Genomic DNA, 115,343 nt, shown 5'->3' with positions numbered 1-115,343 from the left:
TCTCCAAATGGTGTATAGGCAATTGGAAGGGGGCCGCCTGTATAAAGGTAGGCAACGGCCATACAAACAAGACCGATTGCAGCAAGCCACCAGCTAGAATTCATACAAATATAAACGCCCAATAGCATTGCGATACCGAAAAATCCAAATGCTAAGTTCAATACTGTTTTTGGCGGAATCCCGTCGCGAACAATTGCACCGCCGATACCAACTGAACCTTCATGATCTAATCCTCTTTTATAATCAAAGTATTCATTGAACATGTTTGTTGCTGCTTGAATGAGAAGACAGGCAAGAAGCATGATAAAGAAAAGAGGGAGATGTATTTGATTAATACCCCCTACTTGCATTGCATAAGCTGTTCCGATAAAAACAGGAACAAAAGCTGCTGTTAATGTATGAGGACGTAATAAACTCCACCAAATGCGCCAACCCGTTTGTTTACTTGGTTTTGGCGACATAGAAGGGGAATTCGTTTCGACTTTCATTTCCATGTTGAATCCTCCTTGTCACATAATATACACAATTAAGTGTAGGAAAAGCAGCATTTAGTGTCAACGTTTATTTTCTAGGAAGAGAAGGGGAATTTCTCAGAAATGCTAAACGTTGACAGGGCTTTCGTTTGAGGTGTATCTTAAAATCAAGCGTATTTATGACTATTTTTCGCCCATAGGGGGGAGATTCTGTGATTCAGACGAAACAAAAAGATTTACAAGAAGTACTAATTACAGCTATTACACGTGCGACGAATGAAAAAACATTGGTCAGTTTTGTAAAGCAAATAGATTGGATGGATCCACTTCTTTTTTATGCAGCAGGAAAAAGGATTGCATCCGAAAATAGATGTTATTTTGCAGATCCGGCTCAGCATGTGATATTTGCTGGAATTGGCTCTGTTTTCACTATAGCAAATTCTTCTGACAAACGCTTTCAAGATGCTCGCGAAGAGTGGAGTAAAGTGCAGAAGAATGCAATTGTTCAAAGAGAAGAGTATGAATTTGGGACAGGACCACTTTTATTTGGTGGCTTTTCATTTGATCCAGAAAAAGAACAAACGGATCTTTGGAAAGAATTTAAAGATACAACATTGTCGTTACCAGCTTTTCTTTTAACAGTCAAAAATGAAAAAGCATGGTTAACGATAAATACATTTATTTCAGCTGAAGATTCGGCACAGATAATTTATGAAGAAATTGTTTCTTTGGAAGAAAGAATTTTACAAGAATGCAAAGGCCAGCTTACAGAGGAGAAGTTAACAGTAACTTCTAAAGTAGAAGTTGACCCAAAGGGCTGGATGAATGCAATTGTAAAAGTACAGGATGAAATGAAAAAAGGAAGCGTACAAAAGGTTGTATTAGCACGGGAATTAAAACTAACGATGAACCAAAATATTGATTCTGCTCGTGTTTTAGAAGCACTCCGCATTGGTCAGCCAGATTGTTACGTATTTTCCTTTGATTATAAAGGGGCATGCTTCTTAGGAGCAACGCCTGAGAGATTAATTCGAAAAGAAGGAAAGAAATTTACATCCATGTGTCTTGCTGGTTCGATTGGTCATGGTAATTCTATAGAAGAAAGTAAACAAAATGGTGCGATGCTTCTTCATGATGAAAAGAATTTGGCAGAGCATGGTTATGTAGTAAATATGATTCGAGGCGTATTAAATGAGCATTGCGAGTCTGTTAATATTCCGCAGCAACCAGGATTATTAACAACAAAAAATTTACTACATTTATATACACCAGTTGAAGCGAAAGGTGATGCATCACTTCTTTCGATGGTGGAAGAATTACATCCAACGCCAGCACTTGGCGGCACGCCTCGCCACGTAGCGATGAAACTGATTCGTGATGTAGAATTATTAGACCGCGGATTGTACGGAGCACCAATCGGCTGGATAGATGACAAAGGGAACGGTGAATTTGCGGTAGCCTTACGCTGCGGATTATTAAATGGTGATAAGGCATCCTTATTTGCTGGTTGCGGTATTGTGATTGATTCTGTGCCGCAACTTGAATATGAAGAAACAAGTTTGAAGTTTAGACCGATGCTTGGTGCTTTGGAGGAATTAATGAAATGAATAATCATATAGAAGCATTATCATATTATTTAGGCGCGTTTGTGGACGAAATGGCGCGTCTAAATGTATATGATGTTGTCATTAGTCCAGGTTCACGATCAACGCCGTTAGCCTTACTAATGGAGCAACATGAACAGATAAAAACGTATTTGCATGTAGATGAACGATCAGCTGCCTTTTTTGCGCTCGGTATTGCGAAAATGAAGAAGCGTCCTGTAGCGATTTTGTGCACATCAGGAACAGCGGCAGCAAACTATTATCCGGCAATTTGTGAAGCCTTTCATTCACGTGTACCATTGCTTGTTTTAACAGCAGACAGACCACATGAACTACGAGATGTTGGGGCACCGCAGGCAATGAATCAATTAAATTTATATGGTTCTTTTGTGAAACAATTTATGGAGATGGCACTGCCAGAAGCTAGAGAGCCTATGTATCATTATGCTCGTATGACAGTTGGACGTGCTATTGCAAGTGCGTCCCTTGAGCCAAAGGGACCTGTCCATATTAACTTCCCACTTCGGGAACCACTCATTCCTAATTTCTCTTTAGCAGATTTATGGGAAAAAGGTCGTGGTGAATATACAGGGGCAGTTCACCAAGGAAACATGACGATGGCCAGTGAATATGTAAGTTCTCTTACAGAGCGCCTTTCAAGTATGGAAAAGGGGCTTATTGTTTGTGGAGACGATAGTCATCCAGGGATTGCTGAACCTATCATACAGTTTGCTGCTAAAACCGGATATCCAATTTTAGCAGATCCCCTTTCAGGTCTCAGAAGCGGTGAACATGATAAATCAATGGTAATGGATTGTTATGATACATTTTTACGAAATGAATTGTTAAAGGATACTTGGAAGCCGGAAGTTATCATTCGTTTCGGTGGTATGCCTGTATCGAAAGCTTTAACGCAATATATAAAGAAACAAAAGACAGCTGTTCATATCGTTGTAGATGAGTCAGGAAAATGGAGAGACCCGGCTCTTGCAGCGACGGAAGTTGTATGTGCAAGTGATATCTCATTTTGTAAAGAACTTACAGATAATATGCAAAAGAGAGAACAGAATGATTGGTACGGGATGTGGAAACATATAAACGATGCGACGAAGGAAAAGCTTCGTGAAATCGAAACATATGAAACAGCATTTGAAGGAAAAGTGATTACTGATATTGTTCATGTGTTACCAGAGGAAGCAACTTTATTTGCCAGCAACAGTATGCCAATTCGTGATACAGATACGTTCTTCTTTACAACAGATAAAAGAATCAATGTAGTGGCAAACCGTGGTGTGAATGGGATTGATGGAATTATTTCAACAGCTCTAGGTGCGAGTACTGTTTGTGAGCCCCTTGTATTAGTAATCGGTGATTTATCATTTTATCATGATTTAAACGGACTATTAGCAGCAAAATTATATGATTTAAACATAACAATTGTTATTGTAAATAATGATGGTGGTGGCATCTTCTCATTCTTACCGCAATATGAATCAAAAGAGCATTTTGAATCATTATTCGGAACGCCGCTTGGACTTGATTATGAACATATTGTAAAGATGTATGGTGGTTCATTTGCGCGTGTAAATGGTTGGGAAGCATTTCGTGAAGAAGTACAAAAAGGAACAACTGAACGAGGATTACACGTTGTAGAAATTTGTACGAATCGTGATGAGAACTTAAAGATGCACCGTGATCTATGGGCAAGTACATCGAAAATAGTTACCGAAATTTTGCAAGGTGAAGTGAAATGAAAGTCATGCTAGAAGGTGTAACGTATGAATATGAAGTGGTCGGAAGTGGAGAACCGCTCCTACTTCTTCATGGTTTTACGGGTAGCATGGAGACATGGCGTTCTTTTATTTCTTCATGGAGTAAGCAATTTCAAGTTATCTTAGTGGATCTTGTTGGACATGGAAAAACAGAGAGTCCCGAGGAAATTACGCATTATGATATTCAAAATGTATCACGACAAATGACGGCACTACTCGATCATTTGCATATTGAAAAAGCACATATACTTGGTTATTCAATGGGTGGAAGACTGGCGATTACGATAGCATGCTTATATCCAAACCGTGTGAAGTCTCTTTTATTAGAAAATTGCACAGCTGGACTTGAAATGGAATCGGACCGACAAGAACGCCGCGCGAAAGATGAACAGCTTGCAGATCGAATTGAATTGGAAGGAATAGACGCCTTCGTAAGCAGGTGGGAAAATATACCGCTGTTTGCAACGCAAAAAAGGTTGTCACGAGATGTACAAGAGGCGGTAAGAACCGAGAGACTTGCTAATCACCCAAGAGGACTTGCAAATAGTCTTAGGGGTATGGGAACAGGTGCTCAGCCTTCATGGTGGAATCAGCTTGAAGAGCTCGCAATGCCTGTCTTGTTAATGAACGGAGAGAGCGATCCAAAATTCTTTCAGATCTTAAAAAACATAAAAAAATGCATTCCGCACGCGGAATTTGTCAAAATTGATGGAGCTGGCCATGCAATTCATGTGGAACAACCGCAAAAGTTTGATACAATAGTAAAGGGATTTCTAAAAACTATGCAGTGACACTTTTTTCTTTTGAAGAGAGTAGAACTTATAGATTAGCTAATGGACAAGTTAAATTGACTATTAGCACGATAAAAAAGGAGGTAATAGTAATGGCTATTGAATGGGTAAAAGAAGGCAATTACGAAGATATTATTTATTCCACATACAATGGTATCGCAAAAATTTCGATTAACCGCCCTGAAGTACATAACGCATTCCGCCCTAAAACGGTAATGGAGTTAATCGATGCTTTTGCATATGCACGTGATGATGCGAATGTTGGCGTTATCATTTTAACTGGTGAAGGTGGACGTGCATTCTGTTCTGGCGGCGACCAAAAAGTTCGCGGTCATGGCGGATATGTAGGTGAGGACCAAATCCCACGCTTAAACGTATTAGACTTACAACGTTTAATTCGCGCAATCCCGAAACCAGTTATCGCAATGGTAGCAGGTTATGCAATCGGTGGTGGACACGTACTTCATATCGTATGTGACTTAACAATTGCAGCAGACAACGCTGTATTTGGACAAACTGGTCCTAAAGTAGGTAGCTTTGATGGCGGTTACGGTGCTGGTTATTTAGCTCGTATGGTAGGTCATAAGAAAGCTCGTGAAATTTGGTACCTGTGCCGTCAATATAGTGCACAAGAAGCACTTGATATGGGCTTAGTAAATACAGTTGTACCATTAGAAGAGTTAGAAGCAGAAACAGTACAATGGGCACAAGAAATCTTAGCAAACAGCCCAATGGCACTTCGCTTCTTAAAAGCTGCATTCAATGCAGATACAGACGGATTAGCTGGTATCCAGCAACTAGCGGGAGACGCAACGTTATTGTACTACACAACTGACGAAGCAAAAGAGGGCCGTGACGCGTTCAAAGAAAAACGTCGTCCAGACTTCGGACAATTCCCTCGTTTTCCTTGATCAAAAGCGGAGCCGACTGTTCAGCCCTGACGGCTAAGGTTCTTTCGCACAGAAAGTGATTTTACTTTCTCGTGCGGAAGGTTCTTAGACGCGAAGGGCTAGGAGGCGTAGCTGGATAGAATCAAAAGCGGAAGCGGCTCGTTTAGAGTGTGAGGGAGATGGAGCTTCTGACGTAGAGGCGCAGTTTGCCTCATGGGCAGAAGCGAAGCCACCGAATATTCTAGCCGCTGTAGCCGGATAGATTAAAAGCGGAAGCAAAAAAGAGACTTGATTCTACATCAAGTCTCTTTCTTTCATGGAAGGAGAATGTGTAATGAAGACGATGCCCAATTGGTTAATGCAGCGTGCTTTTTTAACGCCAAATCGTACTGCGATTGAGACAAAGGAAGAGAAAATAAGCTTTGCAGAATTACATGAAAAAGTATTATCTGTTTGTAAACAACTTTCCTACTTACAGATAGAAAAAGGTCAAAAAGTGGCTGTTCTGATGAAAAATGGTACGGAGATGATTACGGTAATTCATGCCTTGTCTTATATAGGGGCAGTAGCCGTACTTCTAAATACACGTCTTTCAAGAGAAGAGCTACTTTGGCAAATGGAAGATGCTGAAGTTGTTTGCTTACTAACAGACCAAGAATTTGAAACGGAGCAGGTACCTGGTTACAAATTTGAAGAAGTGGTGAATGGACCGAAGCAACCCGCAATGATTCAAGAAGAGTTTTCTTTAGAAGAAGCGATGACAATTATTTATACGTCAGGAACAACTGGAAAGCCGAAAGGAGTTATCTTAACATATGGTAATCACTGGGCGAGTGCCGTGGGATCATCGCTGAACTTAGGACTCCGTGATGATGATTGTTGGTTAGCGTGTATGCCGATGTTCCACGTAGGCGGTTTATCCCTTCTAATGAAAAATATTATGTACGGTATGCGGGTTTTGCTCGTTCCCAAATATGATCCTGATTTTATTCATGAAGCGATTAAAACAAGAGGAGTAACAATCATATCGGTCGTCTCTAAAATGCTGACGGACTTATTAGAAAGACTTGAAGGAGAAACATACCCAAACGCTTTACGCTGTATGCTATTAGGCGGAGGGCCTGCGCCAAAGCCTCTATTAGAAACATGTGTAACAAAAGGGATTCCTGTGTATCAAACATATGGAATGACGGAAACTTCTTCACAAATTTGTACACTATCAGCGGATTATATGTTAACGAAAGTCGGTTCAGCAGGAAAACCTCTTTTCCCATGTCAGCTTCGAATTGAGAAGGATGGTAGGGTTATGCCACCAAATGTTGAAGGTGAGATTGTTGTAAAAGGGCCGAATGTGACACATGGCTATTTTAAACGGGAAGATGCAACACGTGAAGCAATAAAGGATGGTTGGCTTCGTACTGGTGACCTTGGGTATTTGGACGAAGAAGGATTTTTATATGTACTAGATCGCCGTAGTGATTTAATTATTTCAGGAGGGGAAAATATTTATCCAGCGCAAATTGAAGAGGTGTTGCTTGCGCATCCGAAAGTTGTAGAAGCTGGCGTTGTTGGAAAAATGGATGCTAAGTGGGGACAAGTACCAGCTGCATTTATCGTAAAAACAGATCATGTAACTGAAGAAGAAATCATTCGTTTTTGTGAAGAAAAATTAGCGAAGTATAAAGTACCAAAAGAAGTGTATTTCTTATCAGAATTACCACGTAATGCTTCGGAAAAATTGTTAAGACGTGAATTAAGGCATTTGTTGGAGGAAATATAGATGAAGTTTAAAAAGGTGACGCTTTATATAACAGAAATGCCTCTTGTCGTGCCTTTTGCTGCAAGTTACGGAACGTATAAAAAGCGCGAAAGTATCGTCATTGAACTTGAGGATGCTGACGGATATATCGGTTTTGGAGAAGTCGTCGCTTTTTCTGAGCCATGGTACACAGAAGAAACTGTAATAACGGCGCTTCATATGCTTCAAGATTTTTTATTACCAGATTTACTGAAAGTGGAAATTACGCATCCGAATGAAAGTCCGGGCCTCTTTCAGCATATAAAACGAAATCACATGGCAAAAGCAGGGATAGAAGGCGCTGTATGGGATTTATATGCGAGACGTCAAAACAAGCCATTAGCGACTTTACTTGGAGGAACGCAGCCAAAAATTGGAGTCGGTGTTGTAGTTGGGATAGATACGATTCCCAATATGTTAAAGAGAATTGAGATGTATGCAGAAGAAGGTTATGAGCGCTTTAAAGTGAAAATTAAACCAAAACTTGATTATGAGCTGCTGAAAGAAATACGAAGAGCCTTCCCCAAGATTCCATTAATGGCCGATGCAAACTCAGCGTATACGTTAGCTGATGCTGAGCAGTTAAAAAGATTAGATGAATTCCAGTTAATGATGATTGAGCAGCCTTTAGCAGATAATGATTTTCTTGATCACGCTAAGCTCCAACAACAGATTGAGACACCTATTTGTTTGGACGAGAGTATTCATAGCTTAGAAGATACAAGAGTAGCGATTACACTTGGAAGCTGCCGCATCGTAAATATTAAACCGGGACGAGTTGGTGGATTAACTGAGTCGATTCAAATTCATGATTATTGTCAGGAGCGCGGCATTCCTGTTTGGTGCGGTGGTATGGTTGAAATGGGGATTTCGCGTGCGCAAAATATTGCGTTAGCATCACTTCCGAACTTTACAATTCCAGGTGATATTTCAGCTTCGAGTAGACATTGGAAGCGAGATATTATTTTACCAGAAGTAACATTGGAAGACGGAAAAGTATTTGTTCCGAATGAACCTGGGTTTGGATATGAAGTAAACCGGGAAAGATTAGAAGAGATTACGAAAAAACGGATTGTATGTGAGAGGTGAATGCATGAGGCAGCAAGAAGATATATTGCAAGCCATACAGGTATATTTATTAAAGGTGCCAATTGTAAAAGTTGCATATATTTTTGGGTCTCAAGTAAGGAAAGAAGTGTTCGATCAGTATAGTTATCATATTGCAATTGAAACGAAGAATGCCTCGTATAAACAATTTCAGTGGCTATGCTTTGAGTTGACAGAAGAGCTAGAGGGAAGCGAGAAATTTGATGTGGTACATTTAAATATGCTCCCCAATCCACAATTAAAAAAGCGTATCCTTCAAGAAGGAAAGCTATTTGTACAGCGTATATAAGGGCCTACGATGATTCGATTATCGTAGGCCTTTTTGTGATGAATGAGCAGTTCGTACAGTTCGTACGCATTCACGGTTATCTATAAATTCATGGTTCAATTGCATCTTTTCGTAAAACAAGCCTGTTTTTGGGAAAAACAAGCTCCTGATTTCCCATGTAAACATAATATAAATGGAATCCGCTCATTTAGAACATGATAGGATCCCCTTGTTGTTACGAATGATACTAAAGGAGGAATAGAGTAATGAGTGAAAAGTGCGATCACAATCATGACCATCATCATCATCAGCATATAAGACACGGCTGCGGAGGCGGCTTTGCGCTTCTAATTGTACTGTTTATTTTATTGATCATCATCGGTGCTAGCTGCTTCGGTGGTGGATGCGGTTACGGTGGCTATGGCGGTTATGGTGGCTTTGGTGGTTACGGCGGCGGTTACTGCTAACAAAAACTATTGAAAATAGCCTTGTGCATACGCACAAGGCTATTTTATTCAAATTTTAAGACGTTGTGATAATTTATTAATGTAAAAGGAACGGATTAGGAAAAAGAAAATAATCTCGATGGTCCCAAATAGAGTTAATACGAATAGTAATTCTTTTAATAATGAAAATGAGTGTATAAATTGTAAAAATTGAATAGCGAATATCGTATGCACAGTAGCAACGATATAAGGTACAAAAAATAGGATTGCCAATTGAATGGTTGCAGAATGGAACATTTCCGTTTCTGTTAACCCAATTTTTGTAATGGTAATATATTTCTGTTCTTCCCTTGTTAAATCGTTATACATTCGGAAGTATAAAACGCTAGCCGCACCCATAAAGAAGATGACGCCGAGAAATGCACCGATAAAGAAACCGGAAACATTATTTTGTTTACTATAAGACAGTTCGTCACTAGCCGTAAAAATAGAGAATGGGATGGGCGTTTGTGTGTTATTATTTTGTTCTTTAGATTTAGAAATATTGTCTCTATCCTCGTTCGTTACTTTTAAAATATTTGTTGTTGGTAAAAGGGCCTGTTCCCAGTTTTCCACTATATAATTATAAATTGTCATCGTTTCGATATGAGGAATCATCATTTCCACTACATAATCTTGCATAACCAAAATATAAGGAAGAGCAAACTTTGGCCCAATTGCTTGTTCAGAAAAGCCATTTATATGAAATGTTTTTTTGTTAGATGCGATCGTAATATTTTCTCGCTTTTCAAAAGGATGCATGGTTAAGCTTCTGACAGCTTTTGAGTAATCCGAAACAATATAGGTTTCGGATTTATCCAGCTGAATCGTCGGTCTGTTTAATAGTGTTGAAAGCTGATTATAATCACTTTCTTTCATAATGGCAATATCGATATTAAAAGCTTGATCTTTTAACACGGTGAATTTGTTTTTTTTATACTGAAATTCGTAATTTGTTAACTCTCTTTCGATTATATCCGTATGCTTTTTTTCAAAAGGATTTTTCTCATCAGATATATAGGTGAAAGGAAACGGATAATCTGCTAAAATTGCCGCTTTTGTGTAATTATTCATTGCAAAAAGTGACGTGATAATCGTGAATGTAAGCGCAGATAGCATAGTAACGATAAACAGCATAGTAATATTACCACGTGTACGTGTTGCTAAATCCGAGATCCAAAGCATGTTAATTTTTTTCATATAAAAACGACGTCTCTTTTTTAATAACCAAATGAAAAGAAACAGTGTTTGTGAAAACAGTAAATAGGTTCCAATTGTTACAAGTGGAATGATTGATAATGGTGGAACAATAGCAAAGCCGCTTCGAATCGTTTTCTCTGATACATAACTTTCCGGAACACCAGCAATATAATAGCATCCTACTAAACAAGCCACTCCAAAAAGTGAAATGAGAATAGATGGGCGTCTCTCTTTTTTTTGTTGTCCGTCATCTTTTATTAAACGCATTGTTTTGCGCGTGCGAATTAATATAGGTGTGAAAGTAGAAACAATCAAAAATAAAATGATAAATGTTATGGTCGTTATGATAATCGCTTTTGTTGGCCAATATAAATAAAGTCCTTTTACACCCGTTAATTTAGAAGTCACTAGTAGAAAAAAGTTAGAAAACACAAGGCCAATTTGAATGCCAACAAAAATTGCTAATATTCCAATCATCATATTTTCCATAAACACGAGTCGTTTTAATTGTTTCTTTGAAATGCCAAGAATGGTCAAAATACCGAATTGTTTTTTACGTACTTTTAAAAATGATCCGACAGAATAAAGGAGAAAAAAGAACGAAAACATAACGATGACAAATTGGGCCATCCCAATTAAATTCATCAGTGGTCCTCGCTCTTGTAAGCCTTGTAAATGCGGGTGATACGAATACACAGTAAATGAAAAGAAAACCATAATTGAAAATACACTGCTTACAAAATAGGCAAAGTATGCTTTTGAATTACGAGAGACATTTTTAAATGCAAACTGCCAAAATGTCATCCGCGTCTTCCTCCGAGTAATGCCAGTACATCTAAGATTTCTTGATAAAACTTTTCACGATATAGACCGCGGTGTAACTCATTGTAAAGTTCCCCATCTTTAATAAAAATCACGCGGTTGCAGTAACTAGCTGCAAATGGATCATGTGTCACCATTAAAATGGTAGCTTGCTCTTCTTTATTCAATTTTGTAAATAACTCCATTACATCAATTGCTGCTTTAGAGTCTAGATTTCCTGTTGGCTCATCAGCAAGCAAGAGCGATGGATGATGAATAACAGCACGAGCTACTGCGGTGCGCTGCGCTTGTCCACCAGAAACTTCAAAAATCCGCTTATTTAAAATATGATCAATTCCAAGTTTTTTTGAGATGTTATCAAGTTTTTCATCCATTTCTTTAAGAGGAACGTTATCTAAGGTTAATGGTAATACAATATTCTCACCGATTGTTAACGTATCTAATAAGTTAAAGTTTTGAAAAACAAAGCCTAATTCCTGACGGCGGAAAACGGCTAGTTTTTCTCTGCGGAATGTGTGAGGCTGTTTTCCATTAATAAAAACCTCTCCAGCAGTAGGAGAATCAATTGTTGAAATTACATTTAAGAAAGTAGATTTACCGCTCCCTGAAGGTCCCATAATTGCGACAAACTCACCTTTATCCACATGCAAATTAATATTTTTTAAAGCAGTATGAGGAACTTTCCCCTCATACACTTTTGAGACATTTTTAATGTGTAATACTTCTTCCATAAAACTCACCTTTCTATTTTTTAAAGCTTAATATGATGCGATAATTTTTGCATATATAAGGAACGGATTAACAAGAAAAAGATAATTTCAATCGTTCCAAAGATTGTAAGAACCACTGTAATCTCAGCAAATAACGACAGATTTATGATTTCTTGCAACATTTTTGTAGCAAACATTGTATGAATGGAAGCTATAATATATGGAACAAAGAATAAAATCGCAAGCTGAATGGTTGCTGAGCTCTTCATCTCAGACTCTGTTAAACCAATTTTTGTAACGGTAATATATTTTTCTTGTTCGTTTGTTAAATCCGTATACATTCGGAAGTAAAGTACACTTCCAGCTCCAATGAAGAAAATAACACCAAGGAACGTGCCAATTAAAAAGAATGAAGCGGTACTTAATTTAATGTTGTATAGTGTATTACTTGCTTCCTCCATCATATATAAAGGCTCTGTAGATGAGATGTTGTGTCGCTCTTTTGTTAATTTATCAAAATACTCTGCAGCGATTTCATGTGTCTTTTCCCAGTCTTTTACTTGGAAATTATAAAGCGTCATATGTTTCATGTTATTCGATAAAGCATGTACTGTATCATCAGATAAAATCAATATTTGTGATGTCCATCCAGTTGGTATCACGCTAATAAATTCGTAACCTTTTACATGTAATGTATGTCCACTTTGAGAAAGTTTGACGCTTTTTTGCATGTACTCCTCTTGCATGGGTGCCAATATGTTTTGATACCCGTACCCAGGTAATATATATGTTTCATCCGTCTTTACAGAAAGTTGCTTACGATGTAAAGCAGTCGCAAGCTTATTATAGTCACTTTCCTTTAATACATATGCCTCTTGTTCAAAAGGAGTCGTTTCATCCTTTTGTAATGAAACTGCATATAAGTCCGTTTCGAACTTTTTATATGAAAATTGCTCTTCGCTAAGTCGCTTTTCTAACCAGTCCATATGCTGCGTGACAAGTGGATTGTTGTCGTATGAAAGATAGGTAAATGGAAATGGACTATTGTTGGTAACATCGAGTTTTATAAACTTCCCAAATCCATATATGAATGTAATCATTGTAAATGCAAGGGTAGATAGCATTGCTACAATAAACAGCATATTAATATTTGTCCGAATGCGATTTGCTAAATCTGAAATCCAAAGCATATTAATTCGTTTCATATAAAACTTCCGTCTTGCTTTTAAAATACGAATGAGCAGGAAGCTAATTTGTGAAAAGAAAAAATAGGTTCCCATTGCAACTAGTGATGGAATAACGAAAATACTAGAAACAATGTATATAGACCCTATTTCAGTACTGAGGGATACAAAGTATTTTGGATTTCCAGCTAGCACATAACCGGAGAATAAACATATAGCACCGAATAGAGAAATAAGTATAGATGGCTTTCGTTCTTTTTGTTTCACTTTCCCTTCCTTTAGAAGTCGCACCGCTTTTCTTGTTCGAATGAGTATAGGAGTGAATGCTGATACGACGATAAAGAGTCCAAGAAAGATTACAGCTGTTAAAATGATGGCTTCTGTTGGCCAATATAAATATAGTCCTGGGGCATATGTAATTTTCGCTGTTACTAATAAGAAAAACTGAGAAAATACAAGTCCGAATTGAATGCCAAAAAAGATAGATAATACTCCAATTAACATATTTTCTAAGAAAATAAGTCGTTTTAATTGCTTTCTGGATATTCCTAAAACAGTTAAAATACCAAATTGTTTTTTTCGAACCTTTAAGAATGTACCGATGGAGTAAAGTAAGAAAAAGAACGAGAAGAACACGATAACTACTTCCGAAAATATCATTAATCCTGAAATTCCATCAACCAAGTTAGACCCTTGTAATCGAGGATGAAATAAATACACCGCAAATGAAAAGAAAACGGCAATGGAAAATGCACTACTTATGAAATAGGCGAAATAAGCCCTTGAATTTCGGGTTACGTTTTTAAATGCAAACTGCCAAAAAGTCATGCTGTATACCTCCGAATAGAAGATATAGTTTGAGTCGTGTTGCAAAAAATGTATGAGAGTGAATTCTCATACATTTTGCTGAAATGTGTTATGTTCATTGCTCTGTCACCTTCCTAGATTCATCGGCTTGTGTATTCGCAGCGTTATGGAAGATGATTTTGATGCTTGTTCCTTTACCAACCACAGAATCTAATTTCACAGAATGTCCTAAATAAGAGCAAATTTTACTTACAATATAAAGTCCCATACCAGTTGACTCTCCAAATGCACGACCATTTTTTCCAGTATAGAATGGTTCGAATACTCTTCGAATATCTTCTTGTGGGATACCAACACCTTCATCACGAATTTCTAGAATAATGTCTTTTCCGTTTCGATAAGCGGACAAGAAGACTTTCTTGCCACGCTCGCCAGAATAGCGAACTGCATTGGTCATTAACTGATAGATAATGAATTTAAGCCACTTTGCATCAGAAGCAACCGTAAGGTCAGAGTGGACTTCTAAAACGGGGAAAACCCCATTGCGAATAAAGAGTTCTTTTAAGCCATTAATATTTTTTGTTACGGCATCCTTCAGTGAAATCGTTTCTACATGGAAGTCTTCGTGGAAGTTATTAAGTCTTGCCATATATAAAGCCATATCAAGTCCTTGATTTAATCTTTCTAATTCTTTTTTAAATTTAGGAATGAGGTGTTCATCTTCCATTTCGAGTACCATAAGTTGCATAACAGAAACGGGTGTTTTCATTTGATGCACCCAGTGGTTAATAAACAATTGATGTTCTTGTTGTTTTACTTCATATGTTTGTAGCTCTTTTTGGAAGAGGCGATACTGCGTACGAACAAGTTCATTTACGCCGTGCGGCATCGGTGCAGTCGCTCTTTCAATAAACGCATCTTCCATTTTTTCTGGTGGCTCACTTAACCTATGATACATTCTGCGGTTGCGAACATAGCGATAAGCAAGGAAGCAAATAAATAAATATAAACTTAATACAATAAAGTAGAACTTGTTGCTTTGGAATCCATCTATTGCATCATAGAGAATGAAAATGATACCGAAGTTTAATGCATAAAGAAGAAAAAATGCAAAATGATCACGCAAAAATAACTTCATTCTTATTCACTCCAAGTTGCGTTAAAACGATACCCTAATCCGCGTACTGTTTCAATTGCATTCTCAATACCAAGTTCATTGAATTTCTTACGAAGGCGTGTAATGTTTACGTTTAATGTATTCTCTTCAACGAAGCTTTCATCATCCCAAAGTGCAGCTAATAAATCTTCGCGGCTTGCTGTACGTGGGTGTTTTGATAGTAGCATTTCCGCTAATATTGCTTCTTTTTTTGTTAGTAAAACTTGTTCCGTTTTAAAGTGAATCTCTGGACGTTCTGGATATAGTTTTAAACCTTCCACTTCCACAATACGTTCTGAAATGTTTGGTGCATAGTCACCGTAAATGCGGCGTAATTGTCCTTTAATTTTTGCCATGACAACATCGTAGTGGAATGGTTTTGTAATATAATCATCCGCACCATTTTCAATTGCCATAATTTGTTCCATCTCACCAGCACGTGCAGAAATGAAAATAATTGGGCAAGTTGATTCATGACGAATTTGACGGCACCAGTAGAAGCCATCGAACTTCGGTAAGTTTACATCTAGAAGCACTAGGTGTGGTTTCACTCTATTAAAAGAATCCATAATATCATCAAAGTTATCGGCAACAACCGCTTCATAACCATATTTTTGAATGTGAGACTGAAGTAAAGATGAGATATTTGGATCGTCTTCAACGATTAAAACTTTATACATATATATTCCTCCTCAAAAAACAATTGTAGCTATAGTGTAACATGTGTTTCTAGTCTTTTCATTATCTTGCAACAAGCGTTAGTAAACAGTATAGGGCAAAAGTGGAAAAGTAAAAAGGGCTGTGGATATAATTGACAATTTATAGTTTTTATTTTAACATTTAGATAAATATCTAAATGTCTAATTAGTGAAAGGAAGAAAGACATTGAACCAAGCATTTAAAGCATTAGCAGACCCAACAAGGCGAAAGATTTTAGATTTATTAAAAGAAGGTGATTTAACGGCTGGTGAAATTGCCGAACACTTCAATATGACAAAGCCAAGCATTTCGCATCATTTAAGTGCACTTAAAAACGCTGAACTCATTCAAGATGAAAAAAGAGGGCAATTTGTTGTGTATTCTTTAAATACAACGGTATTTCAAGATTTATTAACATGGGTATTTACGTTTACGAATAAAGGGGGAGAAGGGAAATGAGAAAACATCTTTTTGCAATCATATTAATTCTTATAACTTGTGTAGCATGGACGATTGCTTGGCCATATCTGCCGGATACAATTGCAACGCATTGGAATGGTGGTAAGGTAGATGGTTATTCTTCTAAATTATACGGAATGATTTCTATGGTCGGGATTATGATTGGCTTATATATATTTCTAAATGTTTTACCCAAAATTGATCCAAAGAGAACAAATTACGAGAAATTCTCTAAAGGCTTTATGGTGATGAATAATGGGATACTTGTTTTGCTTTTTGTAGGGAATATAGATATTATCACCAGTGGATTAGGATATAACTTATTTATAAATCGAATCCCAGAATTATTAGTTGGTATTTTATTTTTAGTGATAGGGAATTATTTACCACAGTGTAAACCTAACTTCTTTGTGGGTATGCGTAATCCATGGACACTCAGTAATGAGGAAGTATGGCGTAAAACACATCGTTTTAGTGGAAAGGTATTTGTAGCTTTGGGACTCCTTATGATTGTAAGTATTGTTGTACCAGCTGAGTGGAGATCATATATCATGCTTGCAATGATATTAATTGCTGTGGTGCTAACGAATGGATATTCTTATATTTTATATAAAAAGGAACAACTATAAATAGTAGATACGACTTAATGATATGTGGTAAGGATGAAGGCTTATTGCGTGTCATTTTAGTTACTGAAGTCTGAATATTCAGTCTTGTTGTGCGCCAGTTTAAATCGATTGGAGGAGAGCCTATGTTAGAAATCATAAATTTTAGCAAAACCTACAAAGGTGGTAAAAGAGCAGTAGATGATTTGAGTTTAACTGTTCAAGCGGGAGATATCTTTGGATTTATCGGTCACAACGGTGCAGGGAAAAGTACAACGATTAAGTCGCTTGTAGGTGTTATAGACTTCGAAGAGGGAGAGATTTTTGTTGATGGAAAATCAGTAAAAAAAGATCCTATTGCGTGTAAAAAAGTAATGGCATATATTCCTGATAATCCAGATTTATATGAGCAATTAACAGGAATTCAATATTTGAACTTTGTCGCTGATGTTTTTGGGGTATCGGCAAAAGACAGAGAGGAACGGATACAAGAATATGGGGATGCTTTTGAGATTACGCCATATTTGGGAGATTTAATATCCTCTTATTCACACGGCATGAAACAAAAAGTAGCGATTATATCAGCAGTTGTGCATCATCCGAAATTATTGGTTTTAGATGAACCTTTTGTCGGTCTTGATCCAAAGGCGGCTCTTGTACTTAAGGGGGTTATGAAGGAACTTTGTGAATCAGGCAGTGCCATTTTCTTTTCTACTCATGTATTAGATGTAGCAGAAAAATTATGTAACAAGATAGCGATGATTAATAAAGGAAAACTAGCAATCTCGGGGGAAGTAAAGTCTTTGACAAGGGAACATTCATTAGAAGAGCTCTTTATGAAGGTGCTTGCCGATGAAGAATAATTCGCTAGCTCTTTTAAAAATCCGTCTGATAACGCAGCTTGGACTAAATACTTTTAAGTATGAAAAAGATAAGAAAAAGAAGCAAAATAAAATTTTAATTTCGGTATCAATTGCTTTCGTGGCTGTTATGTTGATGTTATATTGTGGAAGCGCGGCATATGGATTGGTAAAACTGGGGATAGGTGAAGTAATTCCAGTTTACGCATTTGTTATTAGTAGTGTATTAGTTTTGTTTTTCACGATGTTTAAAGCGAATGGTGAGATTTTTGCTTTTAAGGATTATGATTTTGTCATGTCTTTACCGATTCGTGTAGATACGATTATCGCTAGTAGATTTTTGTATTTGTATGTATTAAATACGTTGTTTTCAATGATAATCATGCTGCCGATGGGCATTGTTTATTGTATATACGAGAGGCCATTAGCTTCTTTTTACTTGATGTGGTTCATAACCCTGTTTATAGTATCTTTAATTCCGACAACAATTGCGGCAGTTTTTGGGGCAGGTATTACGGCAATTGCCTCCAAATTTAGATATGCAAATAGAGTCACTACCATTTTAAGCTTGGCAGCAATCATTATTTTTGGTTACTTTATGTTCAAACAAGGAAATACGAAATATAGTTTTGCAGATTTAGAGGGGATTGGAGCAACTGTTTCAGAGGGGTTAGTGAAGGTATATCCATTAGCTAACATTTTTCAAAAAGCAATTGTCGATGCTAATATTGTAGCTTTTATCCTTTTTGTTGGTATATCAGTTATTTGGTATTATCTTTTTGTAAAAATACTGGCTCTTAAATATAAACAAATCAACACAGGTATCTCTACGTACCATATGCTTTCAAATTACAAGATTGATCGTATGAAGAAAGAAACAGTATTGATCGCATTATACAAAAAAGAACGGAAGCGTTTCTTTTCTTCTACCGTATATGTGATTAATATTGGTATGGGAGTTGTCATGGCAGCTATTTTCTCACTTGCGATGGTTATAGTAGGGCCAAATCAATTCACCGGATATCCAGGCATCGAAACGATTTTACAAAAAGTAGCGCCATTTGCTGTCTCAGCAATGATTGCTATGACATGTACAACATGCGTATCATTGTCGTTAGAGGGAAAAAACGTATGGATTATCAAATCATTGCCCCTAACACCTAAAATGATTTATGACAGTAAGATTCTCATGAATCTTTCACTCAGCATCCCTACCTCGATTATTAGTGGCATCCTTATGATGATAGGTTTAAAGGCGGATATTTGGACTTCTATGTTAATCATAATAACTCCTATTGCATATTCATTTTTTTCAGCAGTATGGGGTGTTTTTATTAATAATCGATTTGTCAATTATGACTGGGTGTCAGAAACACAAGTGGTGAAACAGAGTATGGGATCTGTTCTTGGTATGTTTGGAGGTATGATTATGGCTGTCGTACCTGCTTTGCTAGTAGGTACAGCTGTGATATCAAACTATAGGTTGTTTACTTTTGTAGTTGTTGTAATGATCTCGATTATCACTGCAACATTGTATAACAATGAATCTAAAAGAAGTATAAAGTGAAACGTTAGTCTAAAAAGCGCCATCGATAAGATGAGCGCTTTTTTCCACCTTACAGAATTGTAATGTTTCTGTAAGGAGAATGAATAGATAGCTCTTTGTCCCAGTGTTATAGTAGCAAAGTAGTTATTTCACAAGGTTAAATTTTGTTTTCTTCTGCTAAGTGCCCTTACATAACTGTCATGTTTGTGTAAGAAACATCGATAGTGGCAAGAGTGGAAGTTAAGATATAGTGAAAATAGAGAATAGAAGAAGTGAGGGATATAGAGATGAAGACGGTATTAGAAGCGAAAAATATTAAAAAAGTATACGATACAGGCGGAAATACATTCGAAGCGCTAAAAGGTATTAACTTACAAGTACAAGAAGGGGAATTCGTTGGAATTATGGGACCTTCTGGATCTGGTAAAACGACTCTTTTGAATGTTCTTTCTACAATCGATAATGCAACGAGCGGTGAAATCTTAATTGATGGGAAAGACATTGTGAAAATGAATGATGATAAATTAGCATTGTTCCGCCGCGATCATTTAGGTTTCATTTTCCAAGATTATAACTTGTTAGATACGTTAACGGTGAAAGAAAACATTGCATTGCCACTTGCGTTATCAAAAGTGAAAGCAAGCGAAATTGATCGTCGCGTTCTGGAGATTGCGAAGAAATTTGGTATTGATCATATTTTAAGTCAATTCCCGTACCAAGTATCTGGTGGACAAAAGCAGCGCTGCGCGGCATCACGAGCAATCGTTACAAATCCAAGTATGATTTTTGGGGACGAGCCAACAGGGGCACTTGATTCCAAATCAGCAACAGATTTATTAGAAAGTATGAAGGCATTAAATGAATATGATAATTCAACAATTTTAATGGTAACGCATGATGCATTTGCCGCGAGTTATTGTAAACGTGTTATCTTCATTAAAGATGGTGAGCTATATAAAGAATTGCATCGCGGGGACTTAACACGTAAACAATTTTTCCAACAAGTAGTCGACGTAATGTCCGCAATTTCTGGGGGGATGACAGATGACATTATCTAGTATTGCCCTCCGCAACATACAGCGGAATTTTAAGGATTACTTTTTATATTTTGCATCTATGATCTTTAGCATCGTCATTTATTTTACATTTAAGGCGCTTGAGTATAACTCACAAATGGAAAAAGCAGCGGAAGGTTCTAAGAAAATTAGTGGAGCATTCCAAGTATCAAGTGTGATGCTGATTATTTTCGTAGCGGTATTTATTATATACTCTAATGGATTCTTTACACGTAAGCGTAAAAAAGAAGTTGGTTTATATTCTCTACTAGGAATTCGAAAAAGACAAATTGGTAAAATGTTATTTTATGAAAATATGCTGATGGGCTTGATGTCATTAGTAGTCGGAATCGCGATTGGTAGTGTACTTTCAAAGTTATTCCTTGAATTATTAGTAAGCATGATGGGATTAAATTTAAATGTACATTTTGAATTACCAATGGCTGCAATTATTGATACGGCAATTATCTTTTTTGTGATCATTCTTTATACATCACTGCAAGGGTATCGTTTAATCTATCGCTTTAAATTAATTGAACTTTTCCGTGCAGAGCGTGAAGGGGAAGAGATGCCAAAAGGATCCGTGATTATGGCATTACTTTCAGTTTGTTTAATCGGTTCAGGTTATTTCTTATCACTGATGTATATTAAAGCAATTAAATATGCAGACTTTATGACAGTCGCGCTTTATATTTTACTTGCAACAGTACTTGGTACGTACTTACTATTTATGTTCTTTACAGTATTTGTATTAAAACGAGCAAGAAACAAGAAATCATCTTTCTATAACGGTATGAACATGGTAACGACGTCCCAACTACTGTACCGTATTAAAGGAAATGCAAAATCCCTCGCAACAATTGCGATATTAAGTGCGGTAACATTAACAGCGGTCGGTACGTCGGTTACGATGTATTACAACACATTTAAGCAAGCGAAGGAATTTGCACCGTATAGTTATTCGTATGAGAAAAAAGATGCAGCATTAGATAATAAAATAGAATCTATTTTTAATGAGGAAAAGAAAAACCATCCAGTTACAAATCAATTTGAAGTTGAGATGGTTCCTGTGAAAGGAAAGTTTGAAGGAAAACAAGCAGATATGCTTGGAAATACTCATTATCGAATTACTGAGCAATACCAACTTATCTCGAAATCATCTTTTAATACCCTTGCGAAAAAGATGAATATAGATACAGTGGATATAGGGGCTGATGAGGCCTTTGTATATGATGGTTCATATATTGAGGAATATGAGTTTAACGCTGACTATAAAGGACATAAAGCCGTATTTCCAATTGGAAAAGAAACAAAGAATCTAGCAATTAAAGGTACAGGAAGTAATAATGTCACAAACTTAGGTGAATTATTTGTAATTGTTCCAGATCAAGTATATGAACAAGCTAAAAAAGTAGTTGGAACACGCGTTGTGAAAAATATTGATGTTAAAGATGAAAGAAACAGTAAATTTCTAACAGAAAAATTAGCGAAAGTCATGCCGGCTGGAAAATCTGAAATTGAAACACCATTCAGAGACTTCTATACTGGTTTCCAAGCAGGACTTGAAGCGACAGGGTTAATGATGTTTATTGGACTATTCTTAGGTTTAGTGTTCTTGCTTGCAACAGGTTCTATTATTTATTTCAAGCAGTTAACAGAAGCAAGTGCAGATCGCGATCGTTATGTTGTACTTCGTAAAGTTGGAGTTACAAAGCGAGAAATGAAAAAGGCGATTGCAAAACAAGTAGGTTTTATATTTGCAATTCCATTAGTAATTGGGATTTTACACAGCTTATTTGCGCTAAAAGGCTTATCAAACTTGTTACCATTTGAAATATTGATCCCATTATTAATGAGTATCGGTGTATATAGTGTTATTTATATTGGATATTACTTCTTAACAGTTCGTTCTTATTACAAGATTGTGAGTGCGAAGTAATGAAGAAAGCAGCTATCGCTATAGGCGGTAGCTGCTTTTATATTTTCTATCCTGTTCATTTCTTCATAAAATCTTAAGAAATTTCCATGCTATTTTTTAAAAAATGATAGTTATACTTGGAGCTATATTAGATAATACCGAATGAAAGGGAGAGGTTAGAAATGCAATTTATTACATTCTTAACCGAATTTGTGAAGCATCCAAAGAATACTGGGGCAATTGCACCTAGTTCGAATAGATTAACCAAAAAGATGGTAGGCGCAATTAATTTTGAAGAAGCAAAGTATATTCTAGAATTGGGGCCTGGAACAGGAGCATTTACACGAGAGATTATAAAAAGAAAAAAAGAACACACGATATTTATCTTAATTGAAATTAATGAAGTTTTTTTCAAAAAGTTACAGGAGCAGTTTAAGGATGATCCAAACGTTTTAGTCATACATGGATCAGCGGAGAATCTAAAGAAGTATATAAAGGAGTTTCAAATAGAGAAGGTTGATTACGTATTATCAGGATTACCCTTTACATCTTTACCAACGGAAGTATCTTCTCGTATTTTATCCAGCGTAATAGAATCATTAAGTGAGGACGGCAAGTTCATTACATTTCAATATTCGCTTGCAAAGAAAGCATTTATCCAAAACTTTTTTCAGGAAATTTCACTAAAAAAAGTTTGGTTGAACCTTCCTCCAGCTCATGTTTTTAGTTGTAGAAAGGCATGCACGTAATGGAATTACATGAATTGTTATCTTATATTGAGACGTATGGTTACGGGGCTTTATTTTTTTGTTTATGGCTTGGGATTGTAGGTATGCCAGTTCCAGATGAAATGATTGTGATGAGTGGTGGCTTTGTATCGTCGCTGGACATACTAAATATAATTCCGGCCTTTTTGTTAACCTATTTGGGCGTTGTGTCAGGCCTCTCTTTAGGTTATATACTTGGAAGGATATTTGGTGCTAAAGTACTTGATAAATTGTTGGAAAAGAAAAAAGCGAAGTACTTGCTGAAATCACAAGAAATGATTGGTAAATACGGACAGTATGCATTAGTAACAAGCTATTTTATACCTGTCGTTAGACATATCGTACCCTATTTAGTTGGGATGAGTAACATGAGATTTCAAACGTATGCTTTGTATTCCTATACGACAGGATTTGTTTGGACATTGCTTTATTTCGTACTTGGATCTTTGTTTGGAAAACATATCGAAATGATTGTAGAACTGGCAACGAAGTATGGTATCTATTTAGGGGGAGTAGTTGTCGTCATAGGTAGTATTTTTTATTTGTACCTACAAAAGAAGAAGCGAATAGTAAATACATAAATAAATAATCTAAAATGAAGCTGTCTTCGTACATGGCAATGGCTTTAAAGTTTCCCCTAGATGCATGGGGCTTTTTACGTACAGTGTAAATATTTCTTAGAAATGTTTTATAAAAAATAAAAGGTTGTTAATGTTTTAGGTAACAACCTTTAGTAACCGATATAAATAAACTTCCATCAGAAATCGATGGAAGTTATATTTGGTTTTATTTTTCTGTAACAACCGATGCGATATATGGTAAGTTACGATATTTTTCAGCACAGTCAATACCATAGCCGACGATAAACTCGTCTGGGATTTGGAAGCCAACGTATTCTGCTTTTAAGTCAACTTTACGACGTTCTGGTTTATCAAGTAATGTACAGAATTTCAATGCTTTTGGCTTATGCATAAGGAAGTGATCTTTTAAGAAGTGAAGTGTTAAGCCTGAATCAATGATGTCTTCTACAACAATTACATTTTTGCCTGTAATGTTGACATCGATATCTTTTAATAACTTAACTTTTCCTGTTGTTTCCGTTTGGTTTCCGTAACTAGATGCAGAAATAAAATCGATAGTTACTTCATTTTTAATGTGACGAATTAAATCAGCAGCAAATACGAAAGAACCTTTTAATACAGCGATTACAACGATTTCTTCGCCTTCAAAGTCGCGTTCAATTTGTAGTGCTAGTTCTTTTACTTTTGCTTGTAACGATTCTGTAGAAATTAAAGTGTCTTTTATTTCAATGTTCATAATAATCCTCCTAGATTGTAAAACTGGTGAACATTTCGACTGTAAAGGATTGAGAGGAAAAAGTCAAAAATGAGAAGTACATATTTGATAAAGGTTTATTTCTTACAAAAATGTAAGGTGATTTGTAAGGAAAATCGATAGTTACATAGTTGTCTTTTGGATAAACTTATGAATGTAAGGTAAAAGGCAAGCACATTTTAGGTAAAGTAAGCTATAGGCACTCTATGTGAAGAAGGAGTAGAAGGGAATGAAGAAACGTTGGACAACCTTTGCTTTGTTATCAGCTAGTAACACAGTTGTATTAGCTGGAGATATGAGTTTTTCGTATTTGTTTGATCGAGAAAAAGATCATTCTTCTTCCATATTTACAATGAAATGGTGTAAACGGAGCGAAAGTTGTAAGTTTGAAGAAGAGACCCCTAATGAAGAGCGAAGAGTCATTTTCACAAACCCTATAAAGGCATGGGGTGTTCAACGTCGTAAGTGTAACGTCACTAATCACTTAAAGAAAACTGAGCCGAGACAATTAGTTATCACTTCAGACCCTTTTACTTTACATTCACGTGAAAGTAACAATTAGGCACTGAAATAATGAGACACATAAAAAAGCATTGTAGAGGGAATCTACAATGCTTTTTTTGTTCTTTTTGGATGCACTTTAAACGTTCAGATATGCGGGGGATTGTATTTATGATATTGATTCAATCTTTAACAGAAATCCATTTTATCTGCATCTCATATTTACATAACGGATATATCCTATAAATACATCTGATGCGATGTGAAAAAGCATACAAGGAGAGAAATAAAATGAAAAAGAAACTTTTACCAATCTGTGCGATGGCACTTTTATCAGTAGGGTATTCGTCAGTGGCTAGTGCGTCTACTGGCACAATGACAAAAGAAGAAGTAACGCAAGTACAGCAAGATATGGCGAAAAAAGAAGCAGCGATTCAGGAACAACATAAAAATGAGGTAGCAAAGAAAGAGGCAGTAGCGCAAGTACAGCAAAAAAATGAGATAGCCAAGAAGGAAGAAGCAGTACAGACACAAGAAAAGCAAGATATGGCAAGAAAAGAAGCAGCAATTCAAGCACAGCAAAAGGATGGAGTTGAGAAAAAAGAAATAGAAAAGCAGGCAGTAAAAGGTGAAAAATTACCAAATACAGCATCAAATAGTGTAGCAATGATAGCATTAAGTGCATGCCTTATGGCGTTAGGGACATTGTTTGGATTGAATCGTCGTAAGGTTAAATCGTAAAACGAAATGTTCATTGGTCTATAAAACATGGGGTAATTTCATATATTAAAAATGGTAGGATATCCCTACCATTTTTTGCATGGAGGGATTAAAAGTGGCACTTCTTAATCGTACTGGATTCGCCCTTATAATAATTGGTATTCTTATTGGAGGTTATTATTCTTTTGAATGGTATAAGGGGAAAAGTTCTGCGCAAGATTTAACGACAGAAGAGATAAAGGATTTTGAAAAAATACAATCAAAAGAGCATTCTACTAAAGTACCTATAAATTCTCAAGTGTCTTCTTCTCAGATGTCATATAAAGAAGGTGAGAAAGTAGCTCTATTAAATATCCCGAAAATAAAGAAGAAGTTTTCTGTATATTGGGGATCTAATGATACCACTTTGAAAAAAGGAGTAGGTATGTTTGTTAGTGATATTACAACAGTCCCTTCTGAACGAGGCCATACAGTGTTGAGCGGACATCGTGATACTGTTTTTACAGAGTTAGCAGAGCTGAAAGAGAAAGATAAACTTATTATAGGATATGATAATAAAATTTATAGTTATGAGATTCAAAAAACATGGATTACACATGCGGATGATCGCACAGTCATTGTGAAGAAAGAAGAGCCAACATTAACGCTAACGACCTGCTATCCATTCAATTATATAGGAGATGCACCGGATCGATATATTATTGAGGCAAAGTTGATTGCTACTGATTCAAGATGAGATTACAGTATTCTTATCTTTTGGTATTTAGTAACGAGAGAGGGAGAAGAATATGTCAAAAACAATTTTGATTGTTGAGGATGAAGATATTTTACGTGAAATTTTGAAAGATTATTTTTTAAATGAGCAATATCAAGTACTTGAGGCAAGAGATGGAAAAGAAGCTTTATTCTTGTTTGAAGAAGAGGAAGTTCATTTAGTTATTCTTGATATTATGTTACCAGAATTAGATGGTTGGTCTGTTTGTCGAAGGATCCGTAAGACGTCTCAAGTGCCAATTATTATGCTGACAGCACGTGTAGATGAGGATGATACATTACTTGGATTTGAGCTAGGGGCAGATGATTATGTAACAAAGCCATATAGTCCGCCTATTTTATTGGCAAGGGCGAAACGATTGCTGGAAAGTAGGGCAACTATAAGTAAGTCTTCGGACAATGAAAATGATACATTATCTATTCATGGAATTTATGTTCATTTTCCTTCTCGCGTTGTTATGATAGATGGAATGGATATTAATTTAACACATACAGAGTTTGAAATATTAACGTATTTTATGCAAAATCAGGGGATTGTTCTTACGAGAGAGCAGTTGATTTCAAGAATTTGGGGATATGAATTTGCTGGTGATGATCGGACTGTGAATAGCCATATTCGTAATTTACGAAATAAATTAGGTGATAAAGCAAAGCATATTACAACTGTTGTTCGGATGGGGTATAAATTTGAGGGGAATGTATGAGAAAAGGGATTGTACTCAAATTATTTATTCTTACAGCGGCTTTATGTATGCTAATTCTAGCAACAATATTTATTGGACAAACAATATTTTTCAAACAATATTATGCAAACCGAAAGGTGAACGATATTAAAACGAATATAAGCTCTTTTGAGAGAGATTATTTGAATAATAGTAACACTGAAGCTATTCAGAAACTGGAACAAGATTTTTATCGAGAAAATAATACATGGATTACGACGTTAGATAGTGATGGGAATTTAAAACATGCAGATGATTTTTATTTAGAGGTAAAGTTGGATCGGCTATCGCAGAAGGAACTTGGAAAAGCAAACATTACAATCCCTCTCTATTATCTGATGGCGATAGAAGAGGTTGAAAATGAAAAACTCCCGTATTTTTCAGGGTTGCAAATTTCAATTTATGGGATAGATAAAGATTCTACATTTGTCCCTGCTGTATTAAATGTAAGCAAGGGAAGTATAAATTGGTCCAACAAGCCTTTAGATAAGAAAGTAAATGAAATGGCTCTTAAGCTGAAAGAGGAAAGAAAAAGTGCTGCACAATTTCCTAGTACTGTTTTTGGGGGAACCATTACAAAAGTGCAACTGCCTGATAGTAAAGGGGTAGTGAATCCAATTTATAAAAATACTTTGTTTTTGGAAAGTATAAAAGAATTTCAAGCAGAATTACTGTTAAATGAAAATGAAGATAATAATGATACCTTAAGAGTAAATGACTATGAAAAAAATGATATAAAATATAAATTATTAATTAAACCAATAAAAGAAAAAGATGGTTCGTTAACATATATATTCGCAATGGCTTCCTTGCAGCCAGTAGATGAAGCGGTGCAAATGGTGAAGGATTATTATATATATATCATTGCATTTGTATTAGTACTTATTTTTCTAGCTTCTTTCTATTATTCAAAACAAATTGCCAAACCATTATTACGAATAAACGACACAACGAAAAAAATCGCAAATTTAGATTTCACTGAAAGAATCCCCATTACTTCAAAAGATGAGATTGGTGATTTATCACAAAATATTAATATGTTGTCTAATACGCTCCATTCACATATTGAACAATTGGAACAAGACATCGAAAAAGAAAGAAAGTTAGAAAACACACGAAAAGAATTTATTTCGGGTGTCTCGCATGAATTGAAAACTCCGCTAAGCATTATGAAAAGTTGCATTTCTATTTTAAAAGATGGGGTGGCAGAGCATAAGAAAGAGTATTATTTTCAGGCAATGGAAAAAGAAGTCGATAAGATGGATATGTTAATTTTGGATATGCTGGAGTTAGCTAAATTTGAGTCTGGTACGTATAAAATGAAAATGGATATTTTTTATATTGATGGAGTTATTGAGCATATATGTGAACAACTATCATTAGAAATAGCGAAAAAAGAATTGAATGTTCATAAATGCCTTTTGCCAATCGAAGTTGTTGCAAATCAACATCGTATCGAACAAGTAATTATAAATTTTGTAACGAATGCAATCCGTTATACACCTGAAAAAAAGGATATTATTATTTCTATAAGAGATGAACTGAATCGCATAAAGATTTGTATAGAAAATAAAGGCGCTCATATTGAAGCGGAACAATTAGATAAGATTTGGGATCGATTTTATCGGATCGATACAGCTCGTCAGCGCTCAAAAGGTGGAACAGGACTGGGGCTCGCCATTTCTAAAAATATTTTAGAACTTCATGGTGTGGAATATGGTGTAGATAATACAGTAGATGGTGTACTGTTTTACTTTTATTTACATAAAAAAGTGTAGAAACGAAATTCTACACTTTTTTATTATTTCTTAATTTTATTTTGATAGCATCTTTACTTTATCTTTATATTCTACACGTATAATTTATATAAAAAATAAGGTTTACAAGGAGTAGATTAGCCATGAATAGTAATTTACTAAGTGTAATGGTATTTATATTCTTATGTGTATTTATTGTTTTTATTATTGACATAACTCATTAAATAAAAAATAAGATTGCCATTTAGGCAACCGTATTTTTTGAATTCAAATTATGTGCACCAATACTTTTAAATAAGCGTGGAGCTGTTGTAAATAGAAGCATTAGTAAAGCTGTACATAAAGCGAAAGAACCAAGCATTGTACTACCGTTCACAATCAATGAATAAAGAACAGCTGATTGTCCAGGCGGTGCGTATTTCCCAAAAAAGATAACCCCGGCAATAAAATGACAGAAATAACGTGCTAAGCTACCAATGAGTGTAGCAATAACAATATAGACCATTGCTTTCTTACCTTGATTATTCGCCATTGATTGCTGAATAGGTTGATAAAATAATCCAGCAAAACCGATAAAAGCAAATGCAACGAAGTACTCAATAAACGCTTGAACTGGCGTTAAAATATAAGCATCTCCGAATACAATTTGCAGTAGCCCCCAAATTAAGCCACCGAAGAAAGCCGTTTTAAATCCCCAGCGGTATGCGATAATAAAAATAGGAATCATAGCAAATGAAATGGAACCGCCTGTTGGAAGTTTAATTGAGATTGGTAAAATGTCGATGATTAAGGCGAAGGCTGCAAGGATTGCAGATTCAATCATCGCTTGTAAATTGGTGTTACGCATGTTCTTATTCCCCCTAAATCTTAGTTGCACAAAAAAAGAATAATTTACCATAGGGAGATATGAAATACGTAAGTAGAAAATGATGAGGTATATGTATTTCGACGCTTGCACAATTCCTACGTTAGCATTAACTAACAGGTTCTAAGGGTCGGAACGAATTGTTCCCTCTCAGCAACGAGGCTCCCCCTGTGATAACGAGATTCTTTATTTGTTAGGTTCAGTGTAATTGAAATGGATGAGAATGGCAAATGAATCTGTTATGACAATTATTTAAATATAATTGTGCAAAAATGTTAATAACTATGAAGGGAAAGCTATAGTACTTGATTCATAGAATATGATATAATTTTCATGAAAATAATTATCATTCTCTTCGAGGGGGAAGATTATGAGTTTAGTTGATATTAAAATAGGTGAAACAGTACTTGTAAAAAATATACAATCGTTAGATAAGTTATTAAAGCGTAGATTAGCTGCGTTTGGTCTTTCAGAAGGAAGTGAACTTCGTATGAAACAAAAAGCAATGTTTAAGGGACCATGTACGCTAGAGTGCCGTGGACAATTAATTAGTATTCGTCATTGTGACGCGAAAATGATAAAGGTGGAATTAGCGTGAATAAAGTTGCATTGCTAGGGAATCCGAATACGGGGAAAACATCATTATTTAATGCGCTAACAGGTTCTTATGAATATGTAGGAAACTGGAGCGGGGTAACAGTAGAAAAGAAGGTCGGTAGGTTAAAAGATAAGCAAGGGACATTAATTGATTTACCAGGTATATATGATTTAAATCCGGTTTCTCGTGATGAAGGTGTTGTTACAAATTTTCTACTAACAGAAGAATTTCATCATATGTTAAATATTGTTGACTCTTCTCAATTTGAGCGCAATATGCATTTAACATTGCAACTATTAGAATTTGGTAAACCAGTTTCTATCGGTTTAAATATGATTGATGTAGCAAAGCAGCGTGGAATTATTATCGATGTGAACAGGTTATCAGAAATATTAGGAGTAACAGTTGTTCCTGTTGTTGCGAGAAGTGGAAAAGGCTGCAAAGAGTTACTTGCAACCCTACATGAGAGTGAGCAAAAAGAGCAAAAGCCCTTCAGTATTTCATATGGTAAACAAATAGATGCAGGAATTGCAGATATCATGGAGTTTTTAACTAAGGAAAATTATGAGAATCCAAGGTGGCTTGCACTTCAATTTTTAAGCAATAATGAAGTAGTAGAACAAGAAGTAAAGAAATTGCCGGTGTATGAAAAACTTATAGCGATTCGATCAGGATTAGAGGAAGAAATTGATGTAACGCTGGAACAACATATTTATCGTTCACGTGCAGCGTATATTGAAAAGTTAAAAACAAATGTGATTCAGCATGAGAAGGAAGGGAAAATTCCTTTTTCAGAAAAAATTGATCAGTTAATCACACATAAAGTTTTAGGACTTCCAATCTTTTTAGCTGTTATGTTTTTTATTTTTCAGGTTACGTTTACGTGGATTGGAACACCTTTATCGGATATGCTGGATGAATTTTTCAGCGGTCAACTCACCGATTGGGTAACGGCGGGTTTAACAACTATTGGAGCCTCTGATTTTATTCAAGCGCTCGTTACAGAAGGAATTATTGCCGGTGTTGGTGCTGTATTAGTATTCGTTCCACAAATCTTTGCATTATTTTTCTTTATTTCGTTATTAGAAGACTCAGGATATATGGCTCGTATTGCAGTTGTGATGGATCGTATTATGGAATTCTTTGGTTTAAACGGGAAAGCATTTATTCCAATGATTATCGGTTTTGGTTGTAACGTTCCAGGGATTATGGCGGCAAGAACGATTGAACAAGAGAAAGAGAGGCTACTTACAATTTTAGTAACGCCGTTTATGTCTTGTTCAGCACGTTTACCGGTATATGCATTATTTGCGGGAGTCTTTTTCCCTCATAACCAAGCGACTGTTGTATTTTCTTTATATATTGCTGGTATTGTTCTTGCTTTGCTTGTTACAAAGATAATGTCTCTTACTGTTTTAAAAGAAGAAAAATCAATTTTTGTTATTGAACTTCCACCTTATCGTGTGCCCCAAGCAAAAACATTATGGCTTAGTACGTGGGAAAAAGGAAAAGGTTTCGTTCGTAAAGCGGGTACATTTATCTTTGGTGGTTCCGTTGTGATTTGGTTATTAAATTATGCAGGTCCATCAGGATTTGGCGTAGATATGGGAGATAGTTTCTTAGCGATGATTGGTGGTTTTGTGGCACCGATTTTAGCACCGCTCGGTTTTGGAACATGGCAAGCTGCGGCATCTTTATTAACAGGATTTTTAGCAAAAGAAGTTGTTGTTTCTACAATGGCCATTATTTATGCGGTGAAAGAAGATGTATTAGGAAATGTAATGGGAGCGCACTATACTGCGTTATCAGCATATGCATTCATGTTCTTCATTTTGTTATACGTTCCGTGCTTGGCAACAGTAGCTGTTATTCGCCGTGAAACAGGATCTATAAAGTGGACAATTTTCTCTGTTGTTTATCCACTTATTGTTGCTTATCTATTAACGCTCGTTATATACCAAGTTGGATCTTTACTCGGATTCTAGAAGGAGATGTATCATAATGATAATCAATATTGTCATTGGAGCTGTCATTTTTGGTTATGCAGGATATACATTATTCAATTTTGTGAAGAGAAGTAAAAAAGGGAAGTGCGCAGCATGTTCCTTAAATAAGTCATGTCAGTCGAATAGTTGTAGTCCTGATATGGAGCAAGTAGTTAATAAATAGAAAAAAGCTTTGCGAAATTCGCAAAGCTTTTTTTATGAATTACTTTTTGATTTTAACAAGTTGTACAGCTTCTGTTTCTTTCGTAGTATCTTGGATTTTATCTTTAGGGTCTTTAGCAAATTTCAGTACACCTACAGATTTTTCTTCACCATTTACTTTTCCGTATGCAGCGTCATCTACAATAGCAAACATATCCGCGTAAGAACGGGCGTCACCGATGATTGTATTACCTTCGTATTTTAATTTCGCTCCATCAATTGTTGCGTTTGCTACTTCTTCTTTCGCGAATAATACACCTTGGTCCGTTGTTACTGCTGGTAATTTATCAATTGCTTTTGTATTTTCTTTTTCAACTTTCTTAATCAATTCTTTTTTCACTAGTTCTTCACCAGTCTTTTTATCCATTACAAGTACTTTTTTACCTTCTAATGTCGCAAGTTTCATTTTGTACGTATTCTTTTCTTTGATATCAGATTTGTTTTTATCGATTACTTGATTAATTTGTTGTTCACTTCCGTAAGTAACCATACCATTTGCTTTTTCTCCTAATAAAGAACAGCCTGATAATGCTCCTAATGAAATTGCTGCTGCTAACCCAATACCTACTAGTTTTTTCATTTTCTTGTCTCCTTTTTTATACGTTATAGTAAATACAAATGTTAATGTTTTTTAAATTTAGAGAAGCAAAATTGTTTTTTGTTTAACCTCGGCTTCTGATTTCATTTTATAAGAATAACGTTTTTGTAACTATCGAGTTAGCTTACAGTAACATTACAATAATGTAATGCATTGAAAAGAGTTAAAAATGTGATAGGAAAAAGAAAATATAAAGATGAAATTTATAGTATGGGTACATATTGCAATAACAATGTCAGATTATAGATTGTATATTTGGTAAATAACATGTAAGGACATCTTAGTTTTGATATAATAAACACATAGGATTTGAAAATGAATATTCTTACTGTAAAGGAAAGTTTTTACGTGGAGTAAGTTTGAAATATGAGGTAATCCATAGGAGGAATTTACATGTCTGTTTTTAAACGATTAAGAGATTTAACGATGTCAAATGTGTATGCGTTAATTGAGAAAGCAGAAGATCCAGTTAAGATGACGGATCAATATTTACGTGATATGCAGCAAGATGTACAAGAAGCTGAGAAGAGTGTAGCGGCTCAAATCGCGCTTGAGAAAAAGTTTAAATTATTGTTTGAAGAGCAAGAAGCACTTGTGAAGAAACGTGAAGAACAAGCACATATGGCAGTTCAAGCAAATAATATTGATCTTGCGCGCCGTGCGTTAGAAGAAAAGCAAAATGCAGAACAGAAGATGAATGAATACAAAGCAAGCTACGAGCAAAATAAAGCAGCAGCAGATAACCTTCGTGCAAAATTAGAAGAAATGCGCAAGCAATTAACAGAGCTAAAAAATAAACGTGAAACACTTGTAGCGCGTGTAAACGCAGCGAAGGCACAAAAGAGCATTAATCAAGCGATGTCCGGATTTGATGCCAATACTGCAAAAGCTGGTCTGAGCCGTATGGAAGAAAAGGCTCTTCAATTAGAAGCTGAAGCAGAGGCAAGCGGTGAAATTTATAAACAAGAAAAGTCGTTAGATGATGAATTTGCGGCTTTAAATAAAAACTCAGCTGTGGATGATGAACTAGCACGTATTATGAAGCAGTATGAGAAATAATATAGAATAGACACAGGAACCGACATGTCTGAAATAAACCATGTCGGTTTTCTATTATCTTTTAGAGGAGGTTTTGTAATGACATGGATGAATGTGTTAGCCATGCTCGTATGGACAGGAGCAAGTGCTGTTCTGTTATTTGCACTTATGTGGGTTGATTCTATTTTTACAAAGTACAATGATGTAGCAGAAATAAAACAAGGAAATATGGCAGTTACAACACGTTTTATTATGAAGTTGTTTGCACAAGGATATATTTTGTCACAATCGATTATGAAAGCAAACGACCTATGGCAAGCGCTTCTTGCATCCGCTGTTTCTTTCGTTATTTTATTAGTTGTTGAAATGTTTATTGAGTTTATTTTGAAAAAGCTGGTAGATTTAGATTTAGAAGAGGGGACGAAGCAAGGTCATGTGACTCATGCTTTATTAGCCGGTTCATTACATATTGTTGGGGCCCTCATTTTAGCAGCTTGTCTATAAAGAGAAAAGGAGGGATAGATCATGAGTTTATTCAAACGAATTAAAAATATAATGAAAAGTCCGGAGCCTGTGAAACCAGAGAAATCCTTACTCACGTTAGCACCTGGCGATATGGTTGAAGTTTCATTAGTAATGTATGAAGTGACCGGAAAAACAAGCCTGCATTCTCGTAATGAAATTGTTTTAACATTACAGGACGGGAAAACAATTCGCTATTTAAAAATCGAAAACCGTGAAAGTACTTATTATAAGCTGTATACACCAATTGATGGCCGTTTAGATTCCGTAGAGGAGATCCCAACGACGATTGAAATGGATGATATCGAGTACCATATGGAAGAACGATATAACGGACGTGTTGTTGCGATGGGAAAAACACCGTTTGCTGTCTCTGATGAACAATATGTGTGGGAGTTTCAATCTGATAATAGAAAGTTACTTCGTATTGAATGGCAAGATGGACGTACAATGATGTATGAGGGAGAAGCGATTCTTTCTGCTGATGTACAAATTATAAGGGCAACGTAAGGGGGCTTAATCATGTCAAACCGATTGTTTACCATGATTAAATCGTTCTTCATCCCTATCCTTGCCATTGTTACGTTACTTGTAATTGCTGGGTTTGTATTATCAGGGTGTCAAAATGAGAAATCGATTCAGGACCGTTACCCGTTAGAATCCGTTGCAAAAGATGGTAAGCAAGAGTCATATGTATATAGGGCTGCCAATAAATCAGTTCCAGAGATTGCAAAAGAACTGATTGATGAAAATAAGCCCAAGCAAGCATCTAAAGAAGATGAAAACCAGATGTTTCTCGTTTATCCTGACAAAATGTATAATTTGCAAAAGGATAAAGAAAAACCATCAGATACCATTATTGAAATAAGTAATACAGAATATGTGCGCCAAAATTACCAGCCATCTTTCTTACAAGGTTATATTTTGGCAAGTATATTAGACGATATATTTGATTCACGTAAATCGTATCATGGTGATTACCGCGGATATACAGATCGGAAAAATCATAAACCGGTTATTCCAGAAAGACCGCCTACGAAAGAAGAGAAGAAGACACCGCCGCCTATTACAAAGCAAGGTAAAGGTTCTATTATTAAGAGAAGTGATAAAGTAGATCCAAAGACCTCTGTAGGAGATAAAGGAAGCATTATAGAAAAAGAAACTAAAACGGTTCCACCGTCTACAGAGAATAAGGGAAAGATTATCAAATCACCAGGCGGTTCTACTGAATCTGATGTAAAACCGAAATCATCGATTAAAAGCCCGCCGAAGAATACGTCTCCCCCTAAAACAAGGGTTGGCGGTTCAGGGAAAATTACGAAGAGAAGATAAAGGAAATCCCGAGGAGCAGAGTAGATGCTTCTTGGGATTTTTTATGATTATTTACGCCTATTTTACAATTTCCTTACCTATAAACAGAATCTGTCCTCCGATAGCCAAAAGTAATATTCCACCTAATATATAAGGTAAATTGATAGGGTCTACGCCCTTCTCTAAAAATACTCCACTTGCCATTGTGCCTATTGAGCCAGCAAAATAATTGATCGAGCTCAGTAAGGCAATTGAAATGGTTGCATGCTCTGGGCTAATTTCTAAAAGTATTTTTTGTTGAGTAGCGAGTGTTGCCCATCCGGTACCACCCCAAAGGATTAAACAAAGGGCCAATAATACGGCACTTCCATGGAAAAGACTCATAAATATAAATGAGAAAAACATGATACACATTAAGTACATTAATACGATCTTTGGTTTCTTATACAAATCTATTATCAATCCAATTACAAAACTTCCTGCAATCCCGCCGATACCCCACATCCAAATAAAGAGGATCGACTTCTGAAATCCATATGAAACAACGATGGTATCTAAGTATGTATACAAGCCTAAACTGCAAAAACTTAATATCATGGTGATAAGCATGACAAGTGAAGTTTTTTTGTTTTTGAACATACTTAGCCGCTCTTCTAATGTCGGCAAAGGGCTAGATTCTATCATAGGGAATTTAGCAAAGAGAGCAAATATCCCGATTACCCCAACGGTAACGATAAACCACATTGCCATGCGCCAGTCATAAGCTGATGCAATATATATACCGAATGGAACACCAATTACAGTTCCGGCGCTCATTCCAAGTAAAATGGTACTTAAAGCTCTTCCTTTTTGTTTTTCAGAAACGAATGTAACAGCAGCAGCTGATGCTAATGGCGCGTATATACCTGCGCCTATGCCGGCTATTCCTCTAGAAATTAATAGAACAATAAATTGATGGGTAACAGCGGTGATAAAGTTCGAGAGTGTAAAAAGGAATAATGCTGCTAATAACGTATGTTTTGTATTCGCTTTTCTCATAAATGTAGCAAACAAAGGAGCTGCAATCGCATAACAAATTGTGAATATGCCTACGGTTTGCCCAGCTGTTCCAATTGAAACATGAAAATCATCAGCAATTTGGGGCAAAATGCCTGCCATTATATAAGCATCTACTCCTAATGCAAACATTCCAAAAGTTAATAATAATATTTTGCTCAAAGTGAATCCTCCCTTAGATGAATTGGTCTATTTTTATCGTAACGAGTATAATAAAATTAGTGAAATTCATATTTTGAATGGAGGGTATGAGTAAAACTCATGACTATAGCTAGATATGAAGTGTTTCAAAAAGTAGTAGAGTTAGGGAATTTTACTAGAGCGGCAGAGCAATTAAACATGACACAATCAGCTGTGAGTCATGCGATTGCTAGTTTAGAAAGAGAGTTTGGTCATCCTTTATTACACAGAAATAAGCAGGCTGAAATTAGAAGAACCGAGTTTGCAAATCGTATTTTTCCACATATTCAAAATGTATTGAAGAGCGAAGCGGCGATTAAACAAGAAGTATCTATACAAAATAAGAGATTGGAGGGTACGCTCAAAGTCGGGGCGTTTACAAGTGCAGCATCACAAATATTACCGCCTATGTTATTACATCTTAAACAGAGTTACTCGGGTATTAAAGTTTTATTATTTGAGGGTACATATGGAGAAGTAATCGAGTGGATTGATAATGGCACAGTGGACATAGGGTTTATTTTAGAATCAGATGTAAAAAAACAAATACAATCAATCCCAGTTAGCAAAGATGAAATCGTATTAGGATTACCGAAAAATCATCCGTTAACGAATCAAAAAGTAATTGATATTAGGCAAGTTGATGGAATGGACTTTATTATGCCAAAAGGGCCGTATCAGCCATTAGTAATAAAAAATTTATCTGATCACCAAGTATGTCCCAATATCATATTAGAGGTACTAAATTGTGAAACGATTGTTAATATGGTATCACAAAATATCGGGATTACAATGGGGCCAGAATTATTTTTTAAGTCACATAAAGATATTGAAATGAAAAAGTTAAAGCAAAAACAATATCGTTATATTCATTTAGCATTTAAAGAAAGATCGCCTATCATTGATGCTTTTTTTACATGTAATCAATTATCGATCCGTTCCTAAGGCTGTATGAAAACTAAAAAAGCCCCCCTTTTTCGAAAGGATGGCTTTTCCGGTATAAATTAACTAAATAAAAAGCTCATGGCTGATAAAAAGACAGCGAACCCTAAAATAACTCCTACGACCCTCATATGACGCTTCCGACTCATTACAACGATTGCAATATATTCTCGAATCATCGCATTTGGCCAGTAATAGAAAGCAGTTTTGGAACCGATTCCTTGGCTATTTAATCCAGCTTGCTTTGCATATAAGCCAGCGCGGAATAGATGAAAGTTGTTCGTTGTAAAGATGCTCTTATACTTGTCTTTTAATGAATCCATAATTTGTTTTGAGAAGAGCATGTTTTGATACGTATTGACGGAACGATTTTCTTGTATGGTATGTTCAATCGGAATACCCTTTTCAACAGCATACTTTTGCATCGCTTCAGCTTCAGGAAGATTTTCATCTGGTCCTTGTCCACCAGAAAAAATGATTGTGGGCGGAGTAGTGACAGCAGCCTGTTTCCAGTAAAAATCAATTGCTTTATTAATTCGACTTGCTAAAAGTGGTGGTACTTTATCGTTAATTAATCCACTGCCAAGAACGATAATGAAATCTTGATTACGCCGTGGTCTGTTAAATTGATACAGAAAATAAGCTGTTAAGAAAGTTGATATATGGAAAAAGAAATAGACACTAATGAAAAATACTCCTGTAAAGATCGGCTGGAAATGAGGAGATAAAAATCGTGTTGGATCCAATAGTGAGAATAGCATAGTGCATAAAATACCTAACCCAGCAATCAAAGTTAAACAGTTAGAAAAACGTCGGCCTTCTTTTCTCATCAAGATTCTTGCATTAAGAAATAGTCCAATCATTAAAGCGAATATACCAAAGGATAACATAAAAAGAATAATTAAAAATGGTATGATTGCAACGAATCTAAGTATCCCATTATTCGAGCTGAGACCTAAATAAAGGAAAAGGATAAGGGATGAACAAAAGAATAAATTGAATAGAAATCCGATTAATAAGCTTCTGGGATCTTTTACATAAAAGAATAGAAAAATAAGGAATAAAATAAGCGTAATACTTCCAAAAAACATCAATTTTGTAAACACCTCAATTTTTTTATGAATAATGGCCTCATTTATTATATATTACATTTTATAAATAACGTAGTTAAATGTTGTAGAATATCTTTTTTACTGTAAACATGCTATTTTTTTAGGCTCTTTTCATAAACTGAAAATAACATAATGAAAGTGAGTGATAGTATGCCTGCTGTTATCGATGGTGTAGTTATTGAAAACTGCAATGGGACCATTAATTTAGGTGATAAATATAATGTACATCCAATCGAACAAACGAAAGCATATAACGGTTCTGGATCGTCTAATGTAGGATTTTCTGTGAAAGCTTTTAATGGAATTAGTGCTACAGATGTGTATGATAATGATAAGGATGATCAAGTAATACTAACTACGCTTTAAACGTAATATGTAAAATTGTATAGAATTGTTGTATACGTTATATAATACAATTTCAATAAAAACTGTTGGTCATTCCTCTTTAGCAAGATTGTTAAATTAGAGGCTTAACATCTTAGTGAAAATCATACGTATAAGCAAAAAAAGACACTCATTTTGAGCGTCTTTTTTCATTTTAGTGATACCCTTTCGCAGAGTCTTTGTGAATTTTTTCTTTAAAGATTGTGTAGCTCCACAATTGATAGCCGATAACGATTGGTACCATTACCATTGCGACGAAGAACATAATTTTTAAGTTTAATTCACTTCCTGCTGCTTGGTATAACGTTGTACTGTATGCATCATTAATACGTGATGGTAACATTCTTGGGAACATACCTGCAAATCCAGTTGTCATAAACATTGCGATTGTTAGACAAACAAATGTGAATGCGAGACCAATTTTATGTTTGTAAACCATAATAATTGCCAGGACACTCATTAACATTGCAAGCGCTGGAAGAATGAATAGTACAGGATACTCCGTAAAGTTTTGGAACAAGTTTGTACGGTTTGCAGTTGCCACATAGAAGATGGCTAAAATGATGGCAGCTGCCATTGAAAATGGTTTTGCGATTTTATAAGCACGATCTGATACTTCACCAGTTGTCTTAATCATGACCCAAAGTGCACCGGATACGACAAAGATTGCTGTGAAGAAAAGACCACCTAAAATACCGTAATGATTTAATAAGCTAAGTAATGTTCCTTCATAACCATCTTTTCCGATTTGCAGTCCATAGTATAGGTTTGCAAATGTAACACCGAATAAGAATGCGATGAGGAAACTACCAATTGCAAATGCCCATTTACAAGTACTTTGCCAAATTGGTGAATCATCTTTATGCATAAATTCAAGCCCTGCTGCACGAGCAAAAAGAGCAAGTAATACTAAAAACAATGGTGTATATAAGTAGCTAAACATATTTGCATATGTGATTGGGAAGGCGGCAAATGTTGCACCGCCCGCTGTAATTAACCATACTTCGTTACCGCCCCAGAACGGTCCGATTGCTTCTTGCATTTGATTTCGTTCTTTCCGATCTTTCGTAACGAACGGGAAAATCATTCCATTACCGAGTGCATAACCATCGAGAATGAAGTAAACTGTCCAAATCACGCCCCATAAACCGAACCAAATAACTGCAAGCATATCATGAGACATGAGCTACACCTCCCTTAGTAGGTTCTTCCAATGCTGCTGGTCCTTTTTTCGCGAACTTCAGCATGAGGTATACATCTGCGATTAAGAGCAATGTGTAGAACAATACTAAACTAATTAATGAGAACCAAATCTGCGGGACGGAAATTGGTGAGACAGCTTCAGCTGTGCGCATCAATTTGTATACCGTCCATGGCTGGCGACCTGCTTCAGCAACAATCCATCCAGCGTTAATCGCAACATATGGAAGTAAGACAGACCACATTGTAATTTTTAAGAAACGTTTTGAGTTTTCTAGTTTTCCTTTTCGGTTTAAATAGAAACCAAACCAAGTGAGTGCCATGAAGAATACGCCAAGTGCAACCATTAAACGGAAGCTATAGTAAACAAGGTTTACGTTCGGACGATCTTCTTTAGGGATATCTTTCAAACCGACAATTTCTCCATCAAATGAGTTTGTATAGAAGAAGCTGCCGAGTTTTGGGATTGTAAATAATTCGAAGTTCTTCTCATTCTTCACATCGGGAATTTGGATGATTGAGAAGCCTTGACCTTTACCAGTTTCCCAAACTGCTTCCATCGCAGCACCTTTTGCAGGTTGCATTTTTGCAGCGAAAGCACCGGATTGGTGACCGATGAAAGGTGTTGCAGTTGCTGCTAATAATCCTAAAACTAAACCAAATTTAAATGACTTTTTAAAGAACTCCACCTCGTTTTTACGTAATAAATGATACGCACTGATTGCCATAACGAAGAAAGAACCAACGATATAACAACCAACAACTGTATGGAAGAACATATGCCATGCATATGGATTGGTAACAAGTGCCCAAAAATCATTTAATTCAGCGCGGCCATTACGCACTACGTAGCCAACAGGGTTTTGCATAAAGCCATTTGCTGTAATGATCCAAAGCGCGGAAATATTTGTTCCAAGTGCAACCATCCACATACAAAAAGCACGGAACTTGGGTGAGATTTTATCTTTACCGAATAACCAAATTCCCATGAAGGTAGATTCTAAGAAGAAAGCAACAAGCGCTTCGATTGCGAGTGGTGATCCGAAGATATCTCCCATGTATTTTGAGTACTCTGACCAGTTTGTCCCAAATTGGAACTCCATCGTAATACCGGTTATGATACCCATGACGAAGTTTATCGTAAATAGCTTACCCCAGAAATTCGCCATTTTTCGATAAGTTGGGTTTAATGTGCGTGCATATTGTGTTTCCATACACGCTACTAAAATAACAAGTCCGATTGTGAGTGGTACAAACAAAAAGTGATAAAAAATAGTAATTGCAAATTGAAAACGACTCAGTAACAGAACGTCGGACATAATAAAGTTTCACTCCTTTTTAACATTATCTACATCTAGTTTATAGTGAAAATGTGAGCAAAGTATGGGACAGTTGTTACAGAGCTGTGTGTATATTATGAAGAAATTATGTCGGTTGTCTGAAAAATTATATATTTGCAATAAAGTAATATCCTTTTGGGATTTTTTAGATTTTGGTACACTGAGTATGTAGACTATATAAAAGAAAAGAGGGTCTTTTTGCTATGAAGTCATTAGAAGAGATTTTGCAGTATAATGAAAAATTCGTTGAAGAGAGAAAATATGAAGAGTATGAGTCTGGGAAATTTCCAAACAAAAAGATGGTAATTATTTCTTGTATGGATACACGCCTTGTTGAATTATTGCCAAAAGCAATGAATATGCGTAATGGCGATGTGAAAATTATTAAAGTAGCGGGCGCTGTTATTTCACATCCATTTGGAAGTATTATGCGTAGTATTTTAGTTGCTGTATATGAGCTTGGTGCAGATGAAGTATGTGTTGTTGGTCACCATGATTGTGGTATGGCAAAAATACAGGCGAGCAGCACAATTGAAAAGATGAGAGAGCGAGGCGTTTCAGAAGAAAAATTAGATACACTTCGCTATTCTGGAATCGATTTAGAGAAATTCTTACAAGGATTCTCTAGTGTAGAAGAAAGTGTAGAACATAGCGTTTCTGTACTTCGTAACCATCCATTACTTCCAGCCGAAGTACCGGTTCATGGTCTTGTGATTCACCCTGATACAGGGAAATTAGATCTTGTTGTGAACGGCTACGAAGCTTAAGATTTTACTCTGTCATCCTTTTTATCTGGGACTGGATCAAATCCTCCTGGATGAAAAGGATGACATTTTAATATACGTTTTAGCGTTAGCCAAAATCCTTTGAAAGCGCCGTGTTTCTGAAAGGCTTCTAATCCATAATGCGAACAGGTTGGATAAAAGCGGCATGCAGGTGGTGTCATCGGGGAAATAAATTTTTGATAAAAGCGTATGATACCTATAAAAATCTGTTTCATAACCGTCTCCTTTTCAGCATATTCTTCTAGTATTATAGCACGGATATACATAATACTTTACTAATTCGGATTTCCGTTATATCATATTGGATATAACGGAATTAAATTGAAAGCGGGAGAGATGTATTATGCCATCAGTAGAAAGCTTTGAATTAGATCATACGATTGTAAAGGCACCTTATGTAAGACATTGTGGTGTTCATAAAGTGGGTAGTGACGGTATTGTGAATAAATTTGATATTCGTTTCTGCCAACCGAATAAACAAGCGATGAAGCCAGATGTGATTCATACGTTAGAACACTTACTAGCATTTAATTTACGTAAATATATTGATCGTTATCCGCATTTCGATATTATCGATATTTCACCAATGGGTTGCCAAACAGGATATTATCTTGTTGTAAGTGGTACGCCAACAGTTCGTGAAGTCATTGATTTATTAGAACTTACATTAAAAGATGCGGTTCAAATTACAGAAATTCCAGCTGCAAATGAAACACAATGCGGTCAAGCAAAGCTTCATGATTTAGAAGGAGCAAAACGCCTAATGAATTTCTGGTTAAGCCAAGATAAAGATGAACTTGGGAAAGTATTTGGTTAATAGATGAAAAAGAGCTGCCTGTGAAAAGGCAGCTCTTTTAGTCCATGTGTATGTCATCTCTTATCGAAGCGACGATAGATGAGAAGGCACAGTTACTTTTGAAAGAACATAGGGGGCGAGCTCACAAACAAAAATTTAGCTGGCTTTTCCGTATGATTAAACCAATTGTGTGGTGTAGCAGATTCCATATGAATGCTGTCGCCAGGATGTAGATCATGCTCCTCGTTTTCTAATAGAATGGTGAGTACACCCTCTAGTACAAATACGAATTCCTGACCATTGTGAGAATAAGGATTTCCTTTTTTTTCACCAGGATGAAGCGTCACTAAAATCGGTTCGAAATGTGGGTTTGAAACATTTCCAGAAAGATTCGTGTAAACAAAATGAGAGTAATTTACATGTTCTTCATTTTGCAGACCGCGGCGTATGATATTTGTATTTGTTTTTTGCTCTGCTGCGAAAAAATAGCTAGGACTGATATGAAGTGCTTCTGATATTTTTTTCAAAGATTCTAGTGTAATAGAAGATTTCGAGCGTTCTACTTGAGAGATAAAACTAATAGATAGATTTGTTTTTTCAGAGACTTGTTTTAAGGTCATTCTTTTTTCTAAGCGAAGAGCTTTAATTTTGTTTCCGATATTTTCGTACATATGACAATCCCTCGAATAAAGTATTGGATAGAATTTTTCTTATGAAAGAAGTGTAAAGGAAAGTTTTGAGTTTTGCAAATTATCATTAAAAAAATTCAGAAAAATTAGATAGGTATATTGTAAATTTATTTTTTCTGCATTATAATGACCCTAAGTGTATAGATGATATGAATTGCGTTTTTTTTACGAAACAAATTGAAGTGACACTTCAATTTGTTTTATCCTTAGTTAAATTCAGTGATGGGAGGAAGAAACATGTATCAAACATTTAAAGGGGCATATCCAGTTATTATTACACCGATGAATCAAAACGAAGAGATTAATTGGGAAGGTTTGAAACAAAATATTGAGCACTTCATTCAAGAAGGTGTAGCAGGTTTAGTTGTTAACGGGAGTACGGGAGAGTTTGTCAGTTTAACGAAGGAAGAGCGTTTTAAAGTTGTGGAAACAGCGGTGGAGCAAATTAACGGGCGTATTCCGCTTCTTGTCGGAACGGCGGCTGAAACGACAAAAGAAGCGATTGAATATACGCAGCAAGCGGAGAGAGCGGGTGCGAGTGGTGCATTACTTATTAATTCATATTACGCTCACCCAAAAGAAGAAGAGATTTATGAACACTTTAAAGCAGTAGCGGAATCCGTTCAGTTTCCAATTATGATTTATAATAATCCATTTACATCTGGTGTTGATATTAGCACAGAAACGATTCTTCGCGTCGGTCGTGATGTAGAGAATGTTACGCATGTAAAAGAATCAAGCGGTGATATTCGCAAAGTTCGTGATATTACAAGAAAAGGAAAAGGGGATATTGAAACATTCTGCGGTGCGGATGATTTAGTATTAGAATCTTTTTTAGTTGGCGCAACAGGGTGGATTTCAGTTGCAGGTAATGCGGTGCCAAAACTTGTAACGGAACTATTTGATGCGGTGCAAAATAAGGAACTAGAGAGAGCTTGGGAGCTATACGATAAAATTTTACCGTTATGTAGTTTTATTGAAGAATCAGGGAAGTATGTTCAAATCATTAAGAGAGTAATGGATTTAAAAGGGCAAACTGGTGGTCCGTCTCGCAAACCACGTCTGCCATTAACAGAGGAAGAAGATCAAAAGTTACAAGGAATTTTAGAAAACCTATTAACATTACAAAAATAAGAAGGGAGAGAGAGTATGCTAACGACAAGCCAAGATTTAAAACCAAAAGTTCAAGCGTTCCTGGAAGGGAAAAAGGAATTATTTATAGATGGGAAATTCGTTCCAGCAGTAAGTGGAAAAACATTTAACGTTTGGAATCCAGCAACAGAGGAAGTACTTGCTGTCGTATGTGAGGCAGGAGAAGAAGATGTGGATCTTGCAGTGAAAGCTGCTCGTAAAGCGTTTGAAGAAGGAACTTGGTCAAAAATAAGTGCAGCAGAACGGGCGCACTTGATTTACAAGCTTGCAGATTTAATCGATGAGAATAAAGAAGAACTGGCGCAGCTTGAGGCACTAGACAATGGAAAACCATATAAACAGGCGCTTGAAGATGATATTGCTGGGACAGTTGATCATTTCCGTTATTATGCGGGATGGGCAACAAAGATTCTTGGGCAAACAATCCCAATTTCACCGGAATATTTAAACTATACACGCCATGAACCAATTGGCGTTGTCGGACAAATTATTCCGTGGAACTTTCCATTATTAATGGCTGCTTGGAAGTTAGGGGCAGCACTTGCAACGGGTTGTACAATTGTTTTGAAACCAGCAGAGCAAACGCCGCTCTCTCTTCTATATACAGCGCAGTTATTTAAAGAAGCTGGATTCCCAGATGGTGTAGTCAATTTTGTTCCTGGTTTTGGCGGAGGTGCTGGTGAAGCGATTGTGAATCATCCGGATATCAATAAAGTTGCTTTCACAGGATCAACTGTTATTGGAAAAGGGATTATGCGTAAAGCAGCGGAAACGATAAAGCACGTCACATTAGAACTTGGCGGGAAATCACCAAATATTATTTTAGAAGATGCTGATCTTTCAAAAGCAATCCCTGGGGCATTTAACGGCATTATGTATAACCATGGCCAAAATTGTAGCGCAGGCTCACGCGTATTTGTTCATCGAAAGCATTATGAAAAAGTCGTTAGTGAATTAGGAACAATGGCGAATGAAGTGAAAGTAGGACATGGATTAGATCCTGAAACAGAAATGGGACCTCTCGTATCGAAGAAGCAACAAGAACGTGTACTTAGCTACATTAAGAGCGGAATAGAAGAAGGCGCAAAACTTATAGCGGGCGGCGTGAAGGAATTTGAAAAAGGATATTTCGTGGCGCCTACTGTATTTGCAGATGTAACGGATAATATGAAAATTGCGCAAGAAGAAATCTTTGGCCCAGTTGTTTCTATCTTACCTTTTGATGAGATAGAAGAAGTCATTGAACGAGCAAATAATACACCGTACGGTTTAGCGGCTGGTGTATGGACAGAAAATGTAAAAACAGCGCATAAAGTTGCGAATCAATTAAAAGCAGGTACAGTGTGGATCAATAGTTATAATTTAGAAAATGCCGCATCGCCATTTGGAGGATATAAACAATCTGGTATCGGCCGTGAAATGGGTTCGTATGCGCTTGATAATTATACGGAAGTGAAGAGCATTTGGGTGAATTTGGAGTAGCTCGAGAGAAGGATATGGATACCATATCCTTTTTTTCTACAAAAATATATGTCTATTTTTTCTACAAAAATATATGTCTATTTTTTCTACAAAAATATATGTCTATTTTTTGTTCAAAAAGGGAGGATGAATGATGAGAGGGGAATAAATCCAAAACTAGATGTGCATCCAGCTGATACAACAGGTTCGTATGCGTTAGCATTTATTTCTGGTGGAATTATTGCTGGATGCGGGGCGCTTTGTTATTGGTTTATTGTCCAGAAGCCGATTGAGGTAAACTAAGTAAAAAAACGGTATGCGTTAGAGAAGAATCAAAAAGCTTCCTGTATAAAAACAGGGAGCTTTTTATAGTCTCAAGAACATCTTAGGGGAGTTAATCAATAAAAATTCAGAGGATTTTCTGCGCGATTAAACCAATTATGAGAGATTGAATTATTATATGTAATCCATTTTAAACTGCAAAGTAAAATTATGTGGTATTTTTTACTAAAATATGTACAAAAAAGATGCAGTTTTTTACTGAAAAAATTTTGACTTTTTTGAATTTTTTTAGTAAAAAGATAATAAGTCTTTATTTTTTGTAGAATGAATTCGGAGTTAGAATGGAAAAACTTTTTAGTTCGTATTACATAAGGGGGCCTTTAGATGATACATAACCAGTTAATGGAGAACTTTAAGAAAATATTTCATCAAGAGGAGTATCGTACTTTCTTTGCGCCTGGTCGGATTAATTTGATTGGAGAGCATACTGATTATAACGGAGGAAATGTGTTTCCATGTGCCATTACTTTCGGCACGTATGCGTTAGCAAGCAAGCGAGATGATGCGTTAATATGTGCCTATTCATTGAACTTCCCCGAAAAGGGTGTTATTTCATTTTCTTTACAGGATTTAGATTATAAGCAAGAACATGAGTGGGCGAATTATCCAAAAGGTATGATTCGTTATCTCATAGAAGCTGGATATAGCATTGATTCAGGAATTAACATTATGTTTTATGGAAATATTCCAAACGGTGCGGGATTGTCATCATCTGCCTCTATTGAGCTTGTAACAGGGGTAACGATGGAAGGATTATTTCAATTCGAATTAGATCGTATAGAATTGATTAAAATTGGTAAAAAAGTAGAGAATTATTTTATCGGTGTAAATAGTGGCATTATGGATCAATTTGCTATTGGGATGGGAAAAGCAAGATATGGGATGTTATTAAATTGCCAAACAATGAATTTTACGTATGCGCCACTGCAGCTGGATAACTACAATATCATTATTATGAATACAAACAAGCGGCGAGAGCTTGCTACTTCTAAATATAATGAGAGAAGAACGGAATGTGAACAGGCCCTTGCAAATTTACAAGAGATAATTGATATAAGCTCCCTAGGAGAACTAACTGAAAAAATGTTTGAACAATATAAGCATGTAATTAAGGAAGAGAGCTTAAGAAAACGGGCTAAACATGTTGTGTATGAAAATTGCCGAACATTGCGATCTGTAAAAGAATTAAAAGAAAATAATATAAAAGAATTTGGAAGGCTGATGAATGAATCCCATTGTTCTTTACGTGATGATTATGAAGTGACAGGGCAAGAACTAGATACATTGGTTGAATCAGCCTGGAAACAAGAAGGGGTTATAGGAGCACGTATGACAGGTGCGGGGTTTGGTGGTTGTGCAATTGCGATCGTTGGGAAAGAATATACGGATCAATTTATTTGCAACGTTGGACAAAAGTATAAAGAAGTCATCGGTTACGAAGCGACATTTTATGTTGCTGATATTGGGGACGGGGCACGAGAGCTGCAGAGAGAGGCAATGCAATGAATGGCAGGTTATATCGGTGTTCGTGCTTGTATAGCAATTCGTAGGGCAAAGTTTAATGTAGTAGTTACAGCTAATGTGTAACTATTTTATTTTTCTTTATAGTTTAGGATGGGAATGAAAATAGTCCGAATGGATATAACGATTCAGCGGAGGGAAAGTATCATGAATGTTTATCAAGTCATTGAGCAACTTATAAAACGGGCATGTTCACTTCGGTTTATCGAAAGAGAAGATGGAATTTATATAAGAAATCAAATTCTTCACCTTCTTCATTTAGAGCGTTTTGAAAAGCAAGAAAGTAAAGCGGAAGAAAAAGAAATAACAGATTTACTAGAAGATTTAGTTCAGTATGCGAGTGAACAAGGAATTATTGATGATTCTTCTTATAAAAGAGACATATTAGCGAGTCAAATTATGAACTGCTTTATGGCAAAACCATCAACTATTAATCAATGTTTCTATCAACATTACGAGTGCCATCCAGAACATGCAACGGATTATTTTTATGAATTAAGTCGAATAAGTAACTATATTCAAACGAAGCATGTTCAGAAAAATATTAGTTATAAAGCCAATACAGAGTATGGAGAACTGGACATTACGATTAATGTATCTAAACCGGAAAAAGATCCAAAAGAAATTGTAAACGAAAATCTAATACAGAATACGGATTATCCGAAATGCTTACTTTGCATTGAAAATGAAGGATATGCGGGTAGACTTGGCCATCCGGCACGTTCTAACCATAGAATGATTCGAATGGAATTATTAGGAGAGCGCTGGTACTTACAATATTCTCCTTATGTATACTATAACGAACATTGCATTGTGCTAGCAGAAACACATCGGAATATGGAAATAAATCGTCAAGCTTTTGAAAGATTACTTTCTTTTGTGAAACGGTTCCCTCATTATTTTATTGGCTCCAATGCGGATTTACCTATTGTAGGTGGATCCATTTTATCACATGATCATTATCAAGGTGGTAAATACGAATTTGCAATGGCAAAAGCAGAAGATGATTATGTATTTCAATTAGATAGATTTCCGAAGGTTCAATGTTCAGTAGTGAAATGGCCTATGTCTGTTATTCGCTTAAAAGGTAAAGATTCTAATTTATTAGTAAACGTGGCAGATTCCATTTTGGATAAATGGAAGCAATATAGCGATCCATCTGTTCATATTTACGCAAGTACAGACGGTGTGCCGCATAATACGATTACACCTATTGCGCGCAAGCGAAATGAACAGTATGAGCTAGATCTTGTACTACGAAATAATCGTACAAGTAAGGAGTATCCTTTTGGTATCTTTCATCCGCATCAAGATGTACAACACATTAAGAAGGAAAACGTAGGTTTAATTGAAGTGATGGGATTGGCTGTACTTCCAGCAAGGTTGAAATTAGAGTTACAAGAGGTAGAACGATATGTATTGTATAAAGACAATTGTGTAGCAGAATATCACAAACGATGGGCAGAGCAATTGAGAGAGCGGTACAAAGTAGAAGCGAATGAAGAGAATATTCATCACATTGTTCAAAAAGAGCTAGCAGCTAAATTTTTAAGGGCATTAGAAGATGCTGGAGTTTTCAAACGAAACGATGGAGGAATAGCTGCATTTAAACGTTTTATACAAAGTTTATAGGAGCGAGCGATAGGGATATGACAGTCTTTCAAAATATATTTGGTAAAGTAAATGGAAAAGATGTGTACGCTTATACATTAAAAAATGCCCAGGGTATAGAGGTTACGTGTTTAAATTACGGTTGTGTGATTACGAAAATTATTACGCCTGATAGGAAAGGAAAGTATGAAAATATCGTTTTAGGGTTTGAAGAATTGGAAAATTACGAGAGATATTCTCCATACTTTGGAGCAGTTGTAGGAAGAGTAGCTGGTAGAATCAAAGGGGCTCAATTTGAATTGGATGGCAATACCTATACGCTAGTAAAGAACGAGCAAGACAATCATCTTCATGGTGGTTTGAAAGGATTTAGTTATATCGTTTGGGATGCTAAAATAATAGAAAATGAGAAGGAAACCGGAATTGAATTCACTTATACTAGCCCTAACGGAGAAGAAGGATATCCAGGAACTGTACATGTAAAAGTGATCTATACATTAAATAATGCGAATGAATTTTTGATTCGTTATGAAGCACAATCGGATAAAACGACGATATTAAACGTAACGAATCATACGTATTTTAACCTAAGTGGAAATTTAAAGCGGGATGTCTTACAGCATACTTTAAAAATTGACAGTGATCAATTTCTAGAATTAAACGAGCAATTATTACCAACGGGTGAAATATTGGATGTAATAGATACGCCCTTCGATTTCCGAGCAGGAAGGCAAATAAAAGAGGGAGTATATTCTCGCTATTATCAAAATGAATTAGTAGGGAAGGGATATGATCATCCTTTTCTGTTGAATAGCAACTACGATCAGGAAATTATATTATGGGATGAAGAAAGTGGCCGCAAATTAGTCGTGGAAACAGATGAGGTTGGCGTAGTTTTGTATACAGGAAACCAATTACCAAGTGTGTTTGAAATATGTGGGGTACAATCCAAAAAGTATTTAGGACTTTGTCTAGAAACGCAAGGATTGCCTGATGCCATTCATCATCCGAATTTTCCTTCGTACATTTTAAATAAAAATCAATTATTCTCTTCCTCGACGAAATATACGTTTCGGGTTGAATAATTGAGAAGAGTAGGTGGATTAGGTATGGCAACGATTAAAGATATAGCAGAGAAGGCAGGCGTATCCATAGCTACTGTTTCTCGGGTGTTAAATAATGATGTATTACTTTCTGTCAGTGATGAAACGAAGAAGAGGATATTTGAGGCAGCAGAGGAGCTTTCTTATAAGAAGCGTACAAATCGTAAAAAAGAATTACCGAAAATTGCTTTGATCCATTGGTATACAGAGGAAGAAGAGCTTAACGATTTATATTATATGTCCATTCGTTTAGGAATAGAAAAAAGATGTGAACAGCAAGGGTTGAAAATTGTAAAACTTTTCCATAGCCAAATGGAAGAGTTGATGAAGGAAAATATTCAAGGCATGATTGCAATAGGGAAATTTAGTGAACGAGAAATAGGTTTATTTGAAATGATAACAAAAAATATTGTATTTGTAGATTATTCTCCAAATGAAGAGATTTTTGATTCGGTTGTGGTAGATTTTGAGAAGGCAACAATGAAGGTGATTGATTATTTAATAGAAAAGGAACATCAAAAGATTGGATACATAGGAGGACGGGAAACATTTAAAGATCAGACTTCCGAAATTGAAGATTCAAGGGAACGTGCCTTTATAACATATATGAAGGAAAAAGAATTATTTTATGAGAACTATATATACACGGGTCAGTTTTCAGTAAACGATGGTTATTTATTAATGAATCAGGCGATAGAAGAGCAGCAGGATCAGTTACCGACGGCTTTTTTTGTTGGAAATGACGCGATGGCAATCGGATGTCTAAGAGCACTAAATGAACATGAAATTGCTGTTCCAGAAAGAGTAAATATAATTGGTGTAAATGATATTAGTATTTCCCAGTATCTTTCTCCAGCGCTCAGTACAGTGAAAGTATATACAGGACTTATGGGAGAAACGGCAGTGGATTTATTAATGGAACGATTGTTAGGACGGAATGTAGCTAAAAAGGTAATTTTGTCAACGAAATTAAACATTAGGAAAAGTAGTTTTTAGTAAATGAATAAATGAAAAAAGAAACTTCTGCTTATTGAAACAGGGGTTTCTCTTTATGAGGTTATCTTAAAGGTTAGTGTGTAGTGTAATATGGTTTTAAGAGGATTATATTCAATATTATAGGGGATGGTTGAGTGAGCGATACAAAAATGCAAATCAAAAAGACAAAGAGAAAAGTAGCATTGGTATTATTTGCTGCGCTAGTAATAATCATTGGCTTCGGATATTGGAAATTTTTTAGTTTGCAAGGCGTTCCGAAAGGGGAATGGATTCGAACTGTGCAATCCCCAGATGGAAAGCATGTTATAAAAACTTATTTTCATAATGCTGGGTCATTAAGTGCAGATGCTGTTAGAGGAGAGCTGGTTAATCTTAGTTCCGATTCCACCAAGAATATATATTGGAACTATCCAGATACAGATCCATACATTCAATGGATGGATAAAGATAGAGTTAGAATTGGAGATCAAACTTTAGATATTTCACGGGAAGAAACGTATGATTGGCGTGAGGATGATAAGCATATTAAAAAAGAGCCGAAACAGTTTATTCAGTAAATGATATGTAGTAAGAGAAGTAGAGTATGGATGGTTATTTTAACTCTATAAATTGCCTTATTTAGTGAAAAAATTTGGATACCATAACGAAGAACATAAGAGCGGAAATCCCAAAATACGGAATGCTCATTGATTTTCGCCCTGCTTTTATTTCATTTATGCCGATAAGGATAAATGAACAACTAAAACTAAGTTGTACGTAAGGGGTGATTGCGAGGCTATTGGTAAAAAAAGAATATATACAAAGAATAAGTGTAAGCAAGAGAAAAATACGTAATCCAGTTAGCATTAAAGTCCCTCCTTTGAAAGTTCGAATTAACAGAATAAATCGAATGTAGCTAGAAATAAAGTAAGTGTTTCGGCTAATAAATAGAATGTTCCACTTCTTTCTTTTGTTCACGTAATTCTTCAATGCTCATAGTGAAAGATACTAAGCCTAAAGCACTGAACATATAAAGCAGAATACCTCTGTTATCTGTGATAAAACTATAGATAGATAAAGCTAATGCAATGAATGCAAAGGTAACCCGAACGGTCTTTAACATATGTTCATTCCTCCGTAAGAAAATAGTTGTTACATAATATACTTTACTGCGAGGACAGCCCACACGAAAACTCCTGCTACCATACAAGTTAGGCCAGTACTTGGGTCTTTCTTTTGTATTTGTTCAATTGCGATTATAAACATTAAGGCTCCTACGAAAAATTGTGAGAGTGTAAGAAATGCATCATTCTGTGTAATGAGGCTATATAAGGATACGATAATGACAATGAAAGTAGTGAGGAGGCGGGATATACGAAGCATATTATTGATCCTCCTGTTTATTTGTTAGATAAGGATTAGCCTCTGGTTTGTCCACTGAATGTTTGTAAGAATAACCTTTATTGATTGTCAGCACAGAGAGAACCAATACGATAAGTACAATAATGACTCCAATAATTAATATTTTAATCAAATAGACCCCTCCTTTTCTCCATTTTATCACTAAACGAAACTTTGTTTTACATAATTTTGTAATTGTTGAAAACAATAGAAGTTAAAAAGGTGAAAGAAGGAGCGTTATATGGATAATAAGAAAACTTACTATATATCAGTAGGAAATGGACAGATTTCGCAGGTGAAAACGGCGGATACATATAGCTTTGAAATCCAGGCGAATGATGAGGAAATTATTGAGTTACGGGAATGCTTCGATCAGGCATATCGCGAAGATCTTGGCTCTTTTGTACGTTCACATGTTCCATATGTGGAATATCATCATGATTCAAATAATGACCGGTATGATGCTGAGCTGCAGAAAGCATATAAGATGATTTATGATTTAGGGAATCATGAAACGAAGGAATTAGTCGCACAAATGGGAATAATCAATGGATTATAGTTGGATAACATTATGCATATGAATACGAATTGTGCTACAATTTGTGGTAGGAAAATCTTGTAACCATCTATAGGGGAGTAATGGCATGTACAAATTTAAAGATTATTACCACAATACTGTACAATTATCGTTTGAACGTTACCCATTTTCTCCTGAGCCAAAGCATGTTTGGGTTGTATGCCGGTACGGGGATCAATGGTTATTAACGCATCATTTGCGCCGCGGTCTTGAATTTCCAGGTGGTAAGGTAGAACTCGGGGAAACACCGGAAGAAGCGGCAGTTCGAGAGGTTCATGAAGAAACTGGCGGGATTGTTTCTGATTTAACTTACTTAGGACAATACAAAGTATCTGGAAAAGACAAAATAATCATTAAAAACATTTATTTTGCAACAATTAGCGCAGTAGAAGAACATACGCACTATGAAGAGACAAAAGGGTCTGTTCTATTAAAAGAAATCCCTGATAACATTAAAAGTGATAGGAAATTTAGCTTTATTATGCGCGATGATGTATTAGCGCGTACGATGAAACATATAGAAGAACTCGGCTGTTTTACGAAGTAAAGGAGCCGAGTTCTTTTTTATACAAAAGATAGTATTTCAAGCAAATCTCGAACTGTACGAGAATGTTCAAAATCCTTCCAAAATGAATCCTTCTTCCAAACCGCAGTCATCCCAGCCTTCTCAGCTCCCATGACATCATTTTCAGGATGATCTCCAACATAGATGCATTCTTCTGCCTGAACGTTTAATTGTTTGAGAGCACGCTCAAAAATAGCTGGATGAGGTTTCTTAATGCCTTCTGCTTCTGAAACAAGAATTGTATTTGTATACGTATGTAGCTGCAAGGCACGAAGGTTATTCATTTGGAATTCGGTAAAGCCATTCGTAATAATTCCAATTGCGATATTCTGATTTTGTAATTGTTGTAGCAATTCGTGCATATTTGGAAATGGAATACAGTGGTTTGTGAATTCTGTGACGTAGTCGTGTAAAAGTTGTTCAACTGTTAGAGTCGTAATGTTATATTCTTTGAGCAAGATAGCATAGACTTTATCTTTCCAAGTGTAGCCGTTATTATCAAGTTGGACAAAGCGAGTACAATACTCATTTTTTTCTATTTCAGTAAAGTGCGCTGCGTAACGACTATATTGGTCGCCAATAAAACTTTCCAAAGATTGACGTCGATCTAATAATGTCCCGTCTAAATCAAATAATACAGCACGTATCATTATACATTCCTCCTTCTTAAAGTAAAAAGCCCACTTAAAATAATTATCGCATATTTTCAAAAAAATGATTATCCCACTATTTGCAGGCGGTAATACTCCCAATTTAAAATGTAAATAGAAATGAGGAAATTAGGGGGAAGAAAGGTTCACCTACTGATTAAATTTTCACTGTATAATATCTTTGTAGAATGGAATAATGGAGGGTTATATGGAGAGATGTTATGGTAAGATATTCCTTTTTATTTTAGCGATTTGTTTTACGGTAAGTTGCAATAAATCGGTGAATGTTGCCGAAAAGAAAGAAATATGTAAAACAGAAGAAGAGTGTACGAAGCTTGGGGATGGCATGATTCAAAAAGTATATAAGAAGATGGAAAATCTGTCTCAGCTAGAAGTACCGGGGGAATTTGAAGAAGGTGCAGAAGTAATTAAGGAAGCGCAGCAAAAGAAGAATGATGATGAAAATTATTTCTTTTTAGCATCTTACTATATTGATAATGAAGATATTATAGACCCTTATTTTGAAAAACTAGATAAGAAACGTTTAAATAAAGTGTTTGCGGATGATAAAGAAGCAAAAGAAGAAGTCATCGCCCAGCATGAGGATATGGATTATCATGATACATTATGGGAAATGTATCGTACACTGATCCCTGCTAAATATAGAGAGAGTATAAAAGAATTTGATATTGTGACAGATGGATATGATGGAGTTGTTGCACATGTGGCTCCTAGTATGGAAAATCAGAAAGAGTGGGTGTTAAGTTTAGATACACTTGATTCCGGCATAAATATAGATGAAGTGATGAAAACGTTAATTCATGAAACAGCTCACGTATTAACATTAAATGATACGCAAATTCCAGTAGATAAAAAGTATATAAAAGCATTTGAAGAGGATAAAGATATTTCATCGTATAAAGACAAATGTGAAAATCTTTTCTTACAAGAAGGTTGTACGAAAGAGAATTCTTATATCAATAAGTTTTATGAATCGTTTTGGAAGCAAATTGAAAATGAATGGAAAGAAAAAGAAATTGAAACAAACTTAGAAGCACAAATCCAATTTTTTAAAGATAAACAGGATCAATTTGTTTCAGAATATAGCACAACAAATGTAGCAGAAGACATTGCTGATACATTTACTGCATTCATTTTACAAGATTCAAAGAAAGTGAAGGAAGGTACAGAGATGAAGTATAAAAAAATTGCTTTCTTCTATCAATTCCCTGAGCTTGTAAAAATGCGTACTGAAGTGTTATCTGGCCTATATGAAATTTCAAAGGAAGTATAAACGAAAGAAGCTGACCTCGGCATGTTGCCTTGAATCAGCTTCTTTTTCTTTTCCCTACAAGTAATTTTTCAAGTCCTTCCACAAATACATACATAAGAGTCGCGAGGATACATGTCAGTAACACACTCAGCAGTACAAGTGTAAAGTTAAATACTTGGAAGCCATAGCTAATTAAATAACCGAGGCCTTGTTTGGAAACGAGAAGTTCACCGAAAATTACACCAACCCACGATAATCCAACGTTTACTTTTAAAGTTGAAATGATAGATGGAAAGGAAGACGGTAAAATAACTTGTTGATAGGTTTGCCATTTATTTGCGCCAAACGTATCCATTACTTTTATATAATTCGAATCAACTTCTTCAAATGCACTGTAAATAACAAGAATGGTGATGATGATGGAAATAATGACTCCCATTGCGATTGAAGAAGAAAGATTTGGGCCGAAAATAACGATAATAATTGGACCAAGTGCTACTTTTGGCATCGCATTTAACACGACAAGGTATGGGTCTAATACACGTGCTAGAAGTGGTATCCACCAAAGGAGTGTGGCGATAATTGTTCCGAGCACCGTGCCGAGAATAAAGCCGATACTTGTTTCTAAGAGTGTCGTCCATATGTGAATCCAAAGTGAGCCATCTCCCCATTTACTTAAAAATAACTCCCAAATACTTGAAGGAGAGCTGAACAGTAAGGGGTCAATCCATTCTTTCTTACTAGAAATTTCCCATAATGTAAGAAAGAGTACGAGCAGTAGTAATTGTAAAAAGGCAGCAGTCCAGGTACGCTGACGTTCTTTTTTTCGAAACTGTTCGTGTAATTGTTTAATATTATCCAAGACGTTCCAGCTCCTTCCATATGTCTTGAAAAAGGGCCGGAAAATCGGAATGGTACCTTGCCTCAAGTGGTGGTAGAGAGCGAATGCTTTCTGGTACGGTAAATGTTTTAGCAATTTTCCCAGGGTTTGCTTGAAGCAAGTAAATGCGATCACTCATTGCAATTGCTTCTTCAATATCATGTGTGACGAGAAGAGAAGTTTTCTTATACTTGTGTAATAAAGAAAATACGAGCTCCTCTAATTTTAATTTTGTTTGATAATCAAGAGCTGAAAAGGGCTCATCAAGCAAAAGGATTTTCGGATTTGTCGCAAGTGTACGAACGAGTGCGGCTCTTTGACGCATACCACCGGATAATTCCGAAGGATATTGCTTTTCGACGCCTTCGAGGCCAACTTGCTTTAAAAGTTGTAATGTATGCTCCTTTGTTTCCGTTCCGTATGTTTTTGTAATATGCAGTCCAAGCATTATATTTTCTTCAATCGTTTTCCAAGGGAATAAGTAATCTTGCTGAAGCATATATCCCATTGAATCTGTTGATTTTATTACTGGTTTATCATCAAAAGAGACAAAACCTTGGATTGGTTGAAGTAGTCCTGCAATAATAGAAAGGAGTGTTGTTTTGCCGCAGCCACTTGGGCCGAGAAAGGATATAAATTCCCCTTCTTCTACGTGTAAGCTAATATCTTCAAGGATAAGCCGAGCCTTTTCTTTTGAAAAAAAGCATTGGGAAACATGAGATATTTGTAAGAAACTCATCGTATTCGCCCCTACTTCTTAATAACGCTTTCGGCAATTTTTGTATTGACGAGCGCCTCATGTGGAACCTCTTTTTGTAATTCCCCAGCCTCTTTCATAATGACTTGAAGTTGCTTCCATTCTTCCGCATCTAATAATGGATTCGTTGCGTAGGAATGTTGCTTTTTGTAACGTTCAATGACCTTCAGCGTAATGTCTTGTGAAGTATCTTTGAAAAGAGGTGTAACAGTTTTTGCGATTTCTTCTGGGCTATGTGTATCTACCCATTGCTGTGCTTTATATAATGCACGTGTGAATTTCTCCGCAGCTACTTTATCTTTCTTTAAAAAGCTTTCCTTTGCCATAAATGTTGTGTAAGGAACAGTTCCGGATTCAGTACCGAAAGAAGCGACGATATAGCCCTTTCCTTCTTTTTCTAAAATACTTGCAGTTGGTTCAAAGAGCTGCACAAATTCACCTGTACCAGACGCGAAGGCATTTGCAATATTGGCAAACTCAACATTTTGAATTAAATTTGTATCTTTGTGCGGATCAATACCATTTTTCTTTAAAACGTATTCCCCAACCATTTGCGGCATACCGCCTTTACGTTGACCAAGGAACGTAACACCCTTTACATCGTTCCAATTAAAGGAGCCTAACTTTTTACGTGAAACTAAAAATGTACCATCAGTTTGCGTGAGCTGTGCAAAGTTAATAACTGGATCTTTTGCCCCTTGCTGGTGAACATAAATGGATGTTTCAGAGCCCACAAGTGCAATATCAATTCCGCCAGATAATAAGGCTGTCATTGTTTTATCGCCACCAGCTGTCGTTTGCAGGTCAATATCTAATCCTTCTTCTTTAAAAAATCCTTTTTCAATGCCAACATATAGCGGTGCATAGAAGAGAGAGTGTGTAACTTCACCAATGCGAATCTTTTTTGTCTGCTGCTTCGCGTCATCCTTTTTATTACACGCTACAAACGTAAAAACAGTAAGTACAAATATACAAAAAACAGCTATGAATTTTTTCAAAATATGACACCTCCTAGAAATGAATCTACTGCCATAATATGTAGGTAAGTGCCTAGATGTGAGTGGACATAGAAGGAATTTTTTGGATGGTAAAGAAGTACAAATATAAGGGGTGATAAAATGAAGTATGAATATGATGATAGCATGCATTTACATCTTGATTATTTCGGAGAAGAGTACGATATGGAATCGATTGCTTATAAAAGAAAACATGAAGATGTGTGGGATGTCTTTTTCAACTTTTCATTTTATGGGATTTCGCCAAGCAAGATGCAAGAAAATGCGTATATGGATGAGTATGCAGGTTATCGCGTTTTTTCCGTACATGCCAATGATTTAAGCTGGGAATTTGGCAGTGCGAAGTTTGAAGAATGGCTTTTGGGGCACGGTATATTGGAAAAAGCTGTACAGAAATAGGATGGTTGATTTTTTTGTTTTGTTATTTATATTTGTAGCGGGTTTTATGATTTTGCAGGTTCTTGTTTATCGATTTGCAAAGAAAAATATTCATAAATATAAAAGAATAAAGCTCGTTTATATGTGGCTGGATATGCATGTGAAGAAGGGTCCTACATTAGATTTTGGTGATTATACACTTATATTGGTTATATGCATTCTATGGGGGATTTGTAGAGTCTAGCGTGTCGGTTAATACAAAAAGAGGTTATCCTAAAAGTAGTTTTTTAGGATAACCTCTTTTTATATATCCACTTTGATTTTTCAGCTACAAGTTACGGCCTCTGAAACAAAAGCGAATTCCCCCTCGTTTTCTCCCTCTGTTTTTATGGCATGAGGCAAGCCCGTTTCTATCTATGAGCAGACGCTCTCTTTCACCCTAAAAAGGATTTATGCAGGTTTTTTAATTTGTATATTTGAATTTTTATTTATTTATAAAAGAAAGTTTATGCATGAAACTATTTTATGTAGTTAGATAACATGTTAAAATTCTAATTACTGTGCATGCAATTATGAACAGTGAGAGTGTTTGTAATTTGGTTCTGTAATATTTTGACTAGGTTTATATGTTTTTAGAGGATTGATAGCGCTTTATATTACTGTTGTTATTGACGGAATCTTTAGATAAATATAGGGAGGTGACTGTGAATGCCTAAACCATTACAGAAAAATAGTCGCTATATGGTTGGATTGGACAGTCTAAGAGGCCTAGCCATACTAGGTGTTATTTTATATCATATCAATTTTAATTGGATGCCTGGGGGGTTCCTAGGAGTTACTGTATTCTTTGTATTGTCGGGTTATTTAATTACGGATATTCTCGCTATAGAATGGAAGAGAAATAAGAGAATTGACTTGAAGAATTTCTGGTTGCGTAGGGCAAGAAGATTGCTTCCAGGAATGTTTGTCATGCTTGTAGTTGTTTTAGCATGGATTACAATTTTTCATAGCTCTTTGCTAGGAAAGATGCGAGGAGATTCACTAGCAGCTTTATTATACTTCAGTAACTGGTGGTATATTTATCACAAATTATCATACTTTGATAGTTTTAACCAACTGTCCCCGTTGAATCATTTTTGGTCGTTAGCAGTTGAAGAACAGTTCTATGTAGTCTGGCCATTTATTATTAGCCTGGCATTTCGTTACATAAAACAGAAATCACGTATCATTTTATTTATTGTTTTAGGGGCAGCTGCTTCTGCATTAGCGATGGCTATTCTGTATGAACCAGGAGTTGATCCAAGCAGAATTTATTACGGTACTGATACGAGGGCTTTCTCCTTATTAATTGGAGCGGCACTTGCTTTAATTTGGCCAAGCAGTAGACTTGCGAATAAAATTATTCCAAAGGCACGTCTTATTCTTGATGTAGTTGGAGGAATTGCTCTTATCGTCATCCTCGTTATGTTTTGGAAAACGAATCAATATGATCCGTTTTTATATCAAGGAGGAATGGTCCTTTTATCAATCGCTACAGCATTGCTAGTAGCGAACCTTGCTCATCCAGCTAGCCGAATCGCTCTATTTTTAAGGTTTAGACCATTACGCTGGATGGGTGTACGATCGTATGGGATATATCTTTGGCATTATCCGATTATCGCATTGACGACTCCGAAGGTACATGCTGGAGAGTTTTCACTTACAAGAGCAATTCTTCAATTTGTACTTATTATAGTTGTGGCACAAATTTCATGGAAGTTTATTGAAAATCCAATCAGACAAGGGGCACTCCGGAACATTCGATCTAAGAACTGGAAAATAAGAAACTTAGCATTAAGTGGTAAGTTAGCTATAGTAGGTGCATTATTAATTTCTTCGATAGCTGTTTTTGGATTATCAACAGCTAGTAAAGCAAAGGAGAATTCTCAAAAAGATAAGGTAGAGTCGGTACAAGCGGAACCGGCGAAACACCCAGTTGCAGTTCAGGAAAAATCAGCTGAGGAGCCGCCTCAAAATAAAGAACAACAAGAAGCTAATACGCAGCCTAAAGATCCTCTAACAGTTACAGCTGTAGGTGATTCCATTATGATTGATATCGCTCCGTATTTGAAAAATGCATTTCCTAATATTGTAATTGATGCGAAGGTTGGTAGACAGTTGTCTAAAGCAATTCCTGCTGTAGAACAGCTAAAAAATCAGGGGAATTTAGGAAATCATGTTATCGTTGGATTAGGTACAAATGGAGCGTTTACTAAGGATCAATTAGTATCATTAGTACAATTGATTGGGAATGAACGTAAAATTGTATTAATCAATACGAGGGTACCACGTCCATGGGAATCATTAGTGAATGAGAAATTAAAAGAAGTAGCATCTGAGTATAAAAATGTGACGTTAGTCGATTGGTATACAGCAAGTGCTGGAAATAAGGCATATTTTGAACCAGATGGTGTACATTTAACGAAAGCAGGTGCAGAAGCATATGCTGCGCTTGTAGCAAAAGCGGTGAATCAATAATTTGATTTGCATCACATTTTGACATAACTTCAAAGTGTGATGCAATAGATTGATTGAAAACAAAAGAGAACTTGTAGAGATGCTACAAGTTCTCTTTTGACTTATATTTCATAACGGGGTAATCAGACAAAATAGCTCAAACACAAAGAACCGGGGAGTTCTCTTTACAGTTAACCTGACAAGTTCAGTATATAACACATAATAACGTTTTTAAGTACATATTATTGAAAATTATGTGAATTATCAAATTCGTGAATCAGGTTAAAATTTTCTGCATTATTCGATATTATTTTGGTCAAACACTACTATCATTTATTATAATAAGTATTGATAATAATATAGTGAAAGTATATGGGATTTGGGGAAGTGTTAAAGTGAAAGAAAACTTTATCTCATTTCAAGAAGAAAAGAAAAATGCTCGACTCTTTTTATGGGTATTGAATATTGTATGGGGTATATATGAAACAGCTTATTCTGTTATGCTAAGAGATTCTGAACTACTAATAAGATTAAAGGTTCAAGTTCCAACGCTTTTGTATGGAGCCTGCTTAATAGCATACAGTATGTATCTAGTAAACAAGGAACAGGTATATCGTATTAAGTATATATATTTATTAACTTATATGCTTTCGGAGATTTTCAATTTGTACTGGTATGCAACTCACAATAAAGTAGCATTTGATGGTGAGAATATACTTGAATTTGTTTTTATTTTATTTGTGCCAATTTTTATGAGTAAACGGTACTTGAAGTGGTTATTTTTAGTTATTATGGGTAAATATAGTGCGCTTTTGATCCTGGGGAAAAAAACAGCATTTATGCAGTTGGTTATGTATAGTCTCTTATTATTTGTAGCATATCTCCTATTGAATCGATTTTTGCAGTACCTTTCTACTGTAAACAGTGTGATGATAGAAAAACGAGAGTCCGAAAAGCTCGCGGTTATTGGGAAAATGGCAGCGTCTGTTGGACATGAAATTAAAAATCCACTTTCCTCATTAAAAGGATTTACACAATTGCAGAAAGAGAAATATGCGGATGATAAGGTGTATGAACATATGATTGATGAGATTGAACACATAAATAATATGATAAGTGAACTGATGGCGATGGCAACTTGTAAGCCTTCTACATATAGTAGTCATTTAATAGAAGAAATTGTATCAAAAGCGATGAAAGAAATGAGTGCAGAAATAAACAAAAAACAGCTGTATCTCACTTATGATGTTGCACCTGATCAAATAAAAATAGAGTGTGATAATCGTAAATTAAAAGGAGTATTTCTATATATAATAAAGAATGCGATTGAAGCGATGGGACATGGGGGAACACTTTGGATAGATATAAAGAAGCGAAACAAGGATGATGTAATAGTAAGTATTGTAGATAATGGGTGTGGCATAGAGGAGGAAGATTTAAATCGTATAACAGAGGCCTTCTATACAACAAAAAAAGATGGCATAGGTTTAGGGCTTACTGTTGCTTGCAAAATTATTGAAGAACATAATGGGGAAATACATATTACGAGTAAAAGAAATGTAGGAACGAAAGTAGACATTATTTTACCTATATAAGAATAAGTTGGAAAATCGACATATAATCTTTCCAAGGAGAGAAAACGAGTACAGGCCATCTTCTGTTCTTTATAGCAGAGACTTATATGTTGAAAAATCAAAATAGATTTATATAGAAGGAAAGATTTGTGAAGTATGTGTATTGTGAATAGAGGAGTTACTACATGGACAGTATTGATAGATTAACAAGGGAACAGGTTCGAACGTTAAGGCTGTTTTTAAGTTTATTCATTGCTACTTTTTTTATTTATGATGTTGCATCTTATTATATTATGCCGAAGCTAGAAGGCGTAAATGAGGCCCCAATTGTAGAACAAGGTTTAGGGGTATGGTTGTATATTCTTACGGCTATATTGGTGCTTGTAGGAATATATGTGATGAGGCGAAAGAATCCATATGCTGTGAAATATATTATTTTCATAGGATATAATACATTAGATTTTATTCATAATTTTATCATTTACTATGGAACAGATTTAGAGTTTGATGCAGGAAATATAGTGGAAGGATTTTTCTTTCTTTTTGCACCATTCTTTTTGAACAAGCGTTATTTTTGGTTAGTAGCAGGAGGAACAATAGTAAAGTATGCCTTAATGGGAGTGGTTGTGCATTCTTTTATTGTTCTCGTTCCTATCGTCCTTTGTAGCTTGTTTTCGATTATAGGATGGGTTATTTTATTGAGATTCCAAGCTTATATACGCACAATTGAAATGACACATAAGGAATTGCAACAGTCGGAGAAGATGGCTGTAATTGGCAGGATGGCAACAGTTATCGGTTTTAAAATGCGTAATCCATTAATGCTTTTGAAAAGCTTTATTAGAGGGCAACACGAAAAGTATCCTGATGATAAAGTATATTGTGATATTATGGAGCAAGAAATTGAAAGAATCGATACAATTGCCACCGAACTTGTGGAGCTTGGGAATTCTAGGCCGATGGAATACAAGAATCATGATATAAAGGATATTCTTTCATACGTGGTAAGAATTATGGGACAGCCTGCTTCGGAACAAGGAATTAAAATACATACCATTTATAAAGGTGAATTGCCAAGTATAATATGTAATGAAAAACGTTTAAAACAGGTGTTTTTAAATGTAATAAAAAATGCGATTGAATCCATGCAAGATGGTGGAATAATTATCATTGAAGTTACATTAAAAGATGCAATGGTAATTCGAATCAAGGATGAGGGATGCGGCATACCGAAAGATAAAATTCCTAAACTGAGCGAAGCTTTTTATACAACGAAAGATGAAGGAACTGGTTTAGGATTAATGGTTACATATAAGATTATTGAAGAACATCAGGGCAAGTTACAGTTTGAGAGTGAAGTGGGAGTTGGAACTACGGTTGAGATTGTGCTTCCAATTTCGCAATAAAGTAAAAAGAGAAAATCCGTTCAATAAACGAATTTTCTCTTTTTTGATGTCATAAGTTTTACATATTATTTAGGTTCTAGTAGCCCTTAACTTTTCAAGTTAGCGATTTGCATGAAGAAGGATTACTAACAGATTGCTTTAGGATTATATCATATAAAGATATGAAGGAATGATATGCAATATTTCATATTATAGCTTAGGCTAATATAGCCTATTGATAGGTAGATGTTTACATGAATACTCCCTCACTTAACTTCGTTTGAAGTAGGGGTACTCTTTCAGCAAAATCTGATAGAAAAAGGAAGCGATTATTTTTTTAGAAACCGCCAAGCATGAAGAAAAAAGGATTCTTAGTGGTACCTTTTTATAATTAATCTCGCAGACCGAATCCAATAATTTTCTTCGTTTTCATATCAACAAACGCATCTACATTTCCAAGTTTATAAGAACGATCAGATGGAAACGAAACACGATAGACCTCTTTTCCAATATAAGAGGAATCTTTGACAGAAGATATTCCAGCTTGCAACGTTTCTGTCGTAACTGTAGCATGCTTCCAGCCAGTGCTTATTTCTTCTTTCGCATGCTCAGATAATTGATTCCATACCGTTTTCTTTAATTCGTCCTTAGGAGTACCTTTACATGAGCTTAATAGAAAACAAGCAAGAACGAGGAGTGCGAAAGAAAGTATTCGACCTCTCATTTAATACCACCATTTCTTCTGCGGGAGTAAAACAATATCCACATTAAAGTTTTCTATAAACCAATCACGCATCAAAGTTTTCTTTATTAAGTATTCAGAAGCTGAATGCGATACGCCGATAAGCGACATATTTGTTTCTTTCACATAATCCATAATTAATGAATATTTGTATTTGCCGTATTCATTATCGATATGACAATGAATTTCCCCTGTAATATACGCCTCGGCGCCTTTTTCTTCTGCTTCTTTGAGAAGATCTACTTTATCACCGCAACCAGCGATAATCGCAATTTTTGTGATAGATTCATGATGTTTACCTTCAAAGTCTATGTACGGAACGTGGAAGAGTTCTTTTAGACGTTGTTCGAGGTTGCTTGTTGTTGTTTCATGTATTTCGCAAATGAGTCCACAGGGTATATCTTTTCCATCATAAGCAAATCCATCTACTATATTGGCCTCTAGAGCTTTAGCAATCGCAATGCTTGTTCCATATGTTTGATGATGATCCATTGGAACGTGGCATGTATAAATAGAGAGTTCTTTTTCTTTGATAGTTTGTAAATCGTGCATTGGAATAGGTACAAATCCTCGTCCAGATTTTCCGAGTGGATCACCACATTCCATCACAAGAGGGTGATGCATAAAAAGTAAATCACCTGGCTTGGATTGTGAGATGAATTTTTCAAGAACATCATCTGTTGGAAAGACAGCTAAAAAGATTGTGTTTACAGTTTCAGCACCTTTTATCATAAGACCGTTAAAGGTATTTACAAAGTCTGCTTCAAAAAATTGTCGCCAAGGAAATTCGATTGGATCGTATACAGCTGGAATAAATCGACTAAAGGCACTGTCTTTTCCGTATTTTTTGATTTGAAATAAAGAATCTAGTGCATGTTGTATTTCTTTTAAGGCTGGCATAATCTCTCCTCCTTTATCACATTCATTGTATAGTAGTTGTAATTTTCTGTATATAACAAGTGGATAGAATTCACAAAAAGAATGGTACAATATAAGAATTATGTATAGAAGTAGGAGGAAAGAGAAATGAACGTGACTGTAACAGATGCAGCATATAAAAAGATTATGGATACGATTCCAAGTGAAACAAAGTTTATAAAATTATTTTATGATAATGAAGGGTGCGGCTGCGTGATGAGCGGGATTATCGACTTAGTGGCTGTATCAGAAAAAGATGAACGTGATGTCGATATTGAATCAAATAAATTACAATTCATTGCAGATCGAACAAAGCTTGTGTTTATGGATGATAAGCTTATTGTTGATTTACATGAATCAGGCGGGCATTTTCAACTGAAAAGTCCGAGCCAATTTTATAATCCAACTATGAAACTGCATATTCGAGTATAATTTATTAAAAAGGGGCAAATTGCATGCTCCTTTTTCTTATGTAATTTTTCATGTAATGAAATGTGCATATAATTGAATTTTCTGTATAATTCTCTGTGCGGAGGGGATACATATGAGAAGATGGGGGATTGAATTATTACTTTTAAGTGTGGTTATGATTTGGGGTATCAATTATACAATTGGAAAATACGGACTTGTAGAACTTACAGCAATTGAGTTTACTGCGCTCCGGATGATTGCAGCAGCACCGCTATTAGTAGTACTTACATTTTATATTGAAAAGTCATTGCACATGGAATTAAGGGATATACCAAGGCTCATTGTAGTTAGTGTTGTGGGAATCGTGCTGTATCAAACATTATTTATGGAAACTATAAAGTATACATCCGCTACGAATGCTTCTTTACTTATTTCTATTTCACCTATTTTTACAACGGTGTTTGCAATTTTTCTTAGACAAGAGAAGTTTTCTTCGCGAAAATTAGTTGGCTCTATTATAGCTTGCATCGGTGCCTCCCTTGTTTTATTAGTAGGACATTCACTTGCTGGGTCTTTTTATGGAAATGGAATTGGACTCATTACATCGATATGCTGGGGGCTATATCCAGTTTTAGCTGGACCACTTATAAAAAAATATTCGGCACTTCGTGTGACTACATGGTCAGCAGTTGTTGGAGCAATTCCGCTTGTTATACTGAGCGGCCCACATGTTTTTTTGCTGCCATTCCAAATTGAACAAGGGATGTCATGGTTTGCACTACTATATTCTATTTTCTTTGTAACGGTATTTGGTTTAGTCATTTGGTATGTCGGGGTTCAAAAAATTGGTGCTTCACATACGATGGTATATATGTACATTACACCGCTTGTTGCGGTTGTATTTGCGGCGGTATGGTCGAAAGAGCATATTTCGTTCCAACAGATGATTGGTGGTTGTATTATCTTTCTCGGCTTATGGTTTGTAAAGTCTGAAAAACTTGATGCACAGCATATCGCATCAGAATATATATCAAAATAGGAAAACAGATCAGTCATGATCTGCTTTCCTATTTTTTTATTTTTGGTAAAAACATAAGGAATAAAATGGAAATTATAAGTGGGATAAAGTTGAGAAAAGGTATGCGGAATAGTGCAATAAGAATAATTCCGGAGAGAAGAACACCGAGGACAGCATAGAAGATACTATGTTCTTTTGTGTACCAATATAATGAGAGTCCTATAAGTGCAGGGATAATGAGGTGAATGAGAGCCATTAAAAAATAAATCATTAGACGCCCCCTTTATTTGTGTACTCATTACATACATATAAATTGAAAACTGACATAAAACCTTCCTTTATAGGTGGGAGAGAGGGTTTGGTCGAGCGGAGAAGTGGTAAGAACTTTTTTTTGCCGCATGCCATGTGAGAACAGAAGGAGAAAACGAGCGGAGATCTCTTTTTGTTTCCAAGGCCTCGGTTTATATGTTGGAAAATGAAAGTGGATATATCTACATCATATCCATATTTTTGTAGATTGATATCACTTTTTTGTAAATCTATGAGAAATGTTTGAAAAAAAGTCACAAGTTGCGCCTGCTTCCAAACTAAAAATCTTGTATAATATTATTTTCAAAAAATATTTTAACAACATAAGTGTAGTGTTTATGTTGTTTATTTTCGAATGTAACAGATAAAGTCTGATGATATGTAAATAAGATGATAAAGGAGAACTGCATGATTAGTATGTCATTAAGGTCATTTAAAATCCAAATGTATTATTTGCTAGGTGCAATGCTATTAGGTTGGGCGATGACACCTTTTTCTGCACACTTTTTAGGTGTAGGGATTGGTTTACTCGTTAGTATGTATTGCGTTTGGATTTTAGGAAGACGTATTGAAAAGCTTGGAGATAGTATTGTAAAAAAGAGTAAAGCACCGACACTTGGTATGGTTAATCGTTTTGCAGCAGCGATACTCGGCGCAATTATTATGTATGAAATTGAACATCATATGGTTATGTGGGCATTTGCTGTGGGGATTATGGGTGGTTATTTCTTGATCGTTATTAATTTAGGCTATTACAGCATGAAAGATGCGAAGAAATAGGTAAATACAGAACCTTTTCTTTTTTAGGTAAGAGAGAGGATTCGATGGTGAATAGAAGTGGTCAGAGAATTTTTTTACTCTATGTCATGTGAAAACAAAGGGAGAAAATGAGTCGAGAATCTGTATTTGTTTGCCAAGCAACGATTTATATGTTAGAAAATCAAGATATATAGAAAGAAGCTTACGTTTTAGCGTAAGCTTCTTTTTTATTGTAAGTATGTGTAACCTATAAAGTCGCATGGGTTTTGTCGGTGAGTACGCGAACTTTTTAGGCTACACTATACTTATTCATATGAGTAAAGGGGTATTCAAACAGTAAAGGTTAAATTAAGCGATTGGACCGCCTAATTTGATAATGCTTTCGGAAACGTTCTCGAACTTTTTGAAGTTTTCTTTGAACTTATCTGCAAGCTCGATTGCTTTTGCTTTGTAAGCAGCTTTATCAGCCCATGTTTGTTCAGGCATTAATACTTCATCAGGTACACCTGGTACATGAAGTGGCACTTCAAGACCGAAGATGTCATGTTTCGCTGTTTCAGCGTTATCAAGCTCGCCGTTTAATGCTGATTGTACCATTGCACGAGTGTAACCTAAGTTCATACGTTTTCCAACGCCGTATTCGCCACCAGTCCAGCCAGTGTTTACTAAGAATACTTTCGCATCATGTTTCTCGATCTTTTCACCAAGCATTTCAGCATAGCGAGATGCATCAAGTGGCAAGAATGGAGAACCGAAGCAAGTTGAGAACGTTGCTTGCGGAGATGTTACACCGCGCTCAGTTCCAGCTAGTTTACTAGTATAACCGCTTAAGAAATGGTACATAGCTTGCTCTTTATTTAACTTACTGATTGGAGGCAATACTCCAGATGCATCAGCAGTTAAGAAAATAATTGTATTTGGATGTCCTGCAACACTTGGTACTACGATATTATCAATCGCATCAATTGGGTATGCAGCACGTGTATTTTCTGTTAATGTAGTATCATTATAATCTGCAATACGTGTTTGATTATCAATTACAACGTTCTCAAGCACTGATCCAAATGTAATTGCATCAAAAATTTGTGGCTCTTTTTCATGAGAAAGGTTAATACATTTTGCGTAGCAACCGCCTTCAATATTGAATACGCCGTTATCAGACCAACCGTGCTCATCATCACCAATTAATTTACGGTGTGGGTCAGCAGATAATGTTGTTTTACCTGTTCCAGATAAACCGAAGAATAGAGCAACATCACCTTCTTCACCTACGTTTGCAGAACAATGCATAGATAAAATATCTTGTTCCGGAAGTAAGAAGTTCATAATAGAGAAGATTGATTTTTTCATCTCTCCAGCGTATTCAGTACCACCGATTAATACGATGCGTTTTTCAAACGAAACCATAATGAATGCTTCAGAGTTTGTGCCGTCAATCTCTGGATCTGCTTTAAAGCTTGGTGCAGAAACAATTGTGAACTCAGCTTCATGATTTGCTAATTCGTCTTCAGTTGGACGAATAAATAATTGATGTACGAATAAATTGTGCCATGCATATTCATTAACAACTTGTAATGGAAGGCGATAGTTACGATCAGCGCCAGCGAATCCTTTAAATACGAATAATTCTTCTTTTTCTTTTAAGTATTCTAATACTTTTGTATATAATTTATTAAAATGTTCTTCAGAAATCGGTTGATTTACAGATCCCCAAGCGATCTTATCTGCAACCGATGCTTCTTTCACAATAAATTTATCTTTAGGAGAACGTCCTGTATATTTTCCTGTAGAAGCAGATACAGCGCCAGTAGAAGTCAATTTCCCTTCATTTCTCATTAGAACTTTTTCTACTAATTGTGGAACGCTTAGTTGAACCTGTGCATTGCTTCCGTTCAGTAATTCGTGTAATCCAATTTGGACATTCACAGTACTCATATTTATATACCATCCTTTTCATTTTAATGAAATTTTTCTCGTAATCCCCAACAAGAGTATAACACAATCATATAAATAATGTATACTATTTATTTATTTTTGTTTGTGTGAATGTATTATTTTCCTATTTATATTTCGTTCGACAAATAATCCGAAAAACTTGTGGGAATATGTGAATATTAATTGACAAATGAATATCATTTCTTTAGTATAGGTTGGGACGGATACTCTCTTATCCCGAGCTGGCGGAGGGACAGGCCCGATGAAGCCCGGCAACCTCACTTGTAACGGTAAATACAAGTGAATAGGTGCTAAAACCTGTGCGAGGCGAACGGTCTCGAACGATAAGAGCGAAGGGCAAAAAGCAGTATGCAAGTAGCAAATTAAACCTTTCCTCTATGTTAAGTGGGAAAGGTTTTTCTTTTACTTGTTTGGGAGAATATATGAATGTCGCAGTTTGTGGCAAATTAAGGATGAGTTCCGTACAATATATACAATTACTGTAGGGAGGTTTACCACATGACAAAACAACGTCATCTGTTCACATCTGAGTCTGTAACTGAAGGACATCCAGATAAAATTTGTGACCAAATTTCTGATTCAATTTTAGACGCGATCTTAGCAAAAGACGCAAACGCACGTGTAGCTTGTGAAACAACAGTAACAACTGGTTTAGTATTGGTAGCGGGGGAGATTACAACTTCTACTTATGTAGATATTCCAAAAATCGTTCGTGAAACAATTCAAGGTATCGGTTACACTCGTGCAAAGTATGGATTCGATGCAGAAACTTGTGCAGTTTTAACATCTATTGATGAGCAGTCTGCTGACATCGCTATGGGTGTTGACCAAGCGTTAGAAGCGCGTGAAGGTCAAATGACTGACGCTGAGATTGAGGCAATTGGTGCAGGGGACCAAGGTTTAATGTTTGGTTTTGCATGTAATGAAACAAAAGAATTAATGCCACTTCCAATCTCGCTTGCTCACAAATTAGCTCGTCGTTTAACGGAAGTTCGTAAAGATGAAACATTAGAATATTTACGTCCAGACGGTAAAACGCAAGTTACAGTTGAGTATGATGAAAATGGTAAACCAGTACGCATCGATACAATTGTAATTTCTACACAGCATCACCCGGAAGCTACATGGGAACAAATCGATCGCGACTTAAAAGAGCACGTAATCAAAGCTGTAGTACCAGCAGAATTAATGGATGAAGAAACGAAATTCTTCATTAACCCAACTGGTCGTTTCGTAATCGGTGGACCACAAGGGGATGCTGGTTTAACAGGACGTAAAATTATCGTTGATACTTACGGTGGATACGCTCGTCATGGCGGCGGTGCATTCTCTGGTAAAGATGCAACAAAAGTTGACCGTTCTGCAGCATACGCAGCTCGTTATGTTGCGAAAAACATCGTTGCAGCTGGTCTTGCTGAAAAAGCAGAAGTACAACTTGCATACGCAATTGGTGTAGCACAACCAGTATCAATTTCAGTTGATACATTTGGCACTGGTAAAGTATCTGAAGAAGTACTAGTAGAACTAGTTCGTAACAACTTCGATCTTCGCCCAGCTGGTATCATCAAAATGCTAGACTTACGTCGCCCAATTTACAAACAAACAGCAGCTTACGGCCACTTCGGACGTACTGATGTAGATCTTTCATGGGAACGTACAGACAAAGCAGCAACTTTAAAAGAGCAAGCTAGTCTATAATATAAGAATGAAAAGCTTTGCGCGGAGCGCAAGGCTTTTTTTTATTTGTAATTAGACTGTAGCAAGGCAAACGTTTCAATATCATGCCATTTACCATTTCGGAATACAGCCTCCTTACACGTACCTTCATGCTGAAAACCGAGCTTTTTATAAAGGTGAATCGCTCTGTCATTAAATGAAAAAACACGTAAGGATATACGGTGTAAGTTTAATTCTAAAAAGGCGTAATCCAATAATAAAGTTAATGCTTCTTTTCCGTATCCCTGCCCCCAATAATCTTTCCTTCCGATATCGATAATACATTCTGCATTTCGATTATGTGTATCGATGTTAATTAAAGATGTGATGCCAATGGGGAGGCTACTCTTTTTTTGTTCAATGATATAACTTTTAGAAGTAGAGGAGTGAATGATTTGCCCGCAAAATTGCTCTACTTCCTGAAATGAATACGTATCAAGATTGAGACTGGTAGCGCTCATAACTTCTATATCATTTCGCCAATGGTAATAGGTTGGAATATCACTTTCTGAAAACTTTCGTAAACGAATCCGATTTGTTTCGAACAAGTGAAAAACCTCCTTTACTTTACTGTATTATTTTGGCTCTTACATACTCCAGCACACGAACTGCAATATACTTCTCCATCAAGTTCAATATATTTTCTCATATTCGTCATTCCGCTTGGAGGAAAAGGCATATGAACCCAAGCTTTTTCATATGTTTGAATTTCTTTGTCGCATGATCTGCAAAGTGTAGGTTTTTTGCGAAACAATGGCCATCAACCTTTCTTTTGACGTGCTTTTCCGGCGCAAAATGCACTGCATAGTAAAAAGAGTGTCGCAAATCCCCATCCGCCGATTGCTGAGTATGGGACAGCGTCCTTTAATGCCATTCCAGCACTGATGGAAGCGATAAATAGAAGGATAAATACCGTTGTGAGTTTCTTATAAAGTTCCATGAACGAGCCTCCTAATTATGAAAAATTATTTAGTATTTATCAGATCGTTTCGCACGAATTTAAATGCAATGAAATAAATAGCGAGTAAGAGGGGAATCGCTGTACTTGTTAAGTATGTGCGGTTAGAATCATAGGACCTCTTTTTTTATGGTTATATATACCAATATTGTATCATAATGTTTTAGCCGTTCACTAGATAATTATGTAAATGTGATGTACTGCACATTTGAGAGAACTTCTATCAGGTATGATAAAATTATGAGTAGTTCATAAGAAGGAGCGAATAAAAATGAGCGTAATAGAACATAAAAAGCAAGCGCCTAAAAAAGTACGCTGTAAAATTATCACAGTTTCTGATACACGCACAGAAGAAACAGATAAGAGTGGTAAGCTATTAAAAGAATTATTAATGGAAGCAGGACATACGGTAACTGCTTATGAAATTGTAAAAGATGATAAAGAAAGTATTAGACAGGCTGTATTAAGTGGATATCATCAAGAAGATGTTGATGTGGTGTTAACAAATGGAGGAACAGGCATTACAAAGCGTGATGTTACGATTGAGGCAGTTTCGGCATTATTAGATAAAGAAATTGTTGGATTTGGTGAATTGTTTCGGATGATTAGTTATTTAGAAGATATCGGAAGCGCTGCAATGTTAAGTAGAGCAATTGGCGGAACAATCGGAAGAAAAGTTGTCTTTTCAATGCCAGGTTCTAGCGGGGCTGTTCGCCTTGCGATGAACAAATTGATTTTGCCAGAGCTTGGGCACATTACATTTGAGCTGCATCGACAATGAAAAAACTCGCCGGAATTGTATTAGCAGGTGGTAGGTCGAGACGTTTTGGGGAGCCGAAAGCGTTGGCGATTTGGCAAGGACATACTTTTATTGAACACATCGTTCAGGTGATACAGACTACTGTGCAAGATGTAGTTGTAATTAGTCATCCTGATATAAAAGAGAAAATTGTTACTTTGGTAGACGTTCCTGTTATAGAAGATATTCCTTCCTATAAAGGAGATGGACCGCTTGCTGGGATTGTATCTGGAATGGAGCATATTGAAGCAGAATGGTATATCATTTTGCCTTGTGATACGCCGAACCTTTCAAATGAGTGGATTACCGCATTAGTAAAACAAATCAGTGAAGGCTATGAGGCAATTGTTCCAGTGATTGATGGCAGAAAACAGCCGTTATTAGCGGCATATCATCAGAGTATGAAAGAGGAAATTTATACGCTATTAGAGGAAGAAAAGCGAAGTATGGGACAACTTTTATCACAGTGTAACGTAAAGTATGTGATGGGAGAAGAATGGAACGCGGTTAAGGAATTGTTTGTGAATGTAAATACGAAAGAGGAATATGTCCGGGTACTCAAGGAGAACAAGACCAAAAAGGTATGACGTTATAGAAGTCATACCTTTTTTCTTTATGAATGGAACTTTCCTATTTAAGCAAGTAGTTCGGCATTATTTTGCTGAAGCACCTCTTCATATTGCATGTATAAGCTGTGAAAAATTTCATTCCAACTTTGTGTGGTGGCATAGGATCGAGCCGCTATACTCATTTGTTTACGCGCTTCTTCGCTATTTAACAATTGATAAATGGATGATAAAAATGAGTTCGTATTTTTGGGCTCGCAGAGAAAACCTGTTTTTCCATCTGCAATAATATTTTTTACTCCGCCAGAATTTGCACCAATCACTGGTGTACCACATGCGAGAGATTCAAGCACGACATTACCAAATGTTTCTGTAGCTGATGGAAATATCATAAGGTCAGAGCAGGCATAAGCTTCTGCTAGGTTTTCTCTTTCCAAATATCCAGTAAAGGTCACGTTATTGGTTGGTGTAGTTTCACTTAAATCTTTAGCAAGAGGACCATTTCCAGCAATAAGCCAATGAATCGCATCTTTTCGTTCTTTTATTGTTGTATGAATAAGCCTACGAAGGGTATCAATATCTTTTTCAGGGGCAATGCGTCCGACGTATGAAAGAATGTATGAAGCAGTAATATTATATTTTTTTCGGAATACGTCTTTATTGTAAGCAGGATGGAAGAGAGAACAATCTACTCCTCGTCCCCATATATATAAATTTCGAAATTTCTTTTGAGTTAATTGCTGCAATGTTTCAGAAGAAGGGACAAAGTTTTTTTGCATATGACTGTGGAACCATTTCAAATAATTCCATAACATATTAGAGAAAAATTCAATTTTATAATATTGTAAATAAGCGTCAAAGTCAGTGTGATAAGAACCGACAAGAGGAATACCTAGTTTTTTCGCATAATACATGCCGCAAAGCCCCATGTTAAAAGGAGTAGCAACATGAATGATATTAGGATTAAATGCAAGAAGTTCCCGTCTAATACGCGGGGTTGGAAATGCAAAGCGGCATTCTGGATATAGTATTTTCAGCGGGATGCTTCTCATCTTATTCACATTGGCGACAAAATTATCTTCTGCTGTATGTTGTGGTGCGAATACAGAATAGGCAATATTTTGTTTTTGAAAATAACGAGTTAAACGATCTAAAGTTTTTGCTACACCATTTACTTGCGGTGTGAATGTATCAGTAAATATGGCGACTCTCATCTAATCTCTCCTTTACATAACAAGTGGAATGAATTGATAAAAAGAGATAATGCCAGAACATGTGCCAAGGCACATACCTACAAATACATCAGATGGATAATGAAGTCCAAGATAGATGCGGGAGATTCCCACAATCATTGCTACTGGAAGTAAAAAAAATATTAAGGTTGGATCATAACAAATAAAGGGAACAGCTACTGAAAAAATAGCTGTTGTATGACCGGATGGAAATGAATGATCTTGTAGTGGATGCAATGGGTATTTTGCATCTTGAATCGTTAAGTAAGGTCGTTTACGTGGGTACCATCTTTTTAATATTTGCACAGGAATATGACTCATTGTTAATGAAAGAGCTGCTGCAATTGCGGCAGTGTGCAGAAGTTCTTTTGAAAAGATAAGAAGGCATAACGTGAGCGAGATAGAAAAGGTTGCACCACCGATATGTGTAATCGTGCGGAAAAAGATATTTAATGTTTTTTGATCAAAGTAACGGTTAATTCCTTTGAAAATGTAACATTCTATTTTGTATAAGGAGTTGACGGATTTAGCTTTCATGAAACCTCTCTCCCCTCATTTATATATGTATTGAGATGATATCTTTTATTTTAATAAGAATTTATTGAGGGAATAATAAGATTTTGTAAAGAGAACGTTAGAGTTTTAATGAAAAAAAGCTGCCACCTTAATGACAGCAAGCGGAACTATTTTTGAAGTGACTTATAATATTGCCCTTTTTCAACATACTGTTTACGAATGCGATCCATATCTTTTCGATCTTCATCTGTTAGTTCGCGAATAACCTTTGCAGGACGACCGAAAGCTAGTGTATGAGGAGGGATCTTCTTTCCTTGTGAAACTAAGCTACCGGCACCGATGAATGCACCTTCGCCAATTTCAGCACCATCTAAAATAATGGATCCCATCCCGATTAAAGCCTCTTTTTTTAAAGTGCAGCTATGTAAAATCACTTGATGTCCAACTGTAACATCGTCTTCTAAAATAAGGGGATACTGTGGACTTTGATGAAGCGTACATTGATCTTGTACATTTACTCTATTTCCAATGATTGTTGGCGAAACATCACCGCGAATAACAGTATTAAACCAAATGCTTGATTCTTCGCCGATTGTAACATCACCTGTAATCGTAACGTAGTCAGCGATCAAAGCACTACTCGCAATTTTCGGATTTTTATCTTTATAAGGATATATCATGTAAAGCCTTCCTTTCCTAGAAACTAGTTTTAGTGTATCAAATTACAGAAAAGAGTGAAATGGAGGAGTTTCGTATGTGGAATTATGAAGCAGAAACAGCCAAAGCGGTAATCGTGATTGTGCATGGGGCGATGGAATATCACGGACGTTATGAGGCACTAGCAGAAATGTGGACTCATTTTGGGTATCATGTTGTTATGGGAGATCTTCCGGCTCATGGAACAACTTCAAGAAATAGAGGACATATCGACTCATTTGATGAATACATAGAGGAAGTAAAATTATGGGTGAAAGAAGCAAGGAAATATCGGCTTCCTATTTTTTTATTTGGTCATAGTATGGGTGGACTTATTGTCATTCGTATGATGGAAGAAACGAAGAGAGAAGACATAGATGGAATTATATTAAGCTCGCCATGTCTAGGTGTTTTAGCTGCACCTGCTGCTCCGCTTCGAGCTGCTTCAAAGTTGTTAAATATTCTCACACCGAAACTCCAATTCCCCACAAATCTTACAGTAGAAATGTCAACTAGGAATAAAGAAATTCGCGATGCGATGGAGAATGATTCGTTGTTCTTGCGCAAGGTGTCAGTTCGTTGGTATAGTGAATTGATAAAATCAATTGAGATTGCTCATGAAAAAATTGATGAGTTTCCAGATGTTCCGCTCTTGCTAATGCAGGCGTGTGAGGATAAACTTGTAGATAAAACACGTGTCCGTAAATGGTTTGATAACTTAAAGGTTAATGATAAGACGTATAAAGAATGGTCAAATTGTTACCATGAGCTATTAAATGAATATGAGCGAGATGAAATTTTAAGCTATATCAAAGCATTTACTGAAATACATGTAAATAACATAATAGAAACAAATAAATAATGATTTGGACATTTAATAGAGGAGATGAAGGAAGAAGTGAACGTACCGAGTAATCCCATAACGCTCATGGCGAAAGTATACCGTGATGTGTTTCCGGTTGTACACCATGAGCTAGCGATGTGGAAAGAGCGTGCCTACCATATTCCGAATGATGAGCTTCATAATCAGGCTATTGCAAGTATTGAACATAAAACGTTTCATTGTGAAGGCGGTGGTATTTTAGCACTGCTTGCAAATGAACACCGTGAGGACTGTATTCGTTTTATTGTAGCGTATCAGACAATTAGTGATTACTTAGATAACTTATGTGATCGTAGTACATCGCTTGATCCAAATGATTTTGCTGCACTTCATGAATCAATGCTGGCTGCATTAACACCAGAGAGTGAAGGAAGTAATTACTATCGTTATCGTGATGATCAAGATGATGGTGGTTATTTAGATGAGCTTGTTGCAACATGCCAAGATGTTTTGCTAAAAACAAAACACTATGACAGGATAGCACCAATCCTTCACGAGCTTGCTTGTTACTATTGTGATTTACAAATTCATAAGCATGTGAAACTAGAAGAGAGAGAACCGCGCTTGCGAACATGGTTTGAAGCTCATAAGGAAAATGTACCACCGATGAGCTGGTTTGAATTTTCCGCATGTGCAGGATCTACTCTTGGAATCTTTTGTCTTGTTGCGTATGCGTTTCATGATGAATTACTTGATGAGGATATTGCAAAGATTAAGCAAGGTTATTTCCCTTATGTACAAGGTCTTCATATTTTACTTGATTATTTCATCGATCAAGAAGAAGATCGTATCGGTGGAGACTTAAATTTCTGTAGTTATTATGAAAATGAACAAGTGATATTAGAGCGAATGAAGCATTTTGTGGAAGAAGCGGAAAGAAATATCGGTGACTTACCACATGCGAAGTTTCATCGTCTTATTAGTCGCGGTCTTCTTGGAATGTATTTATCTGACCAAAAGGTATCAGAGCAAAAGAATATGCAGCAAATGGCAAGGCGCATTGTGAAATACGGGGGGTTCACTTCACGATTCTTCTATTGGAACGGGAAGATGTACCGAAAGAAAATGGCGCAGTGATGAAAAGACCACTCTTTTTAGGAGTGGTCTTCTTTACTATGTATATTTAAAAGTTGTGATTTACTTAGGAAAAACATATTCTATAAAATGAAAAGTTCGATTCCCTAATCTTTTACATATCCCTCGAGGAGGTCAAGCATGCTATGAAAACAGAGAGGATGTTTTCGATACTTATTTATTTGTTGAAAAAAGATATCGTTCCTGCTGAAGAGTTGGCTAATACATTTGAAGTCAGCAAAAGAACGATTTATCGAGATATAGATGCTTTATCGGCAATTGGTATTCCTATTATTTCTTATTTAGGAAAGAATGGTGGTTTTACGTTAATTGATAACTATCAACTAGATAAATTTACATTTAGTGAAGAGGAAAAGAAATTTTTACTAGAAGGCTTAACCTTAAAAAATGAACTATTTGATAACAATCAATTATCAATGCTACAAAAAAAATTAGAGTTATTGAAAGAAAATAAAGAGGAATATCATTCCAATATCACAATATCATCATCTACATTACATAGAGAAACGATAGAAGAAGAGACAAAACGAAAGGTCAAAAAAATACTGTCTATAATTGATGAAGGAAATAAAATCCATATTTCTTATGTGTCACAAACAGCAAATATATCTAGTCGAATGATTCAGCCTTTAAAACTAAATTTTATGAACGGTAGTTGGTATTTAGAAGCTTTTTGTGAGTCTAGAAAAGCTTTGAGATTATTTAAATTGACTAGAATAAGAAGTATGGAAATTATACATGACAATACTAGAGCGGCCTATACTGAGAAAAATGAATATGTAACGAATAAGGCAGCTAAAGTAGAGAGGATTGTATTATTATTCTCAAAAAGTGAACTTGGAAAATTATACGACTTCTTTACTGATGATGAAATAGAGTTTCTTGAAGATGAAGAGTTAAAAGTAACTTTTCAATATGATAGCAATAAAAATATATTGCCATTTCTCTTGATGTTTGGGAGGCATGTAAAGATACTAGAACCTTTATGGCTTAAAAATAAATATAGAGGTGAAATTGAATATATTTATAAAAGCTGACAGACTGTTGTCATATTATGAATGCTATACTTTCCATATTAACTAGTGGGGGGAATGATCTATGAATACAGCGATTACTGAAAAACATATTTATGGAAAAAAGGTAAGAACAAATAATCAAAATACAGATGCCATACTTAATCTATGGGAAGAATTTCTTCGTTTAGATTTAAAAGGTGATGTATATGGTGTTTATACGAACTATGAAAGTGATTTTACAGGTGATTACGATTTATATATTGGCACGGAAGAGAAACTTGTTGAGGAAAGTAATGTCATCATTCCCGCTGGTAACTACCATGTTGTAGAAGTAGATCATAATGATCCCAAAGGTGTCTTTAACGCTTGGGTGGATATTTGGAACAGTGATATCAAAAGAGCATATAAAACTGATTTTGAATTTTATTCTAAAGATGGAAGTATAAAAATATTTCTGTCGGTTGAATAGTAACTAATTAACCGGTTCCTATACAAGGAACCGGTTGTTTTGCTCCAATATCGGAAAGAATTCACAAAAAAAATCGCATTCGCCTTTTGAAGTCTGTTTCCCAATGATAACCATAAGCGAGGCGGAGTTTATTAATAAAAATCCCTCGGGTATGTTGGAGTTTTTCATAACATTGTATAGCCCATTTCAAAAGGAATATTTTTTGTTTTCATGAAATCTTCCTTCTATCTTTTTTGATAGGATACATATTTGTTTACAACGGCTTTAGCCAGACAAGTAGATGAATCCACAAAACAAAGGTTATGTAGTTCTGTACCCCATATAACATTCAAATCTGTACAAGCGATAATAACGGCATCTACGGATTCACCCAATTCTGTGCAAAGTGTACGCCATAATTCGCTTGCTTCACTTATGTTTCCAGATTTTATTTTCGATATAATTTGAGTGGCATCTCTTTGCCAGTTGTCTTTATGTATGTAGTCCATACCGCGTTTTGAAATTCCATCTTGATATATGCCAGATTGAACAGTCGCATCAGTAGCTAAAAGAGCTACTTTTTTTACGTGATCGGGTATTTCTTTTATTGTTTCATCAACCATATTTAAAATGGGAACTGAAATAGAATTTTGTAATTGATCAAAATACAGATGAGCTGTATTACATGGCATGGCGATAAAATCCACACCTGTACTTTCCAGTTTTTGTGCACCATGTACAATAGCCTGTTTCATATCCTTATGATTAATAGGCCTATCCATATAAAAAGGTGTTGGACAAGAATAAATCATCATATGTGGGAAGTCCATATCGTACTTTGCGCCGTATATCTTTTGGCATTGTTCAACTACTGTATCAACGAATGGCCCTGTTGATTTTGGTCCCATTCCTGCTAGTATTCCAATCATTGTTGTATCTCTCCCTAATTTCATAATCTAAATTTAGAAATTCTTGTTTTCATCTACATGTTCCTTCTTTTTCGTACAAGAGAAAGAAATAATCCTATTAATACAACTGAATATGCAAGTGCCCATGCAGTAAGCCAAAGCACACGGACAGGTAAATGATGTTCATGTTGACCAAGCATCATAAAATGATTAATAGGAGGGAAGAACCATAATAATTCTGGCATGTCTTTTTTGAGACGAATGGATGCGATTGTAATCAGTAATATAAATGAAAGGCTAAGCCAAGCTGTACTTGCTTTTTGTATGATATTTCGTGTAAATAAAGTTGTGATAGAAGTACCCAGTATAGATAAAGAAAAGTGGACAAGGAAACCAGTTATAAATAATGATACTGTCATTTTTTCGTTAAACATATGAAAGGCAATTGGGTATATAACAGATATAAGGGATAGAACACTACAAATGAGAAGTACTGTTACATATTTACTAAGGTATAAGGCCTGTATGCTTTTGGTATGAGAAAGAGTAATTTGTTCTTGAACAGGGTCTTCCGTATGAAACAGTGTGATGGTGATCCAAGCTGAAAGTAGGTAGAGCATAAGTGCGGTTTCTAAATATGTTGTAACAATCGGATTTGGCGTATAGGCATAGACAAAGAGCAAACTTATGATGTACATCGCGATTGGTGGAACATACTTGTACGACTTTGTATAATCAAGAAAATTGTAGCGAATGAGTGCAATCATAAAGATCCTTCTTTCGGTTTTGGAATTTAGGTTGTAGCAATGTAACGGACGCATTGTTATGTAATAAATAGTGAAGTATGTCATTTGTATAAGCCTTTTCAATTTGTAATTGAATGAGGCTCTGGTTAGATGCGACATGTATGCAGCCAGATTGTTTTTGTAACTTTGTAATAGAAAATGTATACGGTACAGTTGCTTCTATGTAGATATGCTCTTTCGGGATTGCATCAGATGTTAAAAGTCTATCCTCTGCAATCGTACGATTAGCTAGTGTCACAATTCGGTCAGCAAAATTTTCTAATAGCTGTTTCTCATGGCAGGTGAAGAGAACGGTAAGACCTTGTTGTTTTAATGTAAGCAATATTTGCTCGAGTTCTTGTTGTGATTTTAGATCAAGACCTGAAAGTGGCTCATCTAAAATTAAAAGATCTACGTTGCTAAGGAGTGCTTGGATAATACCAGCCTTGTGCTTCATTCCTTTTGAAAAATTCTTTACAACGGAATGATTGACGTGCTCTAAATGAAAAAGCTCTAGTAGGGGTGGGATTTTATTTTGTAAATGCTCTTGAGATAACCCGTGAATACGACCAAGGTGATACAAATAGTCTTCCAGTGTAAAACGAATATCCTCTGGAAAATGTTCAGGTACATATCCGATTTTCATGTCGGGTTGTTTCTTGATTGTTCCAGTTGTAGGAGTAATAAATCCAGTAACTATTTTGAGGAGTGTACTTTTTCCAGTACCATTCCCACCAATAATGGCAGCTGCTTGTCCTTTTGGAATAGATAAGTGAATGTCTTCTAAGATTAGCTGTTTTCCATATCTCTTTGTTAGCCCTTTCAATTCTATCAACAAAATATTTACCTTCCTTCTTTGTAAGGTTTACACATCCATTATATGGTAATGTTTGTCGATAGGACAATAAAAAAGCCGTGCAGTGTATGCACGGCTTATCGCTTTTCAATCGCCACGATAAATGGCGGATTATTTTGTTGGTTAATGAATCCGTAACGAAGCACGTGGGCTTGTGTTTGATCCAGTTCTTCAGCGAATTTCAGTACAGCATCACGTTCTATTTGTCCTTCAGGATGTCCGTGATAAATGACAAGAACGATGATTCCTTCTGGTGCCATGATGTCTAATAATTGTTCGATGGCAGCTATCGTTGAATTTGGTTTTGTAACGATATGTTTGTCACCGCCAGGAAGGTAACCTAAGTTAAAAATGGCTCCAGTCACTTTCCCTCTTGCTTCTTCTGGTAATACGGATAACAAAGTGTCGTGGCTGTCATGAATAAGAACAGTTCGTTCTTCTAGGCCTTTTTCTTTTAGACGAGCAGTCGAGTTTTCAATTGCTTCCTGCTGAATATCAAATCCAAATACTCTCCCGCTCTCTCCAATGATTTCCGCTAGAAAGCAAGTATCATGACCGTTTCCAAGTGTTGCATCTACAGCATAATCGCCTTCTTTAACAGCTGTTTGCAAAAGAGTGCGTGCAAACGGCAAGACACGTTCTAATTTCATACTGGTTTCACCTCGTTTGCATATTTCCCTTGCCAGCTTCCGCGGCGTACAAATTCTGCATCTATGGAATTTAATACCTCCCATTTGTTTAAGCTCCACATTGGACCAATCATTAAGTCAGGTGGACCGTCACCTGTGATACGATGCACAATCATATTTGCTGGAATAATCTCAAGTTGATCGACAACGAGACTTACATAATTCTCGAGAGAAAGAAATTCTAATTGTCCTTTTTCATATTGCTTCACCATTGGCGTTCCTTTTAATAAATGGAGCAAATGAATTTTAATTCCTTGCACATCAAGTTTGGCTACTTCACGCGCCGTTTCCATCATCATGTCGTAGTCTTCAAGTGGGAGACCGTTAATAATATGAGAGCATACTCTAATGCCGTGTTTACGAAGCTTGTTTACACCTTCCACATATGACGGATAGTCATGGGCACGGTTAATAAGATTTGCTGTGCGCTCGTGAACAGTTTGTAGTCCAAGTTCGACCCAAAGATATGTCCGTTTATTTAAATCAGCTAAATATTCCACAACATCGTCAGGTAAGCAGTCAGGGCGAGTAGCAATGGAAAGACCAACAACGTCTTTTTCTGCTAAAAGTGGTTCGAATTTTTCTTTTAACACTTCTAATGGAGCGTGTGTGTTTGTGTATGCTTGGAAATAAGCGATACACTTTCCATCCTTCCATTTTGAATGCATTTTTTCTTTCATTTCATGATACTGCGTTATAACATCATCGCGGCGATCACCAGCAAAGTCACCAGAACCGGCAGCGCTGCAAAATGTGCATCCGCCGTATGCAACTGTGCCATCACGGTTTGGACAATCAAATCCAGCGTCTAATGAAACTTTAAAGATTTTTTCGCCGAACTCTTTTCGTAAGTGATAATTCCACGTATGGTAACGTTTATTGTCATTTGTATATGGAAAAGGGTTTTGAGCCTTCATTACATATCCCTCCTAAAACCTAAAATGAAACAAAATCCATTATAACATACTCATAAGGTCAATATGGAAGGGACACACTAAGGGGGAATTAACGGCAAGGAGGAAAAATGTAATGGCAGAGCGTCAATCACTTGAAGAATATATTACGCAAGCAGAGCAAGCGATCGAATATGCAAAAGAACAATTAGATATTGGAAGTAGACAAGAGCATTACAACACAATGGAGTATTCTGATGCGCAGTTAAAATTGGAACAGGCTTATAACGATTTACAAGTAATGCAGCAACACGCAAATGATGAACAGCGTGAACAGTTAAACCGTGCACGTATGGCGGTTCGTCAATTGCAGCATCAAATGATTATTACACCACACTAATAAGGAGTGAATGAAAGTGGCAAAGCGCTCAGATCAAAACAACCCAGAGCAAAAAACACAAAATGGGCATAACGCAGAATTTTCAAATGAACTTGATCCAGTAGTACAAGCAAAACAGCAGAATCGTAAAAAGGGACAACCGCAAAAATCGAAACAATCAGAGTAAGCCAGGTCGCAGTATGACCTGGTTTTATTTTTTGTAATTTTGAGCACCTACATTATAATTAAGTTTCAAGTAAGAATAGTAACGGAGGAATGAATAATGATTGCACATATCGGTACAGTAGCAGTTTACGTAGAGGATCAACAAAAGGCACTTGAATTTTGGACGGAACAGGCTGGATTTGAAGTATACCGTAATGACCCAATGGGACCAAATGCAAGCTGGATTGAAGTAGGACCAAAAGGAACACGTTCTCACTTAGTTATTTATCCAAAATCAATGATGCCAAATGCAAATGAATTAAAAGCATCGATCGTATTTGTAACAGAAAATATTACAGAAACGTATGAAACAATGAAGAAGAACGGGGTAGAGTTTACGCAAGAGCCGAATGAAATGGCGTGGGGAACGTTTTCTATTTTTAAAGATAATGAAGGAAATGAGTTTGTTTTAAAGGGTTAGTGCTATGAAAAGTTGAGTTTATACAAACTCAACTTTTTTATCATATTTAGCGAGAAGACCCCTACCTCAAGCGCTTAACGGTAGGTGGGGGGAGTTCAATTATATTACAAAAGTGTAAGGTGAATGTAATGTTAAGCAATAGCAGATATCTTCCAAAAGGCGCAAAATAGGAAATGGAAAAACAAGCGTAGGAGGATATATATGAACAAACCAGTTGTAGACGTTAAAAGTGTTCAAAAAGTGTACGGTAAAAAAGGTGAGAGTCAATCACACGCATTAAAAGGTGTATCATTCTCAATTCAAGAAGGTGAATTTGTTGGCATCATGGGGCCATCTGGTTCGGGGAAAACAACGTTACTAAATGTAATTTCAACATTAGATAAAGCAACAGGCGGTGTTGTTGAAATTGCAGGTACGGATATTACAAAGATGAAGCAAGGTGAACTATCTGATTTCCGTTCTCAAAAATTAGGATTTATTTTCCAAGACTTTAATTTATTAGAGAACTTATCAATCTATGAAAACATCGCTTTACCGTTATCACTTCAAGGTGTTCCATCACGTAAAATTGGACCAAAAGTAGAGAAGGTAGCGGAAATGCTAGGAATTTCAGCAATACTTCAAAAGTACCCTTCTGAAGTATCTGGTGGACAAAAACAACGCTCAGCAGCAGCGCGTGCACTTGTGCATGAACCAGCAATCATTTTAGGAGATGAACCAACAGGAGCACTTGATTCTAAAAACGCAACAAGTCTTCTAGATGCGATGACAAATTTAAACGAAGAACAAGGCGTTTCTATTATGATGGTTACTCACGATCCATATAGTGCAAGTTACTGTCAGCGTATTTTATTCATTCAAGATGGAGAGCTATACAAAGAAATTCATCGCGGTGGTACGCGTGAAGCGTTCTATAAAGAAATTTTAGATGTACTTGCAGACTTAGGTACACAAAAAGCATAAGAAAGGAGGTTCAGGCATGTTATTTAAGCTTTCTATGTCAGGACTAAAAAGTAAGCTGAAAGACTATATCGTCTTACTTGTTGGTCTTGTTATGTCTATTTCAATTTTTTATATGTTTCAAACGTTAGCACTGAATAAGGCGTTTCTTGAATCAAATTCTATTATTAGGTCGATTGGATTTGTATTCCAAGCTGGTTCATTCTTACTAGCAATTATCACGTTTTTCTACATTTTATACGCGAACTCTTTCTTACTATCACTTCGTCAAAAAGAGTTCGGTATGTATATGATGCTGGGAGCAAAAAAGCATAAGATTACACTACTTATGTTTATGGAAACAATCATTATTGGAGTAGCATCTCTAGTGATTGGGATTACAGTAGGTGTAGGTCTTGCACAAGGAATTGGGCAGCTACTTATGAAGCAGCTTGAGTTTACTGCAGGTGGTTATCAAGCATTTTATGTCCCATCAATGACTGTTACTTGCACTTTCTTCTTTGCACTATTTGTGTTATCTGCAATTATGAACAGTATTAAGCTATCACGTATTTCAGTCTTACAACTTGTACATGCAGATGCACAAACAGAGCGTGTTGCGGTGAAAGGAAAATTGACGGGTGTAGTAGCATTTTTAGCAATTGTTTTATTAGGCATTGGTTATGCTTCCATGGTTTATATGGAGAAGTTAAGAGAAATGGGAATTATTATTGCGTTAATTACAACAACAGCAGGCACTTATATGTTATTTGGATCTGCCCTACCATTTATTATTAAAAAGCTAAAGAACAATAAGAAGCGTAGTGAAAAGGGGCTTAACGCATTTACATTTGCGCAATTAAACTTCCGTATCAATAGTTTAACAAAGGTACTTGCAACAGTTGCGATGTTAATTGCACTTGGTGCAGGAGCAATTTCTGGCGGTATGGCTTTTAAAAATAATGTTATGAAGACTGTTGATGGTGTTGAAATATATGATTCAGTGGTTCATAACCCAACAGCAAAAGAAAAGAAAATTTTAGATGGTATTCCATTTAAAGAAAAAAGTGAATATCGTTACAAAACAGATGATAAATATGTTTACTACTTAAAAGAAGATTTAGAGAAAAATCGCCCATTGGTACGCGATGGTGTAGGTAAAGAAAGTTTTGATAAATTTAAGAAGGTTTCTGAAGAGCTTCCCGTAGGTGCTATTTCAAGAAATATGAACGAAAAAGATGCGAATACAAAAAAACTTCCAGAAGAATGGGAGGAAGCTTTTAGAACGCTTCAGCCATTTTATTTATTCCCTGATCAAGCAATTAAAATTGTCGATCAAAAAATGTACGATGGTATAAAAGGTAAAGAAGGTATTGTATGTATTGGAAAAACAGATGATTTTGTAGCATATACAAAAGAATGGAAAAAACTTGACGAGTTGCAACTAGATAAATATAAAAATATAAAAGCAGATAATTTACAAACTAAATATGTGATGTATACTGGGTTTCACGGTATGGCAAGTGGAACAGTATTTATGGGCTTCTTCCTCGGAATTGCTTTCTTAGCAATGATGGCAAGTTGTTTAATGTTTAAAATTCTTTCTGGTGCATCAAAAGATATTACACGTTATCAAATGCTTCGTAAAATCGGTGTTCGCCGTGAATTATTAACGAAGTCTATCTATAAAGAGTTATTCTTAGTATTCTTATTCCCAGCGATTGTAGGTATCGCTCACGTATTGGTTGGAATGAACATTTTCGGATTTATTTTACTTGATCCGTATTTCCGTATTTGGCTTCCAATTGTTATTTTCGTAGTCATTTACGCAATTTATTACTTCATTACAGTTCAATTGTATAAAGAAATAGTTCTTTCGAAAGAAGACTAAGATTTAGAAAATACCGAGCAGAGGGTGCTCGGTATTTTTTGATTAAAACGTTTAAGGCGACTGTTTTTTATAAGTATTAAGGAGCTAATTTCAAAAAAACTATTAATAAGAAAAAACAGAAAAACACTTGCAAGGTTACTTAATTATAGTTTAAACTATAATTAAGTAACATGAAGATAAAGAAAGGAGAGATGAACAAGTATTGTTTAGTAAAACATAAATAAGGGATAAAAATTATGAAACAACGTATTACGAAGCCCATCTTTAGAAGATAGGAGGAAACAATTTTGAATACACAAAATGAATCGTTATTTCGTCTAGTTGGTACCATTTTGAAATCAAAAGATGTTATAGTATTTTCTCTTTTATCTCTTGTGTTTTTTGTTATTTCAACCTATTTTTATAACGTTAAATTCCCCAACCATAAATATCCTGAGTTTTTAGGGATATTAAAATCTATTGCCCCAGTTGTGTAGTGCATAAATAACTTTAATGATAACAGGCAACATACATGGAAATCTTCAGATATGATAAGATAAAATGATACAGAATAAGAGAAATGAAAACAGTGAGTATGTATCATATGATGAGGAGAATACATGTATGGAATGTGTAGAAGCATTAAAGGATATTAAGCAAATTCAAGCGATGAAGAAGTATTTAGAGGAACACTCAAAACGTGATTATTTATTATTTGTTTTAGGGATTAATACAGGCCTTAAAATTACTGAATTATTAATTATAAAAGTTGAAGATGTTTTAGATGAAGGTGGAACAATTAAAGATTTTTACTTGCTTCCTGGAAAAGATGAAAAATATAATCAAGATATTTATTTGAATTCAAAAGTAAAAGATGCTCTTTTAGATTATTTTCACTCCTCTCAAGTAGAGAAGGGGCAATATATATTTCAATCCAATAAAACGAAAAATCCGATTACGCGTCAACAAGCGTATCGCATTATTCATCGGGCAGCTGAAGAAATTGGCATTCCTGGAAAGATTGGAACAAACTCTATGCGAAAAACATTTGGTTACCATGCATATAAACGAGGAGTAGCAATTGCACTTCTTCAAAAACACTTTCATCATGCTACTCCATCTGAAACGTTAAAATATCTTGGGATCTCGAAAGAAGAAAAGTTTAAAACAAAAATTGATGTAGATTTATAAAACAAACAGTATTGCAAATTAAACATACCAAGGAGGAAATATAATGAATATTAGAGAAAGTGAGCTTCCGGGTATCGGTTATAAATTTGAAGTAATTACTAAAAATAACGAAAAAATGGTGATTGTTATTCATGATGATGGACGCAGAGAAATGTACCATTTTGATTCTAGTCATGATGAAAGTATTTCAAGTATCTCTCTTCGTGACTCGGAAGCAAGACAAATCGCTGCCATATTAGGGGGGATGGTATATAAACCACAAGCCTTAGAAACAATTGAAATGGTGTTTGAGGGATTAGCAATTGAGTGGTTTAAAGTTGAAAATAGTGCTTCAGCAATCGGTCAAACAATTGGCGATCTCGGAATAAGAAAAAAATACAATGTAACTGTGATTGCAATCATGAAAAAGAATATGAAGAAGTTATTTAATCCAGGACCAGATTCTGTAATTGACGCAGGTGATATGCTAGTTCTATCTGGAGAAAGGCTAGAGATTAAAAGATTTATTAAGGAATTACTTTCAAATGGGGGGGATTGATAGTCGATGAATACTTTGATTTTAGAAGTTGGAACAGCCTTAGTTTTAGTTGCAATTGGTGCAATACTTGCTGGGAGATTTAAATTTTCCATTATTCCCTTCCTTATCATCCTCGGAATGTTAGTGGGGCCTCATGCTCCTGTAATTGGTGTTATCGATTTCAGATTTATAGAAAGTGCAGAAGTTATTTCTTTTCTTGGGAGAATCGGTGTCCTCTTCCTTCTTTTTTACTTGGGTTTAGAGTTTTCCATGAAAAAACTAATTAAATCCGGTCGCTCTATTGTTACTGGTGGAACAATATATATCCTCATTAATTTTACTTTAGGGTTATTATATGGGTATCTTGCTGGTTTTCCTTTATTAGAAATATTAATTATAGCAGGGATTATTACAATTTCTTCTAGTGCTATTGTGGCAAAAGTAATAGTGGATTTAAGAAGAACCGGTAATAATGAAACAGAACTAATTTTAGGGATTATTATGTTTGAAGATATTTTTCTTGCTGTATATCTATCAGTAGTTTCTGGACTGGTTCTCGGAGATCATGCATCATTTTTAGGTGCAATTACTTCTATAGGTATCGCGTTAGGATATATGCTGCTATTCTTTATAGTGGCAAGAAAAGGTACCCCTATTTTAAATAAGTTATTAGATATTAGTTCAAATGAAATATTTATTATCGTAGTATTTGCAGCTTTATTCTTTATAGCTGGTATTTCAGAAACGATTCATGTTGCGGAAGCGATTGGAGCTCTTCTATTAGGACTCGTTTTTTCTGAAACAGAACATAGTGATCGAATTGAACATCTTGTTGTTCCTTTCCGTGATTTCTTTGGAGCTATCTTCTTTTTCAGTTTCGGTTTAAGTATAGATCCGTTTTCACTTGGTGGGGCTGTATGGTTAACACTAGGAGCAGTTCTATTAACAATCTGCGGAAACTTTGTAGCTGGAATGATTGCTGGACGTAAAGCGGGGTTATCCCATAAGGTTTCTGTGAATATTGGATTAACAATTGTATCAAGAGGAGAATTTTCTATTATTTTAGCGAATATCGGAATGGCAGGTGGCTTAATGGCTACAATTAAACCATTTTCAGCTTTATATGTTTTGATATTGGCATCTATAGGACCTTTACTAGCGAAGGAATCCAATAGGATATATGCTGTATTAGATAAAATATTTAAATGGAGTTCTAAAGAGCGGTCAAAATCAGAAATAGGATGAATCACCTGTGGGAAATTAAAATATAAAGATTAGTCATAAATAGTTCTATTGATGTAATTACAAAACAGAATGCAAGTTATAACAGGAAATCATGTGGGATAGAATGTATGTTTTAGAGATCGATTCCAATATAGAAAGGAGCTGCCCCAAAAGACCACTAAAAGCGGTCTTTTGAGGCAGGTCCTTTTTTTATATATACGATTTATGCTTCTGAACAAAGTTTCTTAGAGAACAAGGAATTAAAATGGGTTTCAATACACGGTTATAATAAGAATGAACCATTACAAGAAAATATTTTTTATTTTTTGTCACAAATAGCAAATTTGTGGTTTCTTTATAGTGAAAGTGGCTAATAAGGAGGAAGAAACGAGTGGAGGTGAAAGCTTCATTGTTAAATATATATGAACAAGATTCAGTTTCTAATATACAGTTTCAAGATGTATTTAAACAATATTATGCTCAAGTTGTGAGACAAATTATGCGAATTGTGCGAGAGCAAGCGATTGCTGAAGATTTAGCGCAGGAAGTATTTTTGCAATTATATCATACAGAATGGAAAGAGATTGAAAGTGTATCGGCATGGCTGGCAAAAGCATCTATTTATGCAGCATATAACTATTTGCGATCTGAAAAAAGGCATCAAGCAAGAATTGAAAAAGAAGCAAATTATAAACAATCAATGAGTAGTCCGTCATCGGAAGAGAAATGTATTCAAAAAGAAGAAATTACTCGTGTACAAAGTACATTAAAAGAAATGGATGAGCGTGAACGTACCCTCTTATTAATGAAGTTTTCGGGATTTCAATATAAAGAAATCGCGGAGGCTACTCATATGGAAGTTTCCTCGGTTGGAACATTGCTAGCACGAGCGAAAGCGAAATTTCGGAAGATGTATAGAGGGATGAAGGAGGAGTGACAAATGAAATGCCAAGATATTGGATTTATTCAAGCGTATTTAGATGGAGAATTAAACCGCGATGAAAGAAAGCAATATATTCAACATCTTGACCATTGTAAAGCATGTCAAAAGGCGTTAGAAGAAGTAAGTAAGCTTAATCAATGGGGAGAAGTTGTATTGGATGATGAATTCACAAACGTTAGTGAAGAGATTGATATCGATGTTGAACAAGCTTGGAAAACCTTTGAACAAAATATACAAAATCATAAAATGGAAGAAACAAACAGTGAAGAAAGTAAAAAGAAGGGAAGATGGCATAATATGAAGAAATCATCTAAACGTTGGATTACTGCAGCAGCAGCGGCAGCAGTTGTATGTGTGTCTTTAACAGTTCCAGAAGTACGGGCAGGAGCAAATAACTTGTTATCGATTTTTCGAGTAAAGGATGTGCAGTTCGTTCAACTTACCGATTCGGACTTACGTGAAATTGAAGGATGGATTTCTAATATGGAAGAAGGAGAGAAGTCCATTAAAGGAATTGGTAAAATAGGAATCAAAGATAATGGAAGCAAAAAAGATGCTCATTTTCAGTCGGAACAGCAAGCAAGAGAAGCTGGGTATGCAGTTCCAAAAGTGCCAAATGGATATCGGGTAACGAATGTGGATGTGAATTCGTCATTTATTATGCAATTTGAGCTCGATACAGAAAAAGCTAATAAATTATTGAAACAACTACAAAGCAATACTGAGTTTGAAAGTGCTTTGAATGGTAAGCAGTTTTCAATCACAGTTCCGGAATCAGTACGTACTCAAATAGAAGTTGAGGGCAATCGAACATCACGCGCTTTTTCCTATAATGTAATTGATGCACCAAAAATTTCTGTTCCAGAAGGTGTAAATGTTACGAAATTACAAAAAACAGTTTTAGAGCTTCCGATTATTCCAGGGAATGTGAAAACACAACTTGCAGGTATTCAAGATTGGACACATACATTGCCGATTCCCTATGTAGCAAAAGGTGCAAAAGTATCGGAGACAAAGGTTCAAGGAGTAAAGGCCGTCTTATATAGCGCTGAATATGAAAATGTACTTATTTGGGAGAAAGATGGGAAAATGCACATGGTCGAGCAACATAAAGAGCAAGAGAAAGAATTGAATGCAAACGATCTTATTAAACTTGCAAATGAATTAAAATAATGATTGAACAAGAGCGGCTCCGCGAAATGGGGCGGCTCTGTTCCTGTATAGAGCGGGGGTAAAACATGACACAAGACTGGATTATTCAAACGAAGAACTTAACAAAACAATATAACGGAAAAGGCGGTATCCACAACATTTCATTAGATGTGCCGCGCGGTACTGTATTCGGATTTATAGGCCCTAACGGTGCAGGGAAAAGTACGTTTGTGCGAACGATGCTTGGATTGATTCATGCGGATTCGGGAACAGCGCAAATGTTAGGACAGCCGATTGGGACAATAGAATCAAAACGGCGTATTGGCTATTTACCTGAGCTGTTTCGCTATCCTGATTGGCTGACCGGATGGCAGTTACTTGAAACACATGCAAAACTATGCGATCTTCCTTCTCGTGAGCGGAAAGCAAAAATGAGTGAGGTTATTGAAAAAGTTGGCTTAAAGGGTAGGGAAAAAGAAAAAATTCGCGGTTATTCAAAAGGAATGCAGCAACGTATCGGACTTGCGTGTGCCCTGCTTTCTGATCCGGAATTGATTTTTTTAGATGAGCCAACATCTGCGCTTGATCCAATCGGGCGGAAAGAAGTGCGTCATTTAATGGAAGAGCTTCGGGACCAAGGGAAGACAGTATTTTTAAACAGCCATCTATTAAATGAAATTGAACATGTATGTGATCACGTGGCGATTATTAATAAGGGAGAGTTAATTGTCCAAGGAGATTGGCGCTCGTTGATGATGATTCAAACGGAAATTGAAGTAACACTTGGTGAAAAGAGCGAATTGTTCTTTAAACAACTGCCTTCGTTTGTTAAAAATGTACGGAAGATAGAAGAACAGCAAAATCGTAAGCGTTGGATTATTACGCTACAACAAGAAGATGACATTCCTAGATTGTTAGAAGCATTTGTAGCACTACATATTCCAGTGTATCAGTTAAATCCGGTTCACCCGCATTTGGAAGATGTGTTTATGTACTGGGTAAATAAGAGAGAGGGGACGCAGCATGTGGACAATCGCCAAGTTATCATTTAAAGAAATTCTGTTAAAGCGTATTTTTACTATTACGTTATGTATGACATTTGTCTTTTTAATATTTTATGGGGTGGCCATTCATTATGCCGTTAGTGAAATTCTTCCAGGGAAATCTAGCGGTATTTCGGCAGCTCAAGACTTTATGGGTAAGAGTTTCTTTTCTACACAGCTTCTTGGAGTGGGGTTGTACTTTTCTTCGTTTATTACGGCGTTGTTAGCTATTTTAAGTAGTGTTGGCAGTATTGCCAATGAAATTGAAAGCCATCAAATTGATACGTGGTTAACGAGGCCAATCTCACGCTTTTCCTTTTTAATGGGAAAATGGATCGGCTTATGCTTGTTACTGATTGCGTACGCAGCCTTTCTATTTATAAGTATCGTGCTTATTCATCAAACAATGGGAGGGAGCGCGTTTCATTTAGATTTCACGGCGACGCAGATTATAAAAGCATTGGCTCTCTTCTTGATCCAGCCCGTTATTTTAATTAGCATCGCGATATTACTAAGCACGCGTATGGCAACATTAAATGCTGGCATTGTGTTAATTATTTTGTACGGAACTGGATTTATTGGCGGATTTGTTGAACAAATCGGTACATTGGCACAAAAAACAGCACTTGTAAACATGGGCATAATCGCAAGCCTTTTATTCCCAATTGATACAATGTATCGTAAAATGACAATCTATTTATTTGATTCAGGAGACAATCCTTTATCAATAGCCTCACAAGGAGTGTTCGGGAGTGTTTCAGCGCCGAGTAATATGATGATTGTTTATGTTGTTTTATATGTGCTAGCAGCTATTTTTATAGCGATTCGTACATTTAAATCACGTGATTTATAAGGGGATGAAATTTCAGTGTATTCTCCCAATGCTGTAAAGCGTGAACGAAAACCCACCTCTTTATGTAGATGTGGGTTTTATATATATCTATTTTAATTTTTTCGACATCTTTGTCTAGCTCTGCCTCCTAGGCCCTCATGTCTAAGAACCTTCCACACGAGAAGGTAAAAAACACCTTCTGCGTGAAAGAACCTTAGCCAACAGGCCTAAACGGTCGGCTCCGCTTTTCTTTATAAGTCACTGCCGTGCAGAATACACCATGATCGCTACTTTTAGACCTTGCATGTCGCAGGAAAAGGTCCTGACGGTTTCTATGCGTGACCAGATGCTCTTGCCTGCCTAAAAAAGAGGGTTTTTATATCGATTTTTTAATTTGTGTTTATATAGTCTACATCTCATTGTCTGAATTTCACCAACTATTAATCAGTTGCCTTCCTATTTAAAAACGACTACAATTTTACTATTATGGATAGAACGAAAAAACAGAATAGGAGGGGAAACTATGCCAAGGAAAGTATGGCTATTAGTAGCTGGGATGATCATTAATGTCACGGGTGCTTCTTTTTTATGGCCTTTTAATACAATTTATTTACACGATCATTTAGGGAAGTCTCTATCTGTGGCCGGAATGGTGTTGATGATTAACTCGTTAACTGGTGTAATCGGTAATTTGCTCGGTGGTGTGTTATTTGATAAATGGGGCGGATATAAATCAATTTTAGTAGGAATTGTTATTACACTTGTGTCGATTTTAGGTCTTGTGTTTTTCCATGGTTGGCCGTTGTATGTTGTTTGGCTAGCGTTAATTGGATTCGGGTCTGGAATGGTCTTTCCATCGATGTACGCAATGGTTGGCACTGTTTGGCCAGAGGGAGGACGAAGAGCATTTAATGCGATGTATGTTGGACAAAATGTTGGAATCGCTGTTGGAACGGCGTGCGGTGGTTTAGTTGCTTCGTATCGTTTTGATTATATTTTCTTAGCGAATTTTATTTTATACTTTATCTTCTTTTTAATTGCCTTTATCGGATTCCGTGGTATGGAGGACAAAAACGAACAAAGTATACAAACAGCGGTCAAAGCGAAAAAAGGTTGGTCACTTACACCAGGATTCAAGGCGCTTCTTATCGTATGTGTAGCATATGCTTTATGTTGGGTTACATACGTACAGTGGCAAGGTGCAATTGCGACGCATATGCAGGGGCTAAATATTAGCCTTCGTCATTATAGTTTATTATGGACGATAAACGGGGCAATGATCGTTTGTGCACAGCCGCTTGTAAGTATGATGATTCGTGCGATGAAGCGTTCTTTAAAACAACAAATTATGATTGGAATCGGTATTTTTGCAGTGTCATTTATCGTACTTAGTCAAGCGCAGCAATTCACGATGTTCCTTGTCGCGATGGTGACATTAACAATTGGTGAATTATTTGTATGGCCAGCTGTTCCAACAATTGCAAATATCCTTGCGCCAAATGATAAGATTGGTTTCTATCAAGGCGTTGTAAATAGTGCGGCGACTGTTGGAAAAATGTTTGGACCTGTTGTCGGCGGAGCGATTGTTGACTTATATAATATGGAAGTATTGTTTATTGCAATCATGGTAATGCTTGTAGTAGCACTTATCGCAACGAGTATGTATGATAAACGAGTAAAAGTAGAAGAAACAGTAGAAGAAAAAATTGCGGTTTAGTTTGACGGAACATGTAACTTGTTTTAGAATATATTTAAATTAACTCATATTGTAATAACAGTGAGAAGGAGTAGTAGTAATAGAAGCTGGTTTAGAGAGTTGACGGTCGGTGCAAGTCAATCCACGTTTCGTTATGAACTCGCCTTTGAGTTGCAGTTGTGAAATGAAGTAGCAATTGCCGTTAATCCACGTTACGGATCTAAGCGAATGTATATATTGATGCTTGTTTAGCGACCTTTACGGGACGTTTTGAACATCTTTTATTACATTAATTTAGGGTGGTACCGCGGGAATCTATAACCTCTCGTCCCTTTCTAGGGATGAGAGGTTTTTTGTATTTTAGGCGGTGAAAATAAATATAACTTGAATGGAGGATATCTCATGAGCTTTAATCATCAAGAAATTGAGAAGAAGTGGCAATCGTATTGGGAAGAGAATAAAACATTCCGTACGCCAGATGAGACAGAAAAACCAAAATTTTATGCACTAGATATGTTCCCATATCCATCAGGTGCAGGCCTACACGTAGGGCATCCAGAAGGATATACAGCAACGGATATTTTATCTCGTATGAAACGTATGCAAGGATATAATGTTCTTCATCCAATGGGATGGGATGCATTCGGTCTTCCAGCAGAGCAATATGCACTTGATACTGGAAACAGTCCAGCAGAATTTACAGAGAAAAACATTAACACGTTCCGAAATCAAATTAAAGCATTAGGTTTCTCTTATGATTGGGACCGTGAAGTAAATACAACAGATCCAAACTACTACAAATGGACACAATGGATTTTCTTACAGCTATTTGAAAAAGGATTAGCTTACGTAGATGAAATTCCTGTAAACTGGTGCCCAGCACTTGGGACAGTACTTGCAAACGAAGAAGTAATCGACGGTAAGAGTGAGCGCGGCGGACATCCTGTTGAGCGTCGTCCGATGAAACAATGGATGTTAAAAATCACTGCTTATGCAGATCGCCTACTTGAAGATCTAGATGAGCTTGATTGGCCAGAAAGCTTAAAAGATATGCAGCGTAACTGGATTGGTCGTTCTGAAGGTGCAGAAGTACACTTCAATATCGATGGTACAGATAAGAAGTTTACAATTTTCACAACGCGTCCTGATACACTATTTGGCGCAACTTACTGCGTACTTGCTCCAGAGCATGCACTTGTTGCAGAAATTACAACTGCAGACCAAAAAGAAGCAGTAGAAGCATACATTGATTCTGTAAAAGCGAAAAGTGATTTAGAGCGTACAGAACTTGCGAAGGAAAAAACAGGCGTATTCACTGGTGCTTATGCGATTAACCCAGTAAACGGTGAGAAATTACCAATTTGGATTGCTGACTATGTTCTTGCAACTTACGGAACAGGTGCTGTAATGGCAGTTCCAGCTCACGATGAGCGTGATTATGAATTTGCGAAAAACTTCGATCTTCCTATGAAAGAAGTTGTAAAAGGCGGAGACATCACAAAAGAAGCACATACAGGTGATGGTGCGCACGTAAACTCGGCATTCTTAGATGGTTTAAATAAAGAAGAAGCAATTGCAAAAATGATTGAATGGCTTGAAGTAACAAGTGCAGGAAATCAAAAAGTAACATACCGTCTTCGTGACTGGTTATTCAGCCGTCAACGTTATTGGGGTGAGCCAATTCCAGTTATCCATTGGGAAGATGGCACAATGACAGCTGTGAAAGAAGAAGAATTACCATTAGTTCTTCCAAAAACAGAAAATATTCGCCCATCTGGTACAGGTGAATCACCACTTGCAAACATTGAAGAGTGGGTGAACGTTGTAGATCCTGAAACTGGTAAAAAAGGTCGTCGTGAAACAAATACAATGCCACAATGGGCTGGTAGCTGCTGGTACTACCTACGTTATATTGATCCAAACAACAGCGAAGCACTTGTAGATCCTGAAAAAGTAAAACAATGGCTTCCAGTTGATATTTATATCGGCGGTGCAGAGCATGCTGTACTTCACTTACTATATGCTCGTTTCTGGCATAAAGTATTATATGATATCGGTGTGGTTCCAACGAAAGAGCCATTCCAACAACTATTTAACCAAGGTATGATCTTAGGTGAAAACAACGAGAAAATGAGTAAATCAAAAGGTAACGTTGTAAATCCTGATGATATCGTAGCAAGTCATGGTGCAGATACACTTCGTCTTTACGAAATGTTCATGGGACCATTAGATGCTTCAATCGCTTGGTCTGAAAATGGTCTTGATGGAGCTCGTCGCTTCTTAGATCGCGTATGGCGTCTATTTGTTCAAGATAACGGTGAACTAAGTGAGAAAATTACTTATGCACCAAATAAGGAACTTGAAAAGGCATACCATCAAACGGTGAAGAAAGTAACAGAAGACTATGCAGAGCTTCGCTTTAACACGGCAATCTCTCAAATGATGATGTTCATTAACGATGCATATAAAGCAGAAGTTCTTCCGAAAGAATATGTAGAAGGTTTTGTGAAAATGATTGCACCAGTTGCACCACACGTTGCTGAAGAACTTTGGAGCAAACTTGGGCACAGTGAAACAATCACATATGCAAGCTGGCCAACATTTGATGAGTCAAAACTTGTAGAAGATGAAGTTGAAATCGTTGTTCAAGTTATGGGGAAAGTTCGTGCAAAACTGAAAACGAAAAAAGACGCATCAAAAGAAGAAATGGAACAACTAGCGATTGAGGCAGTTAAAGAACAAATTGAAGGAAAAACAGTTCGTAAAGTAATTGTTGTTCCTGGAAAACTTGTTAATATTGTTGCAAACTAATACGAAAGAGCAGTCCTTTTTGGGATTGCTCTTTTTTTGTGATGAAGGAATTTATTTGTAGACAAACACCTATTCTCTCATGTGAAATATGATAAAAAAGGTAGGCTAAGTTGAGAGGAAGAGGTGAAAGAAATGAGAGGGATGAATAATAACGCATCACACGGCTTTATGCCAGGTGAGACGAATATGTTAAAGGCAGGGGCCATGCAGCGAGGATGCGGCGGAAACCCAACATGGATGGGGGGCGTATCAGCAGGATTCCCTACATCTGTAGTTGGAGCACAAGGAGGAGTTCCAGTAGGAGCACCAACTACATTTCCAGCATTTGTAGGCGGGGCACAAGGAGGAGTTCCAGTAGGAGCACCAACTACATTTCCAGCATTTGTAGGCGGAGCACAAGGAGGAGTTCCTGTGGGAGCACCAACTACATTTCCAACATTTGTAGGCGGGGCACAAACTGGTTTCCCTGCACCAATTGGTTCACAACCAGGATTTGGTGGTACCCCACCTATTCTAGTAGGAGGAGTAGGTACGTCTCCACAAATGATTCATGGTCATCACCCGCATCATGGTCATCACCCGCATCATGGTCATCACCCGCACCATGGTCATCACCAGCATCACGGTCATCACCAGCATCACGGCCACCACCCGCATCACGGTCACCACCCGCAACAAGTACATCATCAGCATCATGGTTACCACCCGCAACAAGTGCATCACCCGCAACATGGTCATCACCCGCAACATGGTCATCACCCGCAACATGGTCATCACCCGCAACAAGTACATCATCAGCAACATGGTCATCACCCGCAACAAGTACATCATCAGCAACAAGTACATCATCAGCAACAGCAACATCCAATATGGTATGGCGGGGCTGGAAGTGCAGGAAGTACTGCAGGACATGCTGGACAAATCGGACATTAATGGGATAAAGAAACATATTAAAAAATTCTCTTGAAAGAAGGGGATTTTTTATTTTGGGAATAGTAAAAGGGAGGGGAGGTGCTTACATATGGGAAAAGGTAGAAGTAATAATGCTGGTAAAAAGCAACCGAATTTCGATGATTCATCTAATTTCGCTAAACAAAGCCAACCGACAGAAAAGAAGAAGAAATAAGAAAAGGAGCTCTCCTTATAAAGAGAGCTCCTTTCTTAGATATATCGTTGCTTCTTTAAATATATCTGCGATTTGATACAACACATCAACCTCTTGACAAAATAAGCTGCAACAATAGAAGCTACCGGGCTATTTATTTTCCTGCTTTTGCTAATGCTTCTTGGCGTTGACGCTCAATTTCAGCACGTAACTGTGGCTCTGGTGCTTGCCAGCCTTCTGGTTTCAAAATTTTTCCGTCGCCTTCACGGAAGCGTGGTTTTCCATCAGGGAATAGTTTTGCCATATTGGCATTGTTTACAATTTCAAAGCCTTTATCAGGACGTACTCCCATTTCTGCAAATGTTCCAAACGCGAAATAAATAAGGTCAATTAATGCATCGTATTGATCTTCTACAGTATTAGCTTCTAAAAACTCTTCTAGCTCTTCTTGCATAAAGCTTGCGCGAATTTTTGCACGCTCTTCAGTTAATTTTGTTGGTACATCTGTAACAGGATGTCCAAATACCTCGTGCATTTTTGCGACAAGTTCATATCCTTTATCTAAACCTTTTTCGTTAGTCATGTTGTTTCATCCTTTCTCGTTTTGTGCCGAGTTTCATTGTAACATAAGGAGATTATTTAATAAAAAGAACATCCTATATAAAATAAGATGTTCTCTCTATCGCTACTCTTCTTTTTTTATTAAAAATGATACAGCAAGATCAATCCCAAACATCCCCACAAGTAGCATTGGTACAACAACAAGTAAATAACGTGTAAATGAAACATTTTTTAAGTATGTATGAGCAAATAAAAAGACGCTGAGAAATAGGATACCATATAAAATAGGCTTTACTAACTTTTTAGACATAAGCTCCCCCGTAAATATCTTTTTCTCTATGTAAGTAATTTTGTAAGTAGTATAAAAAACTCCTCTCTCCGTTGTATCATGACCGAAAGAGGAGTTCAATCATTATCTTACATTTTGAGGAAACTATATCTCCTATTATTCGATTACACCTGAATTTGTAATATTAACCTTATACTTTACTGTGATAGGTACGTCTTTGTACATTTTTTGCCATTCTGCTAATTTAAATGGTCTATAGTGTTGTCTAAATTGAGCTCCTAGCCCAAGGGGATCAACATTTAGAGATTTGAATTTTTTGATAAGTTTTGCGGCTTTAGCATTTAAGCGTTGTTCAACTTCTCGTGATATTTTTTTAGTGTTCTTTTTATTTTCTAGGTTTATTTGTTTCGAAAGTTCTAGAATGCGTGCATCCATTTTTACTTTAATTAAAAAGGAAGGCTTTCCAGCTTTTACATTTACAGTATACGTTGGCTTGGAGCGTATATTATTGATCATTACATATCCATTATTACTTTTAAATTCGTGTGAATCTAACCGATGTTTTTCCAATAATCCCTTAAATACGAACATATCTTGTTGATCAATTTTTCCGACATACTTATCCTTTTTTAAAAGTCCAATGCCAGTGATTTTGATTTTGTCTTTACTCTTTTTTAGGATAGGCATATAAGAATCTTGGCCTTCACGATAATAACGAAATGCACCTAAATGTAAATTATCAGTTGGTAAGGGGCCTGTTTGCATGTTATGCTCTAACATTTTTGTTATATAAATAGCAACATTAGCTGAAGTTGTATATTTTCCTTTAAACAGCTCAGGTCCATTTCCTTCTAATAATCCAACATACAATGAGTTTCCGATGCTGACATCACGAACCAATGTGTCAAAGGAGGTCGACAATCCCTTTTTGGCAATTTTTGTAGTAAACAAAGCAATGCGCATTTGTCCGCTTGCAAATGGTTGAGAAGATTCCAAAGAAGTATCAGCTTTTACTTGTTTAACGGCATTTGCTACTCCTTCGTAGACCTGTACTTTATTTCCTTTTCGTTGCACCGGACAAACCGATGTCACCTTTATTTTATTGTTTTTTGCTGTATCAAAAACAACCCCTTGAATTAACTGAACATCATCAACAATATTTTTTTGCAAACAGCCTGTTATGGTGAATAAACAAATACATGAAAGAAGAATTAGTTTTCTCTTGATTTTTTCCATTTTCTTTTCACCCACACGATAAGAAATAAGATTGGGATGTAAACATACATAAGCCAAAGACTAATTTTGGAAATATAACTAATAAAATCGTTGATATCGTGCCTGTTTGTTAAAAGTTGTGAAACAATAATGGTAATTAGTATGAAAGAAAGTAAAATGTATTTTTGCTTTACATGAAAGATTTCATGCGTTCCTCTTGTAGCGGCCCATAATGGAAGAATAGAACTTGTAAGAATTACAAGTGCATAGCCAGAGATGGCAATGTATTCTAGTCGTTCGATAAAGGGTAATTTAATAACTTGTGTCATGGAAAGTTGAGACCAAATTGTTTTTGATAACTGTTTTTCGCTAAAAAAAGCGAATGCCAAAATCGTGCTAAATAAATATAAAATGTTAGAGAACAATACACCATATTGTGCAAATTTATGAGATTTTTCGGGATTCTTCACAAATGGGTATATCATAAGCAAGATTTCAAAGCCTGTCATACTATAAATTGAAAATTGAGATGCTTTTAAAATATCTCCGAAAGAATGTGAAAAAACAGGAAGTAAATTTTCCCAATGTGCGTATCGCAACATAAAAAAACTAAGAAAAATATAACCTAATGTTCCCACGATTGAAAGTACACAGATACCGGTCATGACGCGAAATCCTGATGAGATGACGTAGTAACTTAATAAACATAAAAAGATTGTGAACATCCAAGTGGACCCGGTAGGAAACATCCATACTTGAACAATCTCAACATACGTTCGAACAACGGATATACTCAAAGCGAAAAAATACAACATGAATACAATACTAATGCCATTACCGAGCCATTTTCCAAAAGTTTGCTGATGAAGATCTATTAGGTTGCCGTTTGTATTTTTTAATAAGTAATACATCACCCAAACGAGAATATGAATGATGATTCCAGTGATAAGAACGCCAATCCAAGCATCATAGCCTGCAACTTTAGCAATAATGCGTGCAAACCCGAGAACTCCAGCACCGAACTGTGCACTATGAACTAAGAAGAAAACAAAGATGGGAGATATTTGATATTTTGTTTTGACTTTACTCATAGGTGCACCTCGTTTCTTATTCATCAAAATCAGATGTATGTTTTATTGAAATTCCTGTTGCTGATTTTTTTACGTGTTGCGGTCTTGCTTGAATATCCCTTGTATCAATCATAGATAACGGAAATCGGACCCAAGAGTCTTTTATTGATTGCTTCCTTGCTGGATAAAAGAGCGCGAATGGTTTCCGTAAAGAAGAAAGCCTGAATAGATGAGTAAATAAAAAGATAAAACCTAGTGAAATTCCAAATAGTCCACCTAATTCTGCAAATAAAAGGAATGGGAATCGTAGTAAGCGAACTGCGTTCCCCATCTTATAAATCGGTGTGATAAAGGAAGCTAACGCGGATAAGGCGACAATGATTAACAAAATATTACTTGTTAGTCCTGCTTGTACAGATGCTTGTCCGATTACGATACCGCCTACAATACCGAGTGTTTGCCCTACTTTCATTGGCAGCCTAGCCCCGGCCTCTCTAAGTAAATCAATAACTAGTTCTAGAAAGAGCGCTTCTATTAAAGGTGGGAAAGGAACTTGTGCTCTTGATAAAATTAATGTTTCGAGTAAATCGCTTGGAATTAATTCGTAATGATAACTTAAAATGGCAACATATAATGGTGCTGCGCAGATGGAAAATAGAACAGCAATGAGTCGTAAAAGTCTTGAAAACGTAGCGTAAAGCCAAGATACGTTGTAATCCTCTGGTGAAACGAAAAAATCAAAGTATGAAACAGGAGTGAGTAAGACGCTCGGTGAACCATCTACAAAAATAGCGATTTTCCCATCAATTAATGCGGTCGTTACTCGGTCTGTACGTTCTGTATTAATATATAGTGGGAAGATTGATTTTTCTCCCATTAATTCTTGAATATAGGAGCTGTCGTTGATTTGATCGTATTCAATTGTACGAAGTGATTCTTCTAAATAATCAACACTGTCTTTTTCAGCAAGATTCTCTAAATACATCATGACAACTTTTGTTTTAGAGAACGTCCCAATGATAACTTCTTTTGTTTGTAGTGCTAACACCGGAAGGCGTTTACGTACTAAGTTAATATTCGTATCAATATCCTCTACAAATCCCTCTTGTGGACCAATAACTGTAGATTCATTTAAGGGAATAGATGGTGCCCGATAATTATCAATTGTGATATTTGCTAAGATACATTTTTGATCTTGTTTATGTAACTGTACAATCGCATGCCCTTTTAAAACCATATCTTCAATTTTTTGAAGGTCGTTTGTAATCGTAATCCCGCTCATCGGAATATGTTCTTTTAATTCTTCTAATGTAGAGTATGTACGCTCTAGTAATGCTGGCATTAAATATTTTTGTAATTTTTCCCCATCAAGTGATGGCCGATAATAAGAAATCCAGTACGGCATTGTTTCATCATCTGACGTATGATAACTTACAAAATCACTAGATGCTTTTAGGTTTTCTAATAAATCTTGAAGAGAGTGAGCCTTTTCTTTCTCAGGTTTACTGAAATCATAAATGCTATTGCTATTATTATTTTGCTGCGTTTGTGTATCTTGTTTCGTATCTTGAGCAGCTTGCTGTTGTTTATTTTGTGTTTGCTTGTCTTGCTGAGCAGCTTGCTGTTGTTTGTTTTGATCTTGCTTGTCTTGCTGAGTAGCTTGAGCTTGCTCTTTTGAATCTGTTTTACTTGATTTTTTTTTCTTGCGAAACCATTTCCATATCATATGTATTCCCTCTTTAATGATGTTAGATAATGTTAGTTTGTGGGTATTTTTGTATATTATGCACTTATTTAAGAGAGTAAGAAGGAATTTCATTTTATATATATAAATTTCCTTTAAGAGAAAGTTTCTCTTTTTATAAGCTGAAAAATATATGAATGAACATGTTGGAAGAAATGTAGCGAAGGAGGGAAAAAATTGCTACATGTGAAAAAAGAAAACTTTTATTTAAAAGAATTCACATTTGAAAACGGCATGAAAATTCCCGTTCAGATTGGATATGAGACATACGGTAAATTAAATTGGGAAAAATCAAATGTGATTTTAGTCTGTCATTATTTTAGTGCAACAAGCCATGCCGCGGGAAAATATACGGAAGAGGATCCATTTCCTGGATGGTGGGATGGACTGATTGGTCCGGGGAAAGCAATTGATACAGATCGCTATTTTGTAATATGTACCGATAATATTTGCAATGTACAAGTGAAGAATCCTTATGTAATGACAACGGGGCCAAAATCAATCAATCCAATAACAGGATTTGAATATGGGATGGAGTTTCCGGTATTTACGTTTTTAGATGTGGCACGTGTGCAATATGAATTAGTGAAAGCCATGGGAATTAAAAGATTGCATGCTGTCATAGGGCCTTCAGCTGGTGGAATGATTGCACAGCAATGGGCTGTTCATTATCCGGATGTGGTAGAGCGGATGATTGGTGTAATTACGAACCCGCAAAATCCGGTTGTAACGTCGGTTAATGTTCTGCAAAATGCAATCGAAGCTATTCAGTTAGATCCGAAGTGGAATGATGGAAATTATGGGGAAGAACAGCCAATGAAAGGATTACATGTAGCAGGAAAAATGATGTTTATAAATGCATTTGATGCTCACTATTATGAAACGACATTTCAGCGTAATAGTGCAGAAACAGCACCTTATGAGAATTTCTCGGCATTACTGTCATTTGAACAAAATATAAATGCGTTGACACTTCAAAATATTACTTTTGTTGATGCGAATTCATGGATGTATACAGCAAAGGCCACATTATTACATGATCTTGCCCACGGCTTTTCTTCTTTAGAAGAAGCACTTTTTCAAATCGAGGCAGATGTGCTTATGATTCCATGCAAACAAGATTTGTTGCAACCTTCTCGTTATAATTATCAAATGGTAGACGTGCTTAGGAAGCAAGGGAAGTATGCGGAATTGTATGAGATTGAAAGTATAAATGGTCATATGGCTGGAGTAATAGATGTTCATTTATTTGAAAAGAAAGTGGATGAGTTTTTAAGGAGAAGAGTGTCTAGCCAGGTGTAAAAGAAAAGGTGCAAGTCGTTAAGCAGGCACCTTTTTTTAGATGATTTTTAAACGGAAGAGGTATGTTGCAATGCACAATCCTAAACAAGCAATGCCGATTAATAAATAGAGGAATGATCGTTCTTGAGAAGATTGTGTAGGCTTACTTTTGTTAAATACACCAAGTGAAATGATAGCAAGAGTTAAAAAAATGAGACCTATAATGAAAAGAACAAGTGTCATTTCAAGTGACTCCTTTCGTAAAACAAGTATATTGAGGATACAATGTAAAAGCTATATTTGTAAATAGATTCATTTGCAATTGTGCTGAGAAACAATAAAAAGATAAGAAGTTTCAAGTGTTTGCGTTCGTAATTTTGCATGCTAAAATTGGAGATGAATAGATGAGTAAAGAAAAAGCTGATTACTTAGAGTTACATTGTATATAAGGAGGAATTATGGATATGACGGAAGTAAAAACAATTACAACAGAAGAAGTGAAAGAACGTTTAGAAAATGGAGAAACATTATTTTTAGTAGATGTGCGTGAAGATGAGGAAGTAGCACAAGGGAAAATTCCAGAAGCTGTACATATTAAAATGGGTGATATCCCAAATAAAGTCGACTTCTTTGATAAAGAAAATGAATATATCTTTATTTGTAGATCAGGAATGCGTAGTGAAAATGTATGTCACTATTTAAATGAACAAGGGTTTAAAACGGTAAATATGGTCGGCGGTATGCTGCAATATGAAGGTGAAATTCAATAGTTCGTTCTTAAAACTTGAAACGTGTTTGTTTCAAGTTTTTTTTTTTTGCATACAGTGTACAAAAGAATCCTTTTCTTAGAAAGGAGGTTACTTATGAGTGCATTTCTTCGGAAGATTAAAATTATAAATAATCGAGGAGCGGTAAATGTAGGCGATTGTTTTAGTATCGAACCATTTGCTGTAGCGAAAATATATGCTGGTTCTGGGGCTTCAAGCGTTGCCACCTTTTTAAATGGGAAGCGCATGCCAGCAGAGGTACCGAGGGGGACTGTATTTATTCCTCCGTTAGAAACAAGTGAATTAACATTAGGTTCGTAAAAGAAAGGTTGACTGGTAATGCCGGCAAATATTAAAGAATTTATTATTGTTAATAACTATGGAAATCTATTTACGGGAGATAATTTAAGGGATACTTCATTTAGTGCATCAAAGACGTATAGTGGAGCATCTGGGCCAACTTATATTGATGTTGTGACAGTAATTGGAACAACAACAAAGGTTTGTTTACAGCCAGGAGATACAATAACTACAACGTATACGAAAGGAGCACCTGCAGGAGCAAGTGGAAATACAGATTCCGGTATAAGCGCAACTGGCATCTTACAGGCTGCACCGAATACGGATAATTTTGATTCGGCGCCTGGTCTATAGAAAAACCTCCTGCCAAAAGCGGGGGGTTTTTCACATACTTATAACATATCATCCGTTTTCGTCTGCTCCGTTTACAAGGGAAACAGGGAGAAGAGCAAGGATAATAACATGAGAGGACACTCGCAATGATTCTTATATATTGCGCAAATTTGTTCTAATGTTAGACAACGAGTGGAGTCTTTTCTGTTGCAAACAGGTTGGCAACAAATCGGTGGAGTGTGGTATAAATCCGGTAACAATGATGCTTGGGATTCAAGTGTTGTAAGATAGTAAAAACAACAAACATAGAATATGAATGTAAAAAACAGCACCTATCCTCCTATTATGAGATAGGTGCTATTTTTATTAAATTTTTGCTTTTTCAGATTCAATAGGCTGTCTTTTACGATAAATCACATAACTGCGTTGTAAATATTTCATAGGAACGCTGAAGACATGTACAAGTCTTGTAAATGGCCATGTTGCAAAGAGCCCCATCGCTGCAATGATATGGATTTTAAACCAAATAGGTACTTCTGCCATATATTCTGCTTTCGGCTGGAAAACAAAGAGGCTGCGGAACCATGGGCCGATTGTTGTTCGATAATCAAATCCTTTTGCATCAATATTGAAAAATGTAGAGGATAGTCCTGCTAACATTACGATGAATAAGAGGACAAGGGCCACGTAGTCTCCTTTTGTACTTGTTACGATAATGCGTTTTACTGTAAAGCGGCGGTACATTAAAATGACTAATCCGACGATAGAAGCGATTCCAGCAGGAAGACCGAAGCCGATAGCGACCATATGATACGTATGCTCTGAAATACTGAAAGAGCTGTATACGGATTCTGGAATTAATATTCCCATGATATGTCCACCGATTACGAACATAATGCCAAAGTGGAAGAGCAAGCTTCCGATTCGGAGCATTTTCTTTTCTAATAGTTCGCTAGATTTTGATGTCCAGCCAAATTGATCATAGTTGTATCTGAAAATGTGTCCGCCGATAAAGATTGCGAAAATGATATAGGGAAACAGTACCCATAAAAATTGATTCATCATTTTGACGACACTCCTTTCTAATTCGCTTGTACTCCCCAGGCATCGATAGCGAGGAGAATGGCAGCGATAATTGGTTCGTACATACAATTTGCTTCTTGTAGCTGCTTGTGCAATGCTTGTATATTTTTCGTGTATTTACTCATAATCGGTTCGCTATCTTCTTCATTCGCGTTTGCAAGAAACTCAAGTAGAAGTGGTAAATAATCAGGTAGTTCTTTGTCTGTTGCTGCAAAGCCAGCCTTTTGATAGTGCTGTTTTAACTCTAATAATTCAATTCCTCGTTCTCTTTGTTCACCTGTGTTCATGTAAGTAAGGTACATATTTGTTTTCTTTCCGAAGTCGAATGTATATACGTAAGAATCAATAAGTTGATCGTTTGTTTTTTCTAGTGCTTGTTTTATAAATGTTGTAAGTGATGCGCGGATTTCTTCGTGTTCAATCGTTTGAATCGCTTCCTGTAATTCTAGTAAAGCTTCTCTCCAACCTAGTTCAGGATAGGAGAGAAGAAAGGAAGAACAAGAAAAAGCGGTTTGTAAACTTTGTTTCATATTTGCCTGCCTCCTTTATTTAAGAGATCGTCATACAAGAACCTGGGCCACCTGCGAAGGAAAGACCGCAGCTTCCTTGCTCACTATATAAATCTGCAACTTGTTCGCGGTGAGATGTAGGGATAACGAAGCGATCTTTGTATTTTGCGATAGCAAGAAGGCGATACATATCTTCCACATCTTCTTTCGTTAAGCCTAAGTTTGCTAATACAGCTTCATCTGGTTCTTTATTAATTTGCAGTGCTCTCATATGCGTTCGCATAACAGCCATTTTTTTCAATGTAAGACGAATATGTGATTCATCGCCTGCTGTCAGTAAGTTGGCCAAATATTGAATTGGAATACGCATGTTATCAATAGCAGGGAAAATTTCTTCTGCTTTCCAGTTGCTTCCTTTGCCTTCCACCATATTCATAATTGGACTGAGCGGTGGGATATACCAAACCATGGGCATTGTACGATATTCTGGATGAAGAGGAAGGGCGATTTTCCAATCAATGATCATTTTATAAATAGGTGACTCTTGAGCCGCTTTAATCCATTCTTCAGGAATACCTTGTTTTTTCGCTTCAGCTGCTACTTCTGGATCGTTTGGATCTAGGAAAACAGTAAGCTGAGATTCATATAAATCTTTTTCGTCTTCAACAGAAGCAGCTTCTTTTACTTTGTCAGCGTCATATAACATAACTCCGATATAACGAATACGTCCTACACATGTTTCAGAACAAATTGTTGGCATACCAGCTTCAATACGCGGGAAGCACATTGTACATTTCTCTGCTTTATTTGTTTGCCAATTGAAATACACTTTTTTATATGGACAAGAAGATACACAGAATCGCCAAGCACGGCATGCATTTTGGTCGACAAGGACAATCCCATCTTCTTCACGTTTATACATTGCGCCAGATGGACAAGAAGAAACACAAGATGGATTCATACAGTGTTCGCAAATGCGAGGTAAGTACATCATAAAGACGTTCTCAAAATCTGTTTTAATATCTTCTTCCATTTTCTTGACGTTCGGATCTTGTAATCCTGTTATATGTCCACCTGCTAAATCATCTTCCCAGTTTGGTCCCCATTCAATTTTGTCGATAAATTCGCCTGTAATTGCTGACTTCGGACGAGCTACTGGTTGATGTTTTCGCTGCGGGCTGTTTGTTAATGTTTCATAATCATAGTTCCAAGGCTCAAAGTAATCATCGATTGTAGGCTGATCTGGATTATGAAAAATGTTCATAAGACGTTTCATTTTTGAACCAGACTTTAGCTGGATTTCACCGTTTTTTAATTCCCAGCCGCCTTTATATTTTTCTTGATCTTCCCATTGTTTTGGATAACCGATACCTGGTTTTGTTTCCACGTTGTTGAAGTACATATATTCAGCACCTGGACGATTCGTCCAGGTGTTTTTGCATGTTACGCTACAAGTATGGCAGCCGATGCATTTATCTAGGTTCATTACCATTCCGACTTGCGCTTTAATCTTCAAGCCAATCTACCTCCTTCAGTTTGCGGATTACGACGTTTAAGTCACGCTGGTTACCGGTTGGACCATAGTAGTTAAATCCATAGCTTAATTGGCCGTATCCACCAATCATATGTGTTGGTTTGACATGAATGCGGGTTGGACTATTATGCGTTCCTCCGCGGTTGCTTGTTAATTTCGTACCAGGCACGTTAATATGACGATCTTGTGCGTGGTGCATAAAGGCCATTCCTCTTGGTATACGGTGCGTTACGACGGCACGTGCCACAACAACACCGTTACGGTTGAAGCATTCGATCCAGTCATTATCATTAACGCCAGCTTCGGCAGCGTCGTCTTTGTTCATCCAAACAGTTGGACCACCTCTAAATAGCGTTAACATCGGTAATGAATCGAAGTACATACTATGAATTGACCATTTATTATGTGGTGTTAAATAGTTCAGTGTAATTTCTTTCCCTTCTACTTCAGGGCGTGATTTACGGAACGGTTTATGTTGCAAGATTGGTTTAAATGTTGCCATCGTTTCACCAAATTCTTTCATCATATCGTGATCTAAGTAGAAAGATTGTCGCCCTGTTATCGTTCTCCAAGGGATAAGACGCTCGACATTCGTTGTAAATGGTGAGTAACGACGTCCTCCTTTTTCGGAACCAGTAAAAGCAGGGGATGTAATTACCGTTTTTGGCTGCGCTGTAATTTGTTCGAATGTGAAGCATTCTTCTTCGCGTTCTTCAGCTAAATCACGAAGCTGTAAATCTGTTTGTTTTTCAAGAGCTTCCCAAGCTTTTACGGCCATATGACCATTTGTTGTAGAAGAAAGGGTTAACACTGCTTCGGCAGCATTGATTGCCTCTGTTATGTCAGGGCATCCTTTTGCGATAGAATCAGTACGAACAACACCTAATCTACTCTTTAATTGTTCATATTCTTTTTCTGCTGACCAGGAAATTCCTTTCGTACCAATAGGCTGTTTTCCAGCGTTTGGTCCAAGCGCTGTCATCTTGTCATAAATCGTTTTATAATCTCGTTCTACAACATGAATTTGCGGCATTGTCTTTCCTGGTATTGGTTCACACTCACCTTTGCTCCAGTCATTAATCTTGCCAAGTGGTTGTGCTAATTCTTGCGGTGTATCATGAAGAAGTGGTGTTGCAACAACTTCTTTCATTGGTTCAAGGTCAAGTTCTGTTGCTAAATTAGAGACTGCTTTCGAAAGGGAACAGAAAATATCCCAGTCAGAGCGAGCCTCCCACGGAGAACCGATTGCTGGATTAAATGGATGCACGAACGGATGCATATCTGTACTGCTTAAATCGTGTTTTTCATACCAAGTTGAAGCAGGTAAAACGATATCAGAATAAAGTGCTGTTCCAGCCATACGGAAATCTAAGTTGATTAGTAGATCAAGCTTTCCTTCAGGTGCTTCCTCATGCCATTTTATTTCTTCTGGTCGTAATGAATCGCTATCGTCATTCATTAATCCGTTTGTTGTACCTAATAAATGTTTTAAGAAATATTCGTGTCCTTTACCGGAACTTGAAATTAAGTTTGCGCGCCATACGAATAAGTTGCGCGGGAAGTTATTTTTGTTATCAGGGTCTTCAATGGCAAATTTCAATTCTTTATCTTTTAGCTTCTGCGCAACGTATTTCCCGATTTCTTCCTGTGTTGTTGCGCCACTAGCGACAGCTTCTTTATAAATTTCAATTCCGTTTTTCTCGAACGTTGGATACGAAGGTAGCCAGCCAAGGCGAGCAGCTAACACATTGTAATCACCGTGATGTTGATAGCGTGAGTTACCGACAACTGGCGATGCTAAATGTCCGACTGGTGTATCTTCATAACGCCATTGATCTGTTACGAAATAGAAGAAGGATGTACCGTTTTGTAGTTTCGGCGGACCTTGCCAGTCTTTTGCCATTGCGATGGTTTGCCAACCTTCTGCTGGTCGTAGCTTTTCTTGCCCAACATAATGCGCCCAACCACCGCCGTTTACACCTTGTGCACCAACGAGAAGAACAAGATTTAGAACCGCACGGTAAATCGTATCAGAGTTAAACCAATGGTTAATACCAGCGCCGACAATAATCATCGAGCGACCGTTTGTATCAATGGCATTTTGAGCAAACTCGCGAGCGATTTGAATAATAAGTTCTCGCTTTACTCCAGTCATTTTTTCTTGCCATGCTGGTGTAAATGGAACATCATCATTGAAATCTTTCGGTTCCTGCCCGCCAAGTCCGCGATTAACACCGTAGTTTGCTAACGTTAAGTCGTACACGGTTGTAACGAAAACGTCGCCTTCTTCTGTAGTGATTTTTTTCACTGGAATTGTTCGTTCTAATACTTTGTTTCCATCATCAGAGAAGTATGGGATCTGCACAGTTCTCACTGCATCTTCCATACCAAGTAAGGAAAGACGTGGATCAATTTTTTCGCCTGTTTGTTCATCTTCTAAACGCAAGTTCCATTTCTTTTCATTATCCCAACGTGAACCCATTGTGCCATGAGGTGTTGCGAAATCTTTCGTGTTATCGTTCCAAAGAACAGGTTTCCATTCGCCAAGTTTTGTTTCACGGCCGATATCGTTCGCATTTAAGAAACGATCTGCAACGAATTGGTCTCCTTGTTGT

Annotated in this window: 125 protein-coding genes, 2 riboswitches and 1 other annotated feature (2 of these 128 running past the window's edge); of the genes, 78 read left to right on the top strand and 47 right to left on the bottom strand. The window is 36.3% G+C overall.

Annotated features, from left to right (window positions below):
- Positions 1-494 carry the 5' portion of a 1,4-dihydroxy-2-naphthoate polyprenyltransferase gene (locus M014_RS0123440; RefSeq protein WP_026593877.1) on the bottom strand. 460 nt of this gene lie to the left of the window's left edge, so 494 of the gene's 954 nt are visible here — the first part of the coding sequence; its start codon is at positions 492-494; its stop codon lies off the left edge, out of view.
- 191 nt (positions 495-685) lie between these two features.
- Between M014_RS0123440 and M014_RS0123435 the strand changes: the two genes are divergently transcribed.
- From M014_RS0123435 to M014_RS0123395, 8 genes are all read left to right on the top strand, one after another.
- A complete protein-coding gene (locus M014_RS0123435; protein ID WP_026593876.1) occupies positions 686-2,080 on the top strand; it encodes an isochorismate synthase in 1,395 nt (464 codons plus the stop codon).
- On the top strand, positions 2,077-3,831 hold the full coding sequence (menD, locus tag M014_RS0123430; RefSeq protein ID WP_026593875.1) for a 2-succinyl-5-enolpyruvyl-6-hydroxy-3-cyclohexene-1-carboxylic-acid synthase: 1,755 nt from the start codon (positions 2,077-2,079) through the stop codon (positions 3,829-3,831). The genes M014_RS0123435 and menD overlap by 4 nt, the downstream gene beginning before the upstream one ends.
- The gene (menH, locus tag M014_RS0123425) at positions 3,828-4,640 is read left to right on the top strand and encodes a 2-succinyl-6-hydroxy-2,4-cyclohexadiene-1-carboxylate synthase (protein ID WP_026593874.1); all 813 of its coding nucleotides are present in this window, start codon (positions 3,828-3,830) and stop codon (positions 4,638-4,640) included. Before menD ends, menH begins: the two co-directional genes overlap by 4 nt.
- A 92-nt stretch (positions 4,641-4,732) precedes the next feature.
- Positions 4,733-5,551, top strand: coding sequence for a 1,4-dihydroxy-2-naphthoyl-CoA synthase (gene menB, locus M014_RS0123420; RefSeq protein ID WP_026593873.1), 819 nt, complete (start codon positions 4,733-4,735; stop codon positions 5,549-5,551).
- A 313-nt stretch (positions 5,552-5,864) separates the two neighbouring features.
- Entirely contained in the window at positions 5,865-7,310 is a 1,446-nt protein-coding gene (locus M014_RS0123415) for an o-succinylbenzoate--CoA ligase (RefSeq protein WP_026593872.1), read from the top strand.
- Positions 7,311-8,417 carry an o-succinylbenzoate synthase gene (gene menC / locus M014_RS0123410; protein ID WP_026593871.1) on the top strand — a complete coding sequence of 369 codons (1,107 nt, stop codon included), beginning with the start codon at positions 7,311-7,313 and terminating at the stop codon, positions 8,415-8,417.
- 4 nt (positions 8,418-8,421) lie between these two features.
- The gene (locus M014_RS0123405; RefSeq protein ID WP_026593870.1) at positions 8,422-8,724 is read left to right on the top strand and encodes an enhanced serine sensitivity protein SseB C-terminal domain-containing protein; all 303 of its coding nucleotides are present in this window, start codon (positions 8,422-8,424) and stop codon (positions 8,722-8,724) included.
- 245 nt (positions 8,725-8,969) lie between these two features.
- Positions 8,970-9,170: a YjcZ family sporulation protein gene (locus M014_RS0123395; protein ID WP_026593869.1), complete on the top strand. Its 201-nt coding sequence runs from the start codon at positions 8,970-8,972 to the stop codon at positions 9,168-9,170.
- 48 nt (positions 9,171-9,218) lie between these two features.
- On the opposite strand, the gene M014_RS0123390 is transcribed toward M014_RS0123395, so the two are convergent.
- From M014_RS0123390 to M014_RS0123370, 5 genes are all read right to left on the bottom strand, one after another.
- Entirely contained in the window at positions 9,219-11,192 is a 1,974-nt protein-coding gene (locus M014_RS0123390) for an FtsX-like permease family protein (protein ID WP_026593868.1), read from the bottom strand.
- Positions 11,189-11,941 carry an ABC transporter ATP-binding protein gene (locus tag M014_RS0123385; RefSeq protein ID WP_026593867.1) on the bottom strand — a complete coding sequence of 251 codons (753 nt, stop codon included), beginning with the start codon at positions 11,939-11,941 and terminating at the stop codon, positions 11,189-11,191. The genes M014_RS0123390 and M014_RS0123385 overlap by 4 nt, the downstream gene beginning before the upstream one ends.
- 20 nt (positions 11,942-11,961) lie before the next feature.
- The gene (locus M014_RS0123380) at positions 11,962-13,932 is read right to left on the bottom strand and encodes an ABC transporter permease (RefSeq protein ID WP_026593866.1); all 1,971 of its coding nucleotides are present in this window, start codon (positions 13,930-13,932) and stop codon (positions 11,962-11,964) included.
- A gap of 94 nt (positions 13,933-14,026) precedes the next feature.
- The gene (locus M014_RS0123375) at positions 14,027-15,049 is read right to left on the bottom strand and encodes a sensor histidine kinase (RefSeq protein WP_026593865.1); all 1,023 of its coding nucleotides are present in this window, start codon (positions 15,047-15,049) and stop codon (positions 14,027-14,029) included.
- A 2-nt stretch (positions 15,050-15,051) separates the two neighbouring features.
- Complete coding sequence (locus M014_RS0123370; protein WP_026593864.1) at positions 15,052-15,747, bottom strand: response regulator transcription factor; 696 nt, start codon at positions 15,745-15,747, stop codon at positions 15,052-15,054.
- A 205-nt stretch (positions 15,748-15,952) separates the two neighbouring features.
- On the opposite strand from M014_RS0123370, the gene M014_RS0123365 reads away from it, so the two are divergent.
- From M014_RS0123365 to M014_RS0123330, 8 genes are all read left to right on the top strand, one after another.
- Positions 15,953-16,225, top strand: a complete 273-nt coding sequence (locus M014_RS0123365) for an autorepressor SdpR family transcription factor (RefSeq protein ID WP_016116817.1) — start codon at positions 15,953-15,955, stop codon at positions 16,223-16,225.
- Positions 16,222-16,854 (top strand): SdpI family protein, encoded by a 633-nt coding sequence (locus M014_RS0123360; protein WP_026593863.1) that lies wholly within the window; start codon positions 16,222-16,224, stop codon positions 16,852-16,854. Before M014_RS0123365 ends, M014_RS0123360 begins: the two co-directional genes overlap by 4 nt.
- 122 nt (positions 16,855-16,976) lie before the next feature.
- Positions 16,977-17,693, top strand: coding sequence for an ABC transporter ATP-binding protein (locus M014_RS0123355; RefSeq protein WP_026593862.1), 717 nt, complete (start codon positions 16,977-16,979; stop codon positions 17,691-17,693).
- Positions 17,683-19,257 (top strand): putative ABC transporter permease subunit, encoded by a 1,575-nt coding sequence (locus tag M014_RS0123350; protein ID WP_026593861.1) that lies wholly within the window; start codon positions 17,683-17,685, stop codon positions 19,255-19,257. The genes M014_RS0123355 and M014_RS0123350 overlap by 11 nt, the downstream gene beginning before the upstream one ends.
- A gap of 266 nt (positions 19,258-19,523) precedes the next feature.
- On the top strand, positions 19,524-20,294 hold the full coding sequence (locus tag M014_RS0123345; RefSeq protein WP_026593860.1) for an ABC transporter ATP-binding protein: 771 nt from the start codon (positions 19,524-19,526) through the stop codon (positions 20,292-20,294).
- Entirely contained in the window at positions 20,281-22,230 is a 1,950-nt protein-coding gene (locus M014_RS0123340) for an ABC transporter permease (protein ID WP_026593859.1), read from the top strand. Before M014_RS0123345 ends, M014_RS0123340 begins: the two co-directional genes overlap by 14 nt.
- A gap of 161 nt (positions 22,231-22,391) precedes the next feature.
- A complete protein-coding gene (locus M014_RS0123335; protein WP_026593858.1) occupies positions 22,392-22,958 on the top strand; it encodes a class I SAM-dependent methyltransferase in 567 nt (188 codons plus the stop codon).
- Positions 22,958-23,557: a DedA family protein gene (locus tag M014_RS0123330; RefSeq protein WP_026593857.1), complete on the top strand. Its 600-nt coding sequence runs from the start codon at positions 22,958-22,960 to the stop codon at positions 23,555-23,557. The genes M014_RS0123335 and M014_RS0123330 overlap by 1 nt, the downstream gene beginning before the upstream one ends.
- A gap of 205 nt (positions 23,558-23,762) precedes the next feature.
- Here M014_RS0123330 and hpt read toward each other — a convergent pair whose 3' ends face one another.
- Positions 23,763-24,293, bottom strand: coding sequence for a hypoxanthine phosphoribosyltransferase (gene hpt, locus M014_RS0123325; protein ID WP_026593856.1), 531 nt, complete (start codon positions 24,291-24,293; stop codon positions 23,763-23,765).
- 247 nt (positions 24,294-24,540) lie between these two features.
- Here hpt and M014_RS0123320 point away from each other — a divergent pair, with 247 nt between their 5' ends.
- From M014_RS0123320 to M014_RS0123300, 5 genes are all read left to right on the top strand, one after another.
- Positions 24,541-24,873, top strand: coding sequence for a hypothetical protein (locus M014_RS0123320; RefSeq protein ID WP_026593855.1), 333 nt, complete (start codon positions 24,541-24,543; stop codon positions 24,871-24,873).
- A 230-nt stretch (positions 24,874-25,103) separates the two neighbouring features.
- Entirely contained in the window at positions 25,104-25,553 is a 450-nt protein-coding gene (locus M014_RS0123315; protein ID WP_026593854.1) for an LPXTG cell wall anchor domain-containing protein, read from the top strand.
- A 94-nt stretch (positions 25,554-25,647) separates the two neighbouring features.
- A complete protein-coding gene (locus M014_RS0123310; protein ID WP_026593853.1) occupies positions 25,648-26,268 on the top strand; it encodes a class D sortase in 621 nt (206 codons plus the stop codon).
- 52 nt (positions 26,269-26,320) lie between these two features.
- Positions 26,321-27,010 carry a response regulator transcription factor gene (locus tag M014_RS0123305; RefSeq protein WP_026593852.1) on the top strand — a complete coding sequence of 230 codons (690 nt, stop codon included), beginning with the start codon at positions 26,321-26,323 and terminating at the stop codon, positions 27,008-27,010.
- Positions 27,007-28,806, top strand: coding sequence for a sensor histidine kinase (locus M014_RS0123300; RefSeq protein WP_026593851.1), 1,800 nt, complete (start codon positions 27,007-27,009; stop codon positions 28,804-28,806). The genes M014_RS0123305 and M014_RS0123300 overlap by 4 nt, the downstream gene beginning before the upstream one ends.
- 223 nt (positions 28,807-29,029) lie before the next feature.
- On the opposite strand, the gene thiT is transcribed toward M014_RS0123300, so the two are convergent.
- Positions 29,030-29,632: an energy-coupled thiamine transporter ThiT gene (thiT, locus tag M014_RS0123295; RefSeq protein ID WP_026593850.1), complete on the bottom strand. Its 603-nt coding sequence runs from the start codon at positions 29,630-29,632 to the stop codon at positions 29,030-29,032.
- Between the two features lie 95 nt (positions 29,633-29,727).
- Positions 29,728-29,829: riboswitch (TPP riboswitch) on the bottom strand.
- Between the two features lie 191 nt (positions 29,830-30,020).
- Between thiT and M014_RS0123290 the strand changes: the two genes are divergently transcribed.
- From M014_RS0123290 to M014_RS0123280, 3 genes are read left to right on the top strand one after another with little or no spacing between them, the layout of a single operon-like run.
- Positions 30,021-30,248, top strand: coding sequence for a FeoA family protein (locus tag M014_RS0123290; RefSeq protein WP_026593849.1), 228 nt, complete (start codon positions 30,021-30,023; stop codon positions 30,246-30,248).
- Positions 30,245-32,233 (top strand): ferrous iron transport protein B, encoded by a 1,989-nt coding sequence (gene feoB / locus M014_RS0123285; protein ID WP_026593848.1) that lies wholly within the window; start codon positions 30,245-30,247, stop codon positions 32,231-32,233. Before M014_RS0123290 ends, feoB begins: the two co-directional genes overlap by 4 nt.
- Before the next feature lie 16 nt (positions 32,234-32,249).
- Positions 32,250-32,417: a FeoB-associated Cys-rich membrane protein gene (locus M014_RS0123280; RefSeq protein WP_026593847.1), complete on the top strand. Its 168-nt coding sequence runs from the start codon at positions 32,250-32,252 to the stop codon at positions 32,415-32,417.
- Positions 32,418-32,456: 39 nt separating this feature from the next.
- On the opposite strand, the gene M014_RS0123275 is transcribed toward M014_RS0123280, so the two are convergent.
- The gene (locus tag M014_RS0123275) at positions 32,457-33,035 is read right to left on the bottom strand and encodes a lipoprotein BA_5634 family protein (protein ID WP_026593846.1); all 579 of its coding nucleotides are present in this window, start codon (positions 33,033-33,035) and stop codon (positions 32,457-32,459) included.
- 411 nt (positions 33,036-33,446) lie between these two features.
- Between M014_RS0123275 and M014_RS0123270 the strand changes: the two genes are divergently transcribed.
- The 4 genes from M014_RS0123270 (at position 33,447) to M014_RS0123255 (ending at position 35,945) form a co-directional block, all read left to right on the top strand.
- Positions 33,447-34,112: a PspA/IM30 family protein gene (locus M014_RS0123270; protein ID WP_026593845.1), complete on the top strand. Its 666-nt coding sequence runs from the start codon at positions 33,447-33,449 to the stop codon at positions 34,110-34,112.
- Positions 34,113-34,190: 78 nt separating this feature from the next.
- The gene (locus tag M014_RS0123265) at positions 34,191-34,595 is read left to right on the top strand and encodes a DUF350 domain-containing protein (protein ID WP_026593844.1); all 405 of its coding nucleotides are present in this window, start codon (positions 34,191-34,193) and stop codon (positions 34,593-34,595) included.
- Between the two features lie 21 nt (positions 34,596-34,616).
- The gene (locus M014_RS0123260; protein WP_026593843.1) at positions 34,617-35,123 is read left to right on the top strand and encodes a DUF4178 domain-containing protein; all 507 of its coding nucleotides are present in this window, start codon (positions 34,617-34,619) and stop codon (positions 35,121-35,123) included.
- A gap of 12 nt (positions 35,124-35,135) precedes the next feature.
- Complete coding sequence (locus tag M014_RS0123255; protein WP_026593842.1) at positions 35,136-35,945, top strand: DUF4247 domain-containing protein; 810 nt, start codon at positions 35,136-35,138, stop codon at positions 35,943-35,945.
- Between the two features lie 57 nt (positions 35,946-36,002).
- On the opposite strand, the gene M014_RS0123250 is transcribed toward M014_RS0123255, so the two are convergent.
- Positions 36,003-37,142, bottom strand: a complete 1,140-nt coding sequence (locus M014_RS0123250; protein WP_026593841.1) for an MFS transporter — start codon at positions 37,140-37,142, stop codon at positions 36,003-36,005.
- 99 nt (positions 37,143-37,241) lie between these two features.
- Here M014_RS0123250 and M014_RS0123245 point away from each other — a divergent pair, with 99 nt between their 5' ends.
- A complete protein-coding gene (locus M014_RS0123245; RefSeq protein ID WP_026593840.1) occupies positions 37,242-38,105 on the top strand; it encodes a LysR family transcriptional regulator in 864 nt (287 codons plus the stop codon).
- A 59-nt stretch (positions 38,106-38,164) separates the two neighbouring features.
- Here the strand turns inward: M014_RS0123245 and M014_RS0123240 are convergent, their stop codons facing one another.
- Positions 38,165-39,193 carry a YdcF family protein gene (locus M014_RS0123240; protein ID WP_026593839.1) on the bottom strand — a complete coding sequence of 343 codons (1,029 nt, stop codon included), beginning with the start codon at positions 39,191-39,193 and terminating at the stop codon, positions 38,165-38,167.
- A gap of 153 nt (positions 39,194-39,346) precedes the next feature.
- Between M014_RS0123240 and M014_RS0123235 the strand changes: the two genes are divergently transcribed.
- The gene (locus tag M014_RS0123235; protein WP_081811113.1) at positions 39,347-39,580 is read left to right on the top strand and encodes a spore germination protein; all 234 of its coding nucleotides are present in this window, start codon (positions 39,347-39,349) and stop codon (positions 39,578-39,580) included.
- 172 nt (positions 39,581-39,752) lie between these two features.
- Here the strand turns inward: M014_RS0123235 and cydB are convergent, their stop codons facing one another.
- Positions 39,753-40,781, bottom strand: a complete 1,029-nt coding sequence (cydB, locus tag M014_RS0123230) for a cytochrome d ubiquinol oxidase subunit II (RefSeq protein WP_026593837.1) — start codon at positions 40,779-40,781, stop codon at positions 39,753-39,755.
- Positions 40,771-42,117 (bottom strand): cytochrome ubiquinol oxidase subunit I, encoded by a 1,347-nt coding sequence (cydA, locus tag M014_RS0123225; RefSeq protein WP_026593836.1) that lies wholly within the window; start codon positions 42,115-42,117, stop codon positions 40,771-40,773. Before cydA ends, cydB begins: the two co-directional genes overlap by 11 nt.
- A gap of 224 nt (positions 42,118-42,341) precedes the next feature.
- Between cydA and M014_RS0123220 the strand changes: the two genes are divergently transcribed.
- Entirely contained in the window at positions 42,342-42,905 is a 564-nt protein-coding gene (locus tag M014_RS0123220) for a beta-class carbonic anhydrase (RefSeq protein WP_026593835.1), read from the top strand.
- On the opposite strand, the gene yidD is transcribed toward M014_RS0123220, so the two are convergent.
- Entirely contained in the window at positions 42,902-43,138 is a 237-nt protein-coding gene (yidD, locus tag M014_RS0123215) for a membrane protein insertion efficiency factor YidD (protein ID WP_026593834.1), read from the bottom strand. The genes M014_RS0123220 and yidD overlap by 4 nt on opposite strands.
- A 128-nt stretch (positions 43,139-43,266) precedes the next feature.
- Here yidD and luxS point away from each other — a divergent pair, with 128 nt between their 5' ends.
- Positions 43,267-43,740 (top strand): S-ribosylhomocysteine lyase LuxS, encoded by a 474-nt coding sequence (gene luxS / locus M014_RS0123210; RefSeq protein WP_026593833.1) that lies wholly within the window; start codon positions 43,267-43,269, stop codon positions 43,738-43,740.
- 92 nt (positions 43,741-43,832) lie between these two features.
- Here the strand turns inward: luxS and M014_RS0123205 are convergent, their stop codons facing one another.
- Complete coding sequence (locus M014_RS0123205; RefSeq protein WP_026593832.1) at positions 43,833-44,390, bottom strand: helix-turn-helix domain-containing protein; 558 nt, start codon at positions 44,388-44,390, stop codon at positions 43,833-43,835.
- Between the two features lie 255 nt (positions 44,391-44,645).
- Here M014_RS0123205 and dapA point away from each other — a divergent pair, with 255 nt between their 5' ends.
- The 8 genes from dapA (at position 44,646) to M014_RS0123160 (ending at position 53,151) form a co-directional block, all read left to right on the top strand.
- The gene (gene dapA, locus M014_RS0123200; RefSeq protein WP_026593831.1) at positions 44,646-45,542 is read left to right on the top strand and encodes a 4-hydroxy-tetrahydrodipicolinate synthase; all 897 of its coding nucleotides are present in this window, start codon (positions 44,646-44,648) and stop codon (positions 45,540-45,542) included.
- A gap of 15 nt (positions 45,543-45,557) precedes the next feature.
- Positions 45,558-47,042: an aldehyde dehydrogenase family protein gene (locus M014_RS0123195; RefSeq protein WP_026593830.1), complete on the top strand. Its 1,485-nt coding sequence runs from the start codon at positions 45,558-45,560 to the stop codon at positions 47,040-47,042.
- 126 nt (positions 47,043-47,168) lie between these two features.
- Positions 47,169-47,324, top strand: a complete 156-nt coding sequence (locus M014_RS29425) for a hypothetical protein (protein ID WP_155924362.1) — start codon at positions 47,169-47,171, stop codon at positions 47,322-47,324.
- A 363-nt stretch (positions 47,325-47,687) separates the two neighbouring features.
- On the top strand, positions 47,688-48,869 hold the full coding sequence (locus tag M014_RS0123185; protein ID WP_026593829.1) for a galactokinase: 1,182 nt from the start codon (positions 47,688-47,690) through the stop codon (positions 48,867-48,869).
- 162 nt (positions 48,870-49,031) lie between these two features.
- Positions 49,032-50,516, top strand: coding sequence for a UDP-glucose--hexose-1-phosphate uridylyltransferase (gene galT / locus M014_RS0123175; RefSeq protein ID WP_026593828.1), 1,485 nt, complete (start codon positions 49,032-49,034; stop codon positions 50,514-50,516).
- A 17-nt stretch (positions 50,517-50,533) separates the two neighbouring features.
- Positions 50,534-51,580 carry an aldose epimerase family protein gene (locus tag M014_RS0123170; protein ID WP_026593827.1) on the top strand — a complete coding sequence of 349 codons (1,047 nt, stop codon included), beginning with the start codon at positions 50,534-50,536 and terminating at the stop codon, positions 51,578-51,580.
- Between the two features lie 24 nt (positions 51,581-51,604).
- Positions 51,605-52,594, top strand: coding sequence for a LacI family DNA-binding transcriptional regulator (locus M014_RS0123165; RefSeq protein WP_026593826.1), 990 nt, complete (start codon positions 51,605-51,607; stop codon positions 52,592-52,594).
- Between the two features lie 149 nt (positions 52,595-52,743).
- Positions 52,744-53,151, top strand: a complete 408-nt coding sequence (locus M014_RS0123160; protein ID WP_035415694.1) for a DUF5412 domain-containing protein — start codon at positions 52,744-52,746, stop codon at positions 53,149-53,151.
- Between the two features lie 362 nt (positions 53,152-53,513).
- Here the strand turns inward: M014_RS0123160 and M014_RS27435 are convergent, their stop codons facing one another.
- From M014_RS27435 to ytzI, 3 genes are read right to left on the bottom strand one after another with little or no spacing between them, the layout of a single operon-like run.
- On the bottom strand, positions 53,514-53,696 hold the full coding sequence (locus tag M014_RS27435; protein ID WP_231503993.1) for a hypothetical protein: 183 nt from the start codon (positions 53,694-53,696) through the stop codon (positions 53,514-53,516).
- A gap of 29 nt (positions 53,697-53,725) precedes the next feature.
- Entirely contained in the window at positions 53,726-53,956 is a 231-nt protein-coding gene (locus M014_RS0123145) for a DUF3953 domain-containing protein (RefSeq protein WP_026593823.1), read from the bottom strand.
- Between the two features lies 1 nt (position 53,957).
- Entirely contained in the window at positions 53,958-54,107 is a 150-nt protein-coding gene (ytzI, locus tag M014_RS0123140) for a YtzI protein (RefSeq protein ID WP_026593822.1), read from the bottom strand.
- Positions 54,108-54,215: 108 nt separating this feature from the next.
- Here ytzI and M014_RS0123135 point away from each other — a divergent pair, with 108 nt between their 5' ends.
- On the top strand, positions 54,216-54,533 hold the full coding sequence (locus M014_RS0123135) for a hypothetical protein (RefSeq protein WP_026593821.1): 318 nt from the start codon (positions 54,216-54,218) through the stop codon (positions 54,531-54,533).
- An 85-nt stretch (positions 54,534-54,618) separates the two neighbouring features.
- A complete protein-coding gene (mutTA, locus tag M014_RS0123130; RefSeq protein WP_026593820.1) occupies positions 54,619-55,098 on the top strand; it encodes an antimutator 8-oxo-(dGTP/GTP)ase in 480 nt (159 codons plus the stop codon).
- Between the two features lie 17 nt (positions 55,099-55,115).
- Here mutTA and M014_RS0123125 read toward each other — a convergent pair whose 3' ends face one another.
- On the bottom strand, positions 55,116-55,766 hold the full coding sequence (locus tag M014_RS0123125; RefSeq protein WP_026593819.1) for an HAD family hydrolase: 651 nt from the start codon (positions 55,764-55,766) through the stop codon (positions 55,116-55,118).
- Between the two features lie 208 nt (positions 55,767-55,974).
- Here M014_RS0123125 and M014_RS0123120 point away from each other — a divergent pair, with 208 nt between their 5' ends.
- Complete coding sequence (locus M014_RS0123120) at positions 55,975-57,060, top strand: hypothetical protein (protein ID WP_026593818.1); 1,086 nt, start codon at positions 55,975-55,977, stop codon at positions 57,058-57,060.
- 34 nt (positions 57,061-57,094) lie between these two features.
- Here the strand turns inward: M014_RS0123120 and M014_RS0123115 are convergent, their stop codons facing one another.
- The 3 genes from M014_RS0123115 to M014_RS0123105 are packed head-to-tail and all read right to left on the bottom strand — an operon-like array spanning position 57,095 to position 59,674.
- On the bottom strand, positions 57,095-57,901 hold the full coding sequence (locus M014_RS0123115; protein ID WP_026593817.1) for an ABC transporter permease: 807 nt from the start codon (positions 57,899-57,901) through the stop codon (positions 57,095-57,097).
- Positions 57,894-58,658, bottom strand: a complete 765-nt coding sequence (locus M014_RS0123110; protein ID WP_026593816.1) for an ABC transporter ATP-binding protein — start codon at positions 58,656-58,658, stop codon at positions 57,894-57,896. The genes M014_RS0123115 and M014_RS0123110 overlap by 8 nt, the downstream gene beginning before the upstream one ends.
- 11 nt (positions 58,659-58,669) lie before the next feature.
- Entirely contained in the window at positions 58,670-59,674 is a 1,005-nt protein-coding gene (locus M014_RS0123105) for an ABC transporter substrate-binding protein (RefSeq protein WP_026593815.1), read from the bottom strand.
- A 120-nt stretch (positions 59,675-59,794) separates the two neighbouring features.
- Between M014_RS0123105 and M014_RS0123100 the strand changes: the two genes are divergently transcribed.
- From M014_RS0123100 to M014_RS0123080, 5 genes are all read left to right on the top strand, one after another.
- Complete coding sequence (locus M014_RS0123100; RefSeq protein ID WP_026593814.1) at positions 59,795-60,091, top strand: DUF3986 family protein; 297 nt, start codon at positions 59,795-59,797, stop codon at positions 60,089-60,091.
- A 1-nt stretch (position 60,092) separates the two neighbouring features.
- A complete protein-coding gene (locus M014_RS29805; RefSeq protein WP_026593813.1) occupies positions 60,093-60,314 on the top strand; it encodes a hypothetical protein in 222 nt (73 codons plus the stop codon).
- Between the two features lie 464 nt (positions 60,315-60,778).
- Positions 60,779-62,587 (top strand): acyltransferase family protein, encoded by a 1,809-nt coding sequence (locus tag M014_RS0123090; protein ID WP_026593812.1) that lies wholly within the window; start codon positions 60,779-60,781, stop codon positions 62,585-62,587.
- A gap of 374 nt (positions 62,588-62,961) precedes the next feature.
- Positions 62,962-64,161: an ATP-binding protein gene (locus tag M014_RS0123085; protein WP_026593811.1), complete on the top strand. Its 1,200-nt coding sequence runs from the start codon at positions 62,962-62,964 to the stop codon at positions 64,159-64,161.
- Between the two features lie 164 nt (positions 64,162-64,325).
- Positions 64,326-65,546, top strand: a complete 1,221-nt coding sequence (locus M014_RS0123080) for an ATP-binding protein (RefSeq protein ID WP_026593810.1) — start codon at positions 64,326-64,328, stop codon at positions 65,544-65,546.
- Positions 65,547-65,916: 370 nt separating this feature from the next.
- Here the strand turns inward: M014_RS0123080 and M014_RS0123075 are convergent, their stop codons facing one another.
- Positions 65,917-66,249 (bottom strand): hypothetical protein, encoded by a 333-nt coding sequence (locus M014_RS0123075; protein ID WP_026593809.1) that lies wholly within the window; start codon positions 66,247-66,249, stop codon positions 65,917-65,919.
- Complete coding sequence (locus M014_RS0123070) at positions 66,250-67,167, bottom strand: Nif3-like dinuclear metal center hexameric protein (RefSeq protein WP_026593808.1); 918 nt, start codon at positions 67,165-67,167, stop codon at positions 66,250-66,252.
- A gap of 126 nt (positions 67,168-67,293) precedes the next feature.
- On the opposite strand from M014_RS0123070, the gene M014_RS0123065 reads away from it, so the two are divergent.
- Together M014_RS0123065 and M014_RS0123060 are read left to right on the top strand one after the other, a co-directional pair.
- On the top strand, positions 67,294-67,617 hold the full coding sequence (locus M014_RS0123065; protein WP_026593807.1) for an iron-sulfur cluster biosynthesis family protein: 324 nt from the start codon (positions 67,294-67,296) through the stop codon (positions 67,615-67,617).
- Positions 67,618-67,729: 112 nt separating this feature from the next.
- Positions 67,730-68,635 carry a DMT family transporter gene (locus M014_RS0123060; protein WP_026593806.1) on the top strand — a complete coding sequence of 302 codons (906 nt, stop codon included), beginning with the start codon at positions 67,730-67,732 and terminating at the stop codon, positions 68,633-68,635.
- Positions 68,636-68,663: 28 nt separating this feature from the next.
- Here M014_RS0123060 and M014_RS0123055 read toward each other — a convergent pair whose 3' ends face one another.
- On the bottom strand, positions 68,664-68,885 hold the full coding sequence (locus M014_RS0123055) for a hypothetical protein (RefSeq protein ID WP_026593805.1): 222 nt from the start codon (positions 68,883-68,885) through the stop codon (positions 68,664-68,666).
- A gap of 446 nt (positions 68,886-69,331) precedes the next feature.
- Here M014_RS0123055 and M014_RS0123045 point away from each other — a divergent pair, with 446 nt between their 5' ends.
- Complete coding sequence (locus tag M014_RS0123045) at positions 69,332-69,703, top strand: ATP synthase subunit I (protein WP_026593803.1); 372 nt, start codon at positions 69,332-69,334, stop codon at positions 69,701-69,703.
- A gap of 327 nt (positions 69,704-70,030) precedes the next feature.
- Here M014_RS0123045 and pckA read toward each other — a convergent pair whose 3' ends face one another.
- Positions 70,031-71,617 (bottom strand): phosphoenolpyruvate carboxykinase (ATP), encoded by a 1,587-nt coding sequence (gene pckA, locus M014_RS0123040; RefSeq protein WP_026593802.1) that lies wholly within the window; start codon positions 71,615-71,617, stop codon positions 70,031-70,033.
- Positions 71,618-71,846: 229 nt separating this feature from the next.
- Positions 71,847-71,968, top strand: a riboswitch (SAM riboswitch).
- A 168-nt stretch (positions 71,969-72,136) separates the two neighbouring features.
- Here pckA and metK point away from each other — a divergent pair.
- A complete protein-coding gene (gene metK / locus M014_RS0123035) occupies positions 72,137-73,336 on the top strand; it encodes a methionine adenosyltransferase (protein ID WP_026593801.1) in 1,200 nt (399 codons plus the stop codon).
- Between the two features lie 41 nt (positions 73,337-73,377).
- Here the strand turns inward: metK and M014_RS0123030 are convergent, their stop codons facing one another.
- From M014_RS0123030 to M014_RS0123020, 3 genes are read right to left on the bottom strand one after another with little or no spacing between them, the layout of a single operon-like run.
- Complete coding sequence (locus tag M014_RS0123030) at positions 73,378-73,902, bottom strand: GNAT family N-acetyltransferase (protein ID WP_026593800.1); 525 nt, start codon at positions 73,900-73,902, stop codon at positions 73,378-73,380.
- A gap of 14 nt (positions 73,903-73,916) precedes the next feature.
- Entirely contained in the window at positions 73,917-74,108 is a 192-nt protein-coding gene (locus tag M014_RS0123025) for a hypothetical protein (protein ID WP_026593799.1), read from the bottom strand.
- A 6-nt stretch (positions 74,109-74,114) separates the two neighbouring features.
- Positions 74,115-74,294, bottom strand: a complete 180-nt coding sequence (locus M014_RS0123020; protein WP_026593798.1) for a hypothetical protein — start codon at positions 74,292-74,294, stop codon at positions 74,115-74,117.
- A gap of 289 nt (positions 74,295-74,583) precedes the next feature.
- On the opposite strand from M014_RS0123020, the gene M014_RS0123015 reads away from it, so the two are divergent.
- Together M014_RS0123015 and M014_RS0123010 are read left to right on the top strand one after the other, a co-directional pair.
- Positions 74,584-75,093 (top strand): MogA/MoaB family molybdenum cofactor biosynthesis protein, encoded by a 510-nt coding sequence (locus tag M014_RS0123015; protein WP_026593797.1) that lies wholly within the window; start codon positions 74,584-74,586, stop codon positions 75,091-75,093.
- On the top strand, positions 75,090-75,698 hold the full coding sequence (locus M014_RS0123010) for a molybdenum cofactor guanylyltransferase (protein WP_026593796.1): 609 nt from the start codon (positions 75,090-75,092) through the stop codon (positions 75,696-75,698). Before M014_RS0123015 ends, M014_RS0123010 begins: the two co-directional genes overlap by 4 nt.
- A gap of 47 nt (positions 75,699-75,745) precedes the next feature.
- On the opposite strand, the gene M014_RS0123005 is transcribed toward M014_RS0123010, so the two are convergent.
- The 3 genes from M014_RS0123005 to M014_RS0122995 form a co-directional block, all read right to left on the bottom strand.
- Complete coding sequence (locus M014_RS0123005) at positions 75,746-76,891, bottom strand: glycosyltransferase family 4 protein (RefSeq protein WP_026593795.1); 1,146 nt, start codon at positions 76,889-76,891, stop codon at positions 75,746-75,748.
- A gap of 12 nt (positions 76,892-76,903) precedes the next feature.
- On the bottom strand, positions 76,904-77,446 hold the full coding sequence (locus M014_RS0123000; protein WP_026593794.1) for a phosphatase PAP2 family protein: 543 nt from the start codon (positions 77,444-77,446) through the stop codon (positions 76,904-76,906).
- A 146-nt stretch (positions 77,447-77,592) separates the two neighbouring features.
- The gene (locus tag M014_RS0122995; protein WP_026593793.1) at positions 77,593-78,105 is read right to left on the bottom strand and encodes a gamma carbonic anhydrase; all 513 of its coding nucleotides are present in this window, start codon (positions 78,103-78,105) and stop codon (positions 77,593-77,595) included.
- A gap of 74 nt (positions 78,106-78,179) precedes the next feature.
- Here M014_RS0122995 and M014_RS0122990 point away from each other — a divergent pair, with 74 nt between their 5' ends.
- The 4 genes from M014_RS0122990 (at position 78,180) to M014_RS0122975 (ending at position 81,584) form a co-directional block, all read left to right on the top strand.
- Complete coding sequence (locus M014_RS0122990; protein WP_026593792.1) at positions 78,180-78,983, top strand: alpha/beta hydrolase; 804 nt, start codon at positions 78,180-78,182, stop codon at positions 78,981-78,983.
- Between the two features lie 36 nt (positions 78,984-79,019).
- The gene (locus M014_RS0122985; protein WP_026593791.1) at positions 79,020-80,081 is read left to right on the top strand and encodes a tetraprenyl-beta-curcumene synthase family protein; all 1,062 of its coding nucleotides are present in this window, start codon (positions 79,020-79,022) and stop codon (positions 80,079-80,081) included.
- Positions 80,082-80,188: 107 nt separating this feature from the next.
- Entirely contained in the window at positions 80,189-81,136 is a 948-nt protein-coding gene (locus M014_RS0122980) for a helix-turn-helix transcriptional regulator (protein ID WP_331280103.1), read from the top strand.
- 61 nt (positions 81,137-81,197) lie between these two features.
- Positions 81,198-81,584: a GyrI-like domain-containing protein gene (locus tag M014_RS0122975; protein ID WP_026593789.1), complete on the top strand. Its 387-nt coding sequence runs from the start codon at positions 81,198-81,200 to the stop codon at positions 81,582-81,584.
- A gap of 224 nt (positions 81,585-81,808) precedes the next feature.
- Here the strand turns inward: M014_RS0122975 and M014_RS0122970 are convergent, their stop codons facing one another.
- The 5 genes from M014_RS0122970 to M014_RS0122950 form a co-directional block, all read right to left on the bottom strand.
- Positions 81,809-82,492, bottom strand: a complete 684-nt coding sequence (locus M014_RS0122970; protein ID WP_026593788.1) for an aspartate/glutamate racemase family protein — start codon at positions 82,490-82,492, stop codon at positions 81,809-81,811.
- Between the two features lie 53 nt (positions 82,493-82,545).
- Positions 82,546-83,238 (bottom strand): hypothetical protein, encoded by a 693-nt coding sequence (locus M014_RS0122965; RefSeq protein ID WP_026593787.1) that lies wholly within the window; start codon positions 83,236-83,238, stop codon positions 82,546-82,548.
- A complete protein-coding gene (locus M014_RS0122960; RefSeq protein ID WP_026593786.1) occupies positions 83,207-84,094 on the bottom strand; it encodes an ABC transporter ATP-binding protein in 888 nt (295 codons plus the stop codon). Before M014_RS0122960 ends, M014_RS0122965 begins: the two co-directional genes overlap by 32 nt.
- 95 nt (positions 84,095-84,189) lie before the next feature.
- The gene (locus tag M014_RS0122955) at positions 84,190-84,762 is read right to left on the bottom strand and encodes a class I SAM-dependent methyltransferase (protein WP_026593785.1); all 573 of its coding nucleotides are present in this window, start codon (positions 84,760-84,762) and stop codon (positions 84,190-84,192) included.
- Positions 84,759-85,718, bottom strand: a complete 960-nt coding sequence (locus M014_RS0122950) for a TIGR01212 family radical SAM protein (protein ID WP_026593784.1) — start codon at positions 85,716-85,718, stop codon at positions 84,759-84,761. The genes M014_RS0122955 and M014_RS0122950 overlap by 4 nt, the downstream gene beginning before the upstream one ends.
- 112 nt (positions 85,719-85,830) lie before the next feature.
- Here M014_RS0122950 and M014_RS0122945 point away from each other — a divergent pair, with 112 nt between their 5' ends.
- The 16 genes from M014_RS0122945 (at position 85,831) to M014_RS27430 (ending at position 101,870) form a co-directional block, all read left to right on the top strand.
- Entirely contained in the window at positions 85,831-86,094 is a 264-nt protein-coding gene (locus M014_RS0122945; RefSeq protein WP_026593783.1) for a YtzC family protein, read from the top strand.
- A gap of 16 nt (positions 86,095-86,110) precedes the next feature.
- A complete protein-coding gene (locus M014_RS0122940) occupies positions 86,111-86,260 on the top strand; it encodes a hypothetical protein (RefSeq protein WP_026593782.1) in 150 nt (49 codons plus the stop codon).
- A 96-nt stretch (positions 86,261-86,356) separates the two neighbouring features.
- The gene (locus tag M014_RS0122935; protein WP_026593781.1) at positions 86,357-86,719 is read left to right on the top strand and encodes a VOC family protein; all 363 of its coding nucleotides are present in this window, start codon (positions 86,357-86,359) and stop codon (positions 86,717-86,719) included.
- 201 nt (positions 86,720-86,920) lie between these two features.
- Positions 86,921-87,682, top strand: a complete 762-nt coding sequence (locus tag M014_RS0122930) for an ABC transporter ATP-binding protein (RefSeq protein ID WP_026593780.1) — start codon at positions 86,921-86,923, stop codon at positions 87,680-87,682.
- 16 nt (positions 87,683-87,698) lie between these two features.
- The gene (locus M014_RS0122925) at positions 87,699-89,549 is read left to right on the top strand and encodes an FtsX-like permease family protein (RefSeq protein ID WP_026593779.1); all 1,851 of its coding nucleotides are present in this window, start codon (positions 87,699-87,701) and stop codon (positions 89,547-89,549) included.
- 287 nt (positions 89,550-89,836) lie between these two features.
- Positions 89,837-90,025, top strand: a complete 189-nt coding sequence (locus tag M014_RS0122920; RefSeq protein ID WP_026593778.1) for a hypothetical protein — start codon at positions 89,837-89,839, stop codon at positions 90,023-90,025.
- Between the two features lie 127 nt (positions 90,026-90,152).
- A complete protein-coding gene (locus M014_RS0122915) occupies positions 90,153-90,719 on the top strand; it encodes a tyrosine-type recombinase/integrase (protein WP_026593777.1) in 567 nt (188 codons plus the stop codon).
- Between the two features lie 43 nt (positions 90,720-90,762).
- On the top strand, positions 90,763-91,257 hold the full coding sequence (locus M014_RS0122910) for a cation:proton antiporter regulatory subunit (protein WP_026593776.1): 495 nt from the start codon (positions 90,763-90,765) through the stop codon (positions 91,255-91,257).
- Positions 91,258-91,263: 6 nt separating this feature from the next.
- A complete protein-coding gene (locus M014_RS0122905) occupies positions 91,264-92,481 on the top strand; it encodes a cation:proton antiporter (RefSeq protein ID WP_026593775.1) in 1,218 nt (405 codons plus the stop codon).
- A 370-nt stretch (positions 92,482-92,851) separates the two neighbouring features.
- Positions 92,852-93,397 (top strand): RNA polymerase sigma factor SigX, encoded by a 546-nt coding sequence (locus tag M014_RS0122900; protein WP_081811111.1) that lies wholly within the window; start codon positions 92,852-92,854, stop codon positions 93,395-93,397.
- 3 nt (positions 93,398-93,400) lie between these two features.
- Positions 93,401-94,576, top strand: coding sequence for an anti-sigma factor family protein (locus M014_RS0122895; RefSeq protein ID WP_026593773.1), 1,176 nt, complete (start codon positions 93,401-93,403; stop codon positions 94,574-94,576).
- Between the two features lie 65 nt (positions 94,577-94,641).
- Positions 94,642-95,607 carry an ABC transporter ATP-binding protein gene (locus M014_RS0122890; RefSeq protein WP_026593772.1) on the top strand — a complete coding sequence of 322 codons (966 nt, stop codon included), beginning with the start codon at positions 94,642-94,644 and terminating at the stop codon, positions 95,605-95,607.
- Positions 95,579-96,451, top strand: a complete 873-nt coding sequence (locus M014_RS0122885) for an ABC transporter permease subunit (protein ID WP_026593771.1) — start codon at positions 95,579-95,581, stop codon at positions 96,449-96,451. The genes M014_RS0122890 and M014_RS0122885 overlap by 29 nt, the downstream gene beginning before the upstream one ends.
- Positions 96,452-96,953: 502 nt before the next feature.
- Positions 96,954-98,147 carry an MDR family MFS transporter gene (locus tag M014_RS0122880; RefSeq protein WP_026593770.1) on the top strand — a complete coding sequence of 398 codons (1,194 nt, stop codon included), beginning with the start codon at positions 96,954-96,956 and terminating at the stop codon, positions 98,145-98,147.
- 51 nt (positions 98,148-98,198) lie between these two features.
- Positions 98,199-98,462, top strand: a binding site (T-box leader).
- Positions 98,463-98,528: 66 nt separating this feature from the next.
- Positions 98,529-100,937: a leucine--tRNA ligase gene (gene leuS / locus M014_RS0122875; RefSeq protein ID WP_026593769.1), complete on the top strand. Its 2,409-nt coding sequence runs from the start codon at positions 98,529-98,531 to the stop codon at positions 100,935-100,937.
- Between the two features lie 132 nt (positions 100,938-101,069).
- Positions 101,070-101,870, top strand: a complete 801-nt coding sequence (locus M014_RS27430; RefSeq protein ID WP_035415664.1) for a hypothetical protein — start codon at positions 101,070-101,072, stop codon at positions 101,868-101,870.
- 326 nt (positions 101,871-102,196) lie between these two features.
- On the opposite strand, the gene M014_RS0122860 is transcribed toward M014_RS27430, so the two are convergent.
- The 5 genes from M014_RS0122860 to M014_RS0122840 form a co-directional block, all read right to left on the bottom strand.
- Positions 102,197-102,625: a haloacid dehalogenase gene (locus M014_RS0122860; RefSeq protein ID WP_026593768.1), complete on the bottom strand. Its 429-nt coding sequence runs from the start codon at positions 102,623-102,625 to the stop codon at positions 102,197-102,199.
- A gap of 102 nt (positions 102,626-102,727) precedes the next feature.
- Positions 102,728-102,913, bottom strand: coding sequence for a hypothetical protein (locus M014_RS0122855; protein ID WP_026593767.1), 186 nt, complete (start codon positions 102,911-102,913; stop codon positions 102,728-102,730).
- Between the two features lie 135 nt (positions 102,914-103,048).
- Positions 103,049-104,128, bottom strand: a complete 1,080-nt coding sequence (locus M014_RS0122850; protein WP_026593766.1) for a Ger(x)C family spore germination protein — start codon at positions 104,126-104,128, stop codon at positions 103,049-103,051.
- Positions 104,104-105,198, bottom strand: a complete 1,095-nt coding sequence (locus M014_RS0122845; RefSeq protein ID WP_026593765.1) for a spore germination protein — start codon at positions 105,196-105,198, stop codon at positions 104,104-104,106. The genes M014_RS0122850 and M014_RS0122845 overlap by 25 nt, the downstream gene beginning before the upstream one ends.
- A gap of 16 nt (positions 105,199-105,214) precedes the next feature.
- A complete protein-coding gene (locus M014_RS0122840; protein ID WP_081811110.1) occupies positions 105,215-106,903 on the bottom strand; it encodes a spore germination protein in 1,689 nt (562 codons plus the stop codon).
- Positions 106,904-107,155: 252 nt separating this feature from the next.
- On the opposite strand from M014_RS0122840, the gene M014_RS0122835 reads away from it, so the two are divergent.
- Positions 107,156-108,223 carry an alpha/beta fold hydrolase gene (locus M014_RS0122835; RefSeq protein WP_051588620.1) on the top strand — a complete coding sequence of 356 codons (1,068 nt, stop codon included), beginning with the start codon at positions 107,156-107,158 and terminating at the stop codon, positions 108,221-108,223.
- 36 nt (positions 108,224-108,259) lie between these two features.
- On the opposite strand, the gene M014_RS0122830 is transcribed toward M014_RS0122835, so the two are convergent.
- Complete coding sequence (locus tag M014_RS0122830; protein WP_026593762.1) at positions 108,260-108,445, bottom strand: hypothetical protein; 186 nt, start codon at positions 108,443-108,445, stop codon at positions 108,260-108,262.
- A 221-nt stretch (positions 108,446-108,666) separates the two neighbouring features.
- On the opposite strand from M014_RS0122830, the gene M014_RS0122825 reads away from it, so the two are divergent.
- From M014_RS0122825 to M014_RS0122815, 3 genes are all read left to right on the top strand, one after another.
- Positions 108,667-108,972: a rhodanese-like domain-containing protein gene (locus M014_RS0122825; RefSeq protein ID WP_026593761.1), complete on the top strand. Its 306-nt coding sequence runs from the start codon at positions 108,667-108,669 to the stop codon at positions 108,970-108,972.
- 93 nt (positions 108,973-109,065) lie between these two features.
- The gene (locus M014_RS0122820; RefSeq protein ID WP_026593760.1) at positions 109,066-109,290 is read left to right on the top strand and encodes a spore germination protein; all 225 of its coding nucleotides are present in this window, start codon (positions 109,066-109,068) and stop codon (positions 109,288-109,290) included.
- 18 nt (positions 109,291-109,308) lie between these two features.
- A complete protein-coding gene (locus M014_RS0122815; protein ID WP_026593759.1) occupies positions 109,309-109,623 on the top strand; it encodes a hypothetical protein in 315 nt (104 codons plus the stop codon).
- Positions 109,624-109,968: 345 nt separating this feature from the next.
- Here M014_RS0122815 and narI read toward each other — a convergent pair whose 3' ends face one another.
- The 4 genes in view from narI to M014_RS0122790 are tightly spaced (at most 19 nt apart) and all read right to left on the bottom strand, a layout consistent with a single transcriptional unit that may run on beyond the window.
- Positions 109,969-110,667, bottom strand: a complete 699-nt coding sequence (gene narI / locus M014_RS0122805) for a respiratory nitrate reductase subunit gamma (RefSeq protein WP_026593758.1) — start codon at positions 110,665-110,667, stop codon at positions 109,969-109,971.
- Positions 110,668-110,684: 17 nt separating this feature from the next.
- Positions 110,685-111,215 carry a nitrate reductase molybdenum cofactor assembly chaperone gene (narJ, locus tag M014_RS0122800; RefSeq protein WP_026593757.1) on the bottom strand — a complete coding sequence of 177 codons (531 nt, stop codon included), beginning with the start codon at positions 111,213-111,215 and terminating at the stop codon, positions 110,685-110,687.
- Positions 111,216-111,234: 19 nt separating this feature from the next.
- Positions 111,235-112,710: a nitrate reductase subunit beta gene (gene narH / locus M014_RS0122795; RefSeq protein ID WP_026593756.1), complete on the bottom strand. Its 1,476-nt coding sequence runs from the start codon at positions 112,708-112,710 to the stop codon at positions 111,235-111,237.
- Positions 112,700-115,343, bottom strand: partial view of a nitrate reductase subunit alpha gene (locus M014_RS0122790; protein WP_026593755.1) — the 3' portion only. Its footprint extends 1,040 nt past the window's final position; 2,644 of the gene's 3,684 nt are visible here — the last part of the coding sequence; its start codon lies off the right edge, out of view; its stop codon occupies positions 112,700-112,702. The genes narH and M014_RS0122790 overlap by 11 nt, the downstream gene beginning before the upstream one ends.

The organism is Bacillus sp. UNC437CL72CviS29, assembly GCF_000482345.1.
Lineage (GTDB): Bacteria > Bacillota > Bacilli > Bacillales > Bacillaceae_G > Bacillus_A > Bacillus_A arachidis.
This window is presented reverse-complemented; position numbering and strand designations above follow the sequence as displayed.

Coding starts and splice junctions, on each gene's coding strand:
- M014_RS0122895 (WP_026593773.1), top strand. CDS start 93,401: ATGAAATGCCAAGATATTGGATTTATTCAAGCGTATTTAGATGGAGAA.
- M014_RS0123110 (WP_026593816.1), bottom strand. CDS start 58,658: ATGAGTTTCTTACAAATATCTCATGTTTCCCAATGCTTTTTTTCAAAA.
- M014_RS0123380 (WP_026593866.1), bottom strand. CDS start 13,932: ATGACTTTTTGGCAGTTTGCATTTAAAAACGTAACCCGAAATTCAAGG.
- menC (WP_026593871.1), top strand. CDS start 7,311: ATGAAGTTTAAAAAGGTGACGCTTTATATAACAGAAATGCCTCTTGTC.
- M014_RS0122975 (WP_026593789.1), top strand. CDS start 81,198: ATGAATACAGCGATTACTGAAAAACATATTTATGGAAAAAAGGTAAGA.
- menH (WP_026593874.1), top strand. CDS start 3,828: ATGAAAGTCATGCTAGAAGGTGTAACGTATGAATATGAAGTGGTCGGA.
- M014_RS0123045 (WP_026593803.1), top strand. CDS start 69,332: ATGATTAGTATGTCATTAAGGTCATTTAAAATCCAAATGTATTATTTG.
- M014_RS0123010 (WP_026593796.1), top strand. CDS start 75,090: ATGAAAAAACTCGCCGGAATTGTATTAGCAGGTGGTAGGTCGAGACGT.
- M014_RS0122935 (WP_026593781.1), top strand. CDS start 86,357: ATGATTGCACATATCGGTACAGTAGCAGTTTACGTAGAGGATCAACAA.
- narI (WP_026593758.1), bottom strand. CDS start 110,667: ATGATGAATCAATTTTTATGGGTACTGTTTCCCTATATCATTTTCGCA.
- dapA (WP_026593831.1), top strand. CDS start 44,646: ATGTATCAAACATTTAAAGGGGCATATCCAGTTATTATTACACCGATG.
- M014_RS0122950 (WP_026593784.1), bottom strand. CDS start 85,718: ATGAAGGCTCAAAACCCTTTTCCATATACAAATGACAATAAACGTTAC.
- M014_RS0122905 (WP_026593775.1), top strand. CDS start 91,264: ATGAATACTTTGATTTTAGAAGTTGGAACAGCCTTAGTTTTAGTTGCA.
- cydB (WP_026593837.1), bottom strand. CDS start 40,781: ATGTCTCATGATATGCTTGCAGTTATTTGGTTCGGTTTATGGGGCGTG.
- M014_RS0123405 (WP_026593870.1), top strand. CDS start 8,422: ATGAGGCAGCAAGAAGATATATTGCAAGCCATACAGGTATATTTATTA.
- menB (WP_026593873.1), top strand. CDS start 4,733: ATGGCTATTGAATGGGTAAAAGAAGGCAATTACGAAGATATTATTTAT.
- M014_RS0123280 (WP_026593847.1), top strand. CDS start 32,250: ATGATAATCAATATTGTCATTGGAGCTGTCATTTTTGGTTATGCAGGA.
- M014_RS0123290 (WP_026593849.1), top strand. CDS start 30,021: ATGAGTTTAGTTGATATTAAAATAGGTGAAACAGTACTTGTAAAAAAT.
- M014_RS0123275 (WP_026593846.1), bottom strand. CDS start 33,035: ATGAAAAAACTAGTAGGTATTGGGTTAGCAGCAGCAATTTCATTAGGA.
- M014_RS0122825 (WP_026593761.1), top strand. CDS start 108,667: ATGACGGAAGTAAAAACAATTACAACAGAAGAAGTGAAAGAACGTTTA.
- M014_RS0123270 (WP_026593845.1), top strand. CDS start 33,447: ATGTCTGTTTTTAAACGATTAAGAGATTTAACGATGTCAAATGTGTAT.
- M014_RS0123090 (WP_026593812.1), top strand. CDS start 60,779: ATGCCTAAACCATTACAGAAAAATAGTCGCTATATGGTTGGATTGGAC.
- M014_RS0122885 (WP_026593771.1), top strand. CDS start 95,579: ATGTGGACAATCGCCAAGTTATCATTTAAAGAAATTCTGTTAAAGCGT.
- M014_RS0122820 (WP_026593760.1), top strand. CDS start 109,066: ATGAGTGCATTTCTTCGGAAGATTAAAATTATAAATAATCGAGGAGCG.
- leuS (WP_026593769.1), top strand. CDS start 98,529: ATGAGCTTTAATCATCAAGAAATTGAGAAGAAGTGGCAATCGTATTGG.
- M014_RS0123305 (WP_026593852.1), top strand. CDS start 26,321: ATGTCAAAAACAATTTTGATTGTTGAGGATGAAGATATTTTACGTGAA.
- M014_RS0123075 (WP_026593809.1), bottom strand. CDS start 66,249: ATGAGAGGTCGAATACTTTCTTTCGCACTCCTCGTTCTTGCTTGTTTT.
- M014_RS0123135 (WP_026593821.1), top strand. CDS start 54,216: ATGGATAATAAGAAAACTTACTATATATCAGTAGGAAATGGACAGATT.
- M014_RS0123120 (WP_026593818.1), top strand. CDS start 55,975: ATGGAGAGATGTTATGGTAAGATATTCCTTTTTATTTTAGCGATTTGT.
- M014_RS0123000 (WP_026593794.1), bottom strand. CDS start 77,446: ATGAAAGCTAAATCCGTCAACTCCTTATACAAAATAGAATGTTACATT.
- menD (WP_026593875.1), top strand. CDS start 2,077: ATGAATAATCATATAGAAGCATTATCATATTATTTAGGCGCGTTTGTG.
- narJ (WP_026593757.1), bottom strand. CDS start 111,215: ATGAAACAAAGTTTACAAACCGCTTTTTCTTGTTCTTCCTTTCTTCTC.
- M014_RS0123055 (WP_026593805.1), bottom strand. CDS start 68,885: ATGATTTATTTTTTAATGGCTCTCATTCACCTCATTATCCCTGCACTT.
- luxS (WP_026593833.1), top strand. CDS start 43,267: ATGCCATCAGTAGAAAGCTTTGAATTAGATCATACGATTGTAAAGGCA.
- M014_RS0123350 (WP_026593861.1), top strand. CDS start 17,683: ATGAAGAATAATTCGCTAGCTCTTTTAAAAATCCGTCTGATAACGCAG.
- M014_RS0123330 (WP_026593857.1), top strand. CDS start 22,958: ATGGAATTACATGAATTGTTATCTTATATTGAGACGTATGGTTACGGG.
- M014_RS0122915 (WP_026593777.1), top strand. CDS start 90,153: ATGGAATGTGTAGAAGCATTAAAGGATATTAAGCAAATTCAAGCGATG.
- thiT (WP_026593850.1), bottom strand. CDS start 29,632: ATGCGTAACACCAATTTACAAGCGATGATTGAATCTGCAATCCTTGCA.
- M014_RS0123220 (WP_026593835.1), top strand. CDS start 42,342: ATGAAGTCATTAGAAGAGATTTTGCAGTATAATGAAAAATTCGTTGAA.
- M014_RS0123005 (WP_026593795.1), bottom strand. CDS start 76,891: ATGAGAGTCGCCATATTTACTGATACATTCACACCGCAAGTAAATGGT.
- M014_RS0122995 (WP_026593793.1), bottom strand. CDS start 78,105: ATGATATATCCTTATAAAGATAAAAATCCGAAAATTGCGAGTAGTGCT.
- M014_RS0122910 (WP_026593776.1), top strand. CDS start 90,763: ATGAATATTAGAGAAAGTGAGCTTCCGGGTATCGGTTATAAATTTGAA.
- M014_RS0122815 (WP_026593759.1), top strand. CDS start 109,309: ATGCCGGCAAATATTAAAGAATTTATTATTGTTAATAACTATGGAAAT.
- M014_RS27435 (WP_231503993.1), bottom strand. CDS start 53,696: ATGTTAAAGACCGTTCGGGTTACCTTTGCATTCATTGCATTAGCTTTA.
- yidD (WP_026593834.1), bottom strand. CDS start 43,138: ATGAAACAGATTTTTATAGGTATCATACGCTTTTATCAAAAATTTATT.
- M014_RS0123300 (WP_026593851.1), top strand. CDS start 27,007: ATGAGAAAAGGGATTGTACTCAAATTATTTATTCTTACAGCGGCTTTA.
- M014_RS0123060 (WP_026593806.1), top strand. CDS start 67,730: ATGAGAAGATGGGGGATTGAATTATTACTTTTAAGTGTGGTTATGATT.
- M014_RS0123145 (WP_026593823.1), bottom strand. CDS start 53,956: ATGCTTCGTATATCCCGCCTCCTCACTACTTTCATTGTCATTATCGTA.
- M014_RS0122840 (WP_081811110.1), bottom strand. CDS start 106,903: ATGATATGGAAATGGTTTCGCAAGAAAAAAAAATCAAGTAAAACAGAT.
- hpt (WP_026593856.1), bottom strand. CDS start 24,293: ATGAACATTGAAATAAAAGACACTTTAATTTCTACAGAATCGTTACAA.
- M014_RS0123165 (WP_026593826.1), top strand. CDS start 51,605: ATGGCAACGATTAAAGATATAGCAGAGAAGGCAGGCGTATCCATAGCT.
- M014_RS0122890 (WP_026593772.1), top strand. CDS start 94,642: ATGACACAAGACTGGATTATTCAAACGAAGAACTTAACAAAACAATAT.
- M014_RS0123360 (WP_026593863.1), top strand. CDS start 16,222: ATGAGAAAACATCTTTTTGCAATCATATTAATTCTTATAACTTGTGTA.
- M014_RS0123185 (WP_026593829.1), top strand. CDS start 47,688: ATGATACATAACCAGTTAATGGAGAACTTTAAGAAAATATTTCATCAA.
- M014_RS0123195 (WP_026593830.1), top strand. CDS start 45,558: ATGCTAACGACAAGCCAAGATTTAAAACCAAAAGTTCAAGCGTTCCTG.
- M014_RS0122965 (WP_026593787.1), bottom strand. CDS start 83,238: ATGATTGCACTCATTCGCTACAATTTTCTTGATTATACAAAGTCGTAC.
- M014_RS0123390 (WP_026593868.1), bottom strand. CDS start 11,192: ATGACATTTTGGCAGTTTGCATTTAAAAATGTCTCTCGTAATTCAAAA.
- M014_RS0123320 (WP_026593855.1), top strand. CDS start 24,541: ATGAAGAAACGTTGGACAACCTTTGCTTTGTTATCAGCTAGTAACACA.
- M014_RS29425 (WP_155924362.1), top strand. CDS start 47,169: ATGAATGATGAGAGGGGAATAAATCCAAAACTAGATGTGCATCCAGCT.
- cydA (WP_026593836.1), bottom strand. CDS start 42,117: ATGTCCGACGTTCTGTTACTGAGTCGTTTTCAATTTGCAATTACTATT.
- M014_RS0122930 (WP_026593780.1), top strand. CDS start 86,921: ATGAACAAACCAGTTGTAGACGTTAAAAGTGTTCAAAAAGTGTACGGT.
- metK (WP_026593801.1), top strand. CDS start 72,137: ATGACAAAACAACGTCATCTGTTCACATCTGAGTCTGTAACTGAAGGA.
- pckA (WP_026593802.1), bottom strand. CDS start 71,617: ATGAGTACTGTGAATGTCCAAATTGGATTACACGAATTACTGAACGGA.
- M014_RS0123100 (WP_026593814.1), top strand. CDS start 59,795: ATGAAGTATGAATATGATGATAGCATGCATTTACATCTTGATTATTTC.
- M014_RS0123205 (WP_026593832.1), bottom strand. CDS start 44,390: ATGTACGAAAATATCGGAAACAAAATTAAAGCTCTTCGCTTAGAAAAA.
- M014_RS0123240 (WP_026593839.1), bottom strand. CDS start 39,193: ATGTTTTTTGGAAGTATTACGCTTATTTTATTCCTTATTTTTCTATTC.
- M014_RS0123385 (WP_026593867.1), bottom strand. CDS start 11,941: ATGGAAGAAGTATTACACATTAAAAATGTCTCAAAAGTGTATGAGGGG.
- M014_RS0123395 (WP_026593869.1), top strand. CDS start 8,970: ATGAGTGAAAAGTGCGATCACAATCATGACCATCATCATCATCAGCAT.
- M014_RS0122860 (WP_026593768.1), bottom strand. CDS start 102,625: ATGACTAACGAAAAAGGTTTAGATAAAGGATATGAACTTGTCGCAAAA.
- M014_RS0122970 (WP_026593788.1), bottom strand. CDS start 82,492: ATGATTGGAATACTAGCAGGAATGGGACCAAAATCAACAGGGCCATTC.
- M014_RS0123340 (WP_026593859.1), top strand. CDS start 20,281: ATGACATTATCTAGTATTGCCCTCCGCAACATACAGCGGAATTTTAAG.
- M014_RS0123160 (WP_035415694.1), top strand. CDS start 52,744: ATGCAAATCAAAAAGACAAAGAGAAAAGTAGCATTGGTATTATTTGCT.
- M014_RS0123335 (WP_026593858.1), top strand. CDS start 22,392: ATGCAATTTATTACATTCTTAACCGAATTTGTGAAGCATCCAAAGAAT.
- M014_RS0123020 (WP_026593798.1), bottom strand. CDS start 74,294: ATGGAACTTTATAAGAAACTCACAACGGTATTTATCCTTCTATTTATC.
- M014_RS0123415 (WP_026593872.1), top strand. CDS start 5,865: ATGAAGACGATGCCCAATTGGTTAATGCAGCGTGCTTTTTTAACGCCA.
- M014_RS0123255 (WP_026593842.1), top strand. CDS start 35,136: ATGTCAAACCGATTGTTTACCATGATTAAATCGTTCTTCATCCCTATC.
- M014_RS0122830 (WP_026593762.1), bottom strand. CDS start 108,445: ATGACACTTGTTCTTTTCATTATAGGTCTCATTTTTTTAACTCTTGCT.
- M014_RS0122925 (WP_026593779.1), top strand. CDS start 87,699: ATGTTATTTAAGCTTTCTATGTCAGGACTAAAAAGTAAGCTGAAAGAC.
- M014_RS0123080 (WP_026593810.1), top strand. CDS start 64,326: ATGGACAGTATTGATAGATTAACAAGGGAACAGGTTCGAACGTTAAGG.
- M014_RS27430 (WP_035415664.1), top strand. CDS start 101,070: ATGAGAGGGATGAATAATAACGCATCACACGGCTTTATGCCAGGTGAG.
- M014_RS0122990 (WP_026593792.1), top strand. CDS start 78,180: ATGTGGAATTATGAAGCAGAAACAGCCAAAGCGGTAATCGTGATTGTG.
- M014_RS0122955 (WP_026593785.1), bottom strand. CDS start 84,762: ATGAAATTAGAACGTGTCTTGCCGTTTGCACGCACTCTTTTGCAAACA.
- M014_RS0123235 (WP_081811113.1), top strand. CDS start 39,347: ATGAAAGTGAGTGATAGTATGCCTGCTGTTATCGATGGTGTAGTTATT.
- M014_RS0123375 (WP_026593865.1), bottom strand. CDS start 15,049: ATGAAGTTATTTTTGCGTGATCATTTTGCATTTTTTCTTCTTTATGCA.
- M014_RS0123065 (WP_026593807.1), top strand. CDS start 67,294: ATGAACGTGACTGTAACAGATGCAGCATATAAAAAGATTATGGATACG.
- M014_RS0123070 (WP_026593808.1), bottom strand. CDS start 67,167: ATGCCAGCCTTAAAAGAAATACAACATGCACTAGATTCTTTATTTCAA.
- M014_RS0123265 (WP_026593844.1), top strand. CDS start 34,191: ATGACATGGATGAATGTGTTAGCCATGCTCGTATGGACAGGAGCAAGT.
- M014_RS0122880 (WP_026593770.1), top strand. CDS start 96,954: ATGCCAAGGAAAGTATGGCTATTAGTAGCTGGGATGATCATTAATGTC.
- M014_RS0123125 (WP_026593819.1), bottom strand. CDS start 55,766: ATGATACGTGCTGTATTATTTGATTTAGACGGGACATTATTAGATCGA.
- M014_RS0122850 (WP_026593766.1), bottom strand. CDS start 104,128: ATGGAAAAAATCAAGAGAAAACTAATTCTTCTTTCATGTATTTGTTTA.
- M014_RS29805 (WP_026593813.1), top strand. CDS start 60,093: ATGGTTGATTTTTTTGTTTTGTTATTTATATTTGTAGCGGGTTTTATG.
- M014_RS0123315 (WP_026593854.1), top strand. CDS start 25,104: ATGAAAAAGAAACTTTTACCAATCTGTGCGATGGCACTTTTATCAGTA.
- M014_RS0123355 (WP_026593862.1), top strand. CDS start 16,977: ATGTTAGAAATCATAAATTTTAGCAAAACCTACAAAGGTGGTAAAAGA.
- M014_RS0122855 (WP_026593767.1), bottom strand. CDS start 102,913: ATGTCTAAAAAGTTAGTAAAGCCTATTTTATATGGTATCCTATTTCTC.
- M014_RS0123015 (WP_026593797.1), top strand. CDS start 74,584: ATGAGCGTAATAGAACATAAAAAGCAAGCGCCTAAAAAAGTACGCTGT.
- M014_RS0123345 (WP_026593860.1), top strand. CDS start 19,524: ATGAAGACGGTATTAGAAGCGAAAAATATTAAAAAAGTATACGATACA.
- M014_RS0123260 (WP_026593843.1), top strand. CDS start 34,617: ATGAGTTTATTCAAACGAATTAAAAATATAATGAAAAGTCCGGAGCCT.
- M014_RS0122835 (WP_051588620.1), top strand. CDS start 107,156: ATGAAAATTCCCGTTCAGATTGGATATGAGACATACGGTAAATTAAAT.
- M014_RS0123370 (WP_026593864.1), bottom strand. CDS start 15,747: ATGTATAAAGTTTTAATCGTTGAAGACGATCCAAATATCTCATCTTTA.
- M014_RS0123245 (WP_026593840.1), top strand. CDS start 37,242: ATGACTATAGCTAGATATGAAGTGTTTCAAAAAGTAGTAGAGTTAGGG.
- mutTA (WP_026593820.1), top strand. CDS start 54,619: ATGTACAAATTTAAAGATTATTACCACAATACTGTACAATTATCGTTT.
- M014_RS0123170 (WP_026593827.1), top strand. CDS start 50,534: ATGACAGTCTTTCAAAATATATTTGGTAAAGTAAATGGAAAAGATGTG.
- M014_RS0122945 (WP_026593783.1), top strand. CDS start 85,831: ATGGCAGAGCGTCAATCACTTGAAGAATATATTACGCAAGCAGAGCAA.
- galT (WP_026593828.1), top strand. CDS start 49,032: ATGAATGTTTATCAAGTCATTGAGCAACTTATAAAACGGGCATGTTCA.
- M014_RS0122845 (WP_026593765.1), bottom strand. CDS start 105,198: ATGAGTAAAGTCAAAACAAAATATCAAATATCTCCCATCTTTGTTTTC.